Here is a 113,867-nt window from a genome sequence, read left to right on the forward strand (position 1 = left end):
TGCCAAGCCCAATAAACAGTTTAACTATTTTTCTCGAAACACGTGTGTTTCTTAAAAAACAATGAAAGCCGCCCCGAAGGGCGGCTTCTGTTACGCGTGTTCGAGGCGGCGCGTTTTCTTGGCTCGGATCTTGTCCGCGAGACGAAGATTGACGCGCGTGATCGTCGCATCCTGGCGCTCAGACAATGTCTCGCCACCAAACAGACCTGCGTCGAACACCTTGAGAGCGCCAACGATTGGTCCGAGGCAGCATTCATCAAACATCGCCAATGTCACCGTTTGCGGCGTGGCATTGGCATTCTGCGTCAACATGATCCCGTCAGTGACAACCTGAGCGCGCATGACGACCGGCGAACCTGCCACCTGCATGGCATAGAGGCCGGGCCCGACATAGCGACGCATGTCCTTACGAAAAATCGCCCGGTCATTCATCCGGAAGTCCGGCGCCATGTTGAGGCCGTTGACTGCTATCCAATCAAGATTGCCCCCATTCGGGGGAGACCCCGCTGCCCGTCCCAAGATGTTGCCCATGACACTGCCTCCGGCGTCTTGGCGAAAGGGCGCAGGAACTCGACTGTGCTCGGCTTCCACTTGAGTTGCTGTTGCGAGCCCTTGCCGTGCTTCCGCCTCTGCGGGCCAGCATGAACGAGGAGCGCACCCTGTATGCCGACGCGAGAGGGCAGACGGGCGAAAAGGAGAAAGGGGGACCGGTGAGCGCGATGGACCCGATGACCTACGAGGTGCCGGGCGAAATGGCGCACCTGCTTCTCACCATCCAGCCGGTCATGGGCATCCGCACGTGCTGAAATGCCCAGCACGGCAGGACTACAAACGCTTCAACGACGGTAATCAGAATGCCGATAGCCGCAAAGGTGAACTCAATATAAGGCATCATCGGAATCACATACGCATGCTCAATGCCGACCAGCATCAGCATCCCCATCATCAGCCCGACAAACGACAACGGCCCCGATGCGACCGCGCCCGCCATTGCAGCCGCCCCCGCTGGCCCGCCCAGCAACGTGCCCCCGGCCAGCCCGCCGAGAACAATGACGGACAGCGTATTAATCAACTCGTTCCCGAAATCCGCAAGCTGCTGAATGGGCGCGCCGTTCGCCGGGTTAATCCCCACGAGGTATTTGTCACCAAGGCTAAAAACCTTGGAAAACAGCCATTTATTGACTCCGTGCAGTGACGCAGTGCTGCCTTGGGTGCTGCCAGCGAGCGCTGCATTCCGCAGGTCCGCCGTGTCGTCGCTGGCGTTCCATGAGATAGTCATGGGCTGCAACAGGGCTTCCCCGGATTTCACGAATGTCCCGGCGTTCGACCATGAATTGATGTCGATGTGCCCCGTCCTGTCAGTGCTCGACATCGGGGGAAGAGTCACTTGCGGGATGTCTGATGCAAGCGAATAAGCATCAGACTGCAACCGGGCGATGCTCATATAAAGCATCCCGGCGGTCATCCAGCCATAGCGGTTCCCATCGTTGAGAAACGAGGCGACAGCACTGTCAGAGCCGCCCTGGACATCGACGAGACACGCACACAAGGCACAGAGAAGCCGCGACGATTGCGGCGCTGAAATCCCGCCAGCGGGTCACCTCGGCGGGTGCCCTGTTCGATAGCGAACCGCACGAGCCACACATCGTCGGGGTGACTGTCCGAGGTCACGGCCTCAATCAGCCGGTCAAACTCACTCTCTGCACCATTTGCACCATCTGTCAGGCGGCGGTTGCGTTTGCGGTCGGCACCTTCTGGGCGCTTCACGACCCGGCCCGACGCATGGTTGATGATGCCGACATCCCATTCGCTGATGGCATGCTGAATCACAGCGGCCAGCAGGTTCATGCGCTTGACCACGGTTCCGGGAGCATATCCGGCAGCAACCATGCGGTCACGGAAGCCGCGCACGTCCGCAGGGCTGAACCGAGATAGCTTCACCCCCGGCAGGTCGGAATCCCGCAGGATGGCCGGGATATGTCCCGTTCGGTCGGCCTCACGGTCGGCCATGCACTCGGCTGCATACCGGGTTACGAGGTCGGAAATCGTGGTGTTGTCGAGAGGCCGGGTGTCCTGAAACTGCCCGAGTTCCGCCTTTGCCGCCGTCTCCGTCAGCCATCGGCGGGCTAGGGCAGCGGTCGAGAAGGTCTGTTGAACCCGGCGGCCATCGACCACCTTCCGGGTCTGATACTGCTTCGGCCCCCGATAGGTCACGCCACGGGGCAACGCCTTCCCGGTCGCCTGGGTCAAGGCGGGCACTCACGCCCGGCCTGCCATCAGCAATCGCATCATCCACCATGCGACCGAGGGTACGATGTTCCTCGCGATGGTGCAAAAATGGTGCAAATAACGGTATTTTTTGGAGGGATTTTCCAAAAAAGTGAGGAAAATCAATGGCGTCCCATAGGGGATTCGAACCCCTGTTGCCGCCGTGAGAGGGCGGTGTCCTAGGCCTCTAGACGAATGGGACGAGGCGAGGGGGTGGATAGGCGATTGTTTCTGTCTTGGCAAGCCTGATCGCCAAATTATTTTGCTAGCAGGGGGCCTAAAGGTGCACCGCCGCAAAGATGCACATGATAATGTGGAACTTCCTGGCCCGAATCAGGCCCGACATTGCTCAGCAGTCTATACCCGCTTTCTTGCAGTCCCATGTCACGTGCGACCTTTCCGACAGCACGGGTCATCTCCACAATCTCGGTAGCGGATGCGTTAAGACTGAAATCGTCAAAGGAAACATATGCCCCTTTGGGAATGATCAACACGTGCACAGGCGCCTTGGGCGAAATATCAGCAAAGGCCAGGACGTAATCATTCTCATATATCGGCTGAACAGGGATCTCCCGCCTCAGGATACGCGCAAATATGTTTTCTCGATCGTATTTCATGGCTGCTGCGCTCTCCGGTGTTCAGGAAATCTTCTGACGGGCCGCTTTTTCGGCAACCCCGCTTGTGCCCTCTCGACGCTGCAATTCATGCCAGACTTCATCGGGCGCAACGCCCGCATCGACCCACATGACAATAAGATGATACAGAACGTCCGCGCTTTCACCGATTAGCTCTCGCTTGTTTCCGGCGACCGCCTCGATCAGGCACTCCACTGCTTCCTCACCGAATTTCTGCGCGACCTTACGTTTCCCACGCGAAAGAAGACGCGCCGAGTGACTAAGCGCGGGGTCGGTGTCACGACGTGATTCAACTGTCTGATAGAGGCGATCCAGAACGCTGGCATCTATGGTCTGAATCGATGCACCTGAAAGCGTATCCAGAATCTGTTTTTTCACAATCGATTTTGCAGGTGTAGTCTTTCTTTTTCCTGCTTTCTTGGGCGGCGCCTTCGCGACGACATCGCCTTTCTTTTGTTCAACTGTACGATCGCGCTTCGGTGTAGATTTGGCCACGCTCAGTTCCCTCAATTACCACTTCGAATGATCGGTTTCACGACTTCCAAATGCTCATTCCCCAAGTCGAACAGGAAGACCGGCTTCATTCAACGCATTTTTAACCGTGTCGATCCCAAATGTTCCAAAATGGAACACGCTCGCGGCAAGAAGACCGCTTGCACCGGCCCGGGCACCCTCGACGAAATGCTCTGGCGATCCAACTCCGCCTGAGGCAACAACCGGAACATCGACCGCACGACAGACGGCTTCGAGAAGCGCCAGATCGAACCCGTCACCAGTACCGTCGCGATCCATGCTCGTCAGAAGAATTTCGCCTGCGCCGCGCTCCTGCATCTGTCGGGCCCAGGCGACAGCATCGATGCCCGTCGGTTCGCGGCCACCCTTCGTATAAACCTCCCAGCCGCCGCGCTGGTTGCGACGGGCATCAATGGCGACGACGACGCACTGACTGCCGAACCGCATGGCGGACTGATTGATCAGGTCGGGATTGACGACCGCCGCCGAGTTCACGGCACACTTGTCTGCGCCTGCCAGAAGCAATCGACGCATATCGTCGGCACTGCGAACACCCCCGCCGACCGTCAATGGCAGAAAGACCCGCTGGGCGGTTCGACTGACGACATCAAGAATTGTGTCCCGATTTTCAATACTTGCCGTGATATCGAGGAAAGTCAGCTCATCGGCACCTGCGGCATCATACACAGCGGCCTGCTCGACCGGATCGCCGGCGTCACGCAACGATACGAAATTGACCCCTTTGACAACGCGGCCATCCTTGACATCCAGACAGGGTATAACGCGCAGCTTCAGCATGCTGCACCGTCGAGCGCCCGTAGCGCGTCCGCAAGAGAGATACGCCCGTCATACAGCGCACGACCCACGATAACGCCGCTGATACCCGGCACATGATCGGCTGTCTTGCGCAAGGCACGCAAATGTTCAAGTGAGCCGACACCACCGCTGGCAATGACAGGAATGGAGAGTTTTTCCGTCAGAGCCGCCGTCTGTTTCAGATCCAGACCTTCAAGCATCCCGTCGCGCGTAATTTCCGTGAAGATGATGGCAGTGACCCCGGCATCCTGCATCCGGGATGCCAGATCGCTTGCCGTCATTTCAGATATTTCCGCCCACCCTTCGGTCGCCACGCGCCCCTGACGAGCATCGATTCCCGCTACGATACGACCCGGATAGGCACGTGCAGCCTGCCGGACCAGTTCCGGGTCCTTGACCGCGACGGAACCAAGAATCACCCGCGCCACGCCCGCTTCCAGCCAGCGTGTGATCGCCGCCATGTCACGTATTCCGCCGCCCAGCTGGACAGGGACGTTCGACGCCCGAACAATGGCTTCCACAGCGGCCACGTTGGCGGATTGACCCGCAAATGCGCCGTTGAGGTCGACGACATGCAAATGCTGGCAACCGGCGGCCATGAATGCCCGGGCCTGTGCCGCCGGATCATCCGAATAATGCGTTGCATCGTTCATCTCGCCTCGGCGCAAACGCACACACGCACCATCCTTGAGATCAATCGCAGGATACAGGGTCAGATGATGGCGCGCCGATGGCATGACAGATGGTTCTTCCTTGCGAACGGAGGAAATGGATCGTTGGGAGGAGGAGCTTTCCTGACCCAGCAACTTGAACAGATAAAGACCACGAATGATCTGCCCGCGATCACGGGCATAATAAGGGTGAACGCCCCATTGTTCGAAACCAAGAGACTGAAACAAGGCGATCGCGGCCTTCTGGGTTTCGCGTATATCGCAGTTCAGAACGCGGCAGCCCATGGCGGTCGCCGCTTGCATGAGCGCCTGAGCCAGAGCCTGACCGAGGCCTCGACCACGCATATAGGGCGCAATATGAAATCCGGAGATCGTGGCACTCATGGCCTGGGCTTCGTTGTTGCGGGGCGGGCGGGTCAGGAGCGCAGCCCCCTGAATGACACCGTTTTCACGCACTACGAAGAGGCCGCGCTCCGGCACCAGCAGGACACCCTGGAAATAGCGCTCCAAAGTGGGGAGGGCAGGCGGTTGCAACCAGCCGAAACCGCCCCCGTCGAGTATTGCCGCCGTCGTCGCCTCGCACAGGGCCGCGAGGTCGTCGGCGTCAAGTTTCGTCAGGCGTTCGGCGTGGATCGTCATGGCTGCCAGAGAAGGAAGTTGGCCATAATACGCAAACCGGTGCGCTGGCTTTTCTCAACATGGAACTGCGTGCCGCAACGATTACCCCGCGCGACGATGGCAGGCACGACGCCGCCATACTCGGCACTGGCGACGAGGTCGGCCGGATTCCAGTTTCGCAACGCATAGGAATGCACGAAATAGCCGTGGGCGTCAGGCGAAAGCCCTTCGGTCAAAGGATGCATGCCCGCGCGATAATCCAGCCTGTTCCACCCCATATGCGGCAGGCGAAGCCCTTCGGCCGCAGCCTGATCCATGCGCGCGATTTCACCATCGATCCAGCCGAACCCTGGTGTTTCCTCATGTTCCAGGCCACGCTCGGCCATCAGTTGCATGCCGACGCAGATACCAAGAAATGGTGTCCCCGCCGCCGTCGCATCGTCGAGAGCCGCACGCAGTCCGCCATGCAATCCGGCAGCGCAGTTTGCGAAAGCGCCCTGTCCCGGCAGGATGATGCGCTCGGCGTCACGAACAACCGCCGGATCGCCGGTGATAACAACGGGGTTCGGAAGGCCGAGATCCGCACTGGCACGCCGCGCTGCCTGTGCTGCGGAGGCCAGATTACCGCCGTTGTAATCGATGACGACGATCGGTTTCACAGGACGCCCTTGGTCGACGGGATGGCGCCCTGCGCACGTGGATCGATGGCCACCGCCATACGCAGGGCCCGCGCGAATGCCTTGAATCCGCTTTCGGCAATGTGATGCGCATTTCGCCCGGCCTTGTTCGTGACGTGCAGGGCGACGGAAGCGGACATGGCGAATGCCCGGAAAAACTCCTCGAAAAGCTCGGTATCCATCTCGCCGATCCGGTCTCGTGGAAACGTGACGTTCCACGCGAGATAAGGCCGTCCGGATATGTCAACCACCACTTCCGACAACGCTTCGTCCAGCGGCACCAGCGCATGGCCGAAGCGCGTGATGCCGCGCTTGTCACCAATCGCCTCCGAAAACGCCTTGCCCAGCGCGATGCCAATATCTTCGACCGTGTGATGACCGTCGATATGCAGGTCGCCCTGACAACGTAGCGTCAGATCGAAGCCCCCATGCTTGGCCAGCGCCGTCAGCATATGGTCGAAAAAGCCGATGCCACTATCGACATCCGCCCCGCCGCCGCCGTCGAGGCTGATGGCGAGCGTGATATCCGTTTCGCTGGTGACCCGGTGTTGCCGGGCGGTTCGGGATCCGTTCATCGTGGTTTTATATCGCAACATTCACGCGAACGATACCATGTCGCGGCGCGTTCTCGATCGCTCCCGTGCAGATGCCTCTTGGCGTCGACGCGGGCTCTTGCCATCTATAGGCGCACCATGACCGATTCTACGTCCAAACACTCGAATGCCCTCGCATTTCTTCTGTCGCGCTCATCGACCGACCATCTCGTCGAACCGGCCCCGGACAAGGCGCAGATCGCTGCCATCCTGTCTGCCGGCCTGCGCGCGCCGGATCATGGGAAGATGCGCCCCTGGCGTTACATCGTGGTCAAGGGCAAGCATCGTCGCCCCTTCGCGGAACTGGTGACGCGTGCGATGAAAAGCGTCGACCCTGACGTGCCGCAAAAAAAGATCGAAAAACGTCTGCATCGTTTTTCGGAAATGCCGATGATTATCGCGCTGGGAATGCATATCGAGCCCGGCGGGAAAATTCCTGTAATCGAACAGGAAATGTCCGCGGCCGCCGGTGTCATGAACGTCCTGAACGCCCTGCATGCCGAAGGATTCGGCGGCTTCTGGGTCACCGGCGAATTCGCGGACGATCCCGAATTTCTTGCAACCATCGGGCTGAATCCGCCAGATCGTCTGGCGGGCTTCCTGTTCGTCGGGACGCCGGAGCGCGCCGTACGAGAGGCCAGGCGCCCAGATATCAGTGATTACATGGCGTTCTGGAAGAGCGAGCCGGTCTCGTTCGGAGCGGAAAGTTGAGCACGGATACGGAAGTCATCATCGCCGGGGGCGGCCCCGTCGGGCTGGCCGCCGCGATCTCCCTTGCGCGAGACGGACGGGAAGTCACAGTCATCGAGCGTGTGCCGGAAGCCATTCTGGCAAAACCCGCCTTCGACGGTCGGGAGATCGCCCTGACGCATCATGCATCCAACTGGCTGAAATCCGTGGGCGCGTGGGAGTACATTCCGACCTCCGCCATCTCGCCCATGCATGCGGCGCGCATCGAAAGTGGCCATGCGCCTGACCGACGGAATGTTCTGACGTTCCACGCGCCCGAACAGGGCCCCGATGCACTCGGCCACCTTGTTGCCAATCATCTGATCCGTTCGGCCCTGTATCGGGTAGCGCGCGAGACGCCGCGCGTAACGATCAGGACGGGGCAGGGCATCAACGCCGCGAAGTCCAGCCGTCGGGCGGCATCCATCATTCTGGAGAACGATCTTCGCCTTTCGGGGCAATTGCTGATTGCCGCAGACGGACGCTTTTCCCGAATTCGTCAGATGAAGGGGATTGGCGCCGTCATTCACGACTTCAAACGCAACATTCTCGTCTGCCGCATGCGCCATACGGTCCCTCATGAGCGAACAGCGCTACAGTGGTTCGATGAAGGGCAGACCATCGCCCTGTTGCCGGTCGCGGATGACGGGCATGGGGGCGCACTGTCCTCTCTGGTGCTCACATTGCCACCAGACGAGATCGAGCGCCTGCGCAATCTGGATGAAGCGACTTTCAACGCCGACATCACGCGTCGAACACAGGGCCGCGCCGGTCCCATGACATTGGAAAGCGCGCGGTGCGTGTATCCGCTGAAGGCTGTTTACGCCCACCGCTTTCGCGCCGAGCGACTGGCCCTCATTGGCGATGCGGCGGTCGGCATGCATCCCATCACAGCGCATGGCTTCAACCTCGGCCTTAAAGGGCAGGAAACGCTGGCCCGCGCCATTGCCGATGGATCGGGAGATGCCGGCGATCCGGACGCCTTACGTCGTTTCGAACGCCAGCACCGTATCGCGACAGCGCCTCTCTTCGCCGCGACCAACGGCATCGCCACGGTTTATACCCATGACGCAGCACCCGTTCTGGCGCTGCGCCGCGCCGGTTTAGGCGTCGCTCAGGGCCTCATGCCGTTTAAGCGTTTCGTCACGGGGTTGCTGATGGACCGCAACAGATCCATCTGAATGCGGGACACCACAACGCATCAGTAGATCCCGCAGCTTCTTCACCACGGGAAATACCTCGACGTTGCGGTCGCCCCCTTGCTCGTTCCAGGCGCGCTGCTCCATCTCCATGATTTCCCGGTCTTCCTCGAAAATCCTGTTCGTGAAGACCCCCAGAGCTGGCCAGATCAGGTCGATCAGGAACGGTGTTTTCGGACGCAGGACGGAGAGAAGTCCGAAATTCTGGCTACTCATGCCGTCCGCACTATTCGGAACATAAACGCTGAACAATTCCATGATAAGATCACCATCCTTATCGTGGATATGCAGACTTTGATAAGGATAGGTGGTGCGGACGCTCACGATCTCCTCCACCGGTTGCGCGCGGTTGGGATCATCATGGTGCTTGCCGAAGATCAGCCGCTCCGCCAGGGGCTGCTGTTTGCCGATCCGTGCAAAGCTGTATCGCGCCTCGATGAAGTTCTCCCCCTGATCCTGTCCCATGAAACGTGCGCGGATCTGGCCCATCTGGCGCCGATGCAGGAACTGGTGGTTCATATCCATCAGGTTTTCATGCATGAACGTGTAGTGGCATTTCACCATGGGGCTGAAACGACGGGTCTTGAATGCCGGATTATCGACCTGGGCCAGGGGCGGCAACAGTACTGCCTCAGCTTTTGCAGGGTCCCCCGGAAAGATAAAGACCATCCCGCCCGCTTCCCGACAGGGGTAGGTCCTTACGCCATTCGGCAGTTTACCCTTTCCGAGATAAGGCACATCGATACAACGCCCCGAGCGACCGTATGCCCAGCCGTGGTAACAGCATTGCACGGATTCGCCTTCGACGCGGCCCTTGCTGAGCGGCACCTGACGGTGGGCACAGCGATCTTCCAACGCGAAAACAGCGCCCTCTCGCGGGCGCACCAGAGCAATGGGCTCTTTTCCGAAGCGGCGCCCGATCGTCTGGCCTCGTTTCAGATCGTCAGACCATGCCAAGGGGTACCAGAAGTCTGGAGCAATATCGACTTGCCGCAAATCGCTGTGAGAAGGCGCCGAGCCAGAAAACGAAGTAGAAGACACGATTGAGTTTCCGTTTCGAGTAGCTTGTCAACACGACGCACTGTGTCGCGATACATCGTTCGATTACATGGCCAAACAACACCCGCAGGATTGATTTGGCGAGTTACGAAGGTGTTATTCCAGAGGCTAACGATCGCGACCACATCGACACGCCATTCCGACCATGCCTCGAGCGATATTTTTTGCATGGGATGCGCTTTGCCAGCACACGTCTTCGTGTGGCACGGGCAGTTGAAAAGCCGAAAAAGAGAAAGGCTTTATAGTCATCGATTACACCCAGGTAATTTTCGGTTAATTTTTAGGTGACGAGTATCATATCATGCTGGCGATCGTCATTCATGGCCCCCGCGATCTGCGTATCGAAACAATGGAAACCGGCGAACTCAAAGCCGGGCAGGTGCTGATCCGCATCGAAGCTGGCGGCATCTGTGGGTCCGATCTGCACTATTATCAGCACGGCGGCTTCGGAAGCGTACGCATTCGCGAACCCATGATTCTCGGGCATGAGATCGCCGGTCGCGTTGCGCAGATTGCACCGGATGTCACGACGCTCAAGGTTGGCGATATGGTCGCCGTCAACCCAAGCAGCCCATGTGGCAAATGTGAGATGTGCCTGAAGGGCCTGTCCAATCACTGCGTCAACATGCGATTCTATGGTAGCGCGATGAGAATGCCGCATGTGCAAGGCGGGTTCCGCGACAAGCTGATCTGCGACGCCACCCAGTGCTTCCCGGCCAAGCGCATGGATGCTTCGGCGCTCGCGCTGGCGGAACCGTTTGCAGTGGCATTACACGCGGTCAAGCGCGCCGGGAGCCTGCTGAACAAACGTGTCCTGGTGACGGGTTGTGGACCGATCGGTGCACTGGTCGTCGCTGCCGCGCGTCTGCACGGTGCGCGGGAAATCATTGCCACCGATGTCGTGCCCGAACCGTTGGCCGTGGTTCGGACATTGGGCGCCGATCGGACGATCGATGTGCGTGATCGACCGGATAGCCTGACGGCACTGGCGGGTAAGCTGGATGTCATGTTCGAGTGTTCGGCCAATGAAAGGGCTTTCCACACGGGTATGGATACGCTTCAGCCGCAGGGTATCATTGTGCAGGTCGGTCTGGGTGGCGATGTGCCACTCCCGCAGGCACAGCTTGCATCACGGGAACTGTCTTTGCGTGGCTCATTCCGTTTCGACGATGAATTCGGACTTGCCGTGGCGCTGATCGATTCCGGGCGCGCGGTGCTGGACACGCTGATCAGCAGGCATTTCCCAATGCATGACGCCGTCTCGGCTTTCGAACTCGCATCTGATCGGCGTGCTGCCATGAAAGTCCAGCTGGCGTTCTGAACAGACGATTTCGCTCGGAATTTATTGCGTCATCGGCACGGCAAGCGCGATGCCTGCCGCCATGTTTCCGTGACCGCGTCGCTGCTGGTTGACGGATGCGCCGTTCGAGAGCGCATCACCCGCCTGATGCGTATTGCGCCGAAAGAAATCCGGCTCCAGAGAGGGATCGGTCTCACCGGAAGTGTCGACCGGCGCATCCATATCATTGGGAACCGGCGCGTCGCTGAAGCGTGACTGCGCGCGAACCTCAAGCACTTCCGCGTGGCCATGACCGACCGCTGGCTGGATAATCGGCGCAGGCTCTTTCGATACTGCGGAAAGGGAAAAACTCGTCAGCTTCCCAAACGCATTGTGGTGCGTCGTTACCGGACTGGCATTGGAAACAGCGGCCCCCTGATTATCGGCAGGCGTTGTCTCGGCAGCTAAAACCGGTGGAGATGCAAGGAAAGTGGCAAGCGAAACTGTCGAAACCGTGAGAAGACGACGCGACAACGAACGACGAAGCATGGACACTACCTCACACTGCGTGGTCGTCTCATCAGGGCACAAGCGACTGTGTTGTGACCGACCAATGAAAATATAGTGAGATATATGGCCCGGCGACTGCAACTTTTTTCGCGTGAATGTTTCGCGCCGTTGCAAAACGTGAGAATCTTCCGGGAGACCAACGATCGAAACCGCGTTGGTCTCCCCTGGATTCAGAGAGGGGCGACGTGCTGCGCCGCATCCGTCAGCACGGCAATACCCGGCAGGATCTTGCCCTCAAGCCATTCAAGAAACGCACCGCCAGCGGTGGAAACGTAACTCATCCTGTCGGCAACGCCCGCATGACGAAGGGCGGACACCGTATCGCCACCGCCGGCGATCGTTTTCAGCTTGCCTTCCTGCGTCAGCGATGCCGCTGCCTTTGCCACAGCGACCGTCGCCGCATCGAAGGGGGGGATCTCGAAAGCACCAAGCGGGCCGTTCCAGACAAGCGTCTTGAGTTGGGTCAACCTGGCTTCGATCAACTCAACCGTGCGCGGACCTGCATCGAGGATCATCGCGTCGGGCGGTACCTCGCCGATCAGGCAAACTTCCGACGGCGCGTTCTCCCTGAACTCACGCGCGATGACGGCGTCGACGGGCAGGATGATCTCGCAGCCTTTCTCCCGCGCCTCGACCACGATACGGCGTGCGGTTTCATGCATGTCCGCCTCTTGCAGGGACTTGCCGACCGAGATGCCTTCAGCCGCAAGGAACGTATTGGCCATCGCCCCGCCGATGAAAACAGTGTCAACCTTACCCAACACGTTGCCGATCAGATCGAGCTTGGTCGATACCTTCGCCCCGCCGATCAACGCACCGACAGGCCGGTCCGGCAGTTCCAGCGCGGCCGAAAGGGCGTTGAGCTCGGCCTCCATCAACCGACCTGCGAAGGACGGCATATGCCGCGCCAGACCTTCGGTCGACGCATGCGCGCGATGCGCTGCCGAGAAAGCGTCATTGACGAAGAAGTCGCCATGGCGCGCCAGCATCGCCGTGAATTCGGCGTCGTTGGCTTCCTCGCCGGCATGGAAACGCGTGTTCTCCAGAACCAGAACCTCGCCATCCCGCAGACGATCGACAGCGCTTTCGGCCTCAGGACCGATGCAGCTGTTCTGGAAATACACGCGATGCTGAACCTTGGATTCAAGCATCTCGGCGATCGGCGCCAGCGACATATGCGGCACCACCTGTCCCTTTGGTCGATCGAAATGACTGAGGACGATGACCTGCGCGCCCTTGTCGGCGAGTTCGATGATCGTGGGGATGACCCGATCGATGCGCGTCGTGTCCGTGATGCGACCGTCCCGGACGGGTACATTCAGGTCGGCGCGTAACAATACCCGCTTTCCGGCAGGCGACAGATGATCGAGCGTGCGAAAAGCAGGCATGGGACAGCTCCTGATTACAGGCTGCCGAACAGGGCAGCGGTATCCGACATACGATTGGAGAAACCCCACTCGTTGTCATACCAGGCACAAACGCGCACCATCTTGCCACCGTTCACCAACGCCGTCTGTGTTGCGTCAAATGTGGATGACGCCGGGTTATGGTTGAAATCGCTGCTGACGAGCGGCGCGGTGTTGTAAGCGAGAACGCCCTTAAGCGGACCCTCGGCCGCGGTTTTCAGCGCATCGTTCACGGCATCGACCGATGCCGGGGTGCGAACCGGCACGAAATCCAGCGACACAACCGAGACATTCGGCGTCGGCACGCGAATGGAGGTGCCGTCCAGACGGCCCTTCAGATGCGGCAGCACCAGCCCGATCGCCTTCGCGGCCCCCGTCGATGTCGGGATCATGTTCAGGGACGCCGCACGCGCACGGCGCGGATCGCGATGGTGCGTGTCCACGGTGCGCTGATCGCCCGTGAAGGAATGGATCGTCACCATGTATCCGCTGTCGATTCCGAAGGCCTCGTCCAGCACCTTGGCGACCGGTGCCAGGCAGTTGGTCGTGCACGACGCATTGGAAATGACCGTCATGTCCGATGTCAGCATATCGTTATTGACACCGTAGACAATCGTCGCATCCACCTCGGTGCCCGGTGCGGAGATGATCACCTTGCGCGCACCCGCCTGCAGAAGGGCGGCTGCCTTCTCCTTCGTGGTGAACAGACCTGTGCATTCCAGTGCCACGTCCACGCCATGGAACGGCACCTTTGTCGGATCGCGCTCGGCCGATACGTGAATGGGATCGTAAGTGCGTCCGTTCGCTTCGATGATCATCTTGTCGCCATCGATGCGGACATGACCTTTCAGCGGACCGTGCACACTATCATAGGCGAGAAGATGAGCATTGGCCTCCGGCGTTCCAAGATCATTGATCGCCACGGGAACAACGTCCGTCCGGCCACTCTCGATGATGCCGCGAAGCACCAGACGCCCGATGCGCCCAAAACCATTGATCGCGATCTTCACTGCCACTGTTCATTCTCCGTCGATGATCCGCGCATCCGGCGTGCCGAATGGGTAAAATACCTTCCGCAATCCATAGCATCGGCAAACAGGATGACGAGAGGGGGAAGGACGATTTTCTTGCCTTTTTTTCATCGGGGCTTTTCGGCCACGACGAGATAAATACGACATACGGCGTCTTGCCGGAGAGCGCCGTTCCTGCGACGGTCCTTTCCATCATGCCGATGCCTGTCTCCCCACTCCGTTTCATGGCAGTATTCCTGCCAGCCAGCGCCATGCTGGCTGCATGCACACCTATCGACCAACGCACATTCGACCCCAATGCCGGACGCAGGCCGGTCGCCCATGTGCCGCCTGCGCCAGCCGCGAAACCGCCACCACCACCATTTCTGCAGATCATGAGCGGAACACCGGAAGCGACATGGCGCCCCGCCGTGGATCACGCCGCCCGCGTGGCACTCGCCCGCAAGCCGAACGTGCTCTTCGTCGTCACCGCGATAGCCACACCCAGCGGCACACCGGCAAACCAGACGGAGGCGCTGACCCAAATGCTACGTCGGGAGGAAAGGGCGGTGGCCGACGCGATCGTCAGCGCCGGCGTGCCTGACTACCAGATCCAGCTTAACGCCAGAACGGAGCCTGCCGCCGCGCCGCCGCGTATCCGCGTCGACGTCCGCTGATGCGCTTCACGAATTGAACGGCTTGCGGCCGATGACGGCATAAACGGTATCGGTCCAGGCGGTCAGATCCTCCGGCGGCACGACTTCGCCGGTGTCCAGCTCGCCCAGGCCTGCCTTCGCCATCAGGATGCCCACCAGCCGAACCCGGTCGGCCGCGTCCAGGGCTTGCCAAAGCGCCACAGCCTTCGCTGCATGGAAATTATCCGAAAACGTGACAATCAGCGGCGCGCCGGGGCGCAGGACGCGGTTCACCTCTCGCAGAACGTCCAAAGGCTGCGCCAGATAGGCAATACCGTCACATAGACAGACGGCGTCCATGCATTCGTCGGGAAAGGGCAGTGCACTCGTTGCATTCAGGTCCTGCACGATCCGTTCAGTCAACGCCGTGTTCGCCTCCAATGCGCTCAGGCTGACATCCAGCCCGACCACGCTTTCATGCCTCACTTCCTCAGGAAGATGACTCAGCGAGCCCGACATCAGATCGAGAATCGCACCGGAGGCGGGAAGTGCGGTCTGGTAGAGGGCGGTGACCGCCGTGCGCGCGCCCGCATCCATCAACGTTTCCTGGCCACGTTTGGCGAAGAATATCGTATCGGGTTCCTCATTGGCGCGCCTGAAAGCGCCGGGATGAAAACCTTCCAGTTCGTCAGCCATAAAGAATCCGTATCGTTTGCAATCAGAATAAGAAGTGGTCCGGGCGCAGTTCGTTCTATTCGGCGTAGATCATCTTGCGCGTCATGCCGCCGTCGATGACGAACTCCGAACCCGTAACAAAACCGCTCTCCGGCCCCAGAAGATAGGCCGCCAACGCCGCGACATCGTCCGGGACGCCAACGCGACCGACCGGGTGCTGCGCGTGATCTTCTGCCGACAATGGTGCACCTTGCGTATTGATCCAGCCCGGACTGATGCAATTGACGCGAACCGGCGCCAGGGAGATGGCCAGGGCATGGGTCAACGCCGCAATACCCCCTTTGGAGGCGCTGTATGATTCAGTATCCGGCTCCGACATCTGCGCGCGCGTCGATCCAAGGGTGACGATCGCTCCTTTTGACGCACGCAATGCGCTCTCGGTCGCCTTTGCGAGAAGGAAGATGCTCGTCAGATTCGTATCGAGCACCGCACGCCACTCGCTCAGGCCGAGATCCGCCAGCCGCTTCCGAATCATGAAACCGGCATTGCAGACAAGCGCGTCGAGGCGACCTTCCCGTGCCAGCATCCGGTGAACAATGTCGTTTACACACCCCTCATCGGCGACATCCCCGCGTTCGACATGCAGATTGGCAGCCGCCGCCATCGGATCGCGATCGATCGCTGTCACCCGCCAGCCATCCCGCAGAAGTCGCGCCGTGATGGCGCCGCCGATACCGCGCGCCGCGCCGGTGACGATGGCAGTGCGCGCCGTCATCGTGCGACATCCGAAACGCTGAGATCGGGACGGTGCCACCAGCAATCCTGCGCCGCCCGGCCCGTGGCGGGGAGGTAGTCCATGGGATCGCCGGTCAGGCAGACCGTATTCGTCGGCGTTTCCTGCAATTCGATCCGGGTGCAGATCAGATGTTCGCCTTCGGCGATCAGGATAGCGCCCAGCTTGGCCATCATCAGCGCCGCGAGCAGTTCCGTCGTCGGGTCACCGGGTGTGACGACAATCCGCGCCGCACGATGCGGCTCGTTTTCATGAAACCAGGACAGAAGGGGATCGCTTGCCGAAAGCTGAAGCGCGTGATCCAGACTACGATCCACGAACTCATGCCAGCGCGCCTTGGCCTGCCGGAACGGCACGATCATATTGCGCCGCCCATCCAGCGCCCGGTCGCGCGTAGGGGAGAGCGTGACGGTAACGAATTCATTATGCCCATGCGGGAGCGCGCAGCTTTCCGATGCGCCGTCGATCAGACGATGTCCCATCGAGAAACGACGGGTGAAAACCAGTTCAGCGCTCGACATAAGCAGCCCATCCCTTCGCACGTAATTCACAGGCGGGACAGGTGCCACAGCCGTATCCCCAGGCATGAGCGTGCGTGCGATCACCCAGATAGCAACTGTGGCTGTGCCGGTTGATCGCCTCGACAAGGTCCGCGCCGCCGAGTTCTTCCGCCAGTGACCAGGTCTGCGCCTTGTCGCGCCACATCAGGGGTGTATGCAAAACGAAACGCTGCGCCATGCCCAGATTGAGCGCGACCTGAAGCGCCTTGATCGTATCGTCGCGGCAGTCCGGATATCCCGAATAGTCGGTTTCGCATACGCCCGTCACGATATGCCGCGCCTGTCGCCGCACCGCGAGCGCCGCGGCGAAATTGAGGAAGATCAGATTGCGCCCGGGCACGAATGTGCTCGGCAGACCGCTTTCCGTCAGACTAATCTCGGCTTCCCGCGTGAGCGCGGTTTCGGAAAGCGCACCCAGAACGCCGAGATCCAGCATATGGTCGGGGCCGAGGCGAGCCGCCCACTCAGCAGATATCGACGCCATATCCCGCCGAAGCGTCTCTCGGCATTCGAGTTCGACGGCGTGTCGCTGGCCGTAATCAAAACCCAGCGTTTCGACATGCCGGAACCGCGCTAACGCCCATGCAAGACACGTCGCCGAGTCCTGGCCGCCGGAAAACAGCACGAGAGCGGTATCGTTCGACAGTGCCATCAGGGAATACCGATCAGCTTGTGCGTTTGAAGGGAAAGTCGCCATTGCGGATGAGCAAGGCAATAGGCCACGGCCGCGCTGGTATTGGCGACACGCGCGGCACCATCCATCGGCTGGAGCCAGAAGTTGTCGAAGGCCAGATCACCGAACATCTCGGGAGAAAGCTGCGTCTGCGGATAGACGAGCTTCAGTTCATGCCCATGCGTCTGGACAAGCGGTGCGTTCGGCTTTGGGCTGACGCAGATCCAGTCGATGCCCACAGGTGCCGCGATGGTGCCGTTTGTTTCGACCGCGATCTCAAAACCGCGCGCATGTGCGGCGTCGATCAACGCGGCATCGAGTTGCAGAAGCGGCTCTCCACCCGTGAACACCACATATCGCCCCGGCGCATCCCCCGCATGCGTGCGCCAGGTCGTCTCCAGCGCATCGGCCAACGCTTCCGCGCACGAAAATCGGCCGCCGCCCTCGCCATCGACACCGACGAAATCGGTGTCACAAAAGGTGCAGGCAGCCTGCGCGCGATCCTGCTCACGACCGGACCACAGATTGCATCCCGCGAAACGGCAGAACACCGAGGCGCGACCGGTCTGCGCCCCTTCGCCCTGCAGGGTCGCGAACATCTCCTTGACGGCATATGACATAGGCAGGGATGTCGGCGACCCGGGAGCAGGATGCAAGAGGAATTTCCCGATCCTGTCCACGATAGCGGTCATTTGTCGCCGTCGAATGCGGTGCTTGCCACAAGCAGGGCGGTCTGACCCGATACGAAAGATGAGTTTCGTCACGTCATGCGCCATCTTGCCGCCGTAAATCCACTGCCTGCTCACAGCCACAGGGAGGGCTGTCTCATGACGAAGAAAGCGATTCTGGCTGCGATTGCGTTGATAGCGCTATCAGGCTGTTATTATGGCCCCGCATATCCACCCGGCTGGCATCATGGGTGGCACCGCGGATATTATGGTGGACATGGCGGCTGGTACGACGAACGTGGCAGCTGGCGGGGCGAATGGTATGGCGGCGGCTGGCGTCGCTAGCGGGAACGGTAGTAATGGCGGCATAAGTTGCCGCCATTGTCACACAATGCCGTCTGTTTCGGGTCAGCTTTCAACGAGCGTCCAGGACCCGTTGACTTTCTTCAGATTCAACTGCGCTGTGTGCGTGCCTTTCTTGCTCACTGCCGTCACCGTGCAGTGATAGACGTCATTGTCATGCGCCGTGCAGTCTGAATTGGTCACGTTGAGGTCGGCAGGATCATACGGGCCATCGATCAGACCAAGCGTGCGGTCGGATGTCCGTTCGTTGACGTTCTGCATGTAATTCTGCACGACTTGCTGGATATCGGCGTTCGTGGGCGCGCCAGCCTTGCCACAAGCAGCAAGAATGATCGGCAACGCCAGGAGGAGCGACCGAACGCGTGAGAAACGAAAAGGCGCGGAGGTCATGAAAAGATGTCCTTCATTGAAACACGACCGCCATTCAACGCCTTCCAACAATCCCGGTTCGTCGTCGGGTAACATGACATCTTTCGTTACTCACGGAAGATGGCCACATGCTTTCGGCCATCGGTGCCAACCCACGCGCGATACATGCCGTCGGTATTGAACGGCATTGCGATATGCCCGCCGGCATCCACCGCGATGGCGCCGCCATTTCCCCCCATTGCCGGGATCTCCTTGTTCACGACCTGCGTTGCGGCATCCGCCAGAGACTGGTGCAACAGGGTTACGCGCATGCACACAGAATGCGCCGCGACCGTCCGGATGTAGTATTCCCCCCAACCGGTACCGGAGAAGGCACAGCCCGCATCCGCGTAGGTACCGGCGCCGATCAGCGGCGAATCACCCACGCGCCCGTAGAGCTTGTCAGTCAGGCCACCGGTCGATGTTCCAGCCGCCAGATGCCCTGCGCGATCGAGCGCGACCGCACCGACCGTTCCGAAATGACGATCGAGCGGGATATCCGCATGCTTCTCGCCCGCACGATCGGCCTTGATCGCTTCCTGAAGCTGGTCCCAGCGATGCTGCGTCCAGAAATAGGATGTCGGCATCATGGCGAACCCTTGCGCACGCGCGAACGCCTCCGCACCGTCGCCAATCAACAGGACATGCGGTGAATGCGTCATGACCGCCTGGGCCAGAAGAATGGGATTTTTGATGTGATGAACGCCCGCCACGGCGCCGGCCATCAGCGTGGCACCATCCATGATGGCCGCGTCCATCTCGTTCTTGCCGTCATGGGTGAACACCGCACCACGACCGGCGTTGAAGTTGGGGTCGTTCTCCAGCACCGTGATTGCCGCCGTCACACCATCCTGCGCCGGGCGTCCGGCCTTCAAAGCCGCATAGCCTGCATTCAGGGCCGTCGAGAGCGCCGCTTCCACAGCGGCCTGACGTTCCGGTGTCATATCTTTTTTGATGACGCCCGCGCCGCCATGGATGACAAGAACGGGCAGGGTATCGGCGCGGGCGGCGCCGCAGACGAGAAGAGCGGAAAGCATGACAAGACGTTTCATCGGCAAACTCGCGACAAGGGGGCCAAGATGCCTATGCATCGGCCTTGCAGGATTGCTGACGACGACCCTGCCGGCAATCGCCCATGTCCAGAATTTCGATGTCGTGGCACTCGGCGCGCATGGCGGCATCGTCGATGGTGATCTGACGGCCTATCTCGTGCGGCCCGTGGGGGATGATCGGGCCGTCCTGTGCGACGCGGGAACGATCATGAAGGGACTGGAAGCCGCCGAACGAAAGGGCTCGCTGAACGATATCCGCCCATCGCCCGATCTGGATAAGGAGAGACCCGGACTTGTCGCCCGTCACGTTGTCCGGGCCTATCTGATCAGCCATGCCCATCTCGATCACATCGCGGGGATGGTGGCGCTGTCGCCGGACGATACACCCAAACCGATCTATGCCCTGCCGTCAGTTATCGACGTCCTGACGCAGCATGTCTTCAACGGGGCCGTATGGCCCAACATGGCCGATCAGGGAACGGCGCCCCGTCTGGGCCTTTATCATTACGCGCCGCTGAAAGTCGGACAGGCCGAACGGATCGCCGGCACGGCCTTGACGGTCAGTGCCTATCCGCTGAGCCATGCCGCCGTCGAAAGCACTGCCTTCCTTCTACGGAACGGAGACGATGCGCTGCTGTATCTTGGCGACACAGGTGCGGATACCGTGGAGCATCGGCACAATCTGCAAGATCTATGGCAGGCCGTGGCGCCACTCATCCGCGCACACCATCTGCATGGGATCATCATCGAATGCTCATACGACGACAGTCGCGCCGATGCCCGGCTGTTCGGCCATCTCTCGCCCCACTGGCTGCTTCATGAACTTGAGATGCTGGAGAAAGCCGTTGGCAATGAAAAACCGTTGCAGGGCCTTCCAGTGGTCGTCAGCCATATCAAGCCCAGCCTCGTCTCCAGCAGGCAGCCCGAGAGGGACATCCTCACAACGCTACGTCAGCATGATCGAACAGGAAGCCGGTTCATAAGGCTTGAGCAGGGAGATCGCGTCCAGTTCTGATCATGTATCCGTGGATGACAGCTCCATTCCAGGAATTGTCAGATCGTGTTTTGCGATCATGAAGGGCAAGTATCCAGTGAGAGAAACGTTGCGACATTGGCGCTATCTTCCTGCCCTGGCAATCTGCTGTTGCGGGACATTCCCGGCCTGGGCCGGCACAGTCCACGACATCTCCGATCCGTTACGGACGTCGTCGCACTGCGTGAAGTTCGAATGGCTCGCCAATGATGCGACGCATCCAAAAGGTGCGATTGCCATCCCCGTATCGGTGGACGGCATCGTTTTCTTTTTTCAGGTCGATACAGGAACGGGCATCGATATCCTCTATGACGGCATCGCAGACCGCAGAGGCTGGTCCAGCCCTCATGAAAAGACGTTCAGGCCGCATCGGCTGATGGTTGGCGATACGGTCGTCACCGACCCATTGTTCCTGAACTGGCGCGACGAAAAAGCCGAACAGACAAGCGGTGAACTCGGATTGGCCGATCTGGTCGGCAAAACGACCGTCATCGACTACCTGCACCAGCGCTTCTGCCTGTTTTCAACCGGGCAGACGCCTGTCAGTCTCCTCAAGACCGCGCGCTGGACAGACGCGTCGCTTTCTCACAGCAAGTTTTTTGTCCCCATGCATGTCGGACAATTCCAGAGTGACAATATCGCTCTTGATACAGGTTCGAGCCTGTTCCCGCTTTGGCTGCGATCAGCGGACTGGCGCGCCGTGACGGGCAAGAACAGTCTGGCTGCGGCACGCTACAGCGTGAGGACGAACCACTTCGCGGACAAGGTCATTTTTAGGGGTGACATGACGCAGGCTGAACTTTTCGTCGGCACAACTGCGTTGGGCCGTCAGATCGCTTATGCCCGGACGGATATTTCTGATCCTTTGCAGGATTGGGGATACAGAATCGACGGTATTCTGGGAAATGCCGCGTTTCTCAACACGATACTGGTCATCGATATGGCCGATAGTCATATCCGATTGGGGATCATCGAACCGTAGTGTCCCCGAATCCGCCGGTGCCGGACCCCGCGCCATGCGCGATCCGGCACCGGCGGGACCTTCAGCCGACGTCGAAGCTGACCCCCTGCGCCAACGGCAGGCTGCGGCCGTAGTTGATCGTGTTGGTCGCACGCCGCATGTAGCCTTTCCAGGCATCCGAGCCGGATTCACGGCCACCACCGGTCTCCTTCTCGCCGCCGAATGCGCCACCGATTTCTGCTCCGGAGGTGCCGATATTGACATTGGCGATGCCGCAATCCGAACCTTCATGCGATACGAAACGCTCGGCTTCGCGCAGATCGTTGGAGAAGATGGCCGACGAGAGCCCCTGCGATACATCGTTCTGAAGCGCGATGGCATCATCCAGCGCGTCATAGACCATCACGTAGAGAATGGGCGCGAATGTCTCTTCCAGAACAGGTCCGGCCTGGCCAGGCATCTCGACAAGCGCGGGGCGAACATAGATACCGCCTTCACACCCGTCCACCGTTACGCGCGTGCCGCCATGAACGATGCCGCCGGCCTCCCGTGCCGCATTCAGGGCAGACTGCATCCGCTCGAACGATGCCTCGTCGATCAGCGGGCCGACCAGATGGCCGTCCAACGGATTACCGACGCTGACCGATTCATAAGCCGCCTTGAGGCGCGCGACAAAAGCCGCATGAATGGAACGATGCACGAAAAGACGGCGCAGCGTCGTGCAGCGTTGTCCGGCCGTGCCCATGGCCGCGAACGCAACGCCACGCAGCGCCAGATCGAGGTCGGCCGATGGTGTCACGATGGCCGCGTTGTTGCCGCCGAGTTCGAGGATCGCACGTGCGAACCGACCTGCCAGCTTCTGCCCGACGATCCGCCCCATCGCCGTCGATCCTGTCGCGGAGACCAGCGGCACTTTCGGATGGTCGACCAGTGCCTCGCCCACATCGCGGCCACCGATCAGCAACCGGGAAAGGCCTTGCGGTGCCTGCGCGAATCGCTTGAGCGCACGCTCGAAGATCGCATGTGTCGCCAGCGCGGTGAGGGGGGTTTTCTCCGACGGTTTCCAGATGATGGCGTTGCCGCAGATCAGCGCGAGCGCCGCATTCCAGCTCCAGACCGCAACAGGGAAATTGAACGCAGAGATAATGCCGATGGCGCCGAGCGGGTGCCATGTCTCCATCATCCGATGTTCCGGACGTTCGGTTGCAATGGTCAGACCATGAAGCTGGCGGGACAATCCGACCGCGAAATCGCAGATGTCGATCATCTCCTGCACCTCGCCCAGTCCCTCGGAAGGCGACTTGCCGACCTCGATCGAAACAAGACGACCGAGCTTTTCCTTGTCGGCCCGAAGCTCTTCGCCCAGCAGGCGCACCAGTTCGCCACGCACGGGGGCAGGCACCTTCCGCCATTCCAGCGCTGCGTCGTGGGCGATATCGATTGCCTGGCGGGCATCCTCGACTGAAATCTCCGGAACATACGCCAGCGTTTCACCATTGACCGGCGAACGGACAGCCAGCGTGCCACCCTTGATCGAGGCTGTAGCCACACCGATATCGTTGAGCAATCCTGCCGTTTGTTCCCGAAGTTCAACCATGTCCATCTCCATCAAAGCCGTTCGGCCCGTCATAAAGGGCGACTGGCGGACTGACTAGGTTGAGCGCAGGTTATGGCACGATAGCGGATGGCATAACCGGCACATGCGACGATGAGTGCAAAGCACAGCGCGCTCCCTTCCGGACCGGCAGCGCCGCCGCTCAGCCAGTCCGGCCCGATTGGCAAGGTTTGCAGCACGGCGCCACGACTGGCGAAGCCGCTGTCGTGACAGCCGAATAATGCGCTCTGACCATAGTCCCATGCCGCATGGAAACCGATGGCAAACCAGAGCGACCCTGTCGCCCTGAGGGTTAGCCCGAAGAAAACACCGATCGCACCGGCAGATACGGCGCCGATCGGCGTATCGCTACCAAGCCAGTGGAGCATGCCGAAGGCAATTGAACTGCACAGTAGGGCGGGGAAAAATCCCATGGCATCGCCAAGCCACGAAAGGAACGCGCCCCGCAAGGCAAGTTCCTCCGCAGCCGCAACCAGCAGGAATGTCGGCGCATACAACAGCAGATCGGGAAGAACAGGCGACGCGAACCTGATCTTCACCGCGTGCAGCATGACCTGCGCGACACAGAGCAGTGACAGCAACGCAAGGCCTGACGCCAGACCTTGCCAGAGAGAAGATGGCGATCCTGCGAGATGAATGCTGCGCCGGAATATCGACCAATGACGGCGGCGCCTGGGCAAAGCCAGCCAACCGGCTGCCAGCGCGGCGAGCAGCAAGGGCGTATCATTGATGAAAATGAGGGACGGCGTCAGGACGGAAGGCCGGCCCGGAAAGCCATGCGCCCCGAACACCATCGCCCAAAGCAAGGGCGGCAATGAAGCAAGAAGCAGCAACCACAGCACGAAGATGGTCGCCCGCCAAATTGCCTGGCGGCGTGTCACGGTTTCACAAGGTTTCATGGCGCCGCAGACTAGTGCGCCGAAGCAGCTGCGGAAACGGGCGGAAAGATCCTACGAGGCCGATTTGCCGCCTTTCCGATGGGCTTTCGCTTCCGGACTGAACATGGCCCGGCAGCGCGGCGACAGTTTGTCGATCTTCTTCTTCATGCATGCGGTGATTTTCGCTTCGTTCGGAATGGCGAACGTGCACAGACGAACGGCATCGCCGCGACAGGCCGCCATCTGCTCCTCTCGCGTCGCACCATGCACCGGAGCGGCAAGCATGATCGCGGAAAGCATGATACCGCCAACGACAGGGATTGAGCGCATGAGTGATATCCTTCGCGTTGGTTGCGTCCAGGACACATCCCTATCCGCAAACGCCGATGATGCCATGATCTGGATCAAACGCCAGATGGTCGACGGCTCATCCCGGTGCAGCGGAACGAAACCGCAATGGAAATCACGTGAACGAACCGTCACAGGCGTTGCCACTGCGTCGGACCGGCGAAGGGTGGGGGAATCCCGATCGCGATTGGCAACATCCGCCAACAAGGGCGAGAGATCGAACAGTTCGAATATGACCAGAAACGTTGCGTCAGAGGCGCGCGTGGCGCCCTCAGGAGATCGCCATACGGCTCAAACCCAACGTGCGCGGTTCATCCGTCACATCGTCCGGGAGATGCAGTGCCGGCACCGGCAAATCGGCAAATTGGTAAGGGCTGCCTCCAGTGCGCCATGCTCGACAACGATCGCACGACTCCGGACATAACCGGCCACCATGTGCGCCGCACCGTAAGTCTTGGCGATGGCCACACTGGCCGAAACGCCAAACCTCGCCAGACGACGCACGATGTCCTTCGTCATCGCTGCCTCACCACCGTACAGATGATCCGCATCCGCCGGCCTTCCTGCAATCTCCAGCCGCTGGATGCGCGCGCAGGGTATCGGGCACCGAAGGTGACGGCTGGGTTTTCATGGCATGCAGGCACTCGTTGACTATATGGTGATTCGCCCAAGTTCGCCCTTTGTTCCGACCAGACCACTAATGTCAATCCGTTCCTGGCATGACGGATAAATATGCCGGATCGAAGCGATGGGGGTTGTTCCCAAGGCTCGGGAAGGCCATTAAGCGCAGTTCCAACATCTTTCCTTTTGCCGGAGCGCATTCCCCATGCCTGCCATTACCCTGCCCGATGGTTCCGTTCGCTCGTTCGACGGTCCGGTGACGGGCACGGCGCTGGCGGCGTCGATCGGTCCCGGCCTGGCCAAGGCGGCGATCGCCATGAGTCTCGACGACAAACTGGTCGATCTTTCCACGACCATCGCGCATGACGCTCAGGTGCGCTTCGTCACCCGCAAGGACGACGTCGCACTGGAAATGATCCGTCACGATACCGCCCATGTTCTGGCGGAAGCCGTGCAGTCGCTGTGGCCCGGTACGCAGGTCACCATCGGCCCGTCCATCAAGGATGGCTTCTATTACGATTTCTTCCGCAACCAGCCGTTCACGCCCGAAGACTTCGAGGCGATCGAGAACCGGATGCGTGAGATCATCGCAGCCAATGCGCCCTTCGAACGCGAGGTCTGGGACCGTGATGACGCCATTCGCTTTTTCGAGGACAAGGGTGAACGCTTCAAGGCCGAGCTGATCCGCGACCTGCCGGAAAGCGAGCCGATCTCGATCTATCGCCAGGGCGAATGGCTCGACCTCTGCCGGGGACCGCATATGCGTGGCACAGGCGATGTCGGCCCGGCCTTCAAGCTCATGAAGGTGGCCGGTGCCTATTGGCGCGGCGATCATCGCAACCCGATGCTGACACGCATCTACGGCACGGCCTGGCGTGACAGGAAGGAACTGGACGCACATCTGCATCAGCTGGAAGAAGCTGAAAAGCGTGACCATCGACGTATCGGTCGGGAAATGGACCTGTTCCATATCCAGGAAGAAGCCGTCGGACAGATCTTCTGGCACGCCAAGGGTTGGCGTCTCTACACCGTATTGCAGGACTACATGCGTCGCGCCCAGACGCGCGGCGGGTATCAGGAGGTCCGCACGCCGCAACTCGTGGATCGCGCCTTGTGGGAGGCTTCGGGGCACTGGGACAAATATCGCGAGCACATGTTCGTCGCGAAAGTGGAGGATGAGGACAAGACCCTCGCACTGAAGCCGATGAACTGCCCGTGCCATGTGCAGATTTTCCGCCATGGACTGCGCTCGTATCGCGAACTGCCGCTGCGCATGGCGGAGTTCGGCGCGTGTCATCGTTACGAACCATCCGGCGCCCTTCACGGCATCATGCGCGTGCGCGGCTTTACGCAGGACGATGCGCACATCTTTTGCACGGATGACCAGATCGCGCCGGAGACGGCCAAATTCGTGGCCATGCTTTCGGAAGTCTATGCCGATCTCGGCTTCGAGAAATTCCGCGTGAAATTCGCTGACCGCCCCGATACGCGTGCCGGTTCCGATCACGTTTGGGACCGGGCCGAAGGCGCATTGAAACAGGCCTGCGAGATTGCCGGCGTGGCGTATGAATACAACGCGGGCGAGGGGGCTTTCTATGGCCCCAAGCTCGAATTCGTTCTGACGGATGCCATCGGGCGTGACTGGCAATGCGGCACGCTACAGGTCGATTATGTCCTGCCGGAAAGGCTCGACGCCTCCTACATCGGTGAAGACAGCGCTCGCCACCGTCCGGTCATGCTGCATCGTGCCATCCTCGGCAGCTTCGAGCGCTTCATCGGCATTCTGATCGAGCAGTTCGCCGGAAAGTTCCCGCTCTGGCTTGCACCGACGCAGGTTGTCGTGGCGAGCATCGTGACGGATGCCGAGCCGTATGCCCAGGAAGTGGCGACCGCGTTACGGCATGCCGGCCTTCAGGTTGAGGTCGACGGCCGCAACGAGAAGATCAATGCCAAGATCCGCGAGCACTCCGTCGCGCGCGTGCCTGTCATTCTAGTGGTCGGTCGCCGGGAGGCTGAGGAACGCAAGGTTGCCATGCGCCGCCTGGGCGGCGCCACGCAGGAAGTCCTCGACCTCGAAGCAGCAGTGGCATCGCTATCGGAGGAAGCACTTCCCCCCGATCTGCGCCGCATCCAGGGGATGTGACCGCCATCCTACGGGATTCCCTTGCGCGGAGGGGAACGAGGCACTATGTGCTGCGCCATGGGGAATCGCTACTGACCCTCGCAGAGTCGCATTTGTGAATGCAACTTTCGAGGGCGGCTCGCGTGACATTCCTCGAAATAAGTGAAACGTCGAACAGGAGCCGACCATAGCTAGACCTCCGATGCAGGCAGCGCCGACCCGCGAAGGCCCGCGCGTCAACGAAGAAATCCGCGTACCGCAGGTACGCCTGATTGATGCCGAAGGCGAAATGGCCGGCGTCATGACAACGCGCGAAGCCTTGGCTCGTGCCTATGCGGAAGGGCTCGATCTTCTTGAGATCAGCCCTACGGCGGAGCCGCCCGTCTGCAAGATTCTTGACTACGGCAAGTTCAAGTACGAGCAGCAGAAGAAGCGCAACGAAGCGCGCAAGAAGCAGAAAGTCATCGAAATCAAGGAAATTAAGGTGCGCCCCAGCACCAATGAAAATGATTTCCAGGTGAAGCTTCGCGCGATGAATTCCTTCCTCAACGAGGGCGACAAGGTGAAGGTCTCGTTGCGATTCAAGGGTCGCGAGATGGCGCATCAGGAACTGGGCATTAAAATGCTCGAGCGTATCCGTCTCGAAATGGAAGAGAAAGCCAAGGTCGAGCAGATGCCGAAGCTGGAAAACCGCCAGATGATTATGGTTCTGGCACCGCGCTGAAAACAACGGAACAGGCTGGAAGAGCGATCTTCCAGCCTTTTTCTTTAATGATTTTCGCCACGTCCCGTTGCGTGTTGAAGAGCATCAATACGTTTCGACGCCTCCGCCTTGTCCAGATTCGGATCGAACGGTTCGTTTGCTTCCTCGCAGAGTGTCTTGAGGTAAGACGCCTGCGCACCGGTCATCGTTTCGTGCCCGGTCGTCCAGTCGTCAGGGTTCTTTTGCACGTTTGACGGCAGATCCTGCGCGTCATTCGATGCCTGCTTCGGATCGTTGTTCATGTCTGCCTGAACGACACTGTACGCTTTTTGTTCCCGCTACAGGCCGATTAAGATTCACGGTGTCAGGATGACATCCGCCGATATGGTCACGGAGACCGTCTGCGCATCGTCTGTCCGTTGTGGCGCAGCCGCCATCCGCGCCATCATCATAGGACGCGGTGTATAAGGCGTTTCGACGCGAATGGTTTTGTACCGCTGCACGTGCATTCCCATGACCTGGGCCGTTTGCTGGGCATCCGCCTGTAGATGGTGCAGGGCGTCGGCGCGCGCATCGCGCATGAGGGCGTCGTGAGTCGCATCATCCAGTGACCACGAAAGCCCCGAAAGGGCCGCACCTTCAGACTGGTATTTCGCTGTCAGCTTGAGGAGAGGCTCAGCCTCCTTGCCACTGATGACAATCGTTTGCTGCGCAAGCCAATGTGTCGCACCTGCCTTGTTCTCGCTTTGCGCAACACTATAGTCCTGCACACTGAGATGAACGGGCGATCCCGCGGCTTCTTTCGTCACTCTCTGGCTCATGGCATTGACCTGAGCCTGCGCCGCGGCCGCATCCGATGCTTCCGCCTGCAATGTCATATTAGCCGTGAGAAGTGTTGGCGTTGCCTGAGCCTTGCCTGTCGCGCTGAGATACAGCGTGGTCAGGTTATCCGCCGCCATAGAGCAGGTTGGAAGCATGGCCAGCGTGAGAGCCGATCCCAGCCAGTAGACACGTTTCATTAATCGGTTCCTTGCCAAATTCGCTATTTGGCCCCGTCGCGTCGCAACATCAGCAAGGCAAGCCTCAGCTTCGTAATCCCTGAACGCAAATGCCCGGCTTCACAAAGTGATGCACCATCTTGCTCGAGCCCGCGCGCGTCCTTTGAGCGAGACAGTGGCATGACCTTCGACGCAAAAAGGGTCTGATCGACCTTATGATGGAGATCGCGGCAATATTGTGGGCTATCCGTCGTCACCACGACCGGACTACCGGCTGTTGCCATGTGCGCGCTCGTACCAGCCACGCTATGATCGGCGGCTGTTTGCTCGGGTGCAGCCCCAAGAAGCCCGAGAGCAGCAATGGCTAATGGCATGAAGGTGACGGATTGTCGCATCCTACCATGATTATCGCACGTCAGCTCTCTACAGGATGGGCATCTGATGACGCTTGCGTTATGCTTTTTTTTCCTTGGGTCACGGGAAGCAACAAAGCCGCCCGCAGCCCGGGATGACGCGATTCCAGAAGCAGGCGACCGCTATGCAACTGCGCCACCGCCTGAACAAGCGATAGTCCCAGCCCTGCGCCCGGCGTATTCCGGGCAGCATCCGCACGGAAAAAACGTTCCGATGCACGCGAAAGGTCCTCATCGGACATGCCCGGCCCCTGGTCGGAGACGCTGATTCGCACCTGCGAATCCTCCGTGGACGCCTTGAGAGTGATCATTGTGTCCGACGGCGCAAACTTGATAGCGTTGTCCAGCAGATTAGCCACACCCTGCTGGATAAGCCTCGCATCCCCATAGAATGCCAGGTGGTCTGGCAAATCTGCAGCCAGGTGAATGCCGCGTTCTTCAGCCGTGGCCTCATAAAGTTCAGCCATGTCATGCAGTGGCTTGGTCAGGTCGCACATCTCAAAGGCCGCGCGCCTTGCCCCGGCTTCGATCTGGGCAATACGCATCAGCGCCTCGAAAACCGCCGTGACGTGATCAAGGTCCGCTACCGCGCGATCAATCGCAGCATGCATCTCCTCAGTTGTCTTGGCATGCAGCGACGCATCCTCCAGACCTGTCCGCGCACGCGTGATAGGCGTCCGAAGGTCATGGGCGATGGCATTGGACACCTGCTTGACGCCATCCATCAGCCGCGCGATGCGATCGAGCATATCGTTGACCGTGTGCGCAACAAGATCGACCTCGTTTCCCACGATCGGCATACGTTCCCGCATATCGCCTCGCGCGATAGCCGCCGTTGTTCGCGCGATGGAACCCAGAATGCGACGAAAAATTCCGCGGACAACCCACGCACCGCCGATCGCCAGCGCTGTGACCATCAGCCAGGCCCAGAGAAACGTATCCGTCAGCAGCCGACGCAACAAATCCCTGCCACGCACGTCTCGTCCTACGAGAAGACGGAAGCCGCCGGGAAAGACATAGGCATGCACCTCTGATGTGGCGCGTGTTCCGGCTCTCAAAATTGTCTGGGAGTAATAACGATCGATGCGCTTCACGCGTGTTGGCCAGGCCGGCATATTCCCGGCCAGAATCTTCCCGTTCGGCCCGACCAGCAGGTAAAGCGCTTCGTCCTCGACATCCAGATCGAGGCGATCCTGAATTGTCCGGATAAGCCCGGGAAGGCCGTCCTGCATCCAGTGTTCGGCCAGACTACGCGCATCCGCGTCTACGGCCTGTTCGACCTGCCGCTCAAGCAATCCATTGGTGTGCCACCATAGAAGCGAGAGAAACAAGGCGGCGGATAGCGCGAAAATCAGGCCATAGGCCAGAGAAAAGCCCAGACCCGCCGAACGGAAACGCCAGGCGCGTTGCCACCAGAGCCAGGCGCGCGGAAACCGTGCTGCGAATTTGGGCGTCATCAAGGGTTATTCGGCGCGCAGGATATAGCCCGCATTACGTATCGTATGAATAAGCGCGGTATCGAAAGGCTTGTCGACCTTTTGCCTCAGACGCGAAACATGCACGTCGATCACATTTGTCTGCGGGTCGAAATGATAGTCCCATACGCGCTCCAGCAACATCGTACGCGTTACGACCTGGCCGGCATGACGCATCAAAAACTCAAGCAGGCGAAACTCACGCGGCTGCAAGTCGATTTTCTCATTGCCGCGTTTTACCGTTCGCGACAACAGGTCCATTTCAAGATCGGCTACGACAAGACGGGTCTGCGGCGCCTGCTCCGCACTTCCACGACGCGCCAGGGCTTCCACACGCGCCAGCAATTCCGAAAATGCGAAGGGCTTGGTCATATAATCGTCACCACCGGCCTTAAGTCCGGCGACGCGCTCGTCAACATCTGCCAACGCCGACAACAACAGAACGGGCATGGCATTATTCTGTGCCCGAAGCGTTTCCAGAATGCGCAGACCGTCGATGCCGCCGGGAAGCATCCGGTCGAGGATGACGATGTCGAAATTCTCGCTCACGGCGAGAAAGAGGCCATCCTTGCCGTTGTCGGCTTCCTCGACCACATGTCCTGTTTCCCGCAATCCCTTGACGATAAAGCTGCGAACAGTGGGGTCGTCTTCCACCAACAATATGCGCATATGCTCGTTCCTTCACGCCTCAGCGACAGATTCGTTGCGAACCAATTCACCTGTCATTATCCGCCAGTTCTCTACCAAAAAAAAGACAAGCAATCTCAATCATCCGCATCCGGTGGGCGTTTACCAACCTTAACGGGTATCAGAAGTGTCTTTCCCTTGCGCAAAACCGTAAATGACAGAACGACATCCGGCTTCGCCGCCGCAATCGTCCGAAGCAACGCCCGTGCACTATCGACATTTTGCCCTGCTGCGGCCGTCACCTTATCGCCCCGGACCAGCCCAGCTTTCATGGCCGGACCGTTATGATCGACATCGACAATCTGCACCGAGCCGTCGCCATCATCGAGTGTTACGCCCAACCAGCCGTGATCGACATGCCCCGTGCGGCGCAATTCATCGACAATCGGCTCGACGATTTCCGAAGGAATACCGAAACCGATACCCACAGATCCGCCAGTCGGCGAAACGATGGCAGCATTCACCGCGACGACTTGCCCACGCATGTTGAATGCCGGACCACCGGAATTGCCGGGATTGATTGGCGCGTCCAACTGAAGAAAATCATCCAGCGAACCCGCACCGAGGTCACGTCCACGCGCCGAAACGATACCTGCGGTAACGGAAGAGCCAAACCCGAACGGATTACCGGCCACCAGTATCCAGTCTCCGACATCAACCTGGCGACTGTCCCCCCAGGCGACATAGGGAAGGGGCCTGGGCGTGTCGACCTTGATGACGGCGACGTCTGTGAGGCTGTCCACGCCGACGAGTTTCGCCGGCAGTTCCTGTCCATTCGACAGGGAAACCGTCACGTTGTCAGCATCCCCGACCACGTGAGCATTCGTCACGATTATGCCTGAAGGATCGACGATGAAACCCGATCCCGCACCCAGAACCTCTTCCTGATGACGCCGCATTTTCTCCCGATACCGTTTCTCCAGAGGTGTTCCCTTGATCTGCGGCGGGACACGGTTCTGTCCGTCATTACTGCTTTGCGTAATGGCGATGTTCACAACGGCAGGGATGACGTGCTTGACCAACGGTGAGAACGTCAGCGGTCCGCTCGACACCAGGACGGGTGGCAGGGCAGGTGCGCCATTCGGCACAGGCGGTTGTGCCGGGATATGCACGGCTTCGGGCAGCTTCCCCGCCGCATGAGTATCGCTGGTCGGTGTGGGTGCCATCAGCTTGGAGAGTAGCGACGGCATGGCCATGGCGTGTGTGCCACTTACACCAAGCGCGCCAAACGCGACGCCTGCAAGCAACCGCCTTGATGCGGATTGGGTGAGGTAGCTCACGAAGCAGCTTCTACAGTCGCGCATATCATCCGATCACGATAGCGCACTTCGGCAAGACTGCCATCCTCGGCTGCGAAATTCAGATAAAGTGTATCAGCGTTGCCATGCGAGGCGGGTGGGGGAAAGACGATAGGCCGCCAGGCTGCGTCCTTCTGTCCCGCTTGGGTTCGTTGTGGACAGAGTGGGATTGAACTGACGAACGACATGCGGTGGTGGTGCGAAAGCGGCACCTGCGAACGGCCGTCCGCGATAGGCAACCGTCTGTGTCGTCGCCACAGGCGACGCGGGCATGGAGGAAAACGGCCATGCCTCGTCACGCTGACCCCACACGGCCATCACGCGCCGAGCGTAATCCTGGCCGAATTCGGGCGTCAGAGAGTGATAGGCGGCCGTCGCAGCCGTCCACGCATGGAAGCGATCAAACAGGTCGGTGAGAAAACGTGCGCCATAATGTGCGTTCGTTATGGGATCGAACGCTTCATCGAGCGATGAGAACGCATCAGGGTGATGGTGAAGATTGATCTGAAGGCAGCCGACATCGATTGAATTGATACCGTGTGCAAGGAAGGCGTGCGCGGCCGCTATCGCTTCTTCCTTGGATTCGTAGAAATATCCTTGGCCCTGGGCATTGATTGTCCATGGCCAGGCCATAAGGTGATGAGCGTCATCCGGCCGGCCACTTTCCACTTTGCTGATCGAATCAAGCAGCCTCAACGGAATATGCATAGCGCGCTCTGCATCGGCGACGGCCGCCTGACAGGTATTCGACGTTTCCGATGCAACCGCTCCGGCAGGACAGGCACAAGCAAGAATTGCTGACATAACGAGGAAGACGATCCGCAACATCCGGCGGATCATTCCTCAACATGATTGAAAAATCGTAAAGATCAGCGCAGTGCCTGCGCCAGTGCCTGCGTCAATTCCTTTGTTGTTGCCTGTCCGCCCAGATCGCGCGTCCGCACACTGTCGCGGTGCACGACCTTCTCAATGGCGTCATCCAGACGATGCGAAAGGTCGAACCGCCCGACATGGGCCAGCATCAGACTCGATGCCATCAGCAACGCCAATGGATTGGCAATGCCCTGTCCGGCAATATCCGGCGCCGAACCGTGGACCGCCTCGAAAACGGCGGCTTTCGTGCCGATATTGGCACCTGGCGCCATGCCCAGCCCCCCGACAAGACCCGCCGTCAGATCCGAAAGGATGTCGCCGAACAGATTGGTTGTGACGATGACATCGTATTTCCATGGATCGGTGACGAGTTGCATGGCGCAAGCATCGACAATTCGTTCCTCGACAGCAATCCGGCCCGCATACTCCGCGGCAACACGGCGCCCTTCCTCAAGGAAGATACCGCTGAATATCTTCAGAATATTGGCCTTGTGAACCAACGTCACCTTCTTGCGACCATTCGCCAGGGCGTACTCAAACGCAAACCTGACAATACGGGCGCATTCGCGCCGGGAGTTAAAGCCCGCCCCGTAGGCCAGTCCTTTCGGATCGTCGCCATCGGGAAGGTAGTGCTCCATCGCAGCATAAAGGCCCTCGATGTTTTCCCGCACGACCACCAGGTCGATATTGTCGAACCGGCAGCCGGATACGACCGTCTTTGTCGGGCGCAGATTGGCGTAGAGACCGAATTCCTGCCGCATGGTCACGTTGACCGACTTGAAACCCTGCCCGACAGGCGTGGTGAGCGGTCCTTTCAGGGCCAACCCCGTACGGCGAATACTTTCCAAGGTGGGCTCGGGCAGCGGTACGCCATGCGCCTCGATACCGGCCAGACCGCCGCTTTGCCGGTCCCAGGCGAAGGGCGCACCCAGGACATCCAACAGCTCAACGACGGCTGCCGTGATTTCGGGGCCGATACCGTCCCCCTCGATCAGCGTGGCGGGAATTGCATTATCGGCCATGAGGAAAACCTTTCGTCTCAGTTCAGCGGAGCGCAGGCGGTCGTCAGCCATGCGCGTGTGTCAGGATCGAGCAGCGGACCGATTCGCCGAAGCGTTTCCGTATGGTAGGAATCCAGCCAGGCGCGCTCGTCCGGCAGGAGCAGGGACGCATCGATCAACTGCCGATCAAAAGGTGCGAAACCCAGAACCTCGAATTCGAGGAAGCGTCCGGATTGACCAACCGAGGCCGGACGAACAAGCAGGAGGTTTTCCAGCCGAATGCCGTATTGGCCCGCTTCATAGTAGCCAGGTTCATTGGAAATGATCATGCCTGCCTGCAGGGCAACGGGTCGCGCAACGGCGGAAATATTCTGCGGCCCTTCATGAACCGACAGGTAACTGCCAATCCCATGGCCCGTTCCATGATCGTAATCCAGCCCGGCCTGCCAAAGATACTGACGTGCGAGAACATCGAGCCGGTGACCCGTCACGCCATTCGGGAAACGTGCGCGACTCAAGGCGATATTGCCTTTCAGAACGCGTGTGAAGGCTTCGCTGATCGCACTGGGCGGAAGCTCCGGTCCAGTCCATATCGTGCGCGTGACATCTGTCGTGCCGGCAGGATACTGGCCGCCACTATCGATCAGATAGATGGTATCAGGCCCAAGCACCCGATCCTTGCCCGGCAGTGCGCGATAGTGCGGCAAGGCTGCATTGGGACCCACGCCCGAAATGGCCGGAAAACTCTCCCCGCGATAGTCGGCATCCTCCGCCCGGAAACGATCCAGACGTTCAGCCAGCTCGGTCTCACGCAGACCGACACCATGCAGGGTCACGAAATGCAGGAAGCGACATAGCGCAGCCGAATCCGTCAGATGCGCCTGTCGCGCGCCCTCCTGCTCGACCACATTCTTGCTGGCCTTCAGCAAAACGGAAGGGTCGGCGCCGCGACTGATCGAGGAACCTGCGTCATTGAGCGTTTGAACGAACCATGCCGAGACACCCTGCGGATCCAGCCGGACGCGCCGACCGGCCAGCCCCCGCAGCCGGTCTTCCAGTGAATCGGCCGGATAGACCGTCACGTGAGCGCCGAAATCGGCTTTCGCAGCGTCAGAAAGACGCGTTTCGTCAATGAAAATCTCGGCATCGCCCGTGTCGTGCAAGATACCGAAAGCCAGCGCGACCGGCGTGTTCGGCACATCGTCGGCCCGAATATTGAGAAGCCATGCCAGGCAGGTCGGATCGCCGACGATCAATGCCTGCTCGCCATTCTCCTTGAGCAAGGCCGCAATACGCGCGCGTTTGTCGGCGCTCCTTTCGCCGCTCAGCCTCTCCGGATGGAACTGAACCGTGCTCGCCGGCGGAGCGGGACGGTCCGACCATGCGATATCGACAGGATTATCGGTCAGAGCGACGAACTCGTATCCGTCACCCTGCAACGCCTGCAAGCCGCTTTCGCCAATCAGGCGAGGATCGTAGCCGATCCTCAAATCGCGTGCGTTCGCGCTCAGCCATGCCGAAGGCGGCTCCTGCGTGATATGGCGCTTTTCCCAGAGCGCCTTGTCTACCTGCTCGGCAAGCTGCTCCGTATAGCGACCATCCGAGAAAACGGCGGCCTTATCCGGCAAGACAAGAGCCAGACCCGCACTGCCGGTAAACCCCGTCAACCATGCGAGCCGCTCGGCATAAGGTGCTACATATTCCCCCAGGAACTCGTCTCCGCGCGGCAGCACGAAACCATCGACACCTTGCACTGAAAGATTGTGACGCACGTCGGCAAGACGCTGGTCGGGAGGGATGCTGCTCATGGATTGTGATCTCTTCTAATGCGTGTCGCTGTCCAGCAGACGATACATGAACACCAGGTCAAGCCAACGCCCGAACTTGCGCCCCAACTCCGGCAAGACCGAACTGGTCTCGAAGCCGGCCCTCCGATGCAACGCGATCGACGCCACATTACTGGCGGTGATCGCGCCAATCATCACATGCAATCCCGCCATTTCGGCGCGCGACAACAACTCGTCCAGCAGCAGACCACCAATGCCCTGCCGCCGCGCATGGAATGCGACATATACGGAGTGCTCGACTGTCAGGGCATAGCCCTCGAAAGCGCGAAACGGTCCATAGGACGCAAATCCCAGAACGCTTCCCTCGTCATCGGTCGCGACAACAACCGGCCAACCGGCAGCCTGTCGGGTCGCAAGCCAGGCATGGCGCTGCTCGAAAGTCAGAAGCGTTTCCGTCCAGATCGTATCCGACGTGCGGATGGCATCGTTCGCGATCTCCAGGATCGCCGGCACATCTTTCTCGTCCGCGTCGCGCAGACTAACCACGGCGACGCAGCACCAGTGTCGTCCACTCACCCTCCCGGTAGCGTCGTTCCAGCACCAACCCCTGACGACGGTGGGCGGCCAGCACCATCGGGGCCTGCGTATCGAGCAGGCCAGCCAGGATCGCCGTCCCGCCGGGAGCAAGATTGTTAGCCAGATCGCGCGCCATCTTGCAGAGAGGGCGGGCCAGGATATTGGCGAAAACCAGATCGTATGGACGGTTTGCCCGCACGGCCGGCGTTCGCCATCCGTTACCATGGCGACAGGTCAACAACGGCCCCAACCCATTGTCAGCGGCGTTGGCGGCGCTGACGCGAACCGACCACGGCTCGATATCGACAGCCAGAACCGGGCGATGCAACAATTTCGCGGCCGCCATGGCCAGAATGCCGGATCCACAGCCCATATCCAGAATGCGTTGCGGCTTGCGATAGGCCACGTCTTCCAATGCCCTCAGGCAACCGCGCGTCGAACCATGCTCGCCCGAGCCGAAAGCGATGCCGGCGTCCAGCGTGATAGTCAGTCGCGCACGGGAGTGGCTACGATCGAGATGCGTGCCACGAATCGCGAAGCGTCGACCGACCGTCTGCTCCGGAAAGGCTTCATAGGTGCGCGCAAGCCAGCCTTCGGCTTCGGTGCGCTGGCGGGTCAGCGCGACATCCACGCCAGTCATCAACCGTGCAAGCGTTAGGGCGCGATCCAGTTCGGCCTCGCCATGGCCGATATCCTTCACACCCTCGATACGCCAGACACACTGCGTATCGTCCGCCTCGAAGATGCCCACGGTCGTGCAGACCGAAGCGAGCGCCTGTTCGAACAAGGGCACGGCGTCGTCACCGACCGTGACCGATATGGTCTCCAGCGCGGAAGCATGTCGGCGGGGGGCGCTCATACCGCGACCTCAACAAAACTCGCCATCACTCTTTTCTCACCTGCCTTCTCGAATTGCACCTGCAGCCGATCCACATCCACGTCGGTCACGATGCCATAGCCGAATTTCTGATGAAATACGCGCGTGCCGACCGTAATATCCGTCGGGGAAGCGTCATAGACGTCCGTCACGCGTGGCGCATGGCCATAATTGGGGCGCCGGCTGCTTACAGGCCCGAAGGCGAAAACAGATGGCTGGGCCGCCGTCAGGCGGCGCTCCTGCATGGCCTGGCCGCTATGCTCCACGTAATCGGCCGGAATTTCTTCGATGAAACGGCTTGGAATGGCGTCCTGCCAGTTGGCATAGATACGCCGGCGGGCCGCATGCAGGACGGTCGCGCGACGTCGCGCGCGTGTCAGTCCGACATAGGCCAGCCGTCTCTCTTCCTCGAGACTCTTGAGCCCCCCTTCATCCAGACTTCGCTGTGACGGGAACACACCTTCCTCCCAACCGGGAAGAAACACGCTGTCGAACTCCAGCCCCTTTGCGCCATGCAGCGTCATAAGACTGACCTTGTCTTCCGCCGCGCTGTCTTCAGCTTCCGTCACCAGCGCAACATGTTCGAGAAAGCCTTCGAGTGACTGGAAGTCACCAATCGCCCGCAGCAATTCCTTGATGTTGTCCAGCCGTCCCGGCGCTTCGGGTGACTTGTCCTCGCGCCACATCGCAAGATAGCCGACGTCTTCAAGCAACTGCTCGACGGCCACCACCTGTCCCTCGCGTGCGAGGGTTTCAGTCGCGCGTTCGAAACCCTGCATCAGGGACTGCAACGCTGCCTTCGATTTGCCCTTGGCCGTTCCATCGGCCATCTGCCTGGCGACGGCGGCCGTCAGCGGTCCCTTGATCTGGCGTGCTTCGAGATGCAGCTTCTGCAACGCCGCCGTCCCGACGCCACGTCGCGGCACGTTGACGATACGCTCGAAAGCCAGATCGTCGGCCGGCTGGGCCAGAACACGCATATAGGCCAGACAGTCACGGATTTCCGCGCGTTCATAGAAGCGTAGCCCACCGACAACGCGATAGGGCAGGCCCCGCGTCATCAGTTGTTCCTCGAAAGGCCGCGTCTGGAAGCCGGCACGCATCAGGATGGCGATTTCAGACAAGGGATGACCGTCCGCGCGCAGGCGCTCGATGGCACCGGCAACGACACGCGCTTCCTCATCCGAATCCCAGACGCTGACGACCTGAACCTTTTCGCCATGCGCATCTTCGCGCCCTGGACGCAACGTCTTGCCCAGACGACCGTCGTTGTGCGCGATCAGACCCGCCGCCGCCGCCAGGATTTGGGCCGTCGAGCGATAGTTTCGCTCCAGACGCACGACCTTGGCCCCCGGGAAATCCCGCTCGAAACGCAGGATATTCTCGACCTCCGCACCACGCCAGGAATAGATCGACTGGTCGTCATCCCCGACACAGGCAATATTTGACGGCTGCCCCGCTCGCTTGGCCAGCAGGCGCAGCCAGAGATACTGGATCGTGTTCGTATCCTGATACTCGTCGACGAGTATGTAGCGGAACAAGCGGTGGTATTGCGCCAGCACATCGGGACGCGTGCGCATGATCTCGGTCATGTGCAACATCAGATCGCCGAAATCGCAGGCATTCACCGCAATGAGACGCGCCTGATAATCCGCATAGACGCGCCGCGCGCAACCACCGCCGAACTCGCTATCCTCTGCCGGCGTTACGCGATCAGGCGTTAGTCCGCGATCCTTCCAGCGTTGAATGACGCCAAGCATGCCCTGTGGCGGCCAACGCTTGGTATCGACCCGATAGGGCTCCATGACCTGCTTGACCAGCCGAAGCTGGTCGTCCGTATCGAGGATGGTGAAACCCGTCGTCAGCCCGACATACTCGGCGTGACGGCGCAGCATCCGCGCACAGATCGAGTGGAACGTCCCGAGCCACAAACCTTCCACCGGGCCGCCAAGCAGCGCGCCGACACGATCGCGCATCTCACGCGCGGCCTTATTGGTGAAGGTGACCGCCAGAATCTGATGCGGGCGTGCATGGCCGGTCAGGAGGATATGCGCGAAACGCGTCGTCAGGACGCGCGTCTTGCCTGTCCCGGCGCCGGCAAGGATCAACAACGGGCCGTCGATCGTCTCGATCGCCTGCCGTTGCTCCGGGTTGAGGCGTTCGAGATAATCCGGCTGGCCGGAAACGGGCGAGGGAGGAAGCGGGGATTGCGTCACAACCCGGATATAGAGTGTGATGAGGCCATGGCCAAATCCCTTTTTGTTCACCCCGTCCGATAAACATGTCCGGTTTCACATCGACAGGCCCGCAAGGTCATCGGGCACGCATGCGCGCCCGCATCCTGGCGAACGGTGCATCGTCGCTGGCAGATTATGAACTGCTGGAGATGCTGCTGTTTTTCGGCATTCCGCGGCGCGATACGAAGCCGATGGCCAAGGCACTCCTGCAGCGTTTCGGCACATTGCTGGACGTTTTTCGTGCAACGCGGCATGCCTTGGGCGAGATGGGGCTGAGCGAGGACGCGATCCGGGCGATTCGTCTTCCGGCCATCGCAGCCGAACGGCTGAGCGGTGCGGAGACGCGGATCAGGCCCGGTCTCGGCAATTGGGCGCAGTTGAGCGCCTATGTCGACATCGCCCTTCTCGGCGCCGTGAAGGGTCAGTTGCGCATCCTTTTCCTCGACAATCGCAACCGCCTGATTGCCGATGAACCCGTTGTCGTCGCCGATGGCCCATCGCCGGTACTGCGCCGCGCGCTGACATTGAATGCGACGGCGCTGATCGGTCTGGCCTACATGCCGCAGGCGCCGCTCGCATGGGCGCGGGACCACGCCATCGCCATACGCGACCTTGAGGACGGGGCCCGCGTCCTGTCGATTGCCCTGCATGATGTCATGGTCGCCGGAGAGGGAGAGCCGATTAGCCTGCGTCAGGAGGGATTGCTTTAATGCGCGGTGCCAGCGTGCTGGCTGGTTGCGGAAAGCTGATCGTATACCGCGGCAGTCAGCTCTTCGGGTGACTCGCAAAGATAATCCGCACCCGCCTGAGTAAGCTCCGCTTCGCCGCCATAGCCCCAGAGCACACCCAGGGCGCGAAGGTGGTTCGCATGTGCACCCGCAATATCGAAGCGGCGGTCACCGATCATGATCGTACGGTTTGCCTGAAGATTTTGCTCGCGCATGATTTTTTCGATCAGTTCCGGCTTTTCGCCGCCACTATCGTCGGCATTCGCACCGCAGATGCAGTCGAACAACCCAGCGATGTCGTGGCCCTGCAAGATATCCTTCGCCAGGAAGGCCGGCTTGGAAGTCGCGGTGAAAAGACGTACGGGCGAGGCCGCCAGCTTTTGCAGCAGGTCCACCATACCCGGAAAGATCGGCGTTTGATGTCGCCCCACAGCCTGATAGCGCTCCCGGTAGATACCAACGGCTTCATCGACCCGCTTTTCACCATAGGGTGCCAGTACTTCCGCCATCAATTCGGCAAGCGGCGGCCCGACGACCCAGGTCAGATCGCGCGTGAGCACAGGCTCATGCCCAAGCGTTCGAATGACATGATGGAGGGTGGAAACGATTCCCTGCCGGGAGTCGACGATTGTCCCGTCGAGATCGAAAAGCACCGCGAAGGAGGAGTCGAAATGATTGAAAGACGTCATATTGATGGAACGTTTCCGCTTGATTATTCTGATCGAAGATAACTGGGTTCGGAGGAAATGGCAGGAGGCTTCGACGACGCGGGCGCGTTTGCCACCATGGGGAATGCGAAACCAAACGAGGGAAACCTTACTGAAACCGACCCGTGGCATGCGGTGCTGACCGGGCGCGGTCGACACCTCGACGATATGACGCTTATTTCGCTATTCGTTCAAATCGCGACAGCGCATGGCCGCCATGCCGATGAATTGACATCGATTTTTGTCAACCGTTATGGCTCCTTCGCTTCGGTGCTTTCCACATCCGAGCGGGAACTGGCCGCCATATCGAATATCGGTCAGCACGTGATACCGGCGATCAAGCTGCTTCACGAAGCGGCCCTGCGTTACAACCGCGCTCGCGTCGATCAAAACGACATTCTTTCAGACGAGCGGAAATTGCTCGACTACCTGACGGCACGCCTTTCCCGCGAGACGATCGAACAGTTTCGTATCCTGTTTTTGACGGATACGCATCGCCTCATCGCCGACGAGGCACAAGCGCGTGGGACGGTCAATCACACGCCTGTCTATCCGAGAGAGGTTGCTCGCCGCGCCATGGAACTGGGTGCAGAACGACTCATACTCGTGCACAATCATCCGAGCGGCGATCCGACGCCGTCAGAGGCCGACCTACAGATGACCCGGCAGGTTCAGGCTGCCGTGCAGGCAATCGGCATTCGCATCGCCGATCACATCATCGTCGGCAATGGACGGCATACCAGCTTCAGGGCACTTGACCTACTTTGACGAGAGGGAAGCTGGCGCCAACACGCCGAGCGCGTCGGCCAGGCCAAACGGGCCGGGCAGGGCACCTTTCGGGAAGATCATGTTGACATGACCCATCTTGCGGCCGGGCCGAGCGTCTGCCTTGCCATAGAGATGCAGTGCCTGACCCGGCGTTTTCAGGATGGTATCGCAAAGCGCCATGTCCTGCGGGCCAATCAGGTTTTTCATGACCGCATCGCTATGACGTATCGGCGGCAGCAAGGGTAGGCCGACGACAGCCCGAATATGCATCTCGAACTGATCGACAAGGCAGGCATTCATCGTCCAATGCCCGGAGTTATGCGGTCTTGGCGCAATCTCGTTGACCAGAAGGCGACCATCAGCCGCAACGAACATCTCCACACCCATGAGGCCAACCATATCCAGCCCTTCGGCAATCGAAACCGCCAACTGGCGTGCATGATCCGCCAATTCCGGCATGATATGGGCTGGCGCCAGGCTGATATCGAGAATGCCGTCCCGATGTTGATTCTCCGTCACATCGAAACACTGAACGTCACCGTGCACGCCACGGGCGATCATGACGCTCACTTCACGCTCGAAATCAACGATGCCTTCCGCCACCATCGGATAAGGCAGATCGGCTTCGAGTGCGGCGGCATCTTCACGTGCGCTGACCCGGAACTGGCCCTTTCCATCGTACCCGAAACGGGTCGTCTTAAGGATGCACCGATAATCAAGCGCTTCCAGCGCCATGGCCAGATCCGCCGGACTTGCCACGTTCCGCCAAGGCGCTATGGCAACGCCCATCGCGTCCAGACGTGACTTTTCCGCGATGCGGTCCTGACTCACAGCAAGAATGCTGCCGCTCGGCCTGACCGGCTTCAGGCTCTCAAGCGTCTTCAGGCCAGCAGCGGAAACATTCTCGAATTCAAAAGTGATGACATCCACGCAATCCGCGAAACGACGAAGAGCCTCATCGTCGTCATAGGCACCTACAGTCAGGCTATGCGCCACTTCCGCAGCCGGACAATCCGCCTGCGGCGTTAGTATGTGCGCATGAAAACCAAGCCGGGCCGCTGCTACCGCAGACATACGGCCCAATTGGCCGCCACCAACGATGCCGACTGTCGAGCCCGGTCGCAAAACAGGATCTGTCATTCTTCCGGATAATCACCGACGGCGGCGCTACGCATGGCCCGCCATGTTTCCAGACGCGCTGAAAGATTCGCATCATTCGTCGCAAGAATCGAAGCGGCCAGTATTCCGGCGTTCAAGGCACCGGCCTTGCCGATCGCCAACGTCCCGACCGGTACGCCACCGGGCATCTGAACAATCGACAGCAAGGAGTCCATCCCACGAAGCGCCTGGGATTCGACCGGCACGCCCAGCACCGGCAGGATTGTCCAGGCCGAGACCATACCTGGCAGATGCGCCGCGCCCCCGGCTCCGGCAATGATGACTTTCAGACCGCGCCCCTGTGCGGAGCGCGCGAATTCCACCAGACGATCCGGCGTACGATGCGCCGAGACGATGCGTCGCTCGTGTGGAATGTTCAGTTCCGTCAGCAACGATGCGGCGTGCCGCATGGTATCCCAGTCGGACTGGCTGCCCATGATGATGCTCACGAGCGGCGCGGTGCCATCTTGCTCGTCCTGTCGCAGGATTTCGGTCGTTTCACTCATTTTTCAGGCAATATCATCCGGTATCAGACGGTCTTCGATACAGGCAATCTCATCTTTCAATAGCAGTTTGCGTTTCTTGAGACGTTGAAGCTGCAATTGATTGAGAGGGTGTGAAACAAGTCGCTCGATAACAGTATCCAGATCCCGATGCTCGCTACGAAGTTCGTGCAGACGGCGCAGCATGATATCCTGATCAACCAGCATTATTTCCGTTCCGAACCTATTGCCGCATCAGCGAACCGATATTGGGTGCGATCGAGGATCGACCACAGGGCGACTGCGCATAGCATAAAGCGATGCGGTCATTCCAGCATCACGACCGCGCCACTGCGGCGACGATCAGCCTTGGACTTCGTCCGCTTCCGGAAAAACGGTCGGCGGCACCTGCCCCTCTCGCGCAAGACGTTCATTGGCAGCCTGCACGGCCGCGTTGAGATCCGTCTGGCTACAAAGCCCAAGTATCACGGGGTCGCGCGGCTTGATGTTGGCACTGTTCCAATGCTGGCGGTCGCGAACCTTGGCAATGGTATCCTTCGTCGTGCCGAAAAGCTTGATGATCTGTGTTTCAGCAAGTTGCGGAAACTGGCGCAGAACGAACGCAATGGCATCCGGACGGTCGTTTCTCTTGGAGATGGGCGTATAACGCGCACCTTTTGCACGACGCGCAACGGAACTGCCGGCTGCGGAAATCTTCAGCTTCGCGTCAGGATTACGCTCGCAGCGAGTTATTTCATCCTGCGTGAGCTGATGATTCTTGACCGGGTCGTAGCCGTTGATACCTGCCGCGACTTCGCCGTCGGCAATAGCCTGAACCTCAAGAGGATGCATGCCGCAGAATTCGGCGATCTGGGTAAAGGTCAGCGCCGTTTTTTCGATCAGCCACACAGCGGTGGCCTTCGGCATAAGGGGAAGCGTCATGTTGGGTCGTCCTGCGTCTGGAGCAGTGCTCTCGCAGGCGCCTGTCAACAATGTCATCGCCGTTGGAGGCGTCCGCGGCACCTGCTGGATGCACTGCGAAGATAGACAACGGTATGGCCACTAAGACCATGTTCGGTCAAGCCATTTCCCGCGAAGTTCAGAGCCAAAAACAAGAAGGGCGGTCCAATTGACGACCGCCCTCCGAAAATCATGCAGCCTGTGCCGGCACGGGCTGGCGTTCATGGTCCGATACGCTGGCCGGCTTACCTGTCGTGACCGGGATACGGCGCGGCTTTAATGCTTCCGGTGTCACGCGTTCGATAGCGATCGTCAAAAGACCGTTGCTCAGTTCTGCACCGCGAATTTCAATATGGTCGGCCAGAACAAAACGACGCTCAAACGCACGAGAAGCAATGCCGCGATGCAGAATCTCTCCGCGACGTGTCGCCTCCGGTACAGCGCCCTTGACGATCAACGTATTGTCGACAAGCGAGACATCGACGTTCTCGGGCGAAAAGCCGGCAAGAGCCATCGTCAACACATAGTCGCTATCACCGATTTTCTCGATATTATAAGGGGGATAACCGTTGACGGTCGGTGCATTGGCCGCCGTGTCAACCAGTCGGGCCAGTCGATCGAAGCCAATTGCCGTGCGAAATAACGGCGCAAAATCGTAAGTCATAAGAACCTCCTCATAGGCAGATCCATCGGCATGCAGTTCCCGTAAAGGCCAACTACATGCGTCCAGTTGATTGTCGCAACCCCATCCGGGCACCACGACACAATGGAGATGGTTGCTGCCGTCCCCTTTTCAAGATGTGGGGACGGAGAGGTCTCGAACTAGAAAATCAGGCCTTCTTGGTGCGGCTGCCGATGCCGGCAAAACGCTTGTTGAACTTGGCAACCTGACCGCCCGTGTCCAGCATGCGCTGCACGCCCGTCCAGGCGGGATGAGACTTCGGGTCAACGTCCAGACGCAGCGTCGCGCCGGGCGTCCCGTAGCATGAACGCGTCTTGTATTCGGATCCGTCCGTCATGATGACGGTGATCTCGTGGTAATCGGGATGAATGCCTGACTTCATGATTAATCTCCAACAGTGCTCCGATGCCGACCGGAGCGGTTCGTCGGGCCTCATAGAGGAATCGTATGGCAGGTGAAAGATGGAAAACGCAATCTCCTGCGACTCTTCTCCTCTTTTCGATCATTCATGCAACGTTTCTGCTCATGCAACGTCATGCTCTGACGCAGAAATGTTTTGGGACGTGCCCCGTCCTCTTTTCGCTATTCTGCCAGAAATGCAAATGCTAAAAGCTGATGTCCAATAATAGAATGACAGGAGAATAACGATATGAGTGACGTCAAAGGCAAGCTGCACAAGCCAGGCTGGATATCAGAGTTCCAAGCCTTCATCATGCGTGGCAATGTTATCGATCTGGCAGTCGGTATCATTATCGGCGCTGCTTTTACAGCAATTGTCACGAGCCTGGTTAAAGATATTCTGACGCCTTTTATCGGGCTTTTGACCGGCGGCATCGACTTCTCCAATATTTTTTGGACGCTTAAAGGCCCGCATCTGGCGACGCTCGCCGAAGCGCAGAAGGCCGGCGCGGTTACCGTCAATATCGGCGTGTTCCTTAATGCCTGCATTCAGTTCCTGATCGTCGCCTTCGCCATCTTCTGGCTCGTCAAGGCAATCTCGAAGCTCCACCACAAGCAGGAAGCCGCCCCTGCCGCACCGCCGGCTCCGACGAAGTCTGAAGTGTTACTGACGGACATTCGCGACATTCTGGCCAACACGCGCACACCTCCGACAGTCTGACGGACAACCAATCTCCACTTGGCGATCACCACGAGTTTAGGACAGGATGCGGCCTTATGTTCAGAACCCGCATCCTCCTTGGTGTCGCCAGTGTGACCGCACTATCGGCCTGCGTATCGGCGAACGATGCCGATCTCATGCAGGATCGGCTCCCCGACACGCTTCTCACTTCGTATCTGATCGCCACCGGCATGGCCGAAAACCATCTGGTCATGAGAATTGCCCGCCATCAGGCGGATGCCCGCGATATATCCCGCCTGCTGGCCGTCGACCACAACGCGTGGAACACGGTTCGGCAGGCGATTGTGACGCCGGACAAGGACCATTTCCGTCAGGCCGATGACAGCCTGCGTCTGCTGCTCGGTTATGCAACTCCGGTGCCCCCAGTCCGCTCGAAAACGGACTGAAGCGACCGAACTTCGTCTTACTTTCGTGCGGCGCTGTCGCGACGAAGGCGCTTTTCGCCCATCAACAAAAGCAGGGGCGCGGCGATGAAGATCGACGAAGACGTGCCGACGACGATGCCAAACAGCATGACCGTTGCGAAGCCCGAGAGGCTATGGCCGCCGAAAATTGCCAAAGGCAGTGCCGCAAGGAAAACCGTGGACGATGTTCCAAGCGTCCTGTTGAGCGTCTCATTGATCGAGAGGTCAAGCAGTTCCCGTAGCGGCATCGTGCGGTATTTGCGAAGATTCTCACGCACACGGTCATACACAACCACCTTGTCATTGGTGGAGTAGCCCAGGATCGTCAAGATGGCGGCCACCATCACGAGATCGAACTGAAATCGCGTAATGGCAAGGAAACCGACGGTTTTTGTCAGATCAAGGACCAGCGTGATGACGGCCGATATGGCAAACTCGCGCTCGAACCTGACCCAGATATAGACCAGAATCATGGCGAGGCTCGATCCCAGAGCCAGCAAACCGTCGCGAAACAGTTCACGTGAAACGGAAGCGCCAACAGCATCAGCCCGCAGGATCTGCGTTCCGGGCTGGGCACTTGTCACAGCATGACGGACCGTATCGACCAGCTTCTGCGTCTGCGCTTCCTGCTGAGGTCCGGCCTCTGGTGTATCGAGCTGTATCAGAACGTCATTGTCCGCGCCGAAACGCTGGATTCCGGCTGCCGTGACATGCTGTTCCGCCAGTGCCAATCGAAGCGCCGGAAAATTCGCCGGCCCCTGCGTACGCGCCTCGACGACGATTCCTCCGCGGAAATCCAGCCCCAGCTTCAACCCGGGGACGAAGAAAAGGCCGACAGAAAGCAGCGAAAGGATCGCTGACGTCGCAAGCCCCGCATACCGACCGCGCATGAAGGGGATACGTTTGTCGTCACTGACGAAACGAAACAAAGGACGAGAGAGCATCGACATCAGACCGGGAGTTCGGAGGGACGGGTGAGGGCATACCAGCGCACCATCAGCAGGCGCGACAGCAGGAGCGTGGTGAAGAGGGTGGTGACGATGCCGATCGTAATGGTCAGCGCGAAGCCTTGCACGGGGCCAGTGCCGAAAACGAACAGCATGACGTGAGCCAGAAAAGCCGTGGCATTACTGTCCACGATCGTACCGGTAGCCCGCTCGAAGCCGACCTGCATGGCCGAGAGCGCCGTACGCCCACGTTTGATCTCTTCACGAATGCGCTCGTTGATGAGGATATTGGCATCCACCGCCATACCGAGGGTCAAAAGCAGACCCGCCATACCCGGCAGAGTCAACGTTGCCTGGAAGAGAGACAGCGCTGCCATCATCAGGATCAGATTGGCGATCAGCGCAACATTCGCATACAGACCGAAGCGGCCATAGAACAGCGCCATGAATGCCATGACGAGAAGCAGCCCGACGAGGAGGCTGATAGCCCCGGCGCGAATGGAGTCGGCACCGAGCGACGGCCCGATGGCGCGCTGTTCGATAACCGACAAAGGTGCGGGCAGGGCACCTGCGCGGAGCATGACGGCGAGGTCGGTCGCAGACTGCGCGGTGAAGTTGCCGGTAATCTGCCCGTTGCCCGCCGTGATCGGCGTTTGAATAACAGGCGCCTCAATCACCTTGTTATCGAGCACGATCGCAAACCGCCGACCGACATTGGCGCGTGTCGTGTCGGCAAATGCGCGTGCTCCCGCATGATCGAAGGAAAAGCTGACCGCCCAGCTGCCACTTTGCTGATCGATGACCGCCCCGGCATTGGTCAGATCGCCACCATCAACTTCTACATGATCCTGCACCGGCAACGTCTGCCCGCTGCTCACGTCCGGAAGCAACTGGGCGCCTGGAGGTGCCACGCTACCCGCCGCACCGGGCGCGAGAAGGCGGAAGGTCATTTTGGCCGTGGTACCGAGAAGCGCCTTGATGCGTTCCGGATCGCTGATTCCCGGCAATTCCACGACGATACGATCATCACCTTCGCGGGTAATTTCAGGATCGATGGCGCCGCTCCCATCAATGCGACGGCGAACAATCTCGATTGACTGCGTCACGGCATCTCTGGCGCGTTGCGCAATGGCGTCCTGACCCAGAGTCAGGACGATGCGGCCATCATCTCCATTTCCCACAGAGAATTCGTTCGACACGGCCTGCGGCATGTCGGCAATGGCCTTGCGTGCAGCTTCCGCTTCGGACGGGTCGCGTGGAAGAAAACTCATCGTGCGCCGGGCCGGATCGCGCTGGAAGTCGCGATAGCCCAGTCCCTTTTCCAGCAAGGCCTGACGGGCATTGTCCATCAGGGTTTGCAGGCGATCGGCAGCCAGGCTCTGTCGGTCAAGCCGCAGGAGAAGATAAGAGCCACCGCGAAGGTCAAGCCCGAGATGAATCTGGCGCCACGGCATGCGGGGCGCCGGCGCATGCATGAAGTTGGGCACGCAAAGAAGCAGGCCCAACAGGCACACTCCCAAAACGCCCATCATTCTAAGACGGCTGTAATACATCATGTCGTAGCGCGGCGCCCTTATACAAAATGACCCAAAGCGCCATCCGGCAATGGATGCGCAGGTGCGCCGGAACATGCCGATACAGCCCGCTCCTTGCAACCGCTCCAAGTTGTTCCTCATGTCGATTATGAACAGAGTGTGCTTGGCGCGCCGCCGATCGGGCTGCTAAATCCTGTCACCAATGACGATCTTCAACCGCTCCAAGAATACGAATCACCCCGGTCCCGCCCTACGTGTCGGCGTTATCGGCGCCGGGCATTTCGGACGATTTCATGCCTTGAAGGCCTTGAGTTATCCGAGGGAGGAACTGGTATCGATCTACGACACCGACATTGTCCGCGCGGGGATCGTGGCAAAGGAAGCCCAATGCGGCGTTGCCACATCCATTGAATCGCTTATCGAGACGGTTGATGCCGTCATCATCGCGACGCCTGCCGAACATCATTTCCGTATGGCTCAAGCCTGCCTTCAGGCAAGACGTCATGTGCTTGTTGAGAAACCGATTGCCGCGACAATCCCGGAAGCAGAAGCACTCATTCATCTTGCCGACGAACAAGGGTGCGTTCTGCAAGTCGGGCACCTTCTGCGCCATTCATCCGAGCATGCGGCCATCACTGCGCGAATCAGCAGACCATTATACATTGAGGCAACGCGGATCGCCCCGTTCAAGCCGCGCGGAACCGACGTATCGGTCATTCTCGATCTGATGATTCACGATCTCGATCTCGTTCTATCGCTGGTAGACAGTCCCATTGCGGAAATCGATGCGCTAGGCGTTGCTGTTTCAAGCGAACATGAAGATATCGCCAACGCCCGCGTCCGCTTCATGAATGGTTGCGTCGCCACCATTACGGCCAGCAGGATTTCCTTGAAAACAGAACGACGTATGCGCGTTTTTTCAGAAGAAGGATATCTGTCGGCAGATTTCATGCAGCGGGAATTGACGATGATTGGCCGCGAGCACGGCCTGCCTCTTCCGGGCACTGGTGGTTACCGCCGTGAGGCAGTCCGTTGGCAGGACCACGACACGTTACTGGCCGAACATGAGGCTTTCGCCGCAGCGTGCCTTGATAAAGCACCGATCCTGGTCGACGGTCGCGCCGGTCTGCGGGCGCTGGACGCCGCCTTACGCGTGTCAGCAAGCATTCAGGAGGCGAAAAGCAGAATGTTTCTCTCCGGATTGATAAGAAGCTGAATCTAAGGCTTATTTTTCCAGACTTTCACGCTTCATCTCAAGTTCCAGCCACTGCTCCTCTGCCGCAGCAAGCTCATTTTCCGCAGATGATAGAAAACGGGTCTGCTGTTCGAAATTTGCCGGGTCCCGTTGATAGAAAGAGGGGTCGGCGAGCGTCTCCCTCATTTTTGTGATTTTGTCTTCGAGATCACTGATGCGTGCCGGTAGACGCTCCAGTGCCAGCTTATCTTTATAGGTTAACTTCGTTGCCGATTTATTTGTTTTTTCAATACTATTCTTCTTAACGCTCTCGGACGAGACCGTAGCGCGCGCTGTCAGGTCGACACCTCGACGTTGAGCCAGCATGTCGCTGTAGCCGCCAGCATATTCAATCCAGCGACCATCACCCTCAGTAGCCAGCACGGACGTCGCCACCCGGTCCAGAAAATCGCGATCATGGCTGACCAGCAGAACCGTGCCGGCATAATCGTCCAACATCTCTTGCAGGAGATCGAGTGTCTCAAGATCGAGATCGTTCGTCGGCTCGTCGAGCACGAGAAGGTTGGAAGGCTGCGCCATGGCACAAGCGAGGGCAAGACGTCCGCGTTCGCCACCGGAGAGCATACCGACACGGGTTCGTGCCTGCTCCGGCCGGAAAAGAAAGTCTTTCATATAGCCTATGACGTGGCGCTTCTCGGTGCCGACCTGCACCATGTCGCCACTGCCGCTGGTTAGCGTGTCGGCCAATGTCAGTTGCGGGTCCAGCGCAGCGCGGCGCTGATCGAGCGTCACCAGCGAAACCGACGCACCAATTGTTATCGTGCCCGAGTCCGGCGTCTCGCGACCGATCAGCAGATTGAGAAGGGTTGTCTTTCCGGCACCATTTGCGCCAACAAGCGCCAGCCGATCACCGCGCAGTACACGAAGGTCAAGATCGCTTACAACCCAGCGTTCCCCGTAACATTTGCCGACCCTCTCGGCGTTCGAGACGATCTTGCTTCCGCTATCGGCTTCTGTAGCGCCGAAACGCATGGTGCCATGCGCCTGCGAGGCCATCTCATGTCTTCGGGCCCGAAGACCTGCCAGTTCCCCGACACGACGCACATTCCGTTTACGACGAGCCGTTACACCATAGCGCATCCAGTCTTCTTCACGCGCAATCTGACGTTCGAGTTTGTGCGCCTCGACCGCTTCTTGCTCGAAGACTTCCTCACGCCAGCTTTCGTAACGCGCGAACCCCTCATCCAGGCGGCGGGTAATCCCTCGATCCAGCCAGACGACGGCACGAGACAATGTTTCGAGCAAGCGCCGGTCGTGACTGATGACGATCATGGCCGATCGTGAACTGATCAGTTCCTTCTCCAGCCAGTCGATCGTGGGCAGATCGAGATGATTGGTCGGCTCATCGAGCAGGAGAAGGTCGGGCTGGGCCGCCAGAGCCCGCGCGAGGGCACATCTTTTCTGCTCTCCGCCGGACAATGCCGCCGGACTCTCGTCGCCGCTCATGCCCAATTCGGCCAGCATGGCACGCGCGCGGAAATGTTCGTCGTCGGGCAGGTCGCCAACCACGTAGTCGAACGTTGTCTTATAGTCCGAAAGATCCGGTTCCTGCGCCAGATAATAGGCTTTGGAACCGGGTTGCAGGAAGTGAGTGCCGCTGTCCGCCTGCAGCAGTCCCGCTGCAATTCGGAGAAGCGTTGACTTACCCGAGCCGTTGCGGCCGACAAGACAGATGCGTTCGCCGGGTTGGACACTGATGTCCGCGCCGTCCAGGAGAGGACGGCCACCGAGGCCGAATGTAATATTTTGTAGATTGAGAAGAGGAGGCGCCATGCGTTGCTATGTGTCGCACGGCGCGACGGAGTGCAAGGCGCCTAGAATACCTTCATGCCACCCGTAACGGCCTGATAGGTGGTAATGGCCAATGTCATGGGCTCGAATGGCTTTGTGATGACAAAAGAGGGTTCTTCCGACTCTCCCGTCAGAAGACGCTCCGGATAGGCGGTCACGAAAATGACTGGCGTACGATGCGTCGCCATGATTCGTCCGACGGCTTTCATTCCGTCCCCACCGCCGCCAAGGTTGATGTCGGCCAGGATCAATCCCGGCTTGGTCTCCTCGGCTATCCGTACGGCGTCGGCCTCCGTATGCGCCACGCCGGCAATACGATGCCCGCACTGTTCGACGACATCCTGAATGTCCATGGCGATAATCGGTTCGTCCTCGATAATGAGCACGCTTGTTTCCGTTACTGCCCGCAGGCCCTCGTTGGCACGCGAGACTTCGGCGACCGCGTCCGTCTCGTCAATTCCGACAATCTCGGCGGCCGTCGCCAGAGGGAGTTCTTCCAGCGCAATCAGAAGCAGGAGAATGCGCTGCGTAACCGTCAGGCCTTCGGATGCCGGGTGAGCATCAGCTTTTCCAAGGAAATGTTGAGCGATGTCCCGATAAAGCGTATTTCTGATCGACAGTGAACTGCTGTCGTCACCAAGCACCCTTTTCAGACTTTCTGCGACCAACTGATCGCCCCGTTTCTGCCCGCCAGCCAAAGCCCTTGCAAAACGACGTATGTATGGCAGCGCTTGGATGATTTCCTGGCGCCTGATGTCAACCATGAGACAAACAACTCCGCAGCGAACCGGCTAGCGACCGGTCTGGATAAGGCGCATTATGTCACGACAACGCTGCTCTCGCCAAGACCGGCGAAACCGGGAACCGCGAGCATAGCAAAGGAACTCCCCCTGCCTATCAAGACTCCATTGGAAACGTCGAAAGCGCAGCAGGATCAGGGCGCCAGGTCGATCCGGCAAGGGATCGCGACATTTTTGCCTGACCTTCGCGGCTTCGCGCGGTTTCTGACACGCGACACCGCGGCAGCCGATGATCTGGTGCAGGATACGGTTGTCCGGGCCCTTGCCGCGCAAGAGCAGTTTCAGCCCGGCACCAGCCTGAAAGCCTGGCTGTTCACCATTCAGCGCAATGCCTTCTATGAACAGCAACGTCGGCGTGTGAAGGAGCGCACGATCCTGGCAGGTATGGAGACGGAGAGCATATCCTCCCCGACAGGAGATATCCGTGGCGTCCAGGATCAGATGCTCGATCTTCCCGGTTTGTTGTGGCAGTTGCCGGATATCCTGCGAGAGGCCCTGATCCTCGTCGGCGCCCAAGAGCTGAGCTACGAGGAAGCTGCACGCGTCTGCGATGTTGCCGTCGGCACCATGAAAGCACGCGTCTCTCGCGCCCGCGAGCGGCTTTCCCAATTGACCAACGGCCTCTCGACATCGGAAGTTACATAGCCATTTCAATCGCCTAGAAGCTTTTCAAAAAAACTTACGACCGATGCAACCAATATCTGACGCGGTTCATTGATCGGGCAGAAACAAGTCGAAGCGAGAGGAACTTTCCCATGGCGACTTTCCATGACCAGGTCATTGCAATCCTGCCGAAACTACGCGTGCAGGCGCTCTCTCTGACCCGCAACCGCGCCAGCGCGGAAGATCTGGTGCAAGATGCCGTGTGCAACGCTTTGGCTGCGCAGGACAGCTTCATTCCCGGCACGAATTTCTCTGCATGGATGCACCGAATTCTGCGCAATCGCTTCATCTCCGATCTTCGTAAGCGTCGCGATACGACGGATATCGACGATGTGCCTTCGTCGTCTTTCGCCAGCAATCCGACACACGAAGACAGCCTCGCGCTTAAGGATCTTTCACTCGCCCTGTCTCGCCTGCCTGCGGATCAGCGCGAAGCCCTTGTCATGGTTGTCGTGCAGGGCATGAGCTATGAGGCGCTCGCAGAGGCTACCGGCTGCGCGGTCGGAACGGCTAAAAGTCGTGTATTCCGGGCGCGTCGTCAGTTGGAAGCGTGGATGACGGGCGATTTGCCGGCCAATGACAAGCTGCGATCCAAAGTCACGGCGCTGCGTGCCGCGCTGGAAGAGCGCCGCAGGGCCGGGCAGAGCGGCGACGACCTGTTGAATCTGGGATAATCGGCCGCATCTGGCGAGACTTCCTTTGATCTTTTGGGCTGAAACGCTATGTTTCAGCCTAGACTTGTTCGCCCTCTTTCCGTAACGACAATCCAACAATCAGGCCGGGCTTGCTGTTTGTAGTGCAACCCATGAGGCCAGATAATGTTTGCTATTCATAGACGGGAACAGAAGACTTTAGGGTGGAAAGATGAGTGGGGGAGAGGACGCGAGGCCGCGGAAGCCCCGTCCAGAGCAGGAGCCAAATTCTGCGTTCGATCTTTGGTTGAAGAGGGGTTTGCATCAGTTGTTCGATGATGTGGCGAACGAACCTATTCCCGAAGAGCTTTTGCGTCTGATCGAAGAGGATCGTGACAAGTAACCTCCTGCCTGCTGCACATTTCCCCGTATCCCGGCAGGTAAAAAATATAATCCTCTCAATTGCGACCGACAGTGGACGCTAACCCTGAGCTACTGACGCATGTTTCAACGATATACTATCGGATAATATATTGAGGGGCCTAAGGCGCGTGCGCCTTCTCGATACAGTCGGTTCGCGCGTGATGGCCCTGATTGTCAGCACGACATTACCGTTGGCGACCATTGCGAGCGTTCTGGCGTGGCATAGTTACATCGTGGCCACAGAGAACAGTGCCACGCGAATTATCAATGCAGCGCATCGAGCCAAGATCGACGTCCAGCAGGATATAGGGCGAAGCCAGATATCTCTTGAAATGTTTTCGGATATGGGACTTCCCAGCTCCAATATCGACCATATTGCTCGGCTGCTTCAGAGCGTGTCACTTAATCACTACTGCTCGATTGCACTGATTGACAGAAATGGAAAAACCCTGTCGTCATTCTCCGACATCACGAAAAGTACAATTCAATGCGGTGGCGTCAGTTTCCCGCTTTCTGCCGGCGATAAGTGGCGCAGCATTTCAGTTGTTCCAAAGCATCAGACCGTCAGATTGCTGGCCGCCGGAAATATATCACTTATACAGGTCATTTCACCTACATCTTATACGAATGCTGAAGGACAGCCGGCATCCGGCGCTCTGGTGGTTGTGAAGATACTCTCCCTGACGACACAAAGCTGGGACACAAGAAACGCACAATTCGCCATCGAAGCAAACGATGCTGCCGCAATCTGGCTCGTGGGCTCAGACAAAAATCCCCTTCTTTTATTTCACAGTGGAGATGCTCCCACCCCGTGGCCCCAAAATATTATCAAGCGCTTGACAGAAGATCGTAAGAGAAACAGCATCGAAGACCACTTTCACGATGGAAATACATATTACGCGATAGTTCCTGTCTTCAACGACATAAATCTTGTTGCAAGTTCACAGAGGACAGCATCCGAAAATTACGCTCTCCATGTTTTTGTCGCTCGACTTCTTCTTATTGTTTCTCTCTTGGCCATCGAACTTCTGCTCGTTGCTTTTGCCGCACATTCGTATCTTGTCGATCCTTTGGAAAGACTTGCCTTAAGCGTTGCCGAGTGGCGGCGGCACAATGTTTTTGAACCAGAGTTACCAAAAGCGATCCCTCTCGAAATTCGTCACCTTGAACGCGCCTTTCGACGGGCAACGGCGCGGCTCACCCGTCACGAGACGAGGCTGCGGCGTGCCGCCAAGCAGCAGGATATATTGATCCGGGAAATCCATCATCGCGTTAAGAACAACCTGCAAATCGTGGCGTCGCTGCTGAACCTGCAAGCGAACCGTATTAGCGAACCCGAGGCCCAGAAAGAATTCCGCCTAGTGCGTGATCGTGTGCGGACATTGGCGACCTTGCATCGTTACCTTTATCCGGCAGGCGGGGTTGCCAATCTCGATATCAAGGCCTTCCTGACCGAACTTTGCAGCCAGATTTTCCTGTCCTATGGGCAGGCCACGAATGGGCGGATAAAGCTCGTCACAAGGATTGAAGCTGTTTCGATTTCCCCGGATCAGGCGGTTCCGGTTTCGCTCATCGTCGGTGAAGTCATCAACAACGCCCTGCGTTTCGCCTTTCCTGACGAACGGGAAGGAGAAATTTCTGTATCCCTTACGATGCAGGACACTCATTGCACACTGGAGATCACCGACAACGGCATTGGAATGGCTCAGATGTCCAAGAACAATGGCATGCCACCCCGCACGAAAGGCATAGGGCTTCAGCTCATAACCGGCTTTGCCAGGCAAATAAATGCCAAGCTGGACATCAGAAAAGATAACGGAACATCATATCGCCTGACCTTCGAGCCTGCCCCGTCACGTAAACCCGCTGAAGGCGTCAGATCTCTCACCGAGACGAAAAACACGATCCCGCGTCAGGTTGGTCCTGAAGACTAAGACCAATCCGCCGGTCAGTATTGCCTAAATGTTCGGCAATCTCGGGCAAAACCTCTACCCGAAAGCGACCCGGGCTTCTATATGGCGCCAATGAGCGCCGTGGATAAAAAAATCGTCCGGAAATGGGTAGCGCAGCAGGCCGGTCCCGGTCGACGCGCAGCTTTGCCGAGCATCGTATTCGGCTTGCTGATAACGACGCTAGGGATAACGCAGGCTTGGCTTGTCGCTGTTTTGCTTGCGGCGGCAATTACCCATACGTCCCAATCGATTCAGCGGATCTTCATTGAACTGGGCGTTGCGATCGTCCTTCGGGCAATCTGTCAATATCTTCAGGATGTCAGTGCTACACGTGCCGGCATCGCTGCTAGGCGGCGGTTGCGACGCGAAGTTCTGGAATCGATCGTTGCGGAAGGACCGGGGCTGCTCAGGCGTCGTCATAGCAGCGCCATCGCCAGCCTGATCGTTGATCGCATCGAGGTACTCGATGGGTATTTCGCACGCTGGATGCCCGCCTCGGTGCAGTGGATCGCTTCGCCCTGCATTGTCCTCCTTGGTTTGGCTTTCCTGGCTCCGCACGTGATATGGATCTTTGCCATATGTGGTCTCGCAGTGCCTGTCGCGCAGGCCATATTCGGTATTGGGGCAGGGCTGGCGGCGCGTAACCAGTTTCTTGCGATGACGCGCCTGCAAACGCGATTTTTGGACCGCGTTCGCGGTATTGCGACCATTGTTATCGCCGGTGCTGTCGATCGTGAAGCGAGCGCATTACAGGAAAAAGCCGACGACTTGCGGCAGCGCACCATGCGGATTCTCCGAATTGCCTTTCTGTCCTCCGCGGCAATCGATATCGCCATGGTAGCGGCAATCATTGCATTGGTCATATCCGAGGGCGTGACGCTACGTCACGGCTCCATGACAATGCCGGAATTGGCGCGCGCACTGGTGGCATTACTACTGGTGCCGGAGTTCTTTGCGCCGTTGCGGGCTCTTGCACTCGCTTATCAGGATCGCGCTCATGCCAGCGGCGCGGCGGAAGCAATGAACGATCTAATACAACCCGATGCAATGGCGTCTGCCACGATCCCGTTCGAGAGCCGATCGATTACCATAAGGGTTTCGAACGTGTCGTTCAGCTGGAACGCGACACGCGGTCCGGTTTTGCAACAGGTAAACTTCGACGTCAGGCCAGGAGAGATTCTGGTGCTGGAAGGCCGTTCGGGGGCTGGAAAGTCGACGCTGATCGAACTTCTTCTGGGCTTTATCCAGCCGGGCGACGGGAACATTTTCTTCGACGGACACGATATCGCCAAGCTGGCGCCCAGGACAATTGCAGGCTCTCTCGCATGGATTGGACAAAAACCCGTAATTTTCGCCGGCACGCTTCGGGAGAATATTCTGTTCGGCAAACCCACTGCATCTGAGCAGGACATGCAGGCTGCACTGAAAGCTGCAGCGATCGACAGCTATCTGCCGGACCTTCCATCGGGTCTTGATACCGTCATCGGTGAGGGCGGCTTTGGCCTTTCAGGTGGACAGGCGCAGCGCATCGCGATCGCACGCGCCTATCTCAAGGATGCGCCGATCCTGTTGCTCGATGAACCGACCGCTCACCTTGACCCTGTGACGGAGCAAGGCATCGTCAACGCGCTGGCGCAACTCGCGAAAGGACGCACTGTCGTTCTTTGTAGCCATTCAAGGGCGCTTCGCGCTCTGGGCACGCGCGTTCTGCAACTTGAACGTGGTTGCTTGCTGGAGCATGCAGCATGAGCGACGCGATAAACGACAAGCGGCCCTCCGCAAAAACCCTTCACATGGATCAGACAGTCGCGGGAACAATCGCGCCATTACGCGAGATCATCGCGATATGGCGACCCTATCGCGGTCGTCTGCTTCTGGGAGGATTGTTGTCGCTATGTGCTCTGGCGTCTGGCCTTATGCTGATGGGGGCTGCCGGCGGACGTCTTGCCGGCGCCGCTATTGGGCTTAGCGTTGCCTACATCGCCGTTCGGCTCGCCGGTATCGGGCGGATCGTCCTGCGATATGTCGAACGTCTTTTCACTCACGATGCCATGTTCCGCGCCCTGGCGGCGGTTCGCGTATGGTTTTACCGAAAGCTTGCCACCAGTTCCGCGGCCGGACTCGGCTTCCGGCGATCGGGCGACCTGCTTTCCCGCCTGGTCTCCGATATCGAGACTCTCGACAGCCTGTATCTGCGCCTGGCAATACCGCTTGCCGGGGCAGTTCTTGCGGGACCGGTCGTCTCCGTTATCGGCTGGCGCACTGAGCACGGACTTGGTCTTGGCCTCGCAGTCCTGTTCGCGCTGAGTGCATTCGCCTTTCCGGCCATCGCCGCATATGTCGCCCGTCGTAACGGCGCAGCCTTGTCGCAGGCTGAGGTCGATCTTCGCATTGCAGCGCTCGATTTCTCCGGCGGCCTGCGTGAAGCTCGTGCATTTGAAGCCGAAGCGCAGTTGGTGGACCGCATCGAGGCGCGTCAGGAGCAATTATACACGTTTCAGCAACAGCAATCCCGTCGCCTGGCCATAGCTGGCGCCTCGTCCTTTTTATGTAGCCAGATTGCCATCCTGCTTGCTCTCGGGGCGATATCCGTCTGGGGCTCTGTGCATGTCGATCTCCTTCAGGCGACGATCCTGCTTTTTATCGTTATTGCCGTGTTCGAGGGGACAATGGGCCTGACTCGTGCCGGGCTGACGTTCGCGCAGGTCAGCCACGCTGCACTTCGCGTTTCCGAGGTCGCGCGCAGTCAGCAACACGCTGGCACAACCGCCGTCATTCCTGCCATGCGCGGGGACATCGTCCTGAACGATATCAGTTTTCGCTGGGCAGACGATCGCAGGCCCGTGTTCAAAAACATGACGCTGACGATCCGGTGCGGCGAACGTGTCGCCCTGCTGGGGCCGTCAGGCAGTGGCAAATCAAGCCTTGCCGCCCTTCTCCTGAAGGTCGTCACCCCAGACAGCGGCAGCATCGTCTTTGCCGGAGATGACATAGCGGGTCTCGATACGGACCAATGGCGGAAGCGCATCGCCTGGTTATCGCAAAGTACACATCTCTTTGATGACACCATCCGCAACAATCTGCTTCTCGTCCGCCCGGAGGCTACAGACGAGGCGCTATGGCATGCACTGGATCAGGCCAGGATAGGGGATTTCGTCCGCGCGTTACCGGATGGCCTGGACGCCTGGATCGGGGAAGGGGGCTCACGCCTTTCTGGCGGGCAGGGCCGGAGAATTGCGCTCGCACGGACCCTGCTGAGTGACGCGCCAATCCTGATTCTCGACGAGCCTGCGACCGGACTCGATGCGGACACCGAACGGGATTTTCTCCGAACGTTGAATGAGACGACCACGGGTCGTACGGTGTTGCTGATTGCACATCGGCTGACGGGTATCGAGAAACTCGACCGCGTCTGGCGCCTTCAGGACGGTCAGGCTGTCGCCATGCCCCTATGAGAATAAGGCGCTATTGCCATAGTGTTGACGTAACGTCCCAAGCGGTGCACCAACGCACTGCAACTAAATCCCCAAGAAGGAATCTGACCAACATGCGTCGTTCGTCCCTGCTTCTTTCCCTGACGGCGGCGGCGCTGCTCGGCGCGTGTTCGACTTCAAGTGATCGCGATCGGTATCCGGTGTTTTTCGACACCGCGTCCACGACAATTTCGCCGGTCGCCAGTGATATTATCGCAAAGGCAGCTGCCGATGCGCGGAACACACATGCCTCGACGATTGAAGTGATCGGCCATGCCGGTGCGCACGGCAATCTCTCCGCAGACGAACTGCTGGCCATGACACGCGCGAAGAATGTCGCGGCTCAGCTCGCCACTGACGGCGTAGGCGACGCAAAAATCACGCAGTTCGCGTTGCCGCCCTCAAACAATCAGGATGCCGCCGTTGCTTCTCGTGTGGTGACCATCGAGATCGATCCGAACGTTCCTTAAGGTCGCCACACGGTTTGGAGTTTGTCAGAAACGACTTTGCCACCCCCTCTCCGGCGACCGAGGACAGGTCGCCGGAGGCTGTCCTGCGGCGCGTTTTTGGCTTCACGGCATTTCGTGGTCTGCAGGCGGATGCTGTCGATACCGTTATGCGCGGCGAGGACGCACTTGTTCTCATGCCGACAGGCGGCGGCAAGAGCCTTTGCTATCAGGTTCCTGCCTTGTGCCGGGACGGCATGGGACTGGTGGTGTCACCCCTGATCGCCCTGATGGACGATCAGGTCGCAGCTCTGCGACAGCTTGGCGTCAACGCGGCGGCTCTCCATTCTGAACTGGAAGATGACGATCTCGCGCGGATCCGCAGCGACATCGCCAGTTCAAAACTCGATATACTCTACATCTCGCCCGAAAGACTTCTGTCACCCGGCACGATCGCATATCTGGCCAAAAGGCGCCTTTCGGTCATCGCGATCGACGAGGCGCATTGCATTTCGGCCTGGGGCCACGAGTTTCGTCCGGAATATCGCGGGCTGGCAGCATTGCCCGGCGTTTTCCCGAACGTGCCGCGTATTGCGCTGACCGCGACGGCCGATCAGAGAACACGCGACGATATTCTCGACGCCCTGGACATGCGGCATGCGCGGCAGTTTATCGCCAGCTTCCATCGCTCAAACCTGTTTGTGTCCGTCCGCCCCAAGACGCAGGAAACGCGGCAGCTGGAAGATATGCTGCAGAGCCGTAAGGACGCAGCCTCCATTGTATACTGTGGCAGCCGCAACAAGACGGAGCGCGTCGCACGAAGTCTGAATGAGCGCGGCTTTCGGGCGCTGCCATTTCATGCCGGACTGTCACCTCAGGAGAAGCGTGCAACGTTGACGCGTTTCCGCAGCGGCGAACCCATTGTCATCGTTGCCACGATCGCGTTCGGCATGGGAATCGACCGTCCCGATGTGCGTTGCGTCGTGCATCTCGACATGCCAGCGTCGCCGGAGGCCTATTATCAGCAGATCGGCCGGGCAGGGCGAGACGGGCAGCGCGCCGATACGTTGCTTCTTTATGGTGGCGAAGACATCGCACGTGCGCGGCACTGGCTCGAATTATCGAACGCGCCGGATCGTGAGAAGCGCGAGATGCACGCACGTCTCGAAAGCATGATCGCCTTGACGGAGAGTGTGTCATGCCGGACGCAGGCCCTGCTCTCATGCTTCGGTGAAACCCTGTCGGTCGCGTGCGGTCACTGTGACAATTGCAAAACGCCCGTTTCGACCTTCGATGGAACCGAAGCGGCTCAGAAAGTTCTCTCGGCGATCTATCGAACCAATCAGCGATTTGGTGCCGTCCACCTGGCCGCCGTCCTGCGTGGCAAGAAGACAGACGCAGTAACACGTCACGCCCATCAGCACCTCTCCGTTTTCGGCGTTGGCCGTGAGCAGAGCGAAACATGGTGGCGCGGCGTCATCCGCCAGCTGATCGCTCGCGGCGCCATCCGCATTAATGGAGAGCATGGCGCTCTCGGCCTCGTAACTGATATTGCTCGCCCCATTCTTCGCGGCGAGGAGCGTATCCTGCTTCGCAATGATCCTACGGCCAGCCTTCGAGAGGTTGTCAGCCGCAATAATGCTGCCGAAAACCTCTCTGAAGAAGCCGCGAGACGTTTCGACTCTCTTCGGGCATGGCGCCTCGGTGAGGCGAGGGAGCAGGAGATTCCGCCCTATGTCATTTTCCACGACTCAGTCCTGCGGGAGATCGCCATCGACAGACCTGCGGACCTTGAAACACTGGCAAGACTGAAAGGGGTAGGCGGGTCCAAACTTGAACGCTACGGCGTCGCTGTGCTGGCAGCGCTCGAAAAAGCCGAACGTTGATCGCCGGCTTTCCCCGTCTCGCCTCCTGATCGCGACCAGTTCTAGTGCCCCCGCACTTCGAACTGAACGGTCGTCGATGAGCCACCGAGAAAATAGAAGGTAAACGGCGTTTTGTCGCCAACCTGCATGTCCTGTTTTATCTCCCGGCATACGAGATGGTATCCTCCCTCCGGAAACACCATCGTCACCTGATGTGGCAGGGCCAGATGAGTGAAAAGCACATCTGTCTGGGAGTTCGCTTCCTGGTCGGTATGCCGGATGACCAGAGAACCACACGCCGGCGTCGAGACATTGGTCAGGAGGTGGTTTTCGTGCCCGTTATTGGTGATGGTGAAAAAGGCGGCGCCGATGTCGTGTCTGTGTTGCCCGTAACGGATCCAGCCGGAAACCGAGATATCATGCGCGGCATCCTTCTGGCCCGGAACATCGGCATTCATGTTGTCCGCCGACATCGGTTCTTGCGCTGCATCGGCCCTTTGAATATTCGCACCGGCAATAACACATAGAAGCGTGATCCCCGCCGCTCCGCGGGCCATGGAAGAAAAATTACGAAAACCTTGCATGTGTCTCACCGATACGCTCCTTACTCCTGCCACTCGCCATGTCGCGATGCGCCGACATCATTGAAGGACTGACGATGCATTGCCCGTTCTGCGGCCATGAAGATACGCAGGTCAAGGACAGCCGTTCCACAGATGACGGTGCTGCGATTCGTCGCCGCCGCGTTTGTGGAGGGTGTGGCCAACGCTTCACCACGATCGAACGTGTGCAGTTGCGCGAACTGGTGGTCATCAAGATGGATGGTCGTCGGACGCCTTTTGATCGCGACAAACTCGCGCGCTCCATCCGCGTCGCCCTGAGGAAACGCCCCGTGGACGAGGAACGCCAGGAACGTATTGTCAATGGACTGGTGCGGCAGCTCGAAGCATCTGGCGAACATGAGATTTCCAGCGCCAGGATCGGCGAATTGGCCATGGAGGCGTTGCATCGTGTCGATGGTGTGGCATATGTGCGCTTCGCAAGCGTCTATCGCGATTTCAGGGAGGTGCAGGCGTTTTCCCAGTTGCTGACGGACATGCAGCCGGACGACGACGAACCGCCACGCCCATCGCATCCTACTTTGTGATTCTCTCGCAATATCGACAAACCGTCTCTATCTCGCCGGAATAACTGATGAACCAGCAGCCTCAGAACTCACCGAAACGCTCACGAACAACAGCGCGCGTCGCTGCGGTTCAAGCCCTCTTTCAGTGTGAGCAGGGCGGTGAAAATGCGGAGACAGTCATCAAGCAGTTCACCCGGCATCGTCTGGACGGCGAGAACAATGACGCTTTCGAGGAAGGCCAGATACCCTATGCCGACCTTCGCCTGTTTTCGGAAGTTGTGCGCGGCGTTACCCTGGCGCAGGATGCCATCGATGCCGAGTTGACCAGCACACTTCCCGATACGTGGCCACTCGAGCGTCTCGATCCCGTCCTGCGTGCCCTGCTGCGTGCCGGTGCATTCGAACTTGGCAATGACGTCGCGCCGGGTATCGTCATCAATGAATATCTTGACATTGCACATGGCTTCTTCTTCGGCGATGAACCGCGCATGGTGAATGGCATTCTGGATGCGTTGGCCCGGAAGAAAACGTCCGCCACGTGATCGCGAACGGCGAATTCAACTTTATCGCCCGGCATTTTCGCCCTCTTGCGGGAGAGGGATCGCTGGACCTACGGGACGACGCGGCGTTGATCCCGGCGCGTCCAGGTTTCGAGCTCGTCGTTTCCACGGACACGATCGTCGAAAATGTGCATTTTCTTTCCGACGATCCGGCTGAAACGGTCAGCCGCAAACTGCTTCGCGTGAATCTGTCCGACTGCGCGGCCATGGGTGCCACGCCGTTCGGCTACTTCATGAACGTCTGCCGTCCACCGGATCGCGATGATCGCTGGTTTGAATCTTTCGCAGCCGGCCTGGCGGAAGATCAGCAGCTTTTCGGTATTCATCTGCTGGGCGGCGATACGACAGGCATCAAGGGCCCACTTGTCCTTGGGGTCACAATTCTCGCCTGGGCGGTGGCGGGCAAGGCAATTCGCCGCACGACCGCGAAACCGGGCGATAACGTCTGGGTAACGGGAACGATCGGCGACGCGGCGCTGGGCCTGCTCGCCCGGCGCGGTGAACTGCCGGACCCTGACGGTTTTCTGGGCTCACGCTACCAGCTGCCGCAACCACGCCTTGGGGTCGCAACTGCACCAATCGTTCATGCTGGCATGGATATCTCGGACGGCCTTCTCCAGGATTGCGGTCATCTCGCCAGTGAAAGTCAGGTGAACATCATTATCGAGAGTCCGCTTATACCGCTTTCGAAGCAGGTGAAGGCCGCGGGCGCCGACTACTGGCCGCTATGCCTGACTGGCGGCGACGACTACGAACTTCTCCTGACGGCTCCGCCGCAGAACGCCGACGCTCTTCGGCAGCAAGCCGCAGCGGCTGGCACGGATATCACGCGAATAGGCCGGGTCACCGCGGGAACAGGAGAGGTCCAGTTGCTCGACGCAAACGGTGAGGCAATTGAACTGGCGCAGCGCGGCTGGCAGCATTTTTGATGTCGGTCTTACGCTGCGTTTGGTGAGATGGCACCTTCATACAGACGATGCACCTTGTTCGGTGTCGGCACGAGCCGCTCGACGAGATTACGCATCGGCATGTTGGATTCCAGAATCCAGCCGAGTTCCACGGCGTCATAGGGCAGGGCATCGCGTCGGGACAGCAATTCGGCGATGGCCAGTGAGGGCATAAGAGCACCGAGCACCGTTCCTCGCATTTGCTGCGACACACCCAGCAGAATGACGCGACCCGTCCGGAACTGATGGCGAACCAGACGCGCACCGAGCTTGAGCCAGCCCAATGGTGAAGGCGCTCCCCCGAGGTCACTGACGATATCGAAGACGTTCGGAACCACCATGGCCATTGCGACCGGATTGTTACCCTGATTGATCTGAACGTAGTGCTCCGGCCGCAAGAGAGGCTTCAACTGGTTAATCATGGCCGTCATTTCATATGATTGCAGCGGCACGAAGTTAAAAGTGCCCGCCCAACCGTCATTATACAGCTCACGGAGTACTTCTCCCTGCGCCGCGATCTCCTTTTTCGACAACCGCAGCGTGGAAATGTCACCGAGGCGGCCCTCTCCGGGACGCAGGGTTTGCGGCACGATGTGGCGGGCATCCGTGCTCTCGTCGAACACAAGCCGATATGTCAGGAGATCCTGAACCTTTGACAAACCATAGGCTTCCACCAGCGGGAACAGCGCCTTCGGGTGCCAGGGTGTTGCGATCATCGGAGGCTCATCCTGCCCCTCGATCATCAGTCCCGACTCGCCATGGCAACTCAATGTCACCGGCCCTCGCATTCGGGCCATACCTTGCAAACGCAACCAGTCCCGTGCCGCATCGAGCAGCGCCGATACAATGTCAGCCTGCGGGGCCGCATCAAAAGCACCGAACAGGCCGATTTTTTCGTTCCACGTCTTTATGGCAATGGGATCTACAATCGCCGCAATACGACCACAGGGCTCCGACCCGCGCCATGCGATGAAAAAGCGAATGGACGCATGCCGAAATACCGGGTTCTTTCCGGGATCGATCAGGTCCTTCTGTTCCAGATCAAGCGGCGCAACGTAGCCTTTCATATGCCGATACAGCTTGCGAGGCAGCCTGATGAACAGCGCAAGCTCTTTCCGCGTCGTGACGGGCCGCACGACGACATCTTGCTGCGACTGGTGAGCGGCAAAATCTTCCGGCAAAATGATCCTCTTTCTCGGCGGTGCTGACTGAAGCGTCGTCAATCGAATGGATCGCGTTGAATGTCACGTAACGAACAGTTTGCAAAGCGCCGCCTTATGCCAGGAAATGTTCTGATCACCGGCGCATCTGGCGGGATTGGAGCCGCAGTCGCCCGGCAATGTGCTCGTCCCGGCGTGACGCTGTTTCTCTGGGGAAGAAACATTGAGCGTTTGCAGCAGACAGCGCGAACGTGCGAACTCCGCGGCGCGGTCGCGCATGTTCGCGTTCTTGACCTTGCCAACGCGCAACAGGCATTGACCGCGCTACGGGAGGACGACGATCTGGCGCCGCTGGACGCATGCATCATGGCGGCAGGCGTGCCGGATATACGACCACCCGATGCCTTGACGGAACTACCGGAAACCGTTCTGCACATTGCCGAGGTCAATTTCACGACCCCCGTAACCCTCGCCACCGAGGCCGCCAGACGCATGGCAGAGCGGGGCGCCGGCCGTATCGTGGCTATCGGCTCCGTTGCCGCATTCCATGACCTGCCTTTCGCCACGGCTTACAGCGGTTCAAAAGCAGGCCTGCTTCGCTTCATGACAGCGCTGCACGCCGCGATGAAGCCGCACAATGTTGGCGTGACGATCGTTTCGCCTGGATATATTGATACAGCCATGAGTCGTCGCCTCGACGGTGCACGACCATTTCTGATGTCACCCGAGGCAGCGGCAAGCCGTCTGCTGCAGGCCATGAGACGACGCGACGCCCATGTCGTATTCCCGAAACCTTTCATCATTGCGCGCCTGCTTGAGATGGTTATACCGCGCCCGCTTGTTCACGCCATTCTACGGCGTGCCCGTGTTGAACAGCGTCCGCTGCAATCGTAGGACCGGGACTTGACGCCAACCCGACAAGGCGGCAACTCCTCCGGTTAACACGAAGATAAAAAAAGTGTTATCTTCTTAATAAAGTCAAAAGGGGGCCAGGATGCAGGAAATCGTTGCTGGTGATATCGGCGGAACGCATGCCCGGTTTGCGATTGCGCAGATCGACGATGGTCGTGTCGTCCATCTCGGTGAGGCGACCACACTCCGGTGTGCGGAACACGCCAGCCTGGCGCTTGCATGGGAAGCCTTTGCGCGCGAGATCGGTCGCGACCGCCTGCCACGGCACGCCGGTATCGCGGTAGCCTGCCCGGTTCAGGGCGAAATCCTGAAGATGACCAACAACCCGTGGATCATTCAGCCTGCGCAGCTTCCCCAACGACTCGGCCTCGACGAATTTGTGCTCGTCAACGACTTCGGCGCCGTCGGGCATGCCGTTGCGCAAGTCGACGAGAGCCATATGCGCCATCTCTGCGGCCCGGATCGGTCCCTGCCGCGCGAAGGTGCCGTCTCGATCATTGGCCCCGGCACAGGGCTTGGAGCCGCGTGCCTGCTTCGCCGGGACAAACGTTACTTCGTCATGGAAACCGAAGGTGGCCATGTTGATTTTTCTCCGCTCGACGAATTGGAAGACAAGATTCTTCGCGCGCTGCGGACACGTTTCCGACGCGTTTCAGCCGAGCGGATCGTCTCGGGCCCAGGTCTTACCAACCTGTATGAAGTCATTGCGGAACTGCAAGGACTTCCCGTTACCATGCGCGACAACCGCACTTTATGGAGCATGGCGATCGAGGGACGCGACAATATGGCGGCGGCGGCTCTGGAACGCTTCTGTCTCAGTCTTGGTGCGATCGCGGGGGACTTGGCACTCGCTCATGGCGCCCAGGCGGTTGTCATCGGCGGAGGATTGGGCCTGAGACTCGCCGATCGCCTTGGTTCGTCGGGCTTTGCGGAACGGTTTGTCGCGAAAGGTCGCTTCGAGACCATTATGAGCGACATGCCGGTCAAGATCATCACACATCCACAACCCGGCCTGTTCGGCGCGGCCGCAGCTTATGCTGAACGTCACCACAGACACTAGATGAGGGTCTGGCAGCGTTCATGATGGACTGATCTCGGTCGTCCAGCAGAAGATCGGCACACACTTCCTGATCCCGATCCAGCCGGGGCTCGCCGAGGTCATCGCCCTGGCGTCGGATGACCACAAGACGTGACTCGGGAACACCTATAAGGCGGTCGCGTCCGCTGCCAGCCTGGGCAACCAGTTTCGGGAATGGGCGAATGCCGCAAATGTGGCGTCCGACACATCAGGCCATGGCCTGCGGAAAGCGGCTGCCCGCCGACTCGCGGAAGCCGGTTGCACGACGCACCAGATCGCGGCCATTACGGGACACAAGACGCTCTCCGAGGTGGAGCGATACACGCGCGCTGTCGATCAAAGAAAGCTGGCGCAAGAGGCGATGGAAAGGATGGCCGCTGTAAAACGCAATTCGCCGTTTTACCAAAAGGCTCGAAAAAACCCGGATTTCTGCGGTTTTGATAGCGGGGTGGAGGTCCGGGCGGGAATCGAACCCACATACGCGGATTTGCAGTCCGCTACATAACCATTCTGCCACCGGACCAGCGGCTTGGAGCGCTATATCCCTCCTGTGGCGGATCGGGTCAAGAGCGTAATTTCCGTTTGATCTGATCCTTCGTGATTTTCTTTCTCCCCTCAGGCGCGTTATTAATCGTCTGTTTACTTAATATGGCGATAACGTCGGTTATCCGAACTGTGGAGCGGCAGATCGCCACTGCAGAATTTAGGGATTTTGATGAAACGTTATACGCCAGTCAGCCTGGGACTGATGTCGCTGCTCTACAGTGGGACCGCCCTTGCCCAGAAGTATGACGGATCGGGATCTCCGACCTTTCTTCCACACACATTGCAGGAAGCGTTGGCAGCAGCTTATCTGACCAATCCACAGCTGCAACAGGAGCGCGCAACCCTACGTGCGGCGGATGAGCAGGTTCCTACGGCTCTGGCAGGTTGGCGCCCGACCATTCAGGGACAGGCGGCTCTATCATATTATCAGGGCTCGACGAACTACGGTGCCCAAGGGCCATCGCCAGGGTCAGCGCTCGGCTCGCCAGCCTATAACCGCGTCTATTCAACGCCAGGCTATCAAGGCGGGGTGACGATTACGCAGCCGCTTTATCAGGGGGGGCATACGACATCTGCGACGCATCAGGCGGTCAACAACGTTATGGCCGAACGTGCGCATCTCATTGCGACGGAGCAGCAGGTTTTCATGAGCGTCGTCAACGCCTATGTCGGCGTTCTTGAAGACGAGCAGTTGCTCCAGATCAACATCAACAACGAACATGTTCTGCAAGAGCAATTGCAGGCCACGCAGGAACGCTTCCGCATCGGCGAGATTACAAGGACCGATGTGGCACAGGCTCAGGCCGCGCTTGCAACGGCAACGGCAACCCGGCAGCAGGCCGAGGGGACACTTCAAACGGCACAGGCCACCTATCTACAAGCCGTCGGCCTGCCGCCTGCACCCAATCTTGTTGCCCCTCAGCCACTCAATCTCCCAGTTCATTCAGAAGCTGAAGCAGCAAAAACAGCGTCGGACAACAACCCAAATGTCGTCAATGCCCTGTTTACGGAGGCCGCACAAAAGGACGCCGTCGCCGTCGCGATATCGCAGATTCTTCCGAAGATCTCAGCGGAAGCCGCATACCAGCACTCGGTTAACCAAGGCTATGGCCATATGCTGACCGATAACAAATATGCATTACTCAATTTTAATGTTCCGATCTACCAAGGCGGTTCGGAATACGCCGCTGTCCGACAAGCACGCCAGCAAGCCGAAGCTGCCCGACGAAACGTTGACCTGCAAAGACGTACCGCGCTTCAACAGGCGTCGTCGAATTATCAGCAAATGGCCTCCTACAAAGCGGCTATCTCCAGCAATCGGCTGGCGATTTCGGCAAACGTTGTCGCCTTGGATGGAGTCGAGAGGCAGGCCATCGTTGGAACGAGTTCGACACTTGAAGTCTTGCAGCAGCAAGGCACTTTGCTGCAATCGCAAGTGGCACTTGTTCAAAGTCTCAGTAATCTCGTCATCTCGTCGTATAACGTTGCTGCGGCTATTGGGCGGCTTACAGCAGTCGATCTCAAGCTCGATGTCCCGCTTTATAACGAGAAAGCATACTATAACGCAGTCAAGGATCGCCTCTGGGGGATTAGTGACTATGCAATGAACCAGCCAGGACGGTAGAAAATATGGAAGAGAATACGGACCTGTCGTCGCCTGCAAAACGGGCGCCGGAAAACGACCACTCAATGTCCGATGTTCTGCACTCCATTCGCCAGATTTTACAGGACGATGAAATGGAAACAGACGTGACGCGTCAACGGGCTCAGTCAGCACCGGAGACACTGGTCCTCGACTCAAGTATGCGCGTGGTGCCGGCACGATCGATTAACACGAAAAATTCCGACCACGAACTGCTGAGTGACGACATACAAGCTGCAACAAACCGCTCCTTCGAAACTTTGCAGAGCGCGCTTGATGCGCAGCCCGCATCCGGTCATATCATTGCACGAACGACGGCGGTCACGAACGGTGCGTCGTTGACAATTGAGGACTTGGTTCGACAGGAAGTTCGCCAGATGGTCGGCGGCTGGCTCGAAGCCAATCTCCCATCGATGGTCGAAACACTCGTTCGTGCAGAAATTTCGCGCATGACCAGCCGCCGATAGATTGAATCGGCGGTCGATACCGCCCGAAATCTATAGGAAAGACGATGCTGGACAAAACCTTCAATCCTGCTGATTGCGAAGCAAAACTTTATGACGAGTGGGAGAAGGCGGGTCTCTTCAAGGCTGACCCGGAAGCACCTGGCAAGCCTTTCTCAATCATGTTCCCGCCACCAAATGTTACAGGCACACTCCATTTCGGGCATGCGCTTAATTTCGTTCTGCAGGACATATTGATCCGGTGGCAACGCGAGCATGGATCCAATGTTCTGTGGCAACCAGGCACTGATCACGCGGGTATCGCGACACAGATGGTTGTCGAACGCGAACTCGACAAATCAGGCGTGTCGCGCAAAACGATTGGTCGCGATGCCTTCGTGGAGCGCGTGTGGGAATGGAAGTCGCAATCAGGCGGTGAGATCGTCCGACAGCTCCGTACGCTTGGCGCGTCAGCCGATTGGTCACGCGAACGCTTCACGATGGATGAGGGATTGTCGCAGGCAGTCCGAGAAGTTTTTGTTTCGCTGCATAATGAAGGCATCATTTATCGCGACAAACGATTGGTGAATTGGGACCCGGTGTTCCGCTCAGCCATTTCGGATCTTGAAGTGGAAAACCGCGAAACCCGCGGATCAATGTGGTATATTCGATATGATCTGGAGTACGGCAACCAGATAACGGTCGGTACAACACGACCGGAAACCATGTTGGGCGACGTTGCTGTAGCCGTTCATCCTGATGACGAGCGTTATCAACACCTTATCGGTAGCTACGCCATTCTTCCGCTCATCGGGCGCCGCATTCCGATTGTTGCAGATACCTATTCCGATCCGGAAAAAGGCACGGGCGCCGTCAAGATCACGCCCGCTCATGATTTCAATGATTTCGAGCTGGGTCGGCGTCATGATCTTCCAGCCCTTTCGATCCTCGACGAGGCCGGGCATATCGATCTTTCGGATATCGAAAGCGATGTCGCGGATATTGCAGATTCTGCAACATCCGATTTTGTTCGATCGTTACAGGGTGTTGATCGGACTGTAGCAAGAAAGTTGATCGTAGAGGAACTGGAGCGCATCGATGCTATCGAGAAAATCGAGCCGCACATGCTTCAGGTTCCCCATGCGGAGCGTGGCGGCGCGATTGTGGAGCCGCGCCTGACCACACAATGGTATTGTGATGCCAAGAGGCTTGCTGGACCTGCGATAGCAGCCGTTGAAAGTGCCAAGGTGAAGTTTGAGCCCAGACAATGGGAAAACACCTTCTATGCCTGGATGCACGATATCCAGCCATGGTGCATCAGCCGCCAGCTATGGTGGGGGCACCGTATTCCAGCGTGGTATTCCCCGGATGGAGATGTCTTCGTTGCCCGCAGCGAGAGCGAAGCGCGCGCTTTAGCTGAGGAAAAGCTGGGATCATCTGTTGATCTGCATCAGGACGAGGATGTTCTCGATACCTGGTTCAGTTCTGCGTTGTGGCCATTCACTACTCTTGGTTGGCCCGAAAAAACGGATGAACTCGCTCGCTATTACCCGACAAGTGTCCTCGTCACGGGGTTCGACATCATTTTCTTCTGGGTGGCCAGGATGATGATGATGGGCCTGCACTTTATGGGCGAAGTTCCATTCGAAACAGTTCTGATTCATGGCCTCGTACGTGACGAACGCGGTCAGAAGATGTCGAAAAGCAAAGGAAACGGCCTGGATCCACTCGATCTTGTTGCTGAGTTCGGTGCCGATGCAACGCGCATGGCAATCTGCGCGCTGACTGGCCCAGGACGGGACATCAAGTTTGGCAAGGCACGCGTAGAGGAGCATCGGAGTTTCATCACCAAACTGTGGAATGCCGCACGCCTCTGCGAAATGAATGGTGTCCAGCCCATAGCTGATTTCGACCCGGGATCGGTGAAGAGTGCTTTAGGGCTCTGGATTCTAGCCGAAGCGCAGGGAGCCGTCGAAGCGGCCGATCTCGCTCTAAAGAGTTATCGTTTCGACGAATATGCTGCTGCCTGTTATCGTTTTGTATGGAACACGTTCTGCGACTGGTTCCTTGAACTTGCCAAGCCGACATTGTCATCAGAAAATCTTCTTGAAGCAGAGGAAATTCGAGCGGTAGCCGCTCATGTTCTCGGGGTCATTCTGAGAATGATGCATCCCGTGGTGCCTTTTGTCACGGAAGTCATCTGGCGCGAGTTCGGATTTGGTACAAGCATCGGCATTGCCGCCTGGCCTGTTCAATCAGATATTCCAGACACATCTTCTGCCGAAGCGGAAATCGGCTGGCTCATTCGTCTGATTACGGAAGTTCGGGTTATCCGTTCAGAGATGAACGTGCCACCCTCACAGAAGTCGCCATTGTTACTCAAGGACGCAAGTGCGCTGACGAGAAACAGGGCTGCTCACTGGTCTGATGTCATCAGTCGCATGGCGCGGGTTTCCGAAATCAAATTGTCCGAGGGAGATATTCCCAAGTTCGCTGCGCAAAGCATACTGGATGAAGCGACACTTATAATTCCGCTCGAAGGTCTTATCGATCTAAATGCGGAACGGAATCGCTTGGGGAAAGAAATCGACAAACTCGCAAAAGAAATCGACAAGGTCGAACGAAAACTGGCCAACGATGATTTCATGGCGCGCGCGAAGCCGGAAGTGATCGCAGAAAATCGTCAAAGATTTGATAGCTTTAAACATGATCAAGACCGACTGAAAGCGGCGTTGGCGCGTATCAACCTTTCATAGTCTGTTTATTGCTACAAAACTCTCATCCAAGCATATCTTGTAGGTAAGATATGCTTGGACAGTTTTATACGACGGAAAATAGACGAATCTAAAAACAAGCCTTCAAAAAAGACGACGCCTCAAGGTAAGGCGTCCGTCGTTTATTTAATTCTGCGACTCAACTGAGCCAGGTCGCGCGTTGCACCCGTTGCCGCACTTGTCGTCATGAGACCGTATGCCTGAAGGGCAGGGGAGACGATCCGATGTCGATCGGGCAGCCACGCTGCGTCTCCCTTGGCGGTCATTCGCTCGCGACGTGTGGCCAGTTCTGCGTCACTGACATCGACAGCCAGAGACCGCTTCGGGATGTCAATGAGAATGCGATCTCCTTCCTCCAGAAGACCGATAACGCCGCCTTCAGCGGCTTCCGGCGAGATATGCCCGATTGAAAGACCCGAACTCCCTCCGGAGAAGCGGCCATCCGTTATCAGGGCGCAGGCCTCTCCAAGCCCCTTAGATTTGAGATAGCTGGTCGGATAGAGCATTTCCTGCATGCCTGGTCCACCTTTGGGTCCCTCGTAGCGTATGACCACAACGTCGCCGGCAACGATCCGACCGCCCAGGATAGCCGACACTGCGTCATCCTGACTCTCGAATATGCGAGCTGGGCCTGCGAAGGTCAGCACTTTCTCCGGAACACCAGCCGTCTTCACGATCGCGCCTGATTCAGCAAGATTGCCGTAGAGAACAGCCAGACCGCCGTCCTGTGAGAACGCATGCTCTCGATTGCGGACGACGCCATTCTGACGGTCAAGATCAAGCTCGTGATAGCGGCTGCTTTGCGAGAATGCCTGTGTCGTGCGCACACCGCCCGGTGCCGCCTTGAAGCGGGCGGTTGCCTGTTCGGATCCCCCAACGACATCCCATGTCGCCAGCGCATCGCCCAATGTGGGCGCGTGTACGCATGCTGTCGACACATCAATCAGGCCACTGCGATCCAGTTCGCCCAGGATCGCCGGAATGCCGCCAGCCCGGTGCACGTCTTCCATGTGCACGTCCGCTTTTGCCGGCGCAACCTTGCAAAGATTCGGAACCTGACGCGACAGACGATCGATATCGGCCATATGAAAATCGACGTCTGCTTCCCGAGCCGCAGCCAGCAAATGGAGCACTGTATTGGTCGAACCACCCATTGCGATATCGAGCGTCATGGCGTTCTCAAAGGCAGCCTTGGTCGCGATACCACGCGGGAGAGCCGTTGCGTCTTCCTGCTCATACCAGCGCCGCGCCAGTTCGACGACCAGCCGTCCGGCTTCGAGAAACAGCTCCTTGCGATCCGCATGCGTTGCGAGCAAGCTGCCGTTGCCCGGTAGGGCCAGACCCAAAGCCTCAGTCAGGCAATTCATCGAATTCGCCGTGAACATACCGGAGCACGACCCACAGGTCGGACACGCCGATCGCTCGATCTGCTCGGATTCTTCGTCCGTTACGTTGGGGTTCGCGGCGGCGATCATCGAATCGACCAGATCGAGTTTTCGATCGACACCGGGGCCATTCAACTTGCCGGCCTCCATAGGGCCACCCGACACGAACACGACGGGAATATTAAGTCGTAGCGCAGCCATCAGCATGCCAGGCGTGATCTTGTCGCAGTTACTGATGCAGACCAGGGCATCGGCGCAGTGCGCGTTCACCATATATTCAATGGAGTCCGCGATCAGCTCGCGCGACGGCAGGCTATAAAGCATACCGCCATGTCCCATCGCGATGCCGTCGTCGACGGCGATCGTATTGAACTCGCGCGCGATCCCACCGGCTTCCTCAATGGCGCCGCCAACCAGCGCGCCCATGTCTTTCAGATGCACATGTCCAGGGACGAACTGCGTAAAGGAGTTGGCAACGGCAATAATCGGCTTGCCGAAATCACCATCCGTCATGCCCGTTGCACGCCAGAGCGCGCGAGCGCCCGCCATGTTGCGGCCATGGGTTGTTGTGCGTGAACGATAGGCAGGCATGATCTCAGTTGTTCCGATTGTCAGAGAGGCGGCGCACTATAGAGCATTGCCACGCGGCGCCAAGTTTCATGGCGCACGAAAATGACGATTCCATCCTCTGAATCGCATGATTGTTGCGAGAAGCAGAAACCCTATGACCGGACGCTTGTCGAAAAGCAGCGATCGGGCGATCATCGATCACACGTTTCATCGCTTATCGTATAAAGGACTTCCCATTGCGCTCCAATGTCGGCTTCCGTTGTCTCATGCTGATGGCCACCTGTGCCTTTTCCACCGGATCCGCTCTCGCACAATCAGTTCAGGGCAACGTCACAGCCGACATGATACAGCGCGGAAGCGATATTCCGGCGCATCTGGAATCACAGCTTGAGGGCCGTGACTACATCAAGCGCGATGTCATGATCCCGATGCGTGACGGCGTGAAACTCCATACGGTAATTGTCATTCCGCGCAATGCGCATAACGCACCGATCCTGTTGACCCGCACACCCTACCACGCATCGGACCGGGCGAACCGGATTCCCGACGCACGGACAATGCGCTCCGTCCTGCCGCAGGGCGACGGCGTTTTCGTCGATGGCGGCTATATCCGTGTCTTTCAGGACATCCGCGGCAAATACGGGTCGGAAGGCGATTACGTCATGACGCGCCCGCCAATCGGACCATTGAATGACAGCAAGACGGACGACACAACCGACGCATGGGACACGATCGACTGGCTGGTCAAGAATACCCCGGAAAGCAATGGCCGCGTCGGCATGACGGGTTCATCCTATGAGGGCTGGACAGTCGTCATGGCGCTTCTGCATCCACATCCCGCACTCAAGGTCGCAGCACCCGAAAGTCCCATGGTCGATGGCTGGATGGGCGATGACTGGTTCCATTACGGCGCGTTCCGACAGGGCGGTTTCGACTATTTCACGGATCAGATGAGCGCCCGCGGCGAAGGCGCTTCCATCCCGCGCCTTGATGCGGACGATTATACGAACTTCCTCGCGGACGGCTCCGCCGATGGTTTCGCGAACAAGGCGGGCCTGGAGCAATTCCCCTGGTGGAAGCGCATGCTCGCGCATCCGGCATATGATGCGTTCTGGCAGAATCAGGCACTCGATCATCTGCTTGCACGGCAGCCTCTTACAGTCCCCACAATCTGGGAACAGGGTCTGTGGGACCAGGAGGACATGTGGGGCGCCATTCATTCCTGGATGGCGCTGAAGCAGAAACGCCAGTCTGTTCCCAATATTCTGGTCATGGGTCCCTGGCGACATAGTGGCGTCAACTACGACGGTTCGACGCTGGGGCCGCTTCATTTCGATGGGGATACGGCGCTTTGGTATCGCACCAACGTCATGCGCCCGTTCTTCGACCAGTATCTGAAGCCGGGCAGTCCGGCGACGCATTTCGATGAGGCCATCATCTACAATACCGGTGAAAACCACTGGGATCATTTCCGGAACTGGCTCAGCGACTGCAAGGAAAGCTGCTCTGGCACAGGGCAGCGACTCTATCTGCAGGCCCAGAACAGACTGCGCTTCGAGCGCGCGAAGCCAGGCGAGGCAAGCTACATCTCCGATCCCGCGCACCCCGTGCCTTTCGTCACGCGCCCTTATGCGTTCGCCAATGGCGCTCGCTGGAAACCATGGTTGACGACCGACCAGCGTTTTGCCGAATCACGCCCGGATGTGCTGACTTTCGAGACGCCGGTGCTCGAACATCCCGTGCGCGTCTCCGGCGTGCCGACGGCGGATCTCTTCGCTGCCACGACTGGAACCGATGCGGACTGGGTCGTAAAGGTTATCGACGTCTACCCCGCCACAGTGGCCGACCAACCGGAAATGGGCGGGTACGAGTTGCCGATGTCGATGGACATTTTCCGGGGCCGGTATGCGAAGGATTACGCACACCCTTCGGCGATTCCGGCAAATCAGGTCGAGGAGTACGAATTTACGCTGCCGGCGGTCAATCATGTCTTCCAGCCCGGGCATCGCATCATGGTGCAGATCCAATCGTCCTGGTTCCCGCTTTACGATCGCAATCCGCAAACCTATGTCTCCAACATCTTCAAGGCGAAGCCGCAGGACTACCGATCGGCAACGCAGACGATCCATTATGGCGGGGCACAGGCGAGCAGCGTCTATCTTCCTGTCGTAAACTGAAGGAACCATGGTGATGACAAGCCAACCGATCGAGACGGCCCTGCTGGGTGGTGGATGCTTCTGGTGCACGGAAGCGATATTCGCCAGCCTGAATGGCGTCATCGACGTCAAGCCGGGCTATGCCGGCGGCCATACGGCCAATCCGAGCTACGAGCAGGTTTGCACCGGGACGACAGACCATGCCGAGGTCATCGAAATCCGCTACGATCCCGCCGTCATCCACTACGCCGACCTGTTGCGCATCTTCTACACGACCCACGATCCAACGACACGCGATCGCCAGGGCAATGATATCGGCACCCAGTATCGGTCAGTCATTTTCGCATTGGACGACGCGCAGAGAGAAACGGCCGAGGCCGTAACGCACGAAATCACGGCATCGCAAATCTGGCCCGCTCCAATCGTCACGGAACTGGCAGGCGCAGCCCATTTCTGGGAAGCCGAAGAAAAGCATCACGACTATTTCGCGCGCAATCCGCATACAGGATATTGCAGTGCCGTCGTCGCGCCCAAAGTGGCAAAGGCCCGGAAACTTTATCGCGATCGTCTGAAAACCGCATGACGACAGCGTCATCGAGCGCTGTGCCTCTTTCGGCACCGACCGATCTCCGTCCTGCCAGCCTGCGAGAAGTTTCGCTGATGAAGCCTGCCAAGTCGCCCCTCGCGCCGCGTATCGAGCGTTATCGGGAGGGGCAGGCACAACGGCATCAGGCGCCACGCCGTGCTAACGCCGACTGGTCCGCATCCGACAAACGGACCGATCCGGTCGATATATTGATCCGGCAGGGTGAAAGTCGAATTCGGGAGCTTCTGCCGGTCCGTTATGCACGGATGCGGGCATCACCCCTCGCTTTCCTTCGCGGTGCCGCAGCCGTCATGGCAAGCGATCTGGCAACGACGTCCCACGCCGGCATCAATGTGCAATCCTGCGGGGACTGCCATCTCAACAATTTCGGAAGTTATGCCACACCCGAAGGCATGCCAGTCTTCGACATCAACGATTTCGACGAAACGTCGACGGCGCCATTCGAATGGGACCTGAAAAGGCTTGCGACCAGCCTCGTCCTGGCGGGGCGGGAAGGTGGCCTGTCCTCGCGCGAATGCCGCATGCTGGCAATTGACATGACGCAGGCCTATGTCGCGGAGATCATTCGCCTCGCGGAGATGACGCCGTTCCAGGCCTGGAACGCGCGTATCGATCTCATGCGTGTCATCGATGAGATGCCTGGACACCGCACCCGGGACAAACTGCGCCAGCGGCTGATGCGCCAGATCGCCAGTATGGTCAATCAGTTCGGCATGATCGAGCCCGGAACGATGCCGACGCTACGGGAGAACCCGCCGCTCGTTCAGCGCATTCCCAATCAGGATGACAGTGTGCGGCACGCATTTGCCCGCTACGTCGCTCAATTGCCACCTGAGCGCCGTATCCTGATGGAGCGATATGCCCTGACGGACATCATCTTCAAGGTGGTCGGCATCGGGAGCGTCGGGACGTTCTGTGCACTGGGGCTTTTCAGTACCGCAGACGGAGAAACGATTCTTCTCCAGATCAAGGAGGCGCAATCCTCAGTGCTCGAGAACAATACCGGCATCTCGACTTTCGCCAATCACGGGGAACGCGTGGTCGTGGGACAGCGGATCATGCAGGCTGCCTCGGATGCATTCCTTGGCTGGACCCACAGCGTCGGCCAACGAAACGACGCAGCGGGCGCGGGACGTCATTTCTATGTTCGGCAAACCAAAGATTCCCGCCTGGCGGCAATCGGTGAACGCATCGAGGACGAACTGCTACCGTTCTATGCGCAACTTTGCGGTCATGCCCTGGGACGGGCGCACGGTCGCTCGGCCGATCTGCCGTTACTTGCCGGTTATCTGGGACGTGGCCGCGGGTTTGCCGATGCCATCGCCCAGTTCGGCGTTCGATATGCCAGCCAGACGGAGAAAGACTGGCAGGTTTTCAATCGGGCCATCGCGGACGGACGGATCGAGGAAGGCTGAAGCGGGAAGGTGCCGTCCAAGCGGCACCGCTCGCACGCTGGCTCAGGCGTTCAGCCGCTCGTCCGCCTCCAGCACAGCGCGCAGCAGGACATTGGCGCCGGCTGCCACATCCTCGCGTGATGCTGATTCAGCTTCATTGTGACTAAGACCACCGGCGCAGGGCACGAAGATCATCGTCGTCGGTGCAACACGCGCGACATAGGCGGCATCGTGTCCAGCACCGGAGACGATTTCGCGCGCCGGAAAATTCAGGCTCCGCGCGGCACGGGCGACGGAATCGACCAGACCACCGTCGAAGTGAACCGCCGGACTGTCCCAGATTTCGGAAATGCCGATTGAGACATCGAATTCGCGCGACAATGTCGCTGCACGATCCCGGAATGCATTTTCCATGGCAACGACGTTGCCATCCTGCGGGTCGCGGAAATCCACCGTGAAGAACACCTCGCCGGGAACGACATTACGACTGTTGGGTCGCACTTCCACCAGACCGACGGTCCCAACAGCATTTGGCGCACGATTCAGCGCAATGTCCTGAACGGATGACATCAATCGGGTAGCCGCCTGAAGCGCGTCGTTGCGCATCGACATCGGCGTGGTACCGGCATGTGAATCCCGCCCGGAGATGGTGACTTCGTACCAGCGCATGCCTTGTACGCCCGTCACGATCCCGATCACGCGTTCCTCGGCCTCGAGAATTGGTCCCTGTTCGATATGAAGTTCGAAATAGGCCGCAAGGGGGTGCTCGCCGCACTTTTCCTTGCCTGCGGCATCGATGGAGCGGAGCGCCGTGTCGAAACGAATGCCGTCACGATCGGCCCGGCTGTTGGCATAATCTTCGTCGAAGACTTTCGCAAAAACACCCGAGCACAGCATGGCCGGCGCAAACCGCGACCCTTCTTCGTTCGTCCAGTTGACGATCTCAATCGGGTGGCGTGTCTTGCGCCCCGTCTCGTGAAGGGCGCGCAAAACCGCGATACCACCCAGCACGCCGATGATGCCATCGAACTTGCCCCCCGTCGGCTGGGTGTCGAGATGGCTGCCGATTGCAATCGGGGGAAGGCTGTCATCGGTCCCGGGAACCCGTGCGAACTGTATGCCCATGCTATCGGCGTGAACCGTCGCACCGAATGCCGTGCATGTTCTGACGAACCAGTCGCGAACCTGCCGGTCTTCCTCGCTGAGTGCCAGCCGCCTGATCCCGCCCTTTGCCGTTGCGCCATACTGCGCGGTTGTCAGGATATCCGACCACAATGCATCGGCGTCGATGCCGAGATTCCCGGGCTGTTGACGAGGTTCGTGGTTCATTGCGCGTCCTCCACTGCACGGCGTAGGGGATTGGCCGGATGGTCCGGCCAGGTCAGCACGCCGTCCGTCGGTTGTGGCTTCATCTCGATGCAGCCGGAAACCGGACATACAAGAGCACAAAGATTGCAGCCGACACATTCATCCTCGATCACTTCGTAGCGACGGGCGCCATCGACACGCAGTTTGGCGATCGACTGATGGGACGTATCCTCGCATGCAATATGGCAGAGACCGCATTTGATGCAGAGATCCTGATCGATTGCCGCGATCGTCCTGAACTTCATGTTCAGCTGGTTCCACGGGACATAATTCGGCACAGCGCGACCGGTCACCTCGGAAATCCGGGCATAACCTTTTTCGTCCATCCAGTTGGACAGGCCTGAGATCATATCTTCCACAATGCGAAAGCCATAATGCATCGCGGCCGTGCAGACCTGAAGCGACGTCGAGCCCATTGCAAGGAATTCAGCCGCATCCCGCCAGTTCGATATGCCACCGATCCCGGAAATCGGTATCCCACCCATCGTCGGATCGCGTGCAATGTCGCCAATCATACGTAGAGCAACCGGCTTGACGGCTGGTCCGCAATAACCGCCATGCGTGCCTTTGCCATCTACCGTCGGCTCGGGTGCCATCAGGTCCAGATTGACCCCGGTTACGGACTGGATCGTATTGATCAGCGATACCGCATCCGCACCGCCGCGCCGCGCGGCCTGACCGGGCACGACGATGTTCGTAACATTCGGCGTCAGCTTCACGATCACCGGCATCCGGGTGTTCTGCTTCACCCAACGCGTAACCATCTCAACATATTCTGGCACCTGACCGACGGCCGCACCCATATTGCGTTCGGACATGCCATGCGGACAGCCGAAGTTGAGTTCGAGACCATCAGCACCCGTCTCCTCGACAAGCGGCAAGATCGCCTTCCAGCGGTCTTCCTCACAGGGGACCATCAGACTCACAATAATGGCGCGATCCGGATAGTCCCGTTTGACAGCCTTGATCTCCGCCAGGTTGGTGGCCAATGGCCGGTCAGAAATCAGTTCGATATTATTGAGGCCCGACATCCGGCGACCTTCGAAGCCGATGGCGCCGTAACGGCTGCTGACATTGACAACGGGCGGGTCTTCACCAAGCGTCTTCCAGACAACGCCGCCCCATCCGGCTTCCAGCGCCCGACGCACATTGTATTCCTTGTCGGTCGGCGGCGCGGAGGCAAGCCAGAACGGATTGGGCGAACGGATTCCCGCCAGATCGCACCGCAGATCAGCCATGAGCCCGCTCCTTGAATTCCGTGTTGATTGCCATTGCGGCGTTTCGCCCCATCGCGACGGCCGCAACCGTCAGATCCATCCCGGCGACGCAGTCTCCGCCGGCATAGACGCGCGGCAGGGAAGTGCGGCCTTTTGCATCAACCCGAATGCGACCGCTTTCGCATTCGATCGCCAGCCCTTCTTGGGTGAAAATCTGACCAACCGCTTTCAAAACCATATCGGCCGTAATCCGAAGCGCTCCGCGATCATAGCGCGGCTGTCCATCCGGCCCCGGAGCGCCCTTATGAAAAACGACATCGATTTCGTTATTCACGCCCGCCTCAATGGCGACGGGACTGGCCCAGTGACGAATCAGCACACCGTTTGTCGCTGCCCATTCCTGTTCGTCGCGTGTCGCGGACATGGTTTCCGGCCCGCGACGATAGACCAGCGTCACGTCCTCGGCGCCGAGTCGTTTGCTTTGCACCGCGGCATCCACCGCCGTGTTGCCACCGCCAATCACGACCACGCGGCGTCCGACCGCCATATCCGACTTGTTCGTGGCTTGCCGGAGCTCCGCGATGAAATCGACGGCATTACGAACACCCGGAAGCGCTTCCCCTGCGAGATCGAGCGCACGCACGCCATTCTGTCCGATAGCCAGGAAAACAGCGTCATATTCGGTCCGAAGCGCGTCAAGAGAGAGGTTCACGCCAAGCTCACAACCGTACTCGATGGCTATGCCACCGATGTCCAGAATGAAATCCACCTCGGCCTGCGCGAAGTCATCGACCAGCTTGTAGGCCGCAATCCCATATTCGTTCAGCCCACCGGGCTTTGCCCTGCGCTCGAAGATCGTGATCTCGTGGCCGGACATTGCCAGACGATGCGCGCAGGCCAATCCTGCCGGCCCGGCGCCGACGACTGCAATCCGTCTGCCGGAACTCTCCGCACGTCCATAGGGCTGGCCACGCACCATCTGCCAATCGACCGCATGACGCTGCAATCGGCCGATTTCGACCGCGCGCTCTTCCTGCGCGATACGCACACACGCACCTTCGCAAAGAATCTCTGTCGGGCAGACCCTGGCGCAGGAGCCGCCCAGGATGTTGGAATCGAGAATCTGTCGCGCCGAGCCCGCCAGATCGCCGGTCGCGATGCGCCCGATAAACCCGGGGATATCGATCCCGGTCGGGCAGGCCTCCACACAAGGAGCGTCGTAGCAGTGATGACATCGCTCGGCTTCCACTACGGCCTGAGCAGAGGTAAGCGGCGGATGGATATCCTCGAAATTGCGCGCCAGCGTTGACAGGTCGAGACGGGCGCAAGCATGGATTTCGGTCACGGCACAGCCTTTCCTCAATCAGACAAACAACGTCTTCGGAAGACTTGCAAACTCCGTTTCGTTCTGCAATCGAAAAAACTGACCCGCAGGTCAGTTTTTATTTCGACGTTGCGTCCAGCCGTTCCGGAGATTCGCCATGCAGCAGGAGCCCAAGGATGGTCCCTGTCGCCCGGTCGAAATCGACTTCTCCGTTCAGAACCGCCGTGATCTGCGAATTCATGTCGGCGTAGAACTGCGTCATGGCCCAGAGCGAGAAGATGAAATACGGTGGGTCGACCGCCCGGATCTCTCCACGCCCGGCCCAGATCGCAAGGGTCTCGCCAATAAGATCCACGTGCATCCGCAGCGTGGTTGTCAGATAAGTGTGGACGTGTTCACCGCCCCGGAGAATCTCGTGGGCAAACAATTTCGAGGCATCGGCGTGATCCCGGGAGAAGGCAAGCTTGGCGGCAATATAGCCTCGCAGGCCTTCCGAAGCCGTCCGGTGCGGCGACAGCCAGTGCCTCGCATCGGCCAGCCAGCCCGACAGCGTGTTTTCGAGAACGGCCCGATAGAGGGCTTCCTTGGTCCCGAAATAGTAGTGAACATTGGCTTTCGGCAACTGGGACGCACGGGCGATTTCCACCATGCTTGCGCCGGCAAATCCATGACGCCCGAAAATTCGCTCCGCTTCCGACATGATGCGTGGCACCGCTATTTCACGGGGAATGCCCAAATTTCGACCTCCAGGGATAGCGACAGAACAGATTTCTCGCGTATCGTTACACGAACGACCATCCGTGACCACGGGAGACGCACGCCATGCTATTGATCCGCGGCGGAACCATTGTCGACTCGGAACGAACATATCGTGCCGATGTCCTTTGCCTCGATGAGCGGATCGCCGCCATCGGGCACGATATCGATGCACCGCTCGGCTGCCAGACGCTCGACGCCGGTGGTCTGCTTATCATGCCGGGCGGAATCGATCCGCATACCCACATGGAAATGCCTTTCATGGGCTCCGTCTCCTCCGACGATTTCGAAACGGGCACGACGGCCGGGCTCGTCGGCGGCACGACCACAATTCTCGACTTCGTCATTCCCGAGGTTGGCGGCTCCCTGATCGACGCATGGCATGCCTGGGCTTCACGAGCCGAAAAAGCCGTGACGGACTACTCCTTCCACGTAGCGATCACGCATTGGAACGATCGCGTCTCGATGGAGATGGGTCGGTTGACGCAGGAATATGGTGTCAACTCATTCAAACACTTCATGGCCTATAAAGGCGCATTGATGGTCGACGATGGCGTGCTGATGCACTCGATCAGTCGCGCGCTCGAACTTGGTGCATTGTGCAATATCCATGCCGAAAACGGCGATGCCGTCGCCTATCTTCAGCGCGATCTGCTGGCGCGTGGTCTGACGGGGCCTGAATCGCATCCGCAGTCCCGGCCGCCCGCCGTGGAAGGCGAGGCGGCACAGCGCGTGATTGCGATTGCGGGTCTGCTCGGTGCCCCGATCTACATCGTCCATGTCTCGACGAAGGATGCCACCGATGCCATCAGTCGCGCACGCGCTCAGGGGCAGCGCGTTTACGGCGAGGTGCTGGCGCAGCATCTGGTGATCGACGATAGCGTTTACGAAACGGACGACTGGCTCCGGAAAGCGCAGCACGTCATGAGTCCGCCTTTCCGCCCGAAGGCCCATCAGGAGGCCTTATGGGCCGGACTTGCTTCCGGACAGCTCCAGACCACCGCGACCGACCATTGCTGTTTCTGCGCGCCGCAAAAGGAGCAGGGACGGGACGACTTCACGAAAATTCCCAATGGAACGCCGGGCATCGAGGATCGGATGAGCGTATTGTGGCACCATGGCGTGAGAACAGGGCGGCTGACTCCGATGGAATTCGTCGCCATCACTTCCACCAATACTGCCAGGATCTTTAATATCCACCCGCGCAAGGGCAGCATATCGGTCGGTGCGGATGCAGATCTCGTATTGTGGGATCCGGATGCATCGCGAACCATCTCCGCAAACACGTCCCGCCAGCGCGTCGATTACAACGTCTACGAAGGCATGACTGTCACAGGGCTTGCACGGCATGTCGTGGCCGGCGGACGACTGGCCTATGTCGATGGCGATCTTCGAGCGCGACGGGGACAGGGGCGGTATATTGAACGCCCCTGTTTCTCGCCTGATTTCGATGCCATACGTCGCCGGGCAGCCTTCCGATGATGCTGAGGCATTGTCTGAGAGGCGCAACATTTGCGCTCGCCCTGGCCGCTATACCCTGCGCCTTCGCCCAGACGGTTGGAAGCGAGCCACCCAATGTGGGCGAAGCCGCCCACGCCGCCCGGATTTATCATGATAGCGGGCGCTACGCGCACGACCTGGACACGGTCCTGTCCCAGGCGGATGCGTGGATCACTCAGCGTGCTCCGAACGTGCGGAAGCCCGCCGTCGTGCTGGACATCGACGAAACGTCGATCTCCAACTGGCCGGAGATTCAGGCCGACGACTTCGGTTATGTACCCAACGGACCATGCGAACATCTTCCGAATGGCCCCTGCGGCTGGCTTGCATGGGAGGCGACTCTCCGCGCAGCCGCCATTCCGGGAACGCTAACGCTGGTGCGCAATGCTCAAGCACATGGCGTCGCCGTTTTCTTTGTAACGGCACGGCATGAGTCGGAGCGTTCCGTGACCGAAAACAATCTGCGCGCCGCCGGTTATGCGAACTGGTCGGGCCTCGTCCTGCGACCCGAAGGACAACACACACCGGGCGCGGGAAGCTACAAATCCGGCGCACGCGCCGCCATCGAGGCACAGGGCTATGCGATCGTCGCCAACATTGGCGACCAGCCATCCGACCTCGCGGGCGGCCATGCGGAACGTGGCTTTCTGCTCCCGAATCCATTCTACAGGGTGCCATGACCGACAATATCGAAAGCCTGACGCGACAGGTGGCGCGCGATCTGGACAAGATCGCCTACGCGACCGGCAACTGGTCGCCACCATGCCAACGCGATGGCGAGCCTGTCCTGGATGTCGCGATTATCGGTGCCGGGCAGGGTGGTCTGGCGACGGCTTTCGCCCTGCGGCGTTTCGGCATCCACAATGTGCGGATTTTCGAACGTGCCAGCAACGGTGGTGCGGGACCATGGACGACATTCGCCCGCATGATCACGCTGAGAACACCAAAACACGTCACCGGACCGGATCTCGGCATCCCGTCGTTGACGCCACGCGCCTGGTTCGAGGCGCGATATGGGGAAGTGGCGTGGCAGCATCTGGACAAGATCAGTCGGCATGACTGGCAAGCCTACCTTGACTGGTTTCGTGACACGCTGAACCTTCCGGTCACGCATGAAACCGCCCTGACGGATGTGGCGTGGGACCAAGGCCTCCTGCGGTTGACATTCATGGAAGCGGGCGGCGCCACGCAAATACGATGGGCGCGTAAGCTTGTCCTCGCAACGGGTATCGATGGCGGCGGCATGTGGCATGTGCCGTCTTTCATCCGCGATACCCTGCCTGCGGACCGCTATGCCCACACACATCAGGAGATCGACTTCGCGGCCTTGCACGGCAAACGCATTGGCGTGCTGGGCGGTGGCGCATCGGCTTTCGACAATGCCGCGACGGCGCTGGAGGCCGGGGCCGCGACCGTCGATCTGTGCATCCGTCGCCAGACGCTGCCGCGTATCAATCCCTATCGCTGGATGGAGAATGCCGGATTCCTCGGGCATTTCCATGCGCTACCCGATCTGACCCGCTGGCGTTTCATGCGGCATATCTTCGACCTTAACCAGCCGCCGCCACAGGACACGTTTTGGCGATGCAGCCGTTATGACGGCTTCAGATTTCATGGCGACACACCATGGCTGAACGCAAGCATGCAGGATGATGGCGTGCTCGTCGCAACACCGCATGGCGAGATGGCCTTCGACTTCGTCATCATCGGCACGGGCTTCATCATCGATCTGGCCCGGCGGCCCGAAACGGCAGGTTTTGCGCCGAATGTCGCCCTCTGGCGCGATTGCTTCGCCGCACCTCCCGGCGAGGAAAGCGCTGTTCTCGGCAGCTACCCTTATCTCGGCTCGCACAGCCAGTTCCTGCCACGCGATCCCGATGCGAAGGATGCCGAAATGCTGGCGGCCATCCACAATTTCACATTCTCCGCCACACCCAGCATGGGCCTTTCCGGCGCCTCCATCAGCGGTATGCGTTTCGGGGTCGAGAGACTGGCGCGCGGGTTGGCTTGCGACCTGTTCGTGACGGATGGAGAACGGCATCTCGAGAGCCTCCTGGCCTATGACGCTGAGGAACTGACCAGCCTCACCGCACCGCCAGATTTTGCTGGAGGCCTCGCATGACGGACGCCATCGACGACAGGGAGATTGACATCCTCAGCGCCGGTGTCGGGCTGACGATCGCCCCGGAGCATCGCGCAGGTGTCAGCGCCAATCTGCGGCTTCTTCGCGCCTATAGCGAGTTGATCGACGAATTCCCTCTTCCGGACAGGGAAGAACCGGCGTTCGAGTACCACCCATGACGGCGCCGGAGATCACCGGAGAGATACGCGCACGCCGCGTTTCGGCCGTCGATATCGCCAGACAGGCGATGGCGCGGATCGAGACGGAGGACGGACGATATAACGCAGTGACGCGCGTCCTGCATCAACGGGCGATGGAATGTGCAGCGCGGATCGATCGCCTTCTCGCGGCGGGTCAGGACCCCGGACCACTCGCGGGCGTTCCTTTCGGCGTCAAGGATCTGTTCGATGTGCGCGGTGAGGTCACGACGGCCGGATCGCGCGTTCTTGCCGGATCGTCTTCAGCAACCAAGGATGCGATCCTTGTCTCACGGTTGATCGAGGCTGGCGCCGTTCCGGTCGCGACGACCAATATGGACGAGTTCGCGTATGGATTTGCGACTGACAATGCCCACCACGGCGTCACGCGTAACCCCCACGATCAAGACAGACTGGCGGGCGGCTCATCCGGCGGATCCGCCGCCGGGGTTGCGGCGGGATTTTTTCCTGTTGCACTGGGGTCGGACACCAACGGATCGATCCGCGTTCCCGCCTCGCTATGTGGCGTCTGGGGACTTCGGGCCACGCAGGGTCGTCTGCCGACCGAAGGCAGTTACCCCTTTGTCGCGAGCCTGGATACCGTGGGACCGTTTGCGACATCGTCGGCATATCTGCGGGCCACCTTCGAAGCGTTGAGCCGCGCGACACTTCCCGCCATCAACACGCGTGATTGGCGGATAGCGCGGCTTGGCGGCTGGTTCGCCACCAACATGACGACTGACATGGCCCAGGCCATGGACAGCCTTGCCGGACATCTGGACGCAACCCAGGTCGTCGAATTGCCCGAAGTTGCCCGCGCCAGAGCCGCGGCGTTCGTCATCAGCGCGGCTGAGGGCGGGTCATTGCACCTGCCGCGCCTGCGGGAATTCGCCGATGAATACGATCCGGCCGTGCGTGATCGTCTGCTGGCCGGCGCCCTGCTGCCCGCCCATATCGTCTTCAAGGCACAGCGCCTGCGGAACTGGTTTCGCCGACAGATGCATAAGGCATTCGTCAATGCCGATATTCTGATTGCCCCCGCCGTGCCATGCGTAGCGCCTCGCCTCGACGAGCCCACCATTCGGATTGACGGCAGGGACGTTCCGGCACGTGCCAATCTCGGCATCTACACGCAGCCGCTGACATTGGCGGGTTTCCCGATTTTAACGCTGCCGATGCGCACTTCCGGCCTGCCACTGGGCGCGCAGTTGATCGCCCGTCCCGGACGCGAAGACCAGCTCTTCGCGTTGGCAGCGGAACTGGAAGGATCCGGCATGACTGCTTCCCCGAAAAAGCACGATCATGCTGCATAGCGCGCGCGCGAAGCATGGCATGGTCACAGCGCCCCATCATCTCGCCGCGCAGACCGGCCGCGACATTTTGAAATCCGGCGGTTCGGCCATCGATGCCGCCATCGGCGTGGCCGCCACCTTGGCTGTCGTCTACCCCCATATGACCGGAATCGGCGGGGACGGTTTCTGGCTCATTCGTCGACCGGACGGGCAGGTAACGGCAATCGACGCGTGTGGGCGGGCGGCACGGGCCGCCGAAGTTGAACTGTATCGCGGCAGGGATGCCATACCCTGGCACGGCGGGCTGGCGGCCAATACGGTGGCCGGAACCGTCTCGGGCTGGCAGGCCGCACATCATATCGGCGGGCGACAGCCGATCGCGCGGCTTCTCGACGATGCGATCCATTATGCCGAGGACGGTGTCATCGCAACGGAAAGCCTCGCCGGGCTTGCAGCGCGCCATGCCGGTGATCTTCGGCATATTCCCGGGTTCGCAACGCTTTTCCTGCCTGACGGTGCGCCGATTGCGACGGGCGAAGTTCTCCGCAATACCGCATTGGCGAATACACTGAGGCGGCTTGCGGCGGCCGGGTTATCCGATTTCTACACGGGGTCGCTTGCCGCCGATATCGCGCGCGATCTTCACACCGCCGGCTCTCCGGTCGATGTCAACGATCTTGAGGCGCATACGGCGACGGTCGGCACGCCATTATCCGTGCAACTCGGATGTGGCCGGTTTTACAATACCCGACCGCCAACGCAAGGCGCAGCATCCCTGCTGATTCTGGCACTGGCCGAACGGTGGGGCGTGCGTGGCGCCGATACGACCGAAGACCTGCATAAATGGGTCGAGGCGACCAAACGCGCTTTTCTCTATCGGGACGCGACGATTGCTGATCCGGCAATCATGATGTCCGACCCGCAGGACCTGCTTCAGGATCCGTCGGCGCTGGATACCATGGCGGCGGCATTCGATCCTGATCGGGCGACGCCCTGGCCCCGCCCGTCCCATGGTGGCGACACGACATGGTTCGGTGTCGTCGATGCCCAGGGCTGGGCGGTCAGCGCGATACAAAGCCTGTATTTCGAATTCGGCTCGGGCGTCACGCTGCCGAACACTGGCATCGTCTGGCAGAATCGCGGCGCGAGTTTCGACCTGAGCAACCACGGTCTTCGTCGTCTCGCACCGGGCCGCAAGCCGTTTCATACCCTGAATCCCGCTCTGGCCGAATTGCGTGACGGCAGCATCATGACCTACGGCACGATGGGCGGGGAGGGACAACCGCAAACCCAGGCGGCAATCGTCGCGCGTGCGGTGATTGCCGGCATGAGCCTGCAACACGCCATCACGGCGCCGAGATGGTTATTGGGGCGCACATGGGGCGAAGCCACCACGACGTTGAAACTGGAGGACCGCTTCCCCGGCGATATCGTCGATGCACTCCGAACGATGGGGCACGATGTCGAGATTCTTCCGGCCTTTGCGGATGCCATGGGGCATGCCGGTGCAATCCGGCGTTATGGCGACGGCACGCTGGAAGGCGCATGCGATCCGCGTAGCGATGGCACGGTGGCGGCGTGGTGAATGAGGTGAACATGACACAATCCTACCCACGGGACCTGATCGGCTACGGTGCGCACCCTCCCGATCCATGCTGGCCGAATGCCGCACGCATCGCCGTTCAGTTCGTGCTGAATTACGAGGAAGGCGCGGAAAACAGCGTTCTACATGGCGATGCGGGATCGGAAGCATTCCTTTCCGAGATGATTGGCGCGCGCGCCATATCGGGCAGCCGCGGCATGCAGATGGAAAGTCTGTATGAATATGGTTCACGGGTGGGTTTCTGGCGGCTGCATCGCCTGTTTACGGCAGCGGGCCTGCCCGTGACGGTCTTCGGCGTCGCGCTGGCATTGGCGCGCAACCCGGATGCCGTCATGGCCATGCGCAAGGCGGATTGGGAAATCGCCAGCCATGGACTGCGCTGGATCGATTATCAGGATATCCCCGTCGACGTCGAACGCGCGCACATCCTTGAGGCGATCGCCCTGCATACGTCCGTCGTCGGCGAGCGACCGCTCGGCTGGTATCAGGGGCGGACGAGTCCGAATACCGCGCGCCTTGTCGCCGAGGAGGGCGGATTTGTTTACGACGCCGATTCCTATGCCGACGAACTGCCTTATTATGATCGAACCCATGGCCGCAATCAGCTGATCGTGCCGTATACGCTTGATGCAAACGACATGAAGTTCGCTGCCCTGAACGGTTTCACCGAAGGCGAGCAGTTCTTCCGTTATCTCCGCGATACATTCGATCTGCTGTATGCAGAAGGCGAGACAGCGCCCCGCATGATGTCGATCGGCCTGCATTGTCGTCTTGCCGGAAAGCCGGCGCGTACCTTGGCACTGCAGAAGTTCATCGAGCACATCGCACGCCACGATCGCGTCTGGGTGGCACGACGGCTGGACATCGCCCAACACTGGCTGAGGACCCACCCTGCATGATCGAGGGAATTTCGTCCGCCGATTTCGTCTCGCGGTTCGGCGACATCTACGAGAACTCGCCATGGATCGTGGAGGCGGCCTATGCGCAGGGACCTTTTGCCGACCCGGCGATATTCCTGGCGACATGTGCGGATATCGTACGTGGGGCCGATATCGCTCGCCGCCGGGCACTGGTGCGTGCTCATCCGGAACTGGCGCGCAAGTTCGGCGTCGATCCCACGCTTGGCGAACTATCCGCCGCCGAGCAGGCCGGTGCCGGCCTGGATCGCCTGACGCCGGATGAGTTCACACGCTTCAGGGCCGCAAACGACGCCTACCGCCAGCGTTTCGACATGCCTTTCGTGATCTGCGTGCGGGAAGCCAGCAAAGCCGTCATTCTCGCCGAGTTACAAAGAAGGCTGGCGAACGCGGACGATGTAGAGCTTGAGGAGGCGCTGACGCAGATCGATCGTATTGCAGCCCTGCGGTTACAGGATAAGCTTCGGCCATGACAACACTTTCGACCCACGTGCTGGATACCGCCCTTGGCAGACCGGCGTCAGGCGTGAGCTTTACGTTGCAGGAAGGTGACGTGTTGCGCTTCGAAGGCATCACGAACGAAGACGGCCGTTGTCCTGCGCTGAAGGACCTCGTCCTGACGGCCGGCCGATACCGGCTTGTCTTCTGCGTCGCTGCCTATTTCGCAGAGCAGGGTATGGTGTTGGCCGATCCGCCGTTTCTGGAGACCGTTCCCATTTTCTTCGGCATCGGAGATGAGGGGCATTATCACGTGCCACTTCTGCTCTCGCCCTATGGTTACTCGACCTATCGCGGCAGCTGACAAGAGATGAAACATTTAGGGGTTCTGGCGTTAGGTCTTCAAACCGACGACAAAGGACCGCGACGATGACCACAGACCCTGGCAACACCTTCCTGACGGACGTGGCAATGCTGCGCGAGCGCGCCAGGAAATCCCTCGACGATGGTGCCGTAACGCCTACCTATCAGGGCGATGTCCAAAAGACGATCGATCTCCTGCAAAGCGTCGTGGCGACGGAACTCGTCTGCGTACTGCGCTACACGATGCACTCAATCTCCGTCGAAGGCTTGGCAAGCGAAAGCGTGGGCGCCGAATTCGCCCAACATGCGAAGGAAGAGCGTCAGCATATGCTTGCCGCCGCCGAGCGCATCGATCAATTGGGTGGTATTCCGAACTTCAATCCTGAAGGCCTGGCCTCGCGTTCGGCGACAGAATACGGCAACGGCGGCAATCTTGTCGAAATGGTCAAGCAGAACCTGATCGCCGAACGTGTCGTGATCGAACACTATCAGGAGTTGATCCGCTATTTCGGCGACCATGATCCCACCACGCGGATCATGCTGGAAGGCTTCCTGGCGGAAGAGGAAGACCACGCGACGGACATGCACGATCTTCTGGTCGCGCACGAAGGCAAGCCATTCCTTTCCTGAGCACATGACCTTGCCAGAGAACATCTGAAGCCACGGCCCCCGATGAGCATACCGCTCCGGGGGCCTTTTTTAGCGGTGGCCGGATGTCGCCACGACAGGCAGCGCGGCGGCTCAGTATGATTTGAGCAGCCGATCGAGATAATCGAGTTCGCTGCGCGGGCGCGTCCGATCGGCATCCCGGCGGCGTAGTTCGCGTTCGATTTCCCGCGCCCGCGCACGCTGGTCGGCCTCCGGTATGTGGCCGTCCGTGTCCATGCCCTGATTACCCTTGCCCAGCTTACGCCCCAGCGGATCGCGATCGCCATGACGGTCCGCATCCGCGCCGTCCGAGTCACTATCGTCGCCCTGGCCTTGTCCCGCTTTTCCACCGCCCTGTCGATCAGCGGCGGAGCTGAAGCCGGGCAACAGTGCAATCGGGCCGCCGCCCTTCGACTGCGCCTTCTGTGCGTCGCTCATCTGTTTGCCGGCTTCCGCAAGGTCCTTGAGCGCCTGCTGTTCGGCCTGTTGCGCCGCGTCATCCTGCCCATGCGCCAAGGCATGTCGGGCGGCGGCCATGTCCTTATCGGCCTTCTTCAAGCCGTCGAGAGGTTTGCCGGATGTCTGCTTCACCGCATCGTTCAGGATCGTATCCACGCGACGCAACGCACTTTGCACGGCATGATCCTTGCGCCGCTCCTCGTCGTGGGTGGCCTCGACAGCCGGGTCGGCAGGCGGTGGTGCCGTATCCGTCCTCGTCTCCAGCGCTTCCGATGGCGGTTGTTGCAGGCCAAGCCGGCGAAGCAATTCCGGCGTGGACATCGTCGCGAGATCCTGATTGTCGCTCCCGCCCGGACTGTCCTCATCCTGATCGGTCGAATTCGCGCGACGCTGGGCACTCAGCCGGGACTGGGTATGATCGAGCAATGCCGCCTGCCGCTTGACCAGATCGTGAAGTTCGTGGCGCTGGGCCTGCGCCTCGGCCTGCGCACGCATCTGTTGCGCCATGTTCGCCAGATCCTGCGGCGTGGCATTGCGCATCCGGCTGGTCATCTCTTCCAATTGCTGGAGCCGACGCATCGCATCGTCGCCGTGACCATTCGTCGCGTCCGATTGCAGCCGTCGCATGAGCCGCGCGAAAGCATCATCGGCATCCCCCTGATCCTGGCTTGTTTCCGGCAACATCGTGCCGTTCTGCATGGCCTGACGCATCAAGGCCTGCATCCTGCGATCAATCGCCTGCCGCAGGGTCTTCATGCGCTGGGCCAGCTCTTCCTGCTCCGCGGTCACCTGTCCGGCATGACCCAGCTTCTTCATATGCGCGATCTGCGTCTGTACGGCCGCCTGTGCCGCCCGGATATCGAGATTGGCCAAAGCCGTTTCGCGATCCGTTTCGCGCAGATCCTCCAGATAGAGCGCTACCGCCCAGGTAAGACCGATCACCTGCTCCCTGGCGTCTGCGTCATCCGGGTCGGTCAATTGGCTGGCGGCCAGATCAAGCGAAAGGATTACGCCTGTCTCGCGAAGGGGCAGGACCTCGGTCAGTGCGCGCAGATCGTCGGCTGCCGCCACGCGCGTCTGTTCACCCAGCGCAAGGCGATGCCGTGTCGCGATGATCGCCTTCGCGACCGGGTCATGGAAACTGCGCGCCGGCAACCGGAAAGTCACGGGCTTGCTTCGCGCGTGCAGGCCGCTGACGCTGGTGGCATATAGCGTGGCATCCACCTGTTCGCCCGCCCATGGATCCGCGGACAGGTCCTGCTCCGAAACACCATGGGCGTCTTTCGGCGCGCCATTCAGCGGAACAGGCACCTTGAGCACGCGTGGATTGCTTCGACCGTGCAGTCTCATTTCAGCCTGCAACGACTGAACCCCATAAGCCTGGGCGACTTTCCAGGGCAGTTTCAGCCGCCAGGTGTCCTGAACGACCTGCGGCTTGCCGTCCCATGCCACATCCGGCGCCAGATCAGGTCGCACCTGCATCTGCCATTGTGCAATCGTCCGCCAGCGAGACTTCAGACGCAGGGTGCCACTGCCATCCAGCGATGCATGCAGTGCCCAGCTTCGGCGATCCAGCGCCCGATCATCACGCGCGCTCGTCGTCGCACCCGAAAGATAGGGATGTGACATTGTCCCGGTCAAGATGGCCGTCAGCCGCGCGCCTTGTGGAACGGATGCGGTGCCATCACGCTCGCCAAGGAATTGAGGTGCGCCAGGCGCATAGGAAGGTAAGTCGATCCACGCCTGGATACGAGGCAGAGGAACGTCCGCGTCGTCCATCCCCGGTACGAAAGCCGCCAGAATGCGAGAGGGGGCCGACGTACCGGCCAAAACAAGCGCCGTTAGCAGGGCCGCCAGAAGAAAGGCCGCGCCGCCACGATCCCATGGCGTCAGGCGCGGTTTCGGCCAGCCAGCCCGCAACACCCCGATCCCACGCATGACGCGTTCGATGTGGAGGTGCCACAGGGCCGGTTCGCCAGTTGTCGCCGGATGGTCCTGCAATGCCAGCAACGGTTGAAACGGCAGACGAGAGGCACGTTCAATCTGCCGATCCATCTCGGCCACTGTCGGATCGACGATCCGACGCCAGCCACGTATCGTCATGATGACGACCGTGCTGACGAAACACACCAGAAGAATGACCCGCGCCCAGTCCGGCAGGCTCTGCGGCACGCGCAGCAATCCAGCCAGTATATACAGACCGGTTGCCGCTACGACGCCGTGTAGTTGCGGCCAGGCGCGCTCCATCCACAGGACGCGCCGTGCATGACGCCGCACGCGAGAAAGACGGCGAACAAGGAAGGGCCGATCGTGCAGGGTCGCGCTCATGCTGCCTCGCTGCTCACGCTGTTTCGCGATCCAGCCATTCGGGGATCGTCTCGCCAGCCCACAATGCCTCAATGGGCTGACGCGCCTTGATCGTCTGCCATTGTCCATGTTCGACCATGGCCTGCGCCGCGAGAGGGCGAGCATTGTAGGTCGAACTCATGACGGCACCATAGGCACCGGTATCGAGAATGGCGACGACATCGCCACGCTGCAAGGGCGGGAGGGGCCGCGCGGTCGCCATGATGTCGCTGCTTTCACAGACGGGGCCGACAACTGTCTGCGGTATCAGATCTTCCTGCGCCCGTTCGGGCGACAACGGCACGATGCCATGCCACGAATCATAGAGGGCGGGGCGGGCAAGGTCGTTCATGGCCGCATCGAGCACGATGAAATCGGGCACGTCATCCGGCTGCTTCTTCACGTCGATGACCGACGCCAGCAGCACGCCGGCCGGGGCGGCAATCCAGCGCCCCGGTTCGATAGCCAATGCGACATCCAGATCTCCCAGCGTCTCCTGAATGGCGCCCGCCAGAGCGCTGGGCGGGGGGGCCAGTTCGTCGCGATACCGGATGCCGAGACCGCCGCCACAATCGACGATATCGACATGCAGCCCATCGGCACGAAGCGCCCGCACCATATCCGCCACGCGCCCGTAGGCTGCCCTGAACGGCGCGGGGGACAGGATCTGGCTGCCGATATGCACGGCCAGCCCGACGGGGATGACATTCGGCAGGTCGGAAGCCTGCCTGTAGAGCGCGGGCGCTTCATGCCAGGCGATGCCGAATTTGTCTCCGGCACGACCGGTGCTGATCTTGTCGTGCGTGCCGGCCTCCACGTCCGGATTTACACGCAGGGCGACCCGTGCCGTCGCGCCGAGCGTGCCAGCCAGCGCGGAAAGACGGACCAGTTCCTCCGCACTCTCGACATTGATCTGCCCGACCCCCTGGACCAGCGCGAATTTCAGTTCAGCGTCCGTCTTGCCGACGCCGGAGAAAACGATCCGATCCGGCCTGATGCCCACCGTCAACGCCCGATGAAGCTCACCACCACTTACGACATCTGCACCGCACCCTTCAGCACGAAGGACGCTGAGTGTTGCCAGATGGTCGTTCGCCTTCATCGCGTAATGAAACCCGACATCCAGCCCCGCTGCCTCGAAGGCCGAGCGGAGATTACGGACGCGCCGACGAAGGGTCCCGGCGCCTGTCACCCAGCAAGGCGTTCCCAGATCTCTGGCAAGAATCTGCAAAGGCACATCTTCGAACAAGAGGCCGGAATGGACGTCCATGCGCAGTGAAGGACGGGATGCAAGAAGATGCAGGGGATCGGGATCGGGGCGCGTCATGATCGACAGACTATCGACCAACGCGCCGCCTTCCAAGCGGGGAGGAAAAGAGTGTAGTTCTTGCAATATGAGCGATGATCTGACGCAAGCCGCCGTGGCGGTCCGCAAGAAAGCCTATGCACCTTATTCCAGATTTCTGGTCGGTGCGGCCATACGAAGCGATATTGGCCTGCATGCGGGCTGCAACGTTGAAAACGCCGCATTTCCCCAAGGTAGCTGCGCCGAAGCCGGCGCCATTTCGGTGATGATCGCAGCCGGCGGCAAGCGCATCCAGGAAGTCGTGATCGCTGGCGGTGGGGAGGCGCCATGCACGCCATGCGGTGGATGCCGTCAGCGCCTGCGCGAATTTGCATCGCCTGACCTGGTAATCAGGATTGTCGGGGCGGAAGGAGAACCTCGCCTCGTGCGCACCCTTGCGGAACTGCTGCCCGATTCATTCGGCCCGGACCATCTTGTGTGAGATTTGCAGCCGCGGCGCTTCTGGCTCTGCTGGCAGTTCAGGACGCCACGGCTCAGGCGCTCCCCGGCATCGATGGCAATGCAAGACGCCCCATACCACTAAATGATCCGCCATGGCGGATTCTGGGACGTGTTCAGACGGATCTGGGCGCCCGCTGTACAGGCTTCCTTGTTGCGCCGCGTGTGGTCGAAACGGCTGCACATTGCCTTTTCATTCGAAAGACCGGTCATTTCACGCCACCCGGTCATGTCCATTTCCTGCTCGGCTATCGCGCAGGGACATATCGGGCGCATGCCCATGTGCAGCGCCTAGTCATTCCAGCCGGCTATAACCCGATCGCTCCCACAACCACGCCACTCGACGATCACGCGCTTCTCGTTCTCGATCGATCCTTGATATCCGAGAGCCAGTTATTGCCTTTCGTGAAACCTGCCGTTGGAATGCGCGCCGCCCTGGCCGGATATCAACAGGACCGCGCGGAGATTGCCGTCGGTGACACGGACTGCGCCATCGTGCGCATCACGGGCAAACTTGTCGCCCATAATTGCAGCGGCACCTTCGGCGTCAGCGGCGCGCCCCTGATCGTCCGGGCCTCGCAAGGCTGGGCCATTGCCGGCGTGACGACGCTGGCACATGCCGGATATGGCGGATACGCCATTGCTCAATAGGCAATTGTATTTTTGCAACGCCGCGTTTCGGTCATGCAGTAATTTTTGAACAAAAGCGGCATTTCGTCGTTTCAGATGGTGGAATCCTCCCGACGCATGTCGTCGACCTTCGGAAGGCACATTATGGCGATGCGCACGATGTTTTCTGACCACTCGACGACTCCGCCGGTCGTCCTCGTGGTGGAAGACCAGGCCCTGTTGAGACTCGTTGCCGTCGATATGATCGAGGAGGCGGGCTTCACGGCGCTCGAAGCCGCGGACGCCATGAGTGCCCTCAACATGCTCAGGATGCGTCAGGATATCGCTTTCGTCTTTTCCGATGTGGACATGCCCGGCGCCATGAACGGCATTGACCTCATTCGCTACATTCGCGCCCTGAACTCATCGATCAAGATCATCGTGACCTCAGGCACTTTTCACGCTGACAAGCTGGAATTGCCATCTGAAGGTATTTTCCTGCCCAAACCATATCTTCTCGATGACGTCAGCGCGGCGCTACAGCGCTTCACCCATTAAAGAGACTCCCATGGAAAAAAATCTTGTCATTGTCACCGGCGGCGCGCGCGGGATCGGTCGCGCGATTGCTGAAAAACTCGTGCAGGAGGGCTATGCGGTTGCGATCACCTATACGAGTTCATCGACACGAGCTGATGAGGTCGTATCGCGTCTGCAAGGCGAGGGCGGGCGTATCCGGGCCTTTCAGGCCGACGTGACGAACCCCGCGCAGATTGCCAAACTCTTTGATGATGCGATATCGGCATTAGGGCCGCTGCATGGACTGGTTAATAATGCCGGCATCACCGGCACACAGGCTCCGATCGCCGACCAGACGCCAGAAGACCTCAACAAGCTGATCGCGACAAACATTACGGGCAGCCTGATTGCCGCAGGCGAGGCCGCACGGCGATTGTCAACAGAAGCTGGCGCCCTTGGGGGCGTCATCATCAATATCTCATCGGTCGCCGCGCGGTTGGGTGGGCTATCGGGACTCGTTGCGTATGCCACGACGAAAGGCGCGATCGAGACTTTCACTAAGGGCTTCGCCAATGAAGTGGCGCGTAATGGCATACGCGTCAACGCCGTGGCGCCTGGGCTGACCGATACGGAGATGGTCCCTGCGGAAGCGGCTCAGGCCGCTGAAAAATATGTGCCGATGGGACGTATGGGAGAACCGAGCGAGATCGCAGAGGCTGTCGCCTTCCTGCTGTCGGACAAGGCCTCTTATATCACCGGCACCACTTTGACGGTTTCCGGCGGTCGATAAGCGAGAGTATGGCGCACCCGAAAGGACTCGAACCTCTAACCCCCAGATTCGTAGTCTGGTGCTCTATCCAATTGAGCTACGGGTGCCATGCGACCAGTATGACTGATCTATATCGCGGCTTGAAAAGCCTTGGCGCACCCGAAAGGACTCGAACCTCTAACCCCCAGATTCGTAGTCTGGTGCTCTATCCAATTGAGCTACGGGTGCGTCGTGGAGCGGGTTCTTAAAGGCTCCGCTCCGACCCTGCAAGAGGGAAACATCAAAATTTCCGAAGGTTATGATTTCGGTCGTGTCAGAGTGACGTGAGCCCGGCAGGACGGCGTGCCGAAAGTCCCGCCGATCGCCTGACCGACCGGATATCCGTTGAACACCATCGCCTGTGGCCTGCGGTTGGCGTCGGTCGTCTGGAGTTGCGCGTGGAAGTGGAGGTTGTCCGGGCCACGCACGCCCTTCAGAACAAGGGATCCATCGGCAGGCGTGAAGCTGATGGTGTGCGTGGCAATCTGTAGCGTCGAGTTTCGCTCGGTCGGGCATGTGCCCTGATCCGTTACCAACGCGCCGGTCCATATACCGACAGGGTCGATATTGGGGGTGTTCGATGTGCTGCATGCCGCAAGCAGGGACAGACTCGCCATACCGGGAAGCAGGACGAGACGGCAGGTCCGACGGACAAAAGCGGTCATGATGTGTTTTTTCTCGAAAAGCATGAGTGAATATAGTGCCCGATCCGCGTGCAAGATGGATGACGCTGCCGTGCGAACCCCTTATAGGATGGCCACGATTGTGACGCACGCTTGGTTTAGGACGATTTGAAACATGGCCGCATCGGAAAACGCCGCTCAACTTGAACACCTCCTGCACGAAGACCGCATCCTGATTCTGGACTTCGGCAGTCAGGTAACCCAGCTGATCGCACGCCGCGTTCGCGAAAGTGGTATTTATTGCGAAATCTGGCCGTTCACAGCCGAGCCTGCCCGAATTGTGGCGTTCAACCCACGGGGCGTCATTCTTTCCGGTAGTCCGGCCAGCGTCCATGATGCCAATGCACCCCGTATTCCGGATGTCATCTTCGAACTCAATGTGCCGGTGCTCGGCATCTGCTATGGGCAGCAGGCCATGTGCATGCAACTTGGCGGTGCCGTCGAAACGCATGAACACCGCGAATTCGGGCGTGCACATATCGATATCGCAGAAGATTGCGCGCTGTTTCGCGGCACATGGTCTCGTGGCCATCGCGAACAGGTCTGGATGAGCCATGGCGACCGCGTGACGAAACTTCCGCCGGGCTTCCGCGCGGTCGCCTATTCGGAAGGCGCGCCGTTCGCCATCATCGCTGACGAGGGACGGCGTCTGTATGGCGTGCAGTTCCACCCGGAGGTCGTGCACACGCCGCATGGCGCAGCACTTCTGCGCAATTTTACGCATGATGTCGTCGGGTGCCAGGGCACCTGGACCATGGCCGGCTTCCGCGAACTCGAAATCGAACGAATCCGCAAGCAGGTTGGAGAAGGGCGCGTCATATGCGGCCTGTCCGGCGGTGTTGACTCCTCGGTCGCCGCCAAGCTGATCCATGATGCCATCGGCGACCAGCTGACCTGCATCTTCGTTGACCCGGGCATTCTGCGCGCCGGCGAAGCGGATGAGGTCGTCAAGACCTTTCGTGGACGCTTCAACATCCGCCTCGTTCACCGCGACGCGTCCGACCTTTTCCTGTCATCGCTGGCGGGCATCACTGACCCGGAAACCAAGCGCAAGACGATCGGGCGCCTGTTCGTGGAGGTCTTCGAGGAAGAGGCAGCAAAGCTTGGCGGCGCACAGTTTCTGGCGCAGGGCACCCTTTATCCCGATGTCATCGAATCGGTCAGCTTCACGGGTGGCCCCTCGGTAACGATCAAGTCGCACCACAATGTAGGGGGCTTGCCGGAGCGCATGAACATGCAGCTCGTGGAGCCATTGCGTGAGCTTTTCAAGGATGAGGTGCGTGCGCTGGGGCGCGAACTCGGTATTCCGGAAGCCATTGTCGGCCGGCATCCTTTCCCCGGTCCGGGACTGGCCATTCGTATTCCGGGTGCGATTGATCGGGAGAAGCTGGACCTCCTGCGCAAGGTGGATGCCATCTATCTGGAGGAAATCCGCAACGCCGGGCTCTACGATGCGATCTGGCAGGCTTTCGCCGTGCTGCTCCCCGTGCGCACCGTTGGCGTCATGGGCGACGGACGGACCTACGATCAGGCCTGTGCGCTGCGCGCCGTCACGAGCACGGACGGCATGACCGCCGAAGTCTATCCCTTCGACTTCGGCTTCCTGAATCGCGTTGCGGGTCGCATCGTGAACGAAGTCCGGGGCATCAACCGTGTGACGTATGACATCACGTCCAAACCCCCAGGAACGATCGAGTGGGAGTGATCTAAGGTCGTTTCAGACTATCTCGCGCAGTACCAAAAATCGCCTGAACCTTCTGACTAACAAGGACTTTTCTTCCTACCCCGTATCACTGCATGTCACCCCAGCCCGGCCACTTTGTTGGTAGCGATGTTGGTATGGCGCAGAATGGTCAAGAAACGGGCTTTCGCTACCAACACCCCCTTTGTTGGTATCCGTTTGCCCCCCGACCGGATGCGGATTTATGGGCGATCTCACTGATAAAGAACTGAAAAACCTCAAGCCAAAGGCCAAGCTCTACAAGGTGACGGACCGCGACGGGATGCACGCCGCTGTCACGCCGAGCGGGGTCATTTCATTCCGGTATCAGTACCGAGTAAACGGGCGGCAGGAGATCTTGACCATCGGCCGCTACAGCGCCGAGGCGGCGCGCACGCTGACACGGGCGCCCGACGCACTGGAATACGGAATGGATGTGTCGCTTGCGGAGGCGAGGACGCTTTTGGGGCGCGCCAGGCGCCAGGTCGAGCGGGGTGAGTCGCCGTCGAAAGCCAAGGTGGAGAAGCGCACTGCGTCAGCCGAAGCGTTCACCTTCGGCGGTTGGGCGGAAGCGTATTTCAAGCACAAGGCCGATCCCAAGTCGGGAGCAGAAAGACTGGCCGACAGCACGCTAGCGATGCGCCGCTCTGTCTATGATCGCGCCATCGCGGCAAACTTGTCGAAGCTCAAGCTGGGGGAGGTGACGCCACAGCGTCTCAAGCGTCTCTGCGACGAGGTCAAAGAGAAACGCGGGCCGGCCGTCACCACATCGAGTCCCTCGCTGACGATATCAACCACCCGATCGTCAAGCTCCGCCACGCAGCGCGCATCCTCGGCATCCTGGGGCCCGAGCGCGCTGCAGCGGCGCAGCTCGGCCGTGAGGTCATCGGAAGCGGGCGGGGCAACGGTCGGGGCGATCTCAGCGGCCGGCGTGGAGGGACGCCGGTTGATCGCGAAGAGGGTCGCGATGAAGGCTGCGGTCCGGGCGCCCGGCGTAACTTTTGAATGCGATTAGATCGTGAGCGCGACGTTGGCGGGCGCGGCGCGCCGGACGAACATATAGGCGGCGGCCTCGAGGTGGAGAAAGTACCGTAGCCGGACGATCAGCAGCGCTGAGAAATCGATGTCCCGCTCGCCGTTGACCAGGCTCTGCATCGAGATGACGTCCTCGTGGCTCGGCCGGACCGGAAAGCTGGGGTGGGAATGCCACTCGCCCAGATAGTTGAAGCGTTTGAAATCGGAGCCGGTCTTTCGAAAGAAGATGTCGAGCGCTTGCGCATGATGGTCGGGACTGCGGACGAAATGCGCAGCCGTCCCGGTCGTTTCGTCGACCGAGAAGTCGACGATGCGGAAATGATCGGGTGCGACTTGCTCTCCCATGAGGATGCCGCCGATCTCAAGCGAACATCCTTCCCGACTCGCGCCGACGCGCATTATTGGGCGACCGAAGGGGACCTGCTGATAACGAGGAGCAACACCCCCGAACTTGTCGGTCATGCTGCCATCCACTCCGGCAGTCCCGTCCACTGCATCTACCCCGACCTGATGATGAAGCTGAGGCTCGATAAGAGCCGCACCGACACTCGGTTCGTCTGGTATTGGCTTCAATCAACAGTGGTTCGCGACCACATCAAACGGTTCGCCAAGGGCACAAGCCCGACAATGAAAAAGATTTCGCAGTCCATCGTCGGGGCCATTCCGTTCCCTGTACATCTCTCCATTGACCAACAAACAGATATCGTCGCAAAGCTCCGCACCTTCCAAGAAAAGCTCGACGCAGTGCGCGTGCTTCAAATCGAAACCGCCACCGAGTTGGACGCCATGCTTCCCGCCATTCTCGACAAAGCGTTCAGGGGGGAGTTGTCATGACCTTTTTCGCCATCAGAGGAAGCCGACAGCTAACGTCCGAGGAATTCCTGGCCCATCTCGCGCTTGCGATCAGGCTGGAAAACGTCGGCGTCCTGCTTGGTGCCGGAGCCTCCAAAGGCGTCGGCGGCATGGTGATGGCGGACGTATGGGCGCTCCTCACGAGCGAATACGACGAACAAGTCCAGTTCCTTCGGGACAACAAGTTTCTTCCGGACGGCGAGCAGGGCAACGTTGAACTCTTGCTGGACCGGCTGGAAATCGCCTGTCTGGACGGCGAACGAATCGGCGCTGACCTGACCAAGCTGAAGGCGGCGCGGCACGCCCTGCGCAAGGTTGTGCTGCGAGCCGCCATTCTTGACGAAAAGCTATGGTCCGAACCGGATCAGGCGATCCTGAATCCCAAGCTGTCGGACCACATCAGACTTGTGTCGCGTCTTGCCGGCAACCGGCAGCCCGGTCAGGCCGCGCCGTGGGCATTCACGACCAACTACGACCTTGCGCTGGAATGGTCGGCCGAGGCGCTGGGCCTTCATTGCGTCAACGGCTTTTCAGGAACGCATGACCGCGCTTTCCGGCCGAGCAGTTTCGACCTTGGTCTTCGCAACGTGCAGGCGCGCGGCGAGGCGCGCTTCGGCACATACAACCTCTACCTTGGCAAGCTTCACGGCTCGATTTCATGGACCGCGAGCATGTCAGGCAGCGTGTGCGAATTACCCAGCGCTAGCGTGAAGCCGCTGGTGGATCAGTTCATCGCGTCCGATCAGCCAGACAACTGGCCGGGTTTCATGATCTTCCCCGGCGCGTCGAAATTCGTTCAGACCACTGCGTTCGTATATGGCGAGGTCATTCGCCGCTTTACCGAATTTCTCTCCCGTCCGAACGCCTGCCTTATCGTCAATGGCTACGGATTTACCGACGACCACATCAATCGGCTTATCGTTTCGGCGCTACAGAACCCGACCCTGCAACTCATCATCTACCTTCCCGAGATTGACCGTTTGGGCATCTACGACACGCTCGCCGCGACCGGCGAGGCGATTAAGCGTCTGAGAACGTAGTTATCATCGCCGTCGAGCAAGGTCGGGAGAGAAGGTCGAGGAAGGTGCCTTCTCTCGAATCTCAGACCTCTTTTTGCCGTGCTTTCTTCCCACGCTCCTTTATGATGTTGAAAGCGCTATGGCGGGATGATCGCTGTAGAGGATCCGGGAATTGAGCGTCCTTACCCTGATGGTATCGCAGTTGGTACGGACTTGGAGCCTGAGCGCAAAAGCCCAACACTTACAATGCGAACTCAAGCCCATTGACCATCGAGTGGGAATGATTCCGCGTATTGGCGATCATTGACGACCAGGGAAATTGTATGGTGGCCGATCGCCTGACGATATTTGGTATCAGAAACTGCGACAGCGTGAAAAAAGCGCGTCAGTGGCTCCTGTCGTGCAACGTTCCTTATGAGTTCCACGACTTCAGGACACAGGGATTACCTCCGGCCAGCCTTGACGCCTGGATCGCCGCCGTTGGCTGGAAGGAACTGTTGAACCGCAGGGGAACGACCTTCCGTCAACTTCCCGATGCCCAGAAATCTCATCTCGACACCCAAAGTGCGCGTGGTTTGATGCTGTCGTATCCAACCTTGATCAAACGCCCCGTTCTGTGCGGATCGTTCGGCATACGCGTCGGTTTCGATCCAGATCTCTATGAAGGGCTGTTCGCAGCTTGTGGTGACTGATTGCTCAACTGGGCCAGGATTTCCTGATGCAGCATGGCGGGCGTGAGATCGGCCTGCCGCGGTGACGTTGCCTGACAGCGTCCATCGACGAACCGTAGCATGACATAAGGTGTCGCGCGGCCCGATTTGTGATGCACGACATTGGGGATGGACGGCCGATGATCTCCGTAGAAGACGAGCAGCGCATCGGCACGCATATTTCCAAGATCTGTAATCAGATTGTGCAACATGCGATCGCTATTGGCGAGGTGCGCTCGATAGGCATCCGCCGCGCTGGCCATGCCCATCCGGTTGCTCTTCCAGGGGCCGTGATTTTCCATGGAGACACCGTATATCAGCGTCGGCTTTGTGGCGTCGTGAGCAAGACCGGCGATTGACGCACCAAAAGGAATATCGCCGATATAAGGGCCGACAGCCGCGTCTGGCGCGAAGCGGTCGTCGCCGACAATTTGATTGAAGCCCCAGTTCGGGACGATCCGATGGCGCGAATAGAACCGCATGTCGTGCGGATGAATGAAGACGCGATCAGGATAGCTGGCGGCCAGACGGTTCGGCAGCGCGAAAGATGTTTCCTGATCCGACGTAAGGAAAGGATCGTAGCGACGGAAACCCAGCGCACTGTCGTCGCGCCCGCACATGACACCATACTCGGTTCGCATCGTATATGCACCGAAACCGCTCGGCAGAAGGTTGCCGTGCAGGATCGCTTTATGACGGGCAAGCGCCAGCCCGGGCATCTCCATCGTATCGTTAAACAACTGCCGAGGATCGGCGAACGACTCACATTGAATCACGATGAGGAGCGGGGGCGCATCGACAGCTTTCAACGGGGAAATGGGGAGCGGTGGCCGCTCCCGGCGCCACCGGACACTGTACATAACGAGCGTGGACAGCAAGCCAAAGCGACGGACGTCCGGACCGAGATCGGGACTTTTCATGATTGTCGCACGACGAGCGACCATGAATGAAAGAACACCGAGGACGAACGCCACCAGGACGCCGTCAAGACGGCTATCGGAATCGCCTGAGCGAGCAATTCGGACCATGACAAGCAGTAGGCCCATGAAGACGATGGGCAGGGCCACTCTCAACGCGACGGGAATCGCATGCAGATAGAATTTCGGTGCGCGCAGAAACGAAATGAACACGATCAGGTCAGAGAAGACCAATGGCTCGCCAAGGATTTCGTATTTGATGTTTGAGCCAACGACCGTGCTCAAAAGGAGCAGCATGGCGATGATCGCGCTGAGCCAGAAGGAGCCAAGAAGTGCTACAAGTCCAGCCATGACGATGGCAACGGGCAGAAGGCGCAACACGATGCCGCGCATCGTCCGCAAGCCACGAGGATGAGCGAACCCGTCAATGATCTCCGCGATAACGATGAGGAGCAACCCCCAGCCGACGAAACTCCACATAGGCGACAACAAAACCCCTTTCGTCGAAATATCCACGGCAATCGTGCCCGTGCCTTAGAATTGCAATAAAGCGCGTGATAGTCGGCATGATGGGTATCGGCACCTGAACGGTTTGGCTATGACGAAAACGCGATGATTTCACGAGATTCTTTTCCCGGCGCATCAACCGATGCCGCGAATACCGTGCAGGCCGCATGGCTTAGTCCTCCACCGTTTCGCGGCGCTGTTCGTCTTGCAGAGCCATGTGAGATTTCGCCGACGCTGCCGCCCCGATCGGGATGGGAGGCTTTGTTTGCCCATATTCGCCGCGAACGCGTAGGCGGCGCTTTCTGGGCGGCGCCACCGGAATGCCGGACGGCCCGGCACATCGTATCGTTTCCTCAATCCGAGTCTGAAGCCCGGCAGCTTTGGCACCGCGTCTGCGCGCGTGTTGGCGATGAACCGAAACTGGCTATCGATCATTTTGGCGGACGGGGCGATGATCTACTTCGGGAGATCGCCGAGGTTGGGGGCCATTATCTGACGAGGAAGACCGATCTCCGGGACATGCTGCTTCAGGGCGCTTCCGTATGGTCGACGGCAACGGATAACTGCGCCGTGCTCGGGCTTATCTACGGTGCACCTGTCAACGTCTGGCCCGATGGCAGCAACGGTCCGGAACGAGGTGATCCGCGCCATGCGCACACCATCATTCTCGATGGGACGCGCTATTTTTGTCCTTTTACGGGGCAGGCGACTGATGCCGCGACGGCCATCGGCTTTCTCGGTAACTGGCGGCGTATGATCGATGCCAACCGGCATGTTGCCGTTTGTGTCGGTATGTCCTGGTGGAAGCGCGCACGGCTCGCCAAATTCCTGTCGAACGAAGAGAGGCCGCTTTTTCGCCGAAGCGCCTATAGCGCCGTTGCCACCGCGGCAAGGCGGCATGGAGACATCGCCGTCTGGTCGTCACGCGTTCCAAGCCGCCTTCGACGATATGCGGACCGTCATGGCGTCGGCATCCAGCTTGTCGAAGATGGATTCATTCGATCGGTGGGTCTGGGAAGCGATCTGTTGCCGCCATCGTCGATCGTTGTGGATGCGCATGGCATGTATTTCGATCCATCGCAGCCAAGCGATCTCGAGATCCTGCTGACCAGTGGAAATTTTACGCCTGAAGATCGGGACCGTGCGCGTCGTCTGATTGATCTCCTGGTGAGTTCCAAAATCTCGAAATATGGTGCCGGTCCGGCGCCATATGCTCCTCATATTGGCGCCCGACCGGGTCAGGTCACAATTCTGGTGCCGGGACAGGTAGCGGATGACCTTTCGATAAGGCTCGGGGCGAAGGACATCGATGGCAACCTCAGCCTGCTGAAACGCGTAAGGCAGGAAAACCACGATGCGTGGATCGTCTATCGTCCGCACCCGGACGTGGATGCGGGCCACCGGCAGGGAGCCATCCCGGACGATGAAATCCTGCAATACGCCAATCAGATTGGACGAGGCGGGACTATCACCGCATGGATCGAGGCATCATCCGAAATTCATACGATAACGTCGCTCGCAGGCTTTGAAGGACTGTTAAGGGAGCGGCGCGTCGTTACCTACGGCCAGCCATTTTATGCCGGATGGGGATTGACGGTCGATCGTGCGCCGCGCATTCCTCGCCGAAATCGTTCGCGCAACCTTGAAGAGCTTGTTGCTGCCACGCTCATTTTCTACCCGCGTTACCTGGATCCGGTAACGGAGCTTCCTTGTGGACCGGAGATTTTGGTCTCGCGTTTGAACAATCCCGATTTATGGCGTCCCAGTCTGACGATGCGCGTCAGGCGTCTTCAAGGGCGTGTCCGACGTTATGTCGCCATGCACTTCGGTGTATGGCAAACGAGTTCGCGATCATGAACAATAGTTTTTCGGAAGAGCAGCTAAGAGCGTTGACTGATCATCTGCCTGTCTTGCCGACACGTCACTTTCTCCTCCTGCAAGGGTTGATGGGGCCATTTTTCGAGCGGATCGGTGAGGCCTTGCGCCGAGATGGCTACGAAGTGTTCAAAGTCAATTTCAATGGCGGAGATCGCTGGTTCTGGAATCTCCCTGGTGCGATCAACTATCGGGACACCGTGGAAAACTGGCCCGACGCGCTTCGCCACATCATTCTGCAGCACGGCATCACCGACGTTCTGCTGTTTGGTGATTGCCGGCCGATGCACAGCGTCGCACTGGACGTATGTCGTAACCTGCACATTCCCGTTCACGTGTTTGAAGAGGGATACCTGCGCCCCGACTGGGTGACGCTGGAACTGGGCGGCGTCAATGGACATTCAAGCCTGCCGCGCGATCCGGATTATTATGTCAAAACAGCTGGATACCTGCCTCCAGCGCCAGAGCATCATGCCGTGCCATCGTCCTTTCGCCGGCGCGCGCTTGAGGGCATCGCCTATAATACGGCCGATATCCTGACACGTTGGTATTTCTCAAACTGGACCAATCATCGCCCTTGGCACCCGATCGTTGAAGGTATCGGATGGACCAAACGACTGGCTCGACGCAAGGCCGCACAACGTCGGACGCGGCGCCTTTGTCGGAAGCTGGAGATGGGCGCCCTGCCTTATTTCCTCTTCCCGCTGCAACTGGATGCGGACGCGCAAGTGCGATTGCATTCCGATTTCTCCGGCATCGAAGATGCAATCGATCGGGTTGTCGTCTCCTTCGCAAAATTTGCCCCGAAGACGGCACGTCTGGTCATCAAGGAGCATCCGCTGGATAACGGCGTTAAGGACTGGCGTGCGATTGTTCGTCGGAAAGCCCAGGAGTGCGGCGTCGGTCCACGTGTCGGCTATATGGAAGCAGGCGACATCGCGCTGGTTGTGGGTAATGCGGCCGGCGTTGTCACGATCAACAGCACCACGGGAACGCTCGCCGTGGCCCAGAACATTCCAACCATTACGTTAGGCCGGGCAGTCTACGATCTCGCTGGCATCACACACCAGGGCCCACTGGATGAATTCTGGCATCACCCAACAGCACCGGATCGTGAAGTGTTCGCTGCCTTCCGTCGTGTCCTGATCGAACGCTGCCTTATCCCGGGCGGCTTCTTTTCCGACGAGGCTTTGGACACCCTTGTAAAAGCCGCCACGAAACGGCTGGAGCAACATTCACCGATCGCGTTTGCCGCAGCATCCAAAGCAAGACAGCATCAGCGCTTCAGCGATACATTCCATCGGGCACAAAACCCTCTGGATCGCGCCACCGCCTCCATCGCCCACGCCGTTGCACCGACATTATGATGGACCACGTAACCCGGAATGGCGAAAATCCGCACTTTTTGCTTGATATTTCACGTCTTATAGCGCGTGCGGGACAAAGCGTCCCCACGGGCATTGATCGCGTTGAACTTGCATACGCCAATTTCCTTCTGAGACATCACAGTGCAAACCTCACCTTCAGTGCGCTGCATCCTGTCGGGCGGTATGGTACGCTTCCTTTTGGCAAGGCCTTAGCTCTCATCAACGTTCTCAACCAATGCTGGGACGGCCAGGGCGGGGAGGCTGCCTGCGCAAGGCTTGGTCGCTCGCTCCGACGTCACGCGCTGTTGGGACGTGCCGAAAAGATTTCAGGAAAAGTCTTCCATCTGCTGCTATCCCATCATCATCTCAATCGTCCCAAGGTCGTGTCGCGCGTGCTGCGCCGTTATCGTGCACGCTTTATTCCGATGATCCATGATCTTATCCCGATTGAGTATCCGGAGTATGCACGTCCTATCGAACCCGTTCGCCATGAACGGCGGTTAGCGACCGTCAGTCGCTATGCAGACGGTATCATCGTTCCATCCGAAGACGTAGCAGTAGCAATGCAGGAGCGATTACGGATGAAAGGGCGCGTTCATGTTCCTGTCTGGACAGTGCCACACGGCATACATAAGCACCCGTTGCCTGAAAAATCCCTATCAGCAGATACCCGCGTTCCCTACTTTGTTTATCTTGGAACAATAGAGCCGCGCAAAAATCACCTGCTGCTGCTCAACATCTGGCGGCGGCTCGTGCAGCAACTGGGAGAAAAAGCACCAAAGCTGATCATCGTTGGCAAGCGCGGGTGGGAAAACGAGAACATCGTCGATATGCTGGAACGTTGCCCGTGGCTACAGAACCATGTTGAAGAACACAATAGCTTGCCCGACACCGAGGTCGTCAGGCTGCTTTGCGGTAGTCGTGCCCTGCTTTTTCCATCATTTGTCGAGGGGTTCGGCCTGCCTTTGGCAGAAGCGCTTTCATTGAATGTGCCGGCAATCTGCTCGGATATTCCTGTATTTCGTACAATCGCCCAAAAATCCGCGACGTATATTGACCCGCTCGATGCGAAGTCTTGGGAGCAGGCAATTCTGGACTTTACATTCGGAGACGATCACACCGCCAACCTGCCCAAAAAAAACAATTGGGCCCCTTTTGAATGGGATTCCTCGGTTAGCATGGCACTCGACAAGATTGTGCTCTCGTAAGGCAAAAGATTATGTATCGCATGATTTAATTTTTTGGTTTGTTGACCGATCTTTTGATATCATGGAAAGGTTTAATACTCTGAGGCCATAAAATGTATTATCCAGTTCTGCTTTGCTGAGACATTCGGCTGGCTTTACTACTATTCAGCAGACTTTGCGCAAAAGATATTTGCTGTTGCGTTATATCTCCAACTCAGGCAATCCAACGCATATGAACCAAATCGACAACGGTTTTGATGGGCAGCTGCAAACCCGAGCTGCATTGACTTCGCCAAGACAGCCGTCTCGCCTGGCGCTCGCACTGCGTCGCCGCGCTCCGTTCCTCGTTGTCGTCGTGGCACCGACTATACTGGCGACATTCTATTATGCTGCTATCGCGACGCCCCAATACATTTCCGAAGCGCAGTTCGTCGTACGTGGGCAGAACAATCAGTCAAGCGGTGCGCTCGCAGGTCTCATGTCCATCACGGGTAGTGGAGGCGGCTCAAGCGAAGACACCTATGCCGTTCAGGACTATATCATGTCCCGAGACGCAGCACGTGAGATGCTGGACAAGGAACACATCGACCGCGTCTATAGTGTCCCACAGGCCGATTTTCTCGCGCGGTTCCCGAATTTTTACACCCTGAAATCATTTGAGCACTTTTTTTCATATTACAAGCGGCATGTCCTGGCGGAACTTGATACAACAAGCGGACTGTCGACGCTTCAGGTTAGAACTTTTACTGCGAGTGACTCGCAGCGTATAGCGAGAGCATTGCTCAATGCCTCGGAACGTCTTGTGAACAAGATGAATGAACGGCAAAGGCAAAATCTTGTCGCCAGTTCGCTCCGGGAACGTGACGACGTCGTTGCTCATTTAAGAGATCTCAGCAAGCAGATTGATGCGTATCGCAACCAGGTGGCGATGCTTGATCCAAACAAGCAATCTGAACCTATGCTCAAGGATATTGCGACACTGCAAACAATGCTGATCACTACCCAGCTCCAGGTCGAGCAACTTCAGGCCACTGCACCAAACAGTCCGCTTATCACTGTCTATCAACATCGCATTGCTGCTCTAGCGGATCAGATCGCGCATGCGGCCACTGGCGTTACCGGCGATGATCGGTCAATGGTACCCAAAATCAGCGCGTATGACGATTTGCTCCTGCAGCGGACGCTTGCAGAAAAAGAGTTGGTCACAACGACTGCCGCGCTCG

At 59.2% G+C, this 113,867-nt stretch carries 114 protein-coding genes, 4 tRNA genes and 1 pseudogene (1 of these 119 only partly in view); 57 read left to right on the forward strand and 62 right to left on the reverse strand.

Going from position 1 to position 113,867, the window contains the following annotated elements; genetic code table 11:
- Positions 1 to 90 precede the first annotated feature (90 nt).
- From A0U93_RS01920 to hisB, 10 genes are all read right to left on the reverse strand, one after another.
- A complete protein-coding gene (locus A0U93_RS01920; RefSeq protein WP_147150892.1) occupies positions 91 to 531 on the reverse strand; it encodes a hypothetical protein in 441 nt (146 codons plus the stop codon).
- A gap of 202 nt (positions 532 to 733) precedes the next feature.
- Positions 734 to 1,453, reverse strand: coding sequence for a hypothetical protein (locus A0U93_RS01925; RefSeq protein ID WP_211274038.1), 720 nt, complete (start codon positions 1,451 to 1,453; stop codon positions 734 to 736).
- 8 nt (positions 1,454 to 1,461) lie between these two features.
- Positions 1,462 to 2,259: a site-specific integrase gene (locus A0U93_RS01930; RefSeq protein WP_174807244.1), complete on the reverse strand. Its 798-nt coding sequence runs from the start codon at positions 2,257 to 2,259 to the stop codon at positions 1,462 to 1,464.
- Between the two features lie 135 nt (positions 2,260 to 2,394).
- Positions 2,395 to 2,470 (reverse strand) — tRNA-Glu (locus A0U93_RS01935).
- 55 nt (positions 2,471 to 2,525) lie between these two features.
- Entirely contained in the window at positions 2,526 to 2,885 is a 360-nt protein-coding gene (locus tag A0U93_RS01940) for a histidine triad nucleotide-binding protein (RefSeq protein ID WP_077805869.1), read from the reverse strand.
- Positions 2,886 to 2,906: 21 nt separating this feature from the next.
- The gene (locus A0U93_RS01945) at positions 2,907 to 3,281 is read right to left on the reverse strand and encodes a phosphoribosyl-ATP diphosphatase (RefSeq protein WP_245825227.1); all 375 of its coding nucleotides are present in this window, start codon (positions 3,279 to 3,281) and stop codon (positions 2,907 to 2,909) included.
- Positions 3,282 to 3,452: 171 nt separating this feature from the next.
- Positions 3,453 to 4,214 (reverse strand): imidazole glycerol phosphate synthase subunit HisF, encoded by a 762-nt coding sequence (gene hisF, locus A0U93_RS01950; protein ID WP_077805871.1) that lies wholly within the window; start codon positions 4,212 to 4,214, stop codon positions 3,453 to 3,455.
- On the reverse strand, positions 4,208 to 5,542 hold the full coding sequence (gene hisA / locus A0U93_RS01955) for a 1-(5-phosphoribosyl)-5-[(5-phosphoribosylamino)methylideneamino]imidazole-4-carboxamide isomerase (RefSeq protein WP_077805872.1): 1,335 nt from the start codon (positions 5,540 to 5,542) through the stop codon (positions 4,208 to 4,210). Before hisA ends, hisF begins: the two co-directional genes overlap by 7 nt.
- Complete coding sequence (gene hisH, locus A0U93_RS01960) at positions 5,539 to 6,180, reverse strand: imidazole glycerol phosphate synthase subunit HisH (protein WP_077805873.1); 642 nt, start codon at positions 6,178 to 6,180, stop codon at positions 5,539 to 5,541. Before hisH ends, hisA begins: the two co-directional genes overlap by 4 nt.
- A complete protein-coding gene (gene hisB / locus A0U93_RS01965) occupies positions 6,177 to 6,773 on the reverse strand; it encodes an imidazoleglycerol-phosphate dehydratase HisB (protein ID WP_077808252.1) in 597 nt (198 codons plus the stop codon). The genes hisH and hisB overlap by 4 nt, the downstream gene beginning before the upstream one ends.
- A 117-nt stretch (positions 6,774 to 6,890) precedes the next feature.
- Here hisB and A0U93_RS01970 point away from each other — a divergent pair, with 117 nt between their 5' ends.
- Positions 6,891 to 7,502, forward strand: a complete 612-nt coding sequence (locus A0U93_RS01970) for a nitroreductase family protein (protein WP_077808253.1) — start codon at positions 6,891 to 6,893, stop codon at positions 7,500 to 7,502.
- Complete coding sequence (gene ubiM, locus A0U93_RS01975) at positions 7,499 to 8,701, forward strand: 5-demethoxyubiquinol-8 5-hydroxylase UbiM (protein WP_077805874.1); 1,203 nt, start codon at positions 7,499 to 7,501, stop codon at positions 8,699 to 8,701. The genes A0U93_RS01970 and ubiM overlap by 4 nt, the downstream gene beginning before the upstream one ends.
- Here the strand turns inward: ubiM and A0U93_RS01980 are convergent.
- Positions 8,624 to 9,760, reverse strand: a complete 1,137-nt coding sequence (locus tag A0U93_RS01980) for an aromatic ring-hydroxylating oxygenase subunit alpha (RefSeq protein WP_077805875.1) — start codon at positions 9,758 to 9,760, stop codon at positions 8,624 to 8,626. The genes ubiM and A0U93_RS01980 overlap by 78 nt on opposite strands.
- A gap of 319 nt (positions 9,761 to 10,079) precedes the next feature.
- Here A0U93_RS01980 and A0U93_RS01985 point away from each other — a divergent pair, with 319 nt between their 5' ends.
- Positions 10,080 to 11,099 (forward strand): L-idonate 5-dehydrogenase, encoded by a 1,020-nt coding sequence (locus A0U93_RS01985; RefSeq protein WP_077805876.1) that lies wholly within the window; start codon positions 10,080 to 10,082, stop codon positions 11,097 to 11,099.
- 21 nt (positions 11,100 to 11,120) lie between these two features.
- On the opposite strand, the gene A0U93_RS01990 is transcribed toward A0U93_RS01985, so the two are convergent.
- The 3 genes from A0U93_RS01990 to gap all read right to left on the reverse strand — a co-directional run bounded on the left by A0U93_RS01990 (position 11,121) and on the right by gap (position 14,049).
- Entirely contained in the window at positions 11,121 to 11,606 is a 486-nt protein-coding gene (locus A0U93_RS01990; RefSeq protein WP_077805877.1) for a hypothetical protein, read from the reverse strand.
- 191 nt (positions 11,607 to 11,797) lie between these two features.
- A complete protein-coding gene (locus A0U93_RS01995) occupies positions 11,798 to 13,015 on the reverse strand; it encodes a phosphoglycerate kinase (RefSeq protein WP_077805878.1) in 1,218 nt (405 codons plus the stop codon).
- 14 nt (positions 13,016 to 13,029) lie between these two features.
- Entirely contained in the window at positions 13,030 to 14,049 is a 1,020-nt protein-coding gene (gene gap / locus A0U93_RS02000; protein WP_077805879.1) for a type I glyceraldehyde-3-phosphate dehydrogenase, read from the reverse strand.
- A 209-nt stretch (positions 14,050 to 14,258) separates the two neighbouring features.
- On the opposite strand from gap, the gene A0U93_RS02005 reads away from it, so the two are divergent.
- Entirely contained in the window at positions 14,259 to 14,720 is a 462-nt protein-coding gene (locus A0U93_RS02005; RefSeq protein WP_149026859.1) for a hypothetical protein, read from the forward strand.
- A gap of 6 nt (positions 14,721 to 14,726) precedes the next feature.
- Here A0U93_RS02005 and A0U93_RS02010 read toward each other — a convergent pair whose 3' ends face one another.
- From A0U93_RS02010 to queE, 5 genes are read right to left on the reverse strand one after another with little or no spacing between them, the layout of a single operon-like run.
- A complete protein-coding gene (locus A0U93_RS02010) occupies positions 14,727 to 15,374 on the reverse strand; it encodes a class I SAM-dependent methyltransferase (protein ID WP_077805881.1) in 648 nt (215 codons plus the stop codon).
- Positions 15,375 to 15,429: 55 nt separating this feature from the next.
- Entirely contained in the window at positions 15,430 to 16,128 is a 699-nt protein-coding gene (locus A0U93_RS02015; protein WP_077805882.1) for an SDR family oxidoreductase, read from the reverse strand.
- Entirely contained in the window at positions 16,125 to 16,667 is a 543-nt protein-coding gene (locus A0U93_RS02020) for a 6-pyruvoyl trahydropterin synthase family protein (protein ID WP_077805883.1), read from the reverse strand. Before A0U93_RS02020 ends, A0U93_RS02015 begins: the two co-directional genes overlap by 4 nt.
- Positions 16,654 to 17,358 carry a 7-cyano-7-deazaguanine synthase QueC gene (gene queC / locus A0U93_RS02025; protein ID WP_077805884.1) on the reverse strand — a complete coding sequence of 235 codons (705 nt, stop codon included), beginning with the start codon at positions 17,356 to 17,358 and terminating at the stop codon, positions 16,654 to 16,656. The genes A0U93_RS02020 and queC overlap by 14 nt, the downstream gene beginning before the upstream one ends.
- The gene (gene queE, locus A0U93_RS02030; protein WP_077805885.1) at positions 17,358 to 17,999 is read right to left on the reverse strand and encodes a 7-carboxy-7-deazaguanine synthase; all 642 of its coding nucleotides are present in this window, start codon (positions 17,997 to 17,999) and stop codon (positions 17,358 to 17,360) included. Before queE ends, queC begins: the two co-directional genes overlap by 1 nt.
- A 207-nt stretch (positions 18,000 to 18,206) precedes the next feature.
- Between queE and A0U93_RS02035 the strand changes: the two genes are divergently transcribed.
- Entirely contained in the window at positions 18,207 to 18,392 is a 186-nt protein-coding gene (locus A0U93_RS02035) for a hypothetical protein (RefSeq protein WP_077805886.1), read from the forward strand.
- Between the two features lie 63 nt (positions 18,393 to 18,455).
- Here A0U93_RS02035 and A0U93_RS02040 read toward each other — a convergent pair whose 3' ends face one another.
- Both A0U93_RS02040 and A0U93_RS02045 read right to left on the reverse strand, forming a co-directional pair.
- Entirely contained in the window at positions 18,456 to 18,800 is a 345-nt protein-coding gene (locus tag A0U93_RS02040) for a hypothetical protein (protein ID WP_077808254.1), read from the reverse strand.
- Positions 18,801 to 18,886: 86 nt separating this feature from the next.
- A complete protein-coding gene (locus A0U93_RS02045) occupies positions 18,887 to 19,870 on the reverse strand; it encodes an isoaspartyl peptidase/L-asparaginase family protein (RefSeq protein ID WP_077808255.1) in 984 nt (327 codons plus the stop codon).
- Here A0U93_RS02045 and A0U93_RS02050 point away from each other — a divergent pair.
- Both A0U93_RS02050 and A0U93_RS02055 read left to right on the forward strand, forming a co-directional pair.
- Positions 19,854 to 20,885 carry an MBL fold metallo-hydrolase gene (locus tag A0U93_RS02050; RefSeq protein WP_077808256.1) on the forward strand — a complete coding sequence of 344 codons (1,032 nt, stop codon included), beginning with the start codon at positions 19,854 to 19,856 and terminating at the stop codon, positions 20,883 to 20,885. The two genes, A0U93_RS02045 and A0U93_RS02050, sit on opposite strands and share 17 nt — an antisense overlap.
- Positions 20,886 to 20,973: 88 nt before the next feature.
- On the forward strand, positions 20,974 to 21,885 hold the full coding sequence (locus A0U93_RS02055; protein ID WP_149026860.1) for a hypothetical protein: 912 nt from the start codon (positions 20,974 to 20,976) through the stop codon (positions 21,883 to 21,885).
- Positions 21,886 to 21,946: 61 nt separating this feature from the next.
- Here A0U93_RS02055 and amaB read toward each other — a convergent pair whose 3' ends face one another.
- From amaB to A0U93_RS02075, 4 genes are all read right to left on the reverse strand, one after another.
- The gene (gene amaB, locus A0U93_RS02060; RefSeq protein WP_211274039.1) at positions 21,947 to 23,461 is read right to left on the reverse strand and encodes an L-piperidine-6-carboxylate dehydrogenase; all 1,515 of its coding nucleotides are present in this window, start codon (positions 23,459 to 23,461) and stop codon (positions 21,947 to 21,949) included.
- A gap of 29 nt (positions 23,462 to 23,490) precedes the next feature.
- Entirely contained in the window at positions 23,491 to 24,360 is an 870-nt protein-coding gene (locus A0U93_RS02065; protein ID WP_169852675.1) for a CPBP family intramembrane glutamic endopeptidase, read from the reverse strand.
- 69 nt (positions 24,361 to 24,429) lie between these two features.
- The gene (locus tag A0U93_RS02070) at positions 24,430 to 24,687 is read right to left on the reverse strand and encodes a hypothetical protein (RefSeq protein WP_147150900.1); all 258 of its coding nucleotides are present in this window, start codon (positions 24,685 to 24,687) and stop codon (positions 24,430 to 24,432) included.
- Positions 24,688 to 25,023: 336 nt separating this feature from the next.
- Positions 25,024 to 25,224, reverse strand: a complete 201-nt coding sequence (locus A0U93_RS02075; RefSeq protein WP_077805890.1) for a hypothetical protein — start codon at positions 25,222 to 25,224, stop codon at positions 25,024 to 25,026.
- Between the two features lie 307 nt (positions 25,225 to 25,531).
- Here A0U93_RS02075 and thrS point away from each other — a divergent pair, with 307 nt between their 5' ends.
- The gene (gene thrS / locus A0U93_RS02080; protein ID WP_077805891.1) at positions 25,532 to 27,469 is read left to right on the forward strand and encodes a threonine--tRNA ligase; all 1,938 of its coding nucleotides are present in this window, start codon (positions 25,532 to 25,534) and stop codon (positions 27,467 to 27,469) included.
- A 181-nt stretch (positions 27,470 to 27,650) separates the two neighbouring features.
- Positions 27,651 to 28,172, forward strand: a complete 522-nt coding sequence (gene infC / locus A0U93_RS02085) for a translation initiation factor IF-3 (protein WP_077805892.1) — start codon at positions 27,651 to 27,653, stop codon at positions 28,170 to 28,172.
- Positions 28,173 to 28,216: 44 nt separating this feature from the next.
- On the opposite strand, the gene A0U93_RS02090 is transcribed toward infC, so the two are convergent.
- From A0U93_RS02090 to A0U93_RS02145, 11 genes are all read right to left on the reverse strand, one after another.
- Complete coding sequence (locus A0U93_RS02090; RefSeq protein ID WP_077805893.1) at positions 28,217 to 28,453, reverse strand: DUF3072 domain-containing protein; 237 nt, start codon at positions 28,451 to 28,453, stop codon at positions 28,217 to 28,219.
- A gap of 54 nt (positions 28,454 to 28,507) precedes the next feature.
- Positions 28,508 to 29,170, reverse strand: coding sequence for an SIMPL domain-containing protein (locus A0U93_RS02095; protein ID WP_077805894.1), 663 nt, complete (start codon positions 29,168 to 29,170; stop codon positions 28,508 to 28,510).
- 394 nt (positions 29,171 to 29,564) lie between these two features.
- Positions 29,565 to 31,019: a sensor histidine kinase gene (locus A0U93_RS02105; RefSeq protein ID WP_077805896.1), complete on the reverse strand. Its 1,455-nt coding sequence runs from the start codon at positions 31,017 to 31,019 to the stop codon at positions 29,565 to 29,567.
- Positions 31,020 to 31,025: 6 nt separating this feature from the next.
- Positions 31,026 to 31,706 (reverse strand): winged helix-turn-helix domain-containing protein, encoded by a 681-nt coding sequence (locus A0U93_RS02110; protein WP_077805897.1) that lies wholly within the window; start codon positions 31,704 to 31,706, stop codon positions 31,026 to 31,028.
- Positions 31,707 to 31,801: 95 nt separating this feature from the next.
- The gene (locus A0U93_RS02115; RefSeq protein ID WP_169852793.1) at positions 31,802 to 32,920 is read right to left on the reverse strand and encodes a S1C family serine protease; all 1,119 of its coding nucleotides are present in this window, start codon (positions 32,918 to 32,920) and stop codon (positions 31,802 to 31,804) included.
- A 177-nt stretch (positions 32,921 to 33,097) separates the two neighbouring features.
- The gene (locus tag A0U93_RS02120) at positions 33,098 to 33,862 is read right to left on the reverse strand and encodes a lytic transglycosylase domain-containing protein (RefSeq protein ID WP_077805899.1); all 765 of its coding nucleotides are present in this window, start codon (positions 33,860 to 33,862) and stop codon (positions 33,098 to 33,100) included.
- A gap of 29 nt (positions 33,863 to 33,891) precedes the next feature.
- Positions 33,892 to 34,917, reverse strand: a complete 1,026-nt coding sequence (locus A0U93_RS02125; RefSeq protein WP_077805900.1) for an isocitrate/isopropylmalate dehydrogenase family protein — start codon at positions 34,915 to 34,917, stop codon at positions 33,892 to 33,894.
- Between the two features lie 17 nt (positions 34,918 to 34,934).
- Positions 34,935 to 36,704 (reverse strand): aminopeptidase P family protein, encoded by a 1,770-nt coding sequence (locus tag A0U93_RS02130; RefSeq protein ID WP_077805901.1) that lies wholly within the window; start codon positions 36,702 to 36,704, stop codon positions 34,935 to 34,937.
- A gap of 15 nt (positions 36,705 to 36,719) precedes the next feature.
- Positions 36,720 to 37,229 (reverse strand): GNAT family N-acetyltransferase, encoded by a 510-nt coding sequence (locus A0U93_RS02135; RefSeq protein WP_077805902.1) that lies wholly within the window; start codon positions 37,227 to 37,229, stop codon positions 36,720 to 36,722.
- The gene (locus tag A0U93_RS02140) at positions 37,222 to 38,118 is read right to left on the reverse strand and encodes a 50S ribosomal protein L11 methyltransferase (protein WP_077805903.1); all 897 of its coding nucleotides are present in this window, start codon (positions 38,116 to 38,118) and stop codon (positions 37,222 to 37,224) included. The genes A0U93_RS02135 and A0U93_RS02140 overlap by 8 nt, the downstream gene beginning before the upstream one ends.
- A complete protein-coding gene (locus A0U93_RS02145) occupies positions 38,115 to 40,352 on the reverse strand; it encodes an ATP-dependent helicase (RefSeq protein WP_077808258.1) in 2,238 nt (745 codons plus the stop codon). The genes A0U93_RS02140 and A0U93_RS02145 overlap by 4 nt, the downstream gene beginning before the upstream one ends.
- Positions 40,353 to 40,417: 65 nt before the next feature.
- Here A0U93_RS02145 and A0U93_RS02150 point away from each other — a divergent pair, with 65 nt between their 5' ends.
- Entirely contained in the window at positions 40,418 to 41,083 is a 666-nt protein-coding gene (locus tag A0U93_RS02150) for a JAB domain-containing protein (RefSeq protein ID WP_077805904.1), read from the forward strand.
- Here the strand turns inward: A0U93_RS02150 and A0U93_RS02155 are convergent.
- Positions 41,080 to 41,790 carry an HAD hydrolase-like protein gene (locus A0U93_RS02155; protein ID WP_077805905.1) on the reverse strand — a complete coding sequence of 237 codons (711 nt, stop codon included), beginning with the start codon at positions 41,788 to 41,790 and terminating at the stop codon, positions 41,080 to 41,082. The genes A0U93_RS02150 and A0U93_RS02155 overlap by 4 nt on opposite strands.
- Positions 41,791 to 41,847: 57 nt before the next feature.
- On the opposite strand from A0U93_RS02155, the gene radC reads away from it, so the two are divergent.
- On the forward strand, positions 41,848 to 42,576 hold the full coding sequence (gene radC / locus A0U93_RS02160) for a RadC family protein (RefSeq protein WP_077805906.1): 729 nt from the start codon (positions 41,848 to 41,850) through the stop codon (positions 42,574 to 42,576).
- On the opposite strand, the gene A0U93_RS02165 is transcribed toward radC, so the two are convergent.
- The 6 genes from A0U93_RS02165 to rpmE all read right to left on the reverse strand — a co-directional run bounded on the left by A0U93_RS02165 (position 42,568) and on the right by rpmE (position 46,240).
- Positions 42,568 to 43,716 (reverse strand): 5-(carboxyamino)imidazole ribonucleotide synthase, encoded by a 1,149-nt coding sequence (locus A0U93_RS02165; RefSeq protein WP_077805907.1) that lies wholly within the window; start codon positions 43,714 to 43,716, stop codon positions 42,568 to 42,570. The two genes, radC and A0U93_RS02165, sit on opposite strands and share 9 nt — an antisense overlap.
- Positions 43,713 to 44,240, reverse strand: a complete 528-nt coding sequence (gene purE, locus A0U93_RS02170; protein WP_077805908.1) for a 5-(carboxyamino)imidazole ribonucleotide mutase — start codon at positions 44,238 to 44,240, stop codon at positions 43,713 to 43,715. Before purE ends, A0U93_RS02165 begins: the two co-directional genes overlap by 4 nt.
- Positions 44,241 to 44,243: 3 nt before the next feature.
- Positions 44,244 to 44,444, reverse strand: coding sequence for a DUF465 domain-containing protein (locus A0U93_RS02175; protein ID WP_077805909.1), 201 nt, complete (start codon positions 44,442 to 44,444; stop codon positions 44,244 to 44,246).
- 135 nt (positions 44,445 to 44,579) lie between these two features.
- Positions 44,580 to 45,158, reverse strand: coding sequence for a DUF1013 domain-containing protein (locus A0U93_RS02180; protein ID WP_077805910.1), 579 nt, complete (start codon positions 45,156 to 45,158; stop codon positions 44,580 to 44,582).
- 208 nt (positions 45,159 to 45,366) lie between these two features.
- Complete coding sequence (locus A0U93_RS02185; protein WP_077805911.1) at positions 45,367 to 45,840, reverse strand: Hsp20 family protein; 474 nt, start codon at positions 45,838 to 45,840, stop codon at positions 45,367 to 45,369.
- A gap of 166 nt (positions 45,841 to 46,006) precedes the next feature.
- Positions 46,007 to 46,240 (reverse strand): 50S ribosomal protein L31, encoded by a 234-nt coding sequence (rpmE, locus tag A0U93_RS02190; protein ID WP_077805912.1) that lies wholly within the window; start codon positions 46,238 to 46,240, stop codon positions 46,007 to 46,009.
- Positions 46,241 to 46,507: 267 nt separating this feature from the next.
- Between rpmE and mscL the strand changes: the two genes are divergently transcribed.
- Positions 46,508 to 46,978, forward strand: a complete 471-nt coding sequence (mscL, locus tag A0U93_RS02195; protein ID WP_077805913.1) for a large-conductance mechanosensitive channel protein MscL — start codon at positions 46,508 to 46,510, stop codon at positions 46,976 to 46,978.
- Between the two features lie 56 nt (positions 46,979 to 47,034).
- Positions 47,035 to 47,385, forward strand: coding sequence for a hypothetical protein (locus tag A0U93_RS02200; protein WP_077805914.1), 351 nt, complete (start codon positions 47,035 to 47,037; stop codon positions 47,383 to 47,385).
- Between the two features lie 17 nt (positions 47,386 to 47,402).
- Here the strand turns inward: A0U93_RS02200 and secF are convergent, their stop codons facing one another.
- Positions 47,403 to 48,347 carry a protein translocase subunit SecF gene (gene secF / locus A0U93_RS02205; protein ID WP_077808259.1) on the reverse strand — a complete coding sequence of 315 codons (945 nt, stop codon included), beginning with the start codon at positions 48,345 to 48,347 and terminating at the stop codon, positions 47,403 to 47,405.
- Between the two features lie 5 nt (positions 48,348 to 48,352).
- A complete protein-coding gene (gene secD, locus A0U93_RS02210) occupies positions 48,353 to 49,906 on the reverse strand; it encodes a protein translocase subunit SecD (protein ID WP_456306291.1) in 1,554 nt (517 codons plus the stop codon).
- 181 nt (positions 49,907 to 50,087) lie between these two features.
- Here secD and A0U93_RS02215 point away from each other — a divergent pair, with 181 nt between their 5' ends.
- Positions 50,088 to 51,101, forward strand: a complete 1,014-nt coding sequence (locus A0U93_RS02215) for a Gfo/Idh/MocA family protein (protein WP_077805916.1) — start codon at positions 50,088 to 50,090, stop codon at positions 51,099 to 51,101.
- 9 nt (positions 51,102 to 51,110) lie between these two features.
- On the opposite strand, the gene A0U93_RS02220 is transcribed toward A0U93_RS02215, so the two are convergent.
- Both A0U93_RS02220 and A0U93_RS02225 read right to left on the reverse strand, forming a co-directional pair.
- Positions 51,111 to 52,913: an ABC-F family ATP-binding cassette domain-containing protein gene (locus A0U93_RS02220; RefSeq protein ID WP_077805917.1), complete on the reverse strand. Its 1,803-nt coding sequence runs from the start codon at positions 52,911 to 52,913 to the stop codon at positions 51,111 to 51,113.
- A 41-nt stretch (positions 52,914 to 52,954) separates the two neighbouring features.
- Positions 52,955 to 53,695: a PhyR family response regulator anti-anti-sigma factor gene (locus tag A0U93_RS02225; RefSeq protein ID WP_077805918.1), complete on the reverse strand. Its 741-nt coding sequence runs from the start codon at positions 53,693 to 53,695 to the stop codon at positions 52,955 to 52,957.
- 210 nt (positions 53,696 to 53,905) lie between these two features.
- Between A0U93_RS02225 and A0U93_RS02230 the strand changes: the two genes are divergently transcribed.
- The 8 genes from A0U93_RS02230 (at position 53,906) to recQ (ending at position 63,206) form a co-directional block, all read left to right on the forward strand.
- A complete protein-coding gene (locus A0U93_RS02230) occupies positions 53,906 to 54,376 on the forward strand; it encodes a sigma-70 family RNA polymerase sigma factor (RefSeq protein WP_245825025.1) in 471 nt (156 codons plus the stop codon).
- 110 nt (positions 54,377 to 54,486) lie between these two features.
- On the forward strand, positions 54,487 to 55,068 hold the full coding sequence (locus tag A0U93_RS02235) for a sigma-70 family RNA polymerase sigma factor (RefSeq protein WP_077805919.1): 582 nt from the start codon (positions 54,487 to 54,489) through the stop codon (positions 55,066 to 55,068).
- 190 nt (positions 55,069 to 55,258) lie between these two features.
- Positions 55,259 to 55,429, forward strand: a complete 171-nt coding sequence (locus A0U93_RS16355) for a NepR family anti-sigma factor (protein WP_169852676.1) — start codon at positions 55,259 to 55,261, stop codon at positions 55,427 to 55,429.
- A gap of 148 nt (positions 55,430 to 55,577) precedes the next feature.
- Positions 55,578 to 57,383 carry a sensor histidine kinase gene (locus A0U93_RS02240; RefSeq protein ID WP_077805920.1) on the forward strand — a complete coding sequence of 602 codons (1,806 nt, stop codon included), beginning with the start codon at positions 55,578 to 55,580 and terminating at the stop codon, positions 57,381 to 57,383.
- 90 nt (positions 57,384 to 57,473) lie between these two features.
- Positions 57,474 to 59,150 (forward strand): thiol reductant ABC exporter subunit CydD, encoded by a 1,677-nt coding sequence (cydD, locus tag A0U93_RS02245; RefSeq protein WP_077805921.1) that lies wholly within the window; start codon positions 57,474 to 57,476, stop codon positions 59,148 to 59,150.
- 44 nt (positions 59,151 to 59,194) lie between these two features.
- Complete coding sequence (gene cydC, locus A0U93_RS02250) at positions 59,195 to 60,856, forward strand: thiol reductant ABC exporter subunit CydC (RefSeq protein WP_077808261.1); 1,662 nt, start codon at positions 59,195 to 59,197, stop codon at positions 60,854 to 60,856.
- A gap of 92 nt (positions 60,857 to 60,948) precedes the next feature.
- The gene (locus A0U93_RS02255) at positions 60,949 to 61,344 is read left to right on the forward strand and encodes an OmpA family protein (protein ID WP_169852677.1); all 396 of its coding nucleotides are present in this window, start codon (positions 60,949 to 60,951) and stop codon (positions 61,342 to 61,344) included.
- Between the two features lie 14 nt (positions 61,345 to 61,358).
- On the forward strand, positions 61,359 to 63,206 hold the full coding sequence (gene recQ, locus A0U93_RS02260) for a DNA helicase RecQ (protein WP_077805923.1): 1,848 nt from the start codon (positions 61,359 to 61,361) through the stop codon (positions 63,204 to 63,206).
- Between the two features lie 41 nt (positions 63,207 to 63,247).
- Here recQ and A0U93_RS02265 read toward each other — a convergent pair whose 3' ends face one another.
- The gene (locus tag A0U93_RS02265; RefSeq protein WP_077805924.1) at positions 63,248 to 63,769 is read right to left on the reverse strand and encodes a copper chaperone PCu(A)C; all 522 of its coding nucleotides are present in this window, start codon (positions 63,767 to 63,769) and stop codon (positions 63,248 to 63,250) included.
- Between the two features lie 74 nt (positions 63,770 to 63,843).
- Between A0U93_RS02265 and nrdR the strand changes: the two genes are divergently transcribed.
- Genes nrdR through thiL form a run of 3 tightly spaced genes read left to right on the forward strand, consistent with a single transcriptional unit; the run spans position 63,844 to position 65,800 of the window.
- Positions 63,844 to 64,332 carry a transcriptional regulator NrdR gene (gene nrdR, locus A0U93_RS02270; RefSeq protein WP_077808262.1) on the forward strand — a complete coding sequence of 163 codons (489 nt, stop codon included), beginning with the start codon at positions 63,844 to 63,846 and terminating at the stop codon, positions 64,330 to 64,332.
- 47 nt (positions 64,333 to 64,379) lie between these two features.
- A complete protein-coding gene (gene nusB / locus A0U93_RS02275; RefSeq protein WP_077805925.1) occupies positions 64,380 to 64,853 on the forward strand; it encodes a transcription antitermination factor NusB in 474 nt (157 codons plus the stop codon).
- A complete protein-coding gene (thiL, locus tag A0U93_RS02280; RefSeq protein ID WP_077805926.1) occupies positions 64,850 to 65,800 on the forward strand; it encodes a thiamine-phosphate kinase in 951 nt (316 codons plus the stop codon). The genes nusB and thiL overlap by 4 nt, the downstream gene beginning before the upstream one ends.
- A gap of 8 nt (positions 65,801 to 65,808) precedes the next feature.
- Here thiL and A0U93_RS02285 read toward each other — a convergent pair whose 3' ends face one another.
- Positions 65,809 to 67,005 (reverse strand): hypothetical protein, encoded by a 1,197-nt coding sequence (locus tag A0U93_RS02285; protein WP_371862850.1) that lies wholly within the window; start codon positions 67,003 to 67,005, stop codon positions 65,809 to 65,811.
- A gap of 90 nt (positions 67,006 to 67,095) precedes the next feature.
- On the opposite strand from A0U93_RS02285, the gene A0U93_RS02290 reads away from it, so the two are divergent.
- From A0U93_RS02290 to A0U93_RS17085, 3 genes and pseudogenes are all read left to right on the forward strand, one after another.
- Positions 67,096 to 67,872 carry an SDR family NAD(P)-dependent oxidoreductase gene (locus tag A0U93_RS02290; protein WP_245825027.1) on the forward strand — a complete coding sequence of 259 codons (777 nt, stop codon included), beginning with the start codon at positions 67,096 to 67,098 and terminating at the stop codon, positions 67,870 to 67,872.
- A 100-nt stretch (positions 67,873 to 67,972) separates the two neighbouring features.
- Positions 67,973 to 68,950 carry a glucokinase gene (gene glk, locus A0U93_RS02295; protein ID WP_077805929.1) on the forward strand — a complete coding sequence of 326 codons (978 nt, stop codon included), beginning with the start codon at positions 67,973 to 67,975 and terminating at the stop codon, positions 68,948 to 68,950.
- A gap of 211 nt (positions 68,951 to 69,161) precedes the next feature.
- Positions 69,162 to 69,248 (forward strand): annotated as a pseudogene (locus tag A0U93_RS17085) (tyrosine-type recombinase/integrase); the annotation flags it as partial.
- A gap of 169 nt (positions 69,249 to 69,417) precedes the next feature.
- Here the strand turns inward: A0U93_RS17085 and A0U93_RS02305 are convergent.
- A tRNA-Cys gene (locus tag A0U93_RS02305) sits at positions 69,418 to 69,491 on the reverse strand.
- A gap of 192 nt (positions 69,492 to 69,683) precedes the next feature.
- Here A0U93_RS02305 and A0U93_RS02310 point away from each other — a divergent pair.
- From A0U93_RS02310 to A0U93_RS02320, 3 genes are read left to right on the forward strand one after another with little or no spacing between them, the layout of a single operon-like run.
- Positions 69,684 to 71,138, forward strand: a complete 1,455-nt coding sequence (locus A0U93_RS02310; RefSeq protein ID WP_077805930.1) for a TolC family outer membrane protein — start codon at positions 69,684 to 69,686, stop codon at positions 71,136 to 71,138.
- Between the two features lie 5 nt (positions 71,139 to 71,143).
- The gene (locus A0U93_RS02315) at positions 71,144 to 71,623 is read left to right on the forward strand and encodes a DUF2497 domain-containing protein (protein WP_077805931.1); all 480 of its coding nucleotides are present in this window, start codon (positions 71,144 to 71,146) and stop codon (positions 71,621 to 71,623) included.
- Positions 71,624 to 71,667: 44 nt separating this feature from the next.
- Positions 71,668 to 74,355 carry a valine--tRNA ligase gene (locus A0U93_RS02320; RefSeq protein WP_077805932.1) on the forward strand — a complete coding sequence of 896 codons (2,688 nt, stop codon included), beginning with the start codon at positions 71,668 to 71,670 and terminating at the stop codon, positions 74,353 to 74,355.
- Between the two features lie 140 nt (positions 74,356 to 74,495).
- Here the strand turns inward: A0U93_RS02320 and ilvD are convergent, their stop codons facing one another.
- Positions 74,496 to 76,349, reverse strand: coding sequence for a dihydroxy-acid dehydratase (gene ilvD / locus A0U93_RS02325; protein ID WP_077805933.1), 1,854 nt, complete (start codon positions 76,347 to 76,349; stop codon positions 74,496 to 74,498).
- 251 nt (positions 76,350 to 76,600) lie between these two features.
- Between ilvD and A0U93_RS02330 the strand changes: the two genes are divergently transcribed.
- The 3 genes from A0U93_RS02330 to A0U93_RS02340 all read left to right on the forward strand — a co-directional run bounded on the left by A0U93_RS02330 (position 76,601) and on the right by A0U93_RS02340 (position 80,506).
- A complete protein-coding gene (locus A0U93_RS02330) occupies positions 76,601 to 78,505 on the forward strand; it encodes a CocE/NonD family hydrolase (protein ID WP_245825230.1) in 1,905 nt (634 codons plus the stop codon).
- A 13-nt stretch (positions 78,506 to 78,518) separates the two neighbouring features.
- Positions 78,519 to 79,067, forward strand: coding sequence for a peptide-methionine (S)-S-oxide reductase MsrA (gene msrA, locus A0U93_RS02335; RefSeq protein ID WP_077805934.1), 549 nt, complete (start codon positions 78,519 to 78,521; stop codon positions 79,065 to 79,067).
- A 77-nt stretch (positions 79,068 to 79,144) separates the two neighbouring features.
- A complete protein-coding gene (locus A0U93_RS02340) occupies positions 79,145 to 80,506 on the forward strand; it encodes a DUF2252 domain-containing protein (protein ID WP_147150938.1) in 1,362 nt (453 codons plus the stop codon).
- Positions 80,507 to 80,548: 42 nt separating this feature from the next.
- Here A0U93_RS02340 and A0U93_RS02345 read toward each other — a convergent pair whose 3' ends face one another.
- The 4 genes from A0U93_RS02345 to A0U93_RS02360 form a co-directional block, all read right to left on the reverse strand.
- Positions 80,549 to 81,814: a Zn-dependent hydrolase gene (locus tag A0U93_RS02345; protein ID WP_077805936.1), complete on the reverse strand. Its 1,266-nt coding sequence runs from the start codon at positions 81,812 to 81,814 to the stop codon at positions 80,549 to 80,551.
- Positions 81,811 to 83,091 (reverse strand): NAD-dependent dihydropyrimidine dehydrogenase subunit PreA, encoded by a 1,281-nt coding sequence (preA, locus tag A0U93_RS02350; protein ID WP_077805937.1) that lies wholly within the window; start codon positions 83,089 to 83,091, stop codon positions 81,811 to 81,813. Before preA ends, A0U93_RS02345 begins: the two co-directional genes overlap by 4 nt.
- Positions 83,084 to 84,415, reverse strand: a complete 1,332-nt coding sequence (locus A0U93_RS02355) for an NAD(P)-dependent oxidoreductase (RefSeq protein ID WP_077805938.1) — start codon at positions 84,413 to 84,415, stop codon at positions 83,084 to 83,086. Before A0U93_RS02355 ends, preA begins: the two co-directional genes overlap by 8 nt.
- Before the next feature lie 97 nt (positions 84,416 to 84,512).
- Positions 84,513 to 85,130, reverse strand: a complete 618-nt coding sequence (locus A0U93_RS02360; protein WP_169852678.1) for a TetR/AcrR family transcriptional regulator — start codon at positions 85,128 to 85,130, stop codon at positions 84,513 to 84,515.
- Between the two features lie 86 nt (positions 85,131 to 85,216).
- Here A0U93_RS02360 and hydA point away from each other — a divergent pair, with 86 nt between their 5' ends.
- From hydA to A0U93_RS02410, 10 genes are all read left to right on the forward strand, one after another.
- On the forward strand, positions 85,217 to 86,632 hold the full coding sequence (gene hydA / locus A0U93_RS02365) for a dihydropyrimidinase (protein ID WP_077805939.1): 1,416 nt from the start codon (positions 85,217 to 85,219) through the stop codon (positions 86,630 to 86,632).
- Entirely contained in the window at positions 86,629 to 87,330 is a 702-nt protein-coding gene (locus A0U93_RS02370; protein ID WP_245825030.1) for an HAD family acid phosphatase, read from the forward strand. Before hydA ends, A0U93_RS02370 begins: the two co-directional genes overlap by 4 nt.
- Positions 87,327 to 88,772 (forward strand): NAD(P)-binding domain-containing protein, encoded by a 1,446-nt coding sequence (locus A0U93_RS02375; RefSeq protein WP_077805940.1) that lies wholly within the window; start codon positions 87,327 to 87,329, stop codon positions 88,770 to 88,772. Before A0U93_RS02370 ends, A0U93_RS02375 begins: the two co-directional genes overlap by 4 nt.
- Entirely contained in the window at positions 88,769 to 88,951 is a 183-nt protein-coding gene (locus tag A0U93_RS02380; RefSeq protein WP_077805941.1) for a DUF4089 domain-containing protein, read from the forward strand. Before A0U93_RS02375 ends, A0U93_RS02380 begins: the two co-directional genes overlap by 4 nt.
- The gene (locus A0U93_RS02385; protein ID WP_077805942.1) at positions 88,948 to 90,282 is read left to right on the forward strand and encodes an AtzE family amidohydrolase; all 1,335 of its coding nucleotides are present in this window, start codon (positions 88,948 to 88,950) and stop codon (positions 90,280 to 90,282) included. The genes A0U93_RS02380 and A0U93_RS02385 overlap by 4 nt, the downstream gene beginning before the upstream one ends.
- Entirely contained in the window at positions 90,272 to 91,846 is a 1,575-nt protein-coding gene (locus A0U93_RS02390; RefSeq protein WP_077805943.1) for a gamma-glutamyltransferase family protein, read from the forward strand. Before A0U93_RS02385 ends, A0U93_RS02390 begins: the two co-directional genes overlap by 11 nt.
- An 11-nt stretch (positions 91,847 to 91,857) precedes the next feature.
- Positions 91,858 to 92,763: an allantoinase PuuE gene (gene puuE / locus A0U93_RS02395; protein ID WP_077805944.1), complete on the forward strand. Its 906-nt coding sequence runs from the start codon at positions 91,858 to 91,860 to the stop codon at positions 92,761 to 92,763.
- Positions 92,760 to 93,254, forward strand: coding sequence for a 2-oxo-4-hydroxy-4-carboxy-5-ureidoimidazoline decarboxylase (gene uraD, locus A0U93_RS02400; protein ID WP_077805945.1), 495 nt, complete (start codon positions 92,760 to 92,762; stop codon positions 93,252 to 93,254). Before puuE ends, uraD begins: the two co-directional genes overlap by 4 nt.
- Positions 93,251 to 93,583 carry a hydroxyisourate hydrolase gene (uraH, locus tag A0U93_RS02405; RefSeq protein WP_077805946.1) on the forward strand — a complete coding sequence of 111 codons (333 nt, stop codon included), beginning with the start codon at positions 93,251 to 93,253 and terminating at the stop codon, positions 93,581 to 93,583. Before uraD ends, uraH begins: the two co-directional genes overlap by 4 nt.
- 65 nt (positions 93,584 to 93,648) lie before the next feature.
- Positions 93,649 to 94,212 carry a ferritin-like domain-containing protein gene (locus tag A0U93_RS02410; RefSeq protein WP_077805947.1) on the forward strand — a complete coding sequence of 188 codons (564 nt, stop codon included), beginning with the start codon at positions 93,649 to 93,651 and terminating at the stop codon, positions 94,210 to 94,212.
- 111 nt (positions 94,213 to 94,323) lie between these two features.
- Here the strand turns inward: A0U93_RS02410 and A0U93_RS02415 are convergent, their stop codons facing one another.
- Positions 94,324 to 97,017 (reverse strand): DUF4175 domain-containing protein, encoded by a 2,694-nt coding sequence (locus A0U93_RS02415; RefSeq protein WP_077805948.1) that lies wholly within the window; start codon positions 97,015 to 97,017, stop codon positions 94,324 to 94,326.
- A 13-nt stretch (positions 97,018 to 97,030) separates the two neighbouring features.
- Complete coding sequence (gene lysA, locus A0U93_RS02420) at positions 97,031 to 98,362, reverse strand: diaminopimelate decarboxylase (protein WP_077808266.1); 1,332 nt, start codon at positions 98,360 to 98,362, stop codon at positions 97,031 to 97,033.
- A gap of 67 nt (positions 98,363 to 98,429) precedes the next feature.
- On the opposite strand from lysA, the gene A0U93_RS02425 reads away from it, so the two are divergent.
- The 4 genes from A0U93_RS02425 to A0U93_RS02440 all read left to right on the forward strand — a co-directional run bounded on the left by A0U93_RS02425 (position 98,430) and on the right by A0U93_RS02440 (position 100,754).
- Positions 98,430 to 98,822, forward strand: a complete 393-nt coding sequence (locus tag A0U93_RS02425) for a cytidine deaminase (RefSeq protein ID WP_077805949.1) — start codon at positions 98,430 to 98,432, stop codon at positions 98,820 to 98,822.
- Positions 98,819 to 99,490, forward strand: coding sequence for a trypsin-like serine peptidase (locus A0U93_RS02430; RefSeq protein WP_077805950.1), 672 nt, complete (start codon positions 98,819 to 98,821; stop codon positions 99,488 to 99,490). The genes A0U93_RS02425 and A0U93_RS02430 overlap by 4 nt, the downstream gene beginning before the upstream one ends.
- A gap of 123 nt (positions 99,491 to 99,613) precedes the next feature.
- A complete protein-coding gene (locus A0U93_RS02435) occupies positions 99,614 to 100,006 on the forward strand; it encodes a response regulator (RefSeq protein ID WP_211274040.1) in 393 nt (130 codons plus the stop codon).
- Positions 100,007 to 100,016: 10 nt separating this feature from the next.
- The gene (locus A0U93_RS02440) at positions 100,017 to 100,754 is read left to right on the forward strand and encodes an SDR family NAD(P)-dependent oxidoreductase (protein WP_077805951.1); all 738 of its coding nucleotides are present in this window, start codon (positions 100,017 to 100,019) and stop codon (positions 100,752 to 100,754) included.
- A gap of 9 nt (positions 100,755 to 100,763) precedes the next feature.
- Here the strand turns inward: A0U93_RS02440 and A0U93_RS02445 are convergent.
- The 3 genes from A0U93_RS02445 to A0U93_RS02455 form a co-directional block, all read right to left on the reverse strand.
- Positions 100,764 to 100,840: transfer RNA gene (locus A0U93_RS02445), tRNA-Arg, on the reverse strand.
- A 44-nt stretch (positions 100,841 to 100,884) separates the two neighbouring features.
- Positions 100,885 to 100,961, reverse strand: a tRNA-Arg gene (locus tag A0U93_RS02450).
- Positions 100,962 to 101,029: 68 nt separating this feature from the next.
- Positions 101,030 to 101,437, reverse strand: coding sequence for a hypothetical protein (locus A0U93_RS02455; protein ID WP_174807245.1), 408 nt, complete (start codon positions 101,435 to 101,437; stop codon positions 101,030 to 101,032).
- Positions 101,438 to 101,570: 133 nt separating this feature from the next.
- Between A0U93_RS02455 and guaA the strand changes: the two genes are divergently transcribed.
- Both guaA and A0U93_RS17175 read left to right on the forward strand, forming a co-directional pair.
- Positions 101,571 to 103,160 (forward strand): glutamine-hydrolyzing GMP synthase, encoded by a 1,590-nt coding sequence (guaA, locus tag A0U93_RS02460; protein ID WP_077805952.1) that lies wholly within the window; start codon positions 101,571 to 101,573, stop codon positions 103,158 to 103,160.
- Positions 103,161 to 103,380: 220 nt separating this feature from the next.
- The gene (locus tag A0U93_RS17175) at positions 103,381 to 104,190 is read left to right on the forward strand and encodes an Arm DNA-binding domain-containing protein (protein WP_456306289.1); all 810 of its coding nucleotides are present in this window, start codon (positions 103,381 to 103,383) and stop codon (positions 104,188 to 104,190) included.
- On the opposite strand, the gene A0U93_RS02475 is transcribed toward A0U93_RS17175, so the two are convergent.
- Positions 104,187 to 104,672 carry a Mov34/MPN/PAD-1 family protein gene (locus tag A0U93_RS02475; RefSeq protein ID WP_245825032.1) on the reverse strand — a complete coding sequence of 162 codons (486 nt, stop codon included), beginning with the start codon at positions 104,670 to 104,672 and terminating at the stop codon, positions 104,187 to 104,189. The genes A0U93_RS17175 and A0U93_RS02475 overlap by 4 nt on opposite strands.
- Before the next feature lie 48 nt (positions 104,673 to 104,720).
- Here A0U93_RS02475 and A0U93_RS02480 point away from each other — a divergent pair, with 48 nt between their 5' ends.
- The 3 genes from A0U93_RS02480 (at position 104,721) to A0U93_RS02490 (ending at position 106,773) form a co-directional block, all read left to right on the forward strand.
- Entirely contained in the window at positions 104,721 to 105,044 is a 324-nt protein-coding gene (locus A0U93_RS02480) for a restriction endonuclease subunit S domain-containing protein (protein WP_077805953.1), read from the forward strand.
- Positions 105,041 to 106,102: an SIR2 family anti-phage-associated protein gene (locus A0U93_RS02485; protein WP_077805954.1), complete on the forward strand. Its 1,062-nt coding sequence runs from the start codon at positions 105,041 to 105,043 to the stop codon at positions 106,100 to 106,102. The genes A0U93_RS02480 and A0U93_RS02485 overlap by 4 nt, the downstream gene beginning before the upstream one ends.
- Positions 106,103 to 106,374: 272 nt before the next feature.
- Positions 106,375 to 106,773 (forward strand): arsenate reductase, encoded by a 399-nt coding sequence (locus A0U93_RS02490; RefSeq protein ID WP_245825034.1) that lies wholly within the window; start codon positions 106,375 to 106,377, stop codon positions 106,771 to 106,773.
- On the opposite strand, the gene A0U93_RS02495 is transcribed toward A0U93_RS02490, so the two are convergent.
- Positions 106,740 to 108,188 (reverse strand): LTA synthase family protein, encoded by a 1,449-nt coding sequence (locus A0U93_RS02495; protein WP_077805956.1) that lies wholly within the window; start codon positions 108,186 to 108,188, stop codon positions 106,740 to 106,742. The two genes, A0U93_RS02490 and A0U93_RS02495, sit on opposite strands and share 34 nt — an antisense overlap.
- Positions 108,189 to 108,320: 132 nt before the next feature.
- On the opposite strand from A0U93_RS02495, the gene A0U93_RS02500 reads away from it, so the two are divergent.
- From A0U93_RS02500 to A0U93_RS02515, 4 genes are all read left to right on the forward strand, one after another.
- Positions 108,321 to 110,072, forward strand: a complete 1,752-nt coding sequence (locus tag A0U93_RS02500; RefSeq protein WP_077805957.1) for a capsular polysaccharide export protein, LipB/KpsS family — start codon at positions 108,321 to 108,323, stop codon at positions 110,070 to 110,072.
- Positions 110,069 to 111,457: a capsule biosynthesis protein gene (locus tag A0U93_RS02505; protein WP_174807246.1), complete on the forward strand. Its 1,389-nt coding sequence runs from the start codon at positions 110,069 to 110,071 to the stop codon at positions 111,455 to 111,457. Before A0U93_RS02500 ends, A0U93_RS02505 begins: the two co-directional genes overlap by 4 nt.
- Entirely contained in the window at positions 111,454 to 112,665 is a 1,212-nt protein-coding gene (locus tag A0U93_RS02510) for a glycosyltransferase family 4 protein (protein ID WP_147150908.1), read from the forward strand. The genes A0U93_RS02505 and A0U93_RS02510 overlap by 4 nt, the downstream gene beginning before the upstream one ends.
- A 175-nt stretch (positions 112,666 to 112,840) precedes the next feature.
- Positions 112,841 to 113,867 carry the 5' portion of a capsule biosynthesis protein gene (locus tag A0U93_RS02515; RefSeq protein WP_245825036.1) on the forward strand. Its footprint extends 188 nt past the window's final position, so 1,027 of the gene's 1,215 nt are visible here — the first part of the coding sequence; its start codon is at positions 112,841 to 112,843; its stop codon lies beyond the right edge, outside the window.

Origin of the sequence: Neoasaia chiangmaiensis, assembly GCF_002005465.1 — a bacterium.
GTDB lineage: Bacteria > Pseudomonadota > Alphaproteobacteria > Acetobacterales > Acetobacteraceae > Neoasaia > Neoasaia chiangmaiensis.

Coding starts and splice junctions, on each gene's coding strand:
- A0U93_RS02415 (WP_077805948.1), bottom strand. CDS start 97,017: ATGAGCGCGACCCTGCACGATCGGCCCTTCCTTGTTCGCCGTCTTTCT.
- puuE (WP_077805944.1), top strand. CDS start 91,858: ATGACACAATCCTACCCACGGGACCTGATCGGCTACGGTGCGCACCCT.
- A0U93_RS02165 (WP_077805907.1), bottom strand. CDS start 43,716: ATGACAGATCCTGTTTTGCGACCGGGCTCGACAGTCGGCATCGTTGGT.
- secF (WP_077808259.1), bottom strand. CDS start 48,347: ATGCTCTCTCGTCCTTTGTTTCGTTTCGTCAGTGACGACAAACGTATC.
- A0U93_RS02050 (WP_077808256.1), top strand. CDS start 19,854: ATGACAAGACGTTTCATCGGCAAACTCGCGACAAGGGGGCCAAGATGC.
- A0U93_RS02375 (WP_077805940.1), top strand. CDS start 87,327: ATGACCGACAATATCGAAAGCCTGACGCGACAGGTGGCGCGCGATCTG.
- A0U93_RS02480 (WP_077805953.1), top strand. CDS start 104,721: ATGATGAAGCTGAGGCTCGATAAGAGCCGCACCGACACTCGGTTCGTC.
- A0U93_RS02070 (WP_147150900.1), bottom strand. CDS start 24,687: ATGCGCTCAATCCCTGTCGTTGGCGGTATCATGCTTTCCGCGATCATG.
- ilvD (WP_077805933.1), bottom strand. CDS start 76,349: ATGCCTGCCTATCGTTCACGCACAACAACCCATGGCCGCAACATGGCG.
- A0U93_RS02315 (WP_077805931.1), top strand. CDS start 71,144: ATGGAAGAGAATACGGACCTGTCGTCGCCTGCAAAACGGGCGCCGGAA.
- msrA (WP_077805934.1), top strand. CDS start 78,519: ATGACAAGCCAACCGATCGAGACGGCCCTGCTGGGTGGTGGATGCTTC.
- A0U93_RS02425 (WP_077805949.1), top strand. CDS start 98,430: ATGAGCGATGATCTGACGCAAGCCGCCGTGGCGGTCCGCAAGAAAGCC.
- A0U93_RS02220 (WP_077805917.1), bottom strand. CDS start 52,913: ATGGCGCCTCCTCTTCTCAATCTACAAAATATTACATTCGGCCTCGGT.
- A0U93_RS02040 (WP_077808254.1), bottom strand. CDS start 18,800: ATGACCTCCGCGCCTTTTCGTTTCTCACGCGTTCGGTCGCTCCTCCTG.
- A0U93_RS02090 (WP_077805893.1), bottom strand. CDS start 28,453: ATGAACAACGATCCGAAGCAGGCATCGAATGACGCGCAGGATCTGCCG.
- A0U93_RS02495 (WP_077805956.1), bottom strand. CDS start 108,188: ATGTGGAGTTTCGTCGGCTGGGGGTTGCTCCTCATCGTTATCGCGGAG.
- A0U93_RS02110 (WP_077805897.1), bottom strand. CDS start 31,706: ATGCGCATATTGTTGGTGGAAGACGACCCCACTGTTCGCAGCTTTATC.
- A0U93_RS02255 (WP_169852677.1), top strand. CDS start 60,949: ATGCGTCGTTCGTCCCTGCTTCTTTCCCTGACGGCGGCGGCGCTGCTC.
- A0U93_RS02120 (WP_077805899.1), bottom strand. CDS start 33,862: ATGATCCGCCGGATGTTGCGGATCGTCTTCCTCGTTATGTCAGCAATT.
- secD (WP_456306291.1), bottom strand. CDS start 49,906: ATGATGTATTACAGCCGTCTTAGAATGATGGGCGTTTTGGGAGTGTGC.
- amaB (WP_211274039.1), bottom strand. CDS start 23,461: ATGGTTGAACTTCGGGAACAAACGGCAGGATTGCTCAACGATATCGGT.
- A0U93_RS02045 (WP_077808255.1), bottom strand. CDS start 19,870: ATGAAACGTCTTGTCATGCTTTCCGCTCTTCTCGTCTGCGGCGCCGCC.
- A0U93_RS02125 (WP_077805900.1), bottom strand. CDS start 34,917: ATGGCCGATAATGCAATTCCCGCCACGCTGATCGAGGGGGACGGTATC.
- uraH (WP_077805946.1), top strand. CDS start 93,251: ATGACAACACTTTCGACCCACGTGCTGGATACCGCCCTTGGCAGACCG.
- queE (WP_077805885.1), bottom strand. CDS start 17,999: ATGTCATATGCCGTCAAGGAGATGTTCGCGACCCTGCAGGGCGAAGGG.
- A0U93_RS02115 (WP_169852793.1), bottom strand. CDS start 32,920: ATGGCCATGCCGTCGCTACTCTCCAAGCTGATGGCACCCACACCGACC.
- A0U93_RS02140 (WP_077805903.1), bottom strand. CDS start 38,118: ATGAGCGCCCCCCGCCGACATGCTTCCGCGCTGGAGACCATATCGGTC.
- hisB (WP_077808252.1), bottom strand. CDS start 6,773: ATGAACGGATCCCGAACCGCCCGGCAACACCGGGTCACCAGCGAAACG.
- glk (WP_077805929.1), top strand. CDS start 67,973: ATGCAGGAAATCGTTGCTGGTGATATCGGCGGAACGCATGCCCGGTTT.
- A0U93_RS02010 (WP_077805881.1), bottom strand. CDS start 15,374: ATGGCTGACGAACTGGAAGGTTTTCATCCCGGCGCTTTCAGGCGCGCC.
- A0U93_RS01995 (WP_077805878.1), bottom strand. CDS start 13,015: ATGCCTGCTTTTCGCACGCTCGATCATCTGTCGCCTGCCGGAAAGCGG.
- A0U93_RS01925 (WP_211274038.1), bottom strand. CDS start 1,453: ATGCTTTATATGAGCATCGCCCGGTTGCAGTCTGATGCTTATTCGCTT.
- A0U93_RS02180 (WP_077805910.1), bottom strand. CDS start 45,158: ATGACGCTTCCCCTTATGCCGAAGGCCACCGCTGTGTGGCTGATCGAA.
- lysA (WP_077808266.1), bottom strand. CDS start 98,362: ATGACGCGCCCCGATCCCGATCCCCTGCATCTTCTTGCATCCCGTCCT.
- A0U93_RS02075 (WP_077805890.1), bottom strand. CDS start 25,224: ATGACGAAGGACATCGTGCGTCGTCTGGCGAGGTTTGGCGTTTCGGCC.
- A0U93_RS02435 (WP_211274040.1), top strand. CDS start 99,614: ATGGCGATGCGCACGATGTTTTCTGACCACTCGACGACTCCGCCGGTC.
- purE (WP_077805908.1), bottom strand. CDS start 44,240: ATGAGTGAAACGACCGAAATCCTGCGACAGGACGAGCAAGATGGCACC.
- cydC (WP_077808261.1), top strand. CDS start 59,195: ATGGATCAGACAGTCGCGGGAACAATCGCGCCATTACGCGAGATCATC.
- mscL (WP_077805913.1), top strand. CDS start 46,508: ATGAGTGACGTCAAAGGCAAGCTGCACAAGCCAGGCTGGATATCAGAG.
- A0U93_RS02005 (WP_149026859.1), top strand. CDS start 14,259: ATGCCGATGCCTGTCTCCCCACTCCGTTTCATGGCAGTATTCCTGCCA.
- A0U93_RS02225 (WP_077805918.1), bottom strand. CDS start 53,695: ATGGTTGACATCAGGCGCCAGGAAATCATCCAAGCGCTGCCATACATA.
- hisA (WP_077805872.1), bottom strand. CDS start 5,542: ATGACGATCCACGCCGAACGCCTGACGAAACTTGACGCCGACGACCTC.
- A0U93_RS02095 (WP_077805894.1), bottom strand. CDS start 29,170: ATGAAACGTGTCTACTGGCTGGGATCGGCTCTCACGCTGGCCATGCTT.
- A0U93_RS02330 (WP_245825230.1), top strand. CDS start 76,601: ATGGCCACCTGTGCCTTTTCCACCGGATCCGCTCTCGCACAATCAGTT.
- preA (WP_077805937.1), bottom strand. CDS start 83,091: ATGGCTGATCTGCGGTGCGATCTGGCGGGAATCCGTTCGCCCAATCCG.
- rpmE (WP_077805912.1), bottom strand. CDS start 46,240: ATGAAGTCAGGCATTCATCCCGATTACCACGAGATCACCGTCATCATG.
- A0U93_RS02235 (WP_077805919.1), top strand. CDS start 54,487: ATGGCGACTTTCCATGACCAGGTCATTGCAATCCTGCCGAAACTACGC.
- A0U93_RS01920 (WP_147150892.1), bottom strand. CDS start 531: ATGGGCAACATCTTGGGACGGGCAGCGGGGTCTCCCCCGAATGGGGGC.
- A0U93_RS02185 (WP_077805911.1), bottom strand. CDS start 45,840: ATGACTTACGATTTTGCGCCGTTATTTCGCACGGCAATTGGCTTCGAT.
- A0U93_RS02475 (WP_245825032.1), bottom strand. CDS start 104,672: ATGACCGACAAGTTCGGGGGTGTTGCTCCTCGTTATCAGCAGGTCCCC.
- A0U93_RS02155 (WP_077805905.1), bottom strand. CDS start 41,790: ATGACGTCTTTCAATCATTTCGACTCCTCCTTCGCGGTGCTTTTCGAT.
- A0U93_RS17175 (WP_456306289.1), top strand. CDS start 103,381: ATGGGCGATCTCACTGATAAAGAACTGAAAAACCTCAAGCCAAAGGCC.
- radC (WP_077805906.1), top strand. CDS start 41,848: ATGGCAGGAGGCTTCGACGACGCGGGCGCGTTTGCCACCATGGGGAAT.
- A0U93_RS02130 (WP_077805901.1), bottom strand. CDS start 36,704: ATGAGCAGCATCCCTCCCGACCAGCGTCTTGCCGACGTGCGTCACAAT.
- A0U93_RS01940 (WP_077805869.1), bottom strand. CDS start 2,885: ATGAAATACGATCGAGAAAACATATTTGCGCGTATCCTGAGGCGGGAG.
- A0U93_RS02020 (WP_077805883.1), bottom strand. CDS start 16,667: ATGTCGAGCGCTGAACTGGTTTTCACCCGTCGTTTCTCGATGGGACAT.
- A0U93_RS02310 (WP_077805930.1), top strand. CDS start 69,684: ATGAAACGTTATACGCCAGTCAGCCTGGGACTGATGTCGCTGCTCTAC.
- A0U93_RS02505 (WP_174807246.1), top strand. CDS start 110,069: ATGAACAATAGTTTTTCGGAAGAGCAGCTAAGAGCGTTGACTGATCAT.
- A0U93_RS02370 (WP_245825030.1), top strand. CDS start 86,629: ATGATGCTGAGGCATTGTCTGAGAGGCGCAACATTTGCGCTCGCCCTG.
- infC (WP_077805892.1), top strand. CDS start 27,651: ATGCAGGCAGCGCCGACCCGCGAAGGCCCGCGCGTCAACGAAGAAATC.
- A0U93_RS02410 (WP_077805947.1), top strand. CDS start 93,649: ATGACCACAGACCCTGGCAACACCTTCCTGACGGACGTGGCAATGCTG.
- A0U93_RS02455 (WP_174807245.1), bottom strand. CDS start 101,437: ATGACCGCTTTTGTCCGTCGGACCTGCCGTCTCGTCCTGCTTCCCGGT.
- A0U93_RS01990 (WP_077805877.1), bottom strand. CDS start 11,606: ATGCTTCGTCGTTCGTTGTCGCGTCGTCTTCTCACGGTTTCGACAGTT.
- A0U93_RS02385 (WP_077805942.1), top strand. CDS start 88,948: ATGACGGCGCCGGAGATCACCGGAGAGATACGCGCACGCCGCGTTTCG.
- A0U93_RS02440 (WP_077805951.1), top strand. CDS start 100,017: ATGGAAAAAAATCTTGTCATTGTCACCGGCGGCGCGCGCGGGATCGGT.
- A0U93_RS16355 (WP_169852676.1), top strand. CDS start 55,259: ATGAGTGGGGGAGAGGACGCGAGGCCGCGGAAGCCCCGTCCAGAGCAG.
- nusB (WP_077805925.1), top strand. CDS start 64,380: ATGAACCAGCAGCCTCAGAACTCACCGAAACGCTCACGAACAACAGCG.
- A0U93_RS02200 (WP_077805914.1), top strand. CDS start 47,035: ATGTTCAGAACCCGCATCCTCCTTGGTGTCGCCAGTGTGACCGCACTA.
- thrS (WP_077805891.1), top strand. CDS start 25,532: ATGCCTGCCATTACCCTGCCCGATGGTTCCGTTCGCTCGTTCGACGGT.
- A0U93_RS01970 (WP_077808253.1), top strand. CDS start 6,891: ATGACCGATTCTACGTCCAAACACTCGAATGCCCTCGCATTTCTTCTG.
- A0U93_RS02215 (WP_077805916.1), top strand. CDS start 50,088: ATGACGATCTTCAACCGCTCCAAGAATACGAATCACCCCGGTCCCGCC.
- A0U93_RS02510 (WP_147150908.1), top strand. CDS start 111,454: ATGATGGACCACGTAACCCGGAATGGCGAAAATCCGCACTTTTTGCTT.
- A0U93_RS02265 (WP_077805924.1), bottom strand. CDS start 63,769: ATGCAAGGTTTTCGTAATTTTTCTTCCATGGCCCGCGGAGCGGCGGGG.
- A0U93_RS02015 (WP_077805882.1), bottom strand. CDS start 16,128: ATGACGGCGCGCACTGCCATCGTCACCGGCGCGGCGCGCGGTATCGGC.
- nrdR (WP_077808262.1), top strand. CDS start 63,844: ATGCATTGCCCGTTCTGCGGCCATGAAGATACGCAGGTCAAGGACAGC.
- A0U93_RS02175 (WP_077805909.1), bottom strand. CDS start 44,444: ATGCTGGTTGATCAGGATATCATGCTGCGCCGTCTGCACGAACTTCGT.
- hisF (WP_077805871.1), bottom strand. CDS start 4,214: ATGCTGAAGCTGCGCGTTATACCCTGTCTGGATGTCAAGGATGGCCGC.
- uraD (WP_077805945.1), top strand. CDS start 92,760: ATGATCGAGGGAATTTCGTCCGCCGATTTCGTCTCGCGGTTCGGCGAC.
- queC (WP_077805884.1), bottom strand. CDS start 17,358: ATGGCACTGTCGAACGATACCGCTCTCGTGCTGTTTTCCGGCGGCCAG.
- A0U93_RS02290 (WP_245825027.1), top strand. CDS start 67,096: ATGCCAGGAAATGTTCTGATCACCGGCGCATCTGGCGGGATTGGAGCC.
- guaA (WP_077805952.1), top strand. CDS start 101,571: ATGGCCGCATCGGAAAACGCCGCTCAACTTGAACACCTCCTGCACGAA.
- A0U93_RS02320 (WP_077805932.1), top strand. CDS start 71,668: ATGCTGGACAAAACCTTCAATCCTGCTGATTGCGAAGCAAAACTTTAT.
- A0U93_RS02105 (WP_077805896.1), bottom strand. CDS start 31,019: ATGACGCCCAAATTCGCAGCACGGTTTCCGCGCGCCTGGCTCTGGTGG.
- A0U93_RS02035 (WP_077805886.1), top strand. CDS start 18,207: ATGACGAAGAAAGCGATTCTGGCTGCGATTGCGTTGATAGCGCTATCA.
- A0U93_RS02500 (WP_077805957.1), top strand. CDS start 108,321: ATGATTTCACGAGATTCTTTTCCCGGCGCATCAACCGATGCCGCGAAT.
- A0U93_RS01985 (WP_077805876.1), top strand. CDS start 10,080: ATGCTGGCGATCGTCATTCATGGCCCCCGCGATCTGCGTATCGAAACA.
- A0U93_RS02345 (WP_077805936.1), bottom strand. CDS start 81,814: ATGAACCACGAACCTCGTCAACAGCCCGGGAATCTCGGCATCGACGCC.
- A0U93_RS02150 (WP_077805904.1), top strand. CDS start 40,418: ATGTCCGGTTTCACATCGACAGGCCCGCAAGGTCATCGGGCACGCATG.
- cydD (WP_077805921.1), top strand. CDS start 57,474: ATGAGCGCCGTGGATAAAAAAATCGTCCGGAAATGGGTAGCGCAGCAG.
- hydA (WP_077805939.1), top strand. CDS start 85,217: ATGCTATTGATCCGCGGCGGAACCATTGTCGACTCGGAACGAACATAT.
- A0U93_RS02380 (WP_077805941.1), top strand. CDS start 88,769: ATGACGGACGCCATCGACGACAGGGAGATTGACATCCTCAGCGCCGGT.
- A0U93_RS02340 (WP_147150938.1), top strand. CDS start 79,145: ATGAAGCCTGCCAAGTCGCCCCTCGCGCCGCGTATCGAGCGTTATCGG.
- A0U93_RS02390 (WP_077805943.1), top strand. CDS start 90,272: ATGCTGCATAGCGCGCGCGCGAAGCATGGCATGGTCACAGCGCCCCAT.
- A0U93_RS02485 (WP_077805954.1), top strand. CDS start 105,041: ATGACCTTTTTCGCCATCAGAGGAAGCCGACAGCTAACGTCCGAGGAA.